The sequence below is a fragment of the Yersinia kristensenii genome (genome assembly GCF_900460525.1).
In the GTDB taxonomy this organism is placed as follows: Bacteria; Pseudomonadota; Gammaproteobacteria; order Enterobacterales; family Enterobacteriaceae; genus Yersinia; species Yersinia kristensenii.
Genome location: NZ_UHIY01000001.1, coordinates 690,270 through 805,612, shown reverse-complemented (window position 1 = coordinate 805,612; position 115,343 = coordinate 690,270). Strand labels below are relative to the sequence as shown.

The window sequence follows — 115,343 nt, the reverse complement described above, 5'->3', positions numbered from 1 at the left end:
TCGACTTCAAACTGATTGCGGAATCCCAGCTCTTCACATTGTTGCAGCACATTAGCCAGCCAATCGCGAGATAGCTCAACCGGCATGCACCAGCGCATCATCCCTTGGCGGTGTAAAATCCGCAGGGTATAGGCGTTGTAGCAATTGAGGGCATGGCCGGCCACAAACGGCAAACCGCGTTCGGCCGCCATATTCACCGCACCCAAATCATTCGCTTCCAGTAAGAATTCGCCGTTTTCTACATAGCGCTTTAACTCATTTAACTCGGATGGCGCTTGTAACAGGGCGAGAGTGGAAATCACCACCTGTTTGCCACTGGCGGCAACTGCTTTGGCTAAATCCAGCCAGTCACCGACTTTCATTTCGCGGCGCTTGGTACAGACATTCTCACCAAGATAAATGATATCGGCGCTGCTGCTGGCAGCGGCTTGATAAAAAGCTTCAATATCGGTTTTTGGCCAGTAATAGAGTACTGCGCCTAAGGCGTACTTCATATTTCCTCCGGTTACTGCCACTTACGATGATAAGCGCCCAGAGTGGTCTGGGTGCCTTCGGACATTGCGCCCAGTTGTTCCATCCATTCTGTTTTGGCAGAAAATTGCGCTGGATTAGCCTGATAGCGGTCAATCGCCTGCCGCCACACTTTGGCAACCTGGCTGACATAAGCCGGGCTACGCTGACGCCCTTCAATTTTTACCGAGGCAATATTGGCGGTAAACAGTTCCGGCAGCAGTTCAAGGGTATTTAGGCTGGTCGGCTCTTCCAGTGCATGATAGCGCTGACCATCCACCAGATAGCGCCCTTTACACAGCGTCGGATAACCGGCGTTTTCGTTATCTTCATAACGGTCGATCAGCACCTCATTGAGGCGAGATTCCATCCCTTGCGGGGTTTGCTGCCAGCGAACAAAGCGTGCCGGTGAACAGGCACCCACTGTGTTAGGGGATTCACCTGTCAGATAGGATGAAAGGTAGCACCGGCCTTCGGCCATAATGCACAAGCTACCAAAGGCAAAGACTTCCAGCGGTACCGGGCTGGTGCGCGACAGCTGCTTAACCTGATGCATCGAGAGCACGCGCGGTAAAACCACCCGTGCCACATCAAAATGGCGTTGATAGAAACGGATGGCTTCATCATTGGTCGCGGATGCTTGCACCGATACATGGCGTTCAACCTTAGGGTAGCGTTCAGCGGCATATTCCAACATGGCCAAATCCGCCAGAATCAGGGCATCAGCCCCCAGTTGCGCCGCCATATCCACCGCTCGCTGCCAACGGGAATAACCGTCTGGGTGAGCGAAAGTATTAATCGCGATATGTAATTTGCGCTTGCGGCTGTGAACATAATCGACCGCTTCTTGTAATTTTTTATCGGTGAAATTCAGTCCGGCAAAATGGCGGGCGTTAGTATCATCTTTCAAGCCGATATAAACTGCGTCAGCACCATTATCGATTGCGGCCTTTAATGCGGGTAAATTACCAGCAGGACAAAGCAGCTCCATAGAATTTTCCCTATCCGAAGATGATATTAGAATATAGCGAAGGGCGATTTTAGTTAACCTGCCGTGAACTGACTTTGATTTAGGGCAGTTTCTTTGGCATTGGTGTCATTCTCCTGATATTTAGCAAGACTTTTAGAGACAACTTGGTGCAAAATTTATTGATTTAACACACTTTCCAGTTTTGCCGATGTGGCAAAATAGCCGTATTCGAGCATTAAAAGGAGTGACTGCCTGTGTTGGGAGAACTACGAGCACGCCTAGTGCGTCAAGGGCCAGCGCTATTGCGAGGGCCATTAAAATTGACACCATTCGCCTTGCAGCGCCAGGTACTAGAACAGGTGCTGGGTTGGCAATTCCGTCAGGCATTACTGGACGGTGATCTGGAGTTTTTAGAGTCTCGCTGGTTAAAAATTGAAGTGCGCGACCTCGCATTGCAATGGTTTATGACAGTAGAAAGCGGTAGGCTGGTGGTCAGCCAACAGGCTGAGGCGGATGTTAGCTTCAGTGGTGATGCCAACGATCTGATTTTGATCGTTGCCCGTAAAGAAGATCCGGATACATTGTTTTTCCAGCGCCGGTTGCGAATTGAGGGGGATACCGAATTGGGCCTGTATGTGAAAAATCTGATGGATGCCATTGAATTGGAATCCATGCCGACGCTACTACGAGTGGGTCTGCAACAATTGGCTGAATTTATTGAAGCGGGTCAGCAAGAGGGTGCGGCGAGTCCTTCCCGTACATTAGCATCGTGCTGATCCGGGTTGAAATTCCAGTAGATGCGCCGGGGATTGATACCTTATTGCGCCAGGCATTCAAGCGAGATGATGAAGCGGACTTGGTGCAACAACTGCGCGAAGACGGCTTATTGACGCTGGGTATTGTGGCGACGGATGATGAGGGCGGTGTAGTTGGTTATGTCGCATTCAGCCCGGTAGACGTGGGGGGGGAAGACCGTCAATGGGTTGCGCTGGCTCCGGTCGCAGTGGAAGAGGGCCTACGTCGGCAAGGTTTGGCGGAGAAACTGGTCTATGAAGGTCTCGATTCTCTGAATGAGTTCGGCTATGCCGCTGTCGTGGTATTAGGCGATCCGGCTTATTATCAGCGTTTTGGTTTTGTTCCGGCGGCCCGCCATCAATTAACCTGCCGTTGGCCGGGTACTGAAGAAGCCTTTCAGGTGTATGCGTTAGCGGAAGATGCATTGACTGATGCGGATGGCGAAGTGGTGTTTTCTGCGCCGTTTAATCGGTTTTAACGTCTAGCAATGATATCAATGAAGAAGGCTGGTTCATCACCAGCTTTTCTTTTTGCTGTTTACTGAGTTGTTTCACCCGATATTCCAGTTTCAATGCAGTTGAACGATCCCCTGCTTCACAATGAAATACTAGCGCTAACTCCCCCTTGCCCCGCAGCGCTTTGGCGCCTTTTCCTGCTTGATGTTGCGTGAGTCTCCTTGCTACATCAGTGGTAATGCCGGTATACAGCATACCGCTGGCGGTGCGCAGCAGATAGAGATGCCAAAGGCTGTCCGACATAATCTGATTCCAGTCCGGGGGTAGCGGTTTGGAACATTATTACCGGAATTTCCTATTGCATCCTGACTTTTTTACCTGCTGGCACCTGAACAGTTTAAATTGACGCTATTTTGCTCAATATGAGCCTTTCTATTGCTTATTTAGCCTTAGCTGCAAACTCAAAGCGCGGTGAAACCAAGCCGTACAGTGTCCAACCAAGGAAAGTCACAATCGCCCCCCAAGTCATGGCTTCCTGACCAGAACTGTAAAGTGCATAGAAGCTGTACATCGCACCAATAAAGGCAATGATATTGGCTTTGCGTGCTTTGGCTGGTGGGACATTGGCAGTTTTCTGAATAATTACCAACGCTGCCATCGACAGAATATATGGGATGATATTGGTCACGACCGCCAGATTGACCAGTACATTGAATTGTTTATTCAATGACGGACTAATGGTCATTAGCGACAAGACACTCTGGATGACAACAATGGTCAGCATCCCTTTGATTGGCGCATCAGCTTTACTGACTTTAGAGAAGATTTTCGGGAAGAAACCTTCATCAGCAGAGGATTTAAATACCTGAGCGATGGTGAACTGCCAGCCGAGTAATGAACCGACACAAGACATAATCATCAAGGCCATGATGATTTTACCGACGGCTGGGGTGAACATAAAAGCGAATGCCAGGCCGAATGGCGCGGTTGAGTTGGCCAAATCCATATTCGGCACAATACCGGCGATAACGTTGGTCGAAATGATGTAGATAACCGCTGCACCTAAAGTCCCACCCAATACTGCGATTGGAACGTTACGTTCAGGGTTTTCTACCGCGTCAGTGTTGGCACAGGCAGATTCCAGCCCCAGGAAAGCCCATAATGTCATAGAGATAGAAGAGCCGATAGCTTCAAAGGTCGGCACGTTATGTGGATTCCATGCTGCCATATAGGCCGAGCCGCTAAACCAGAACCACCCAATTATCGAAATCCCCACGACGGGGATAATTACCCCCCAGATAGTGACACTACTGATTTGCCCGGTAATACGTGCGCCACCGAAGTTAGCAACAGTTGCCAACCACAGTACGCCGATGGTGGCGATACAAATACCGAGTGGCGTTAAGGTGGCACCCAGTAACTCTGTGCCGTAACCGACTGCTGATATCGCAATGGCGATATTGGCAATCAGCAGGGATGCGCCATAGGTATAGTTGGCCATAAAGTTGCCGGATTTGCCGAAAGCGTATTCTGCATAACCGCCCATTCCCCCTGATTTTCGGCTGAACATCCCGCACTGAGCAAAGGCATAAGCCAGCGCCATAGAACCCACTGCGGTAACTAACCATGAAACGATAGAAATCGTCCCAACTTCGGCGAGTTTGGTTGGCAGCATAATTATGCCGGACCCCATCATATTGACGGCGGTCAGAATAGTTAGCTGGACGACTCCCATCTTATTATTTTTTTTACTCATTTTTATTATCTCTTTTAAAATTTCAGAGACTGCGGGAATAGTTTCCCGCAGGTTTGAGTTATTGATTGTTTTTAATAGATACTTTTTATTTTACTTATTTTTCATCATGTAGCCGTATGCGCGGTTCCATCCATCTTCATCGACTTGTAAATAAACACCCTGTAATTCAGGTGCAAAGCCTGGCAATAAATTAATACTTTCTTCAAGTGCCAGGAAATAACGTTGAGCCGCACCGCCCCAAACTTCACCAGGGACAACACACAATACTCCCGGCGGGTAAGGAAGTGCACCTTCAGCGGCAATTCGACCTTCTGCTTTGCACAGTGGCACTAATTCAGCATGTCCGCGGACGAATTCAATATTGGCATCCTGAGGATTCATCACGACTTTAGGGAAGTATTGTTTACGGAACATTTCTTTTTGTAGCTGTTTAACATCATAGCTGACATAAAGATCATGCATTTCCTGACATAATTTACCGATGGTATATCCTTTATAACGAGTTTCGTTATTACGATAAACCGTTGGTAATACCTCACTTAACAATGCATCTTCTTCAATGAAACGTTCAAAGCGAGCAATTTGTGCTACCAAATGTTGCATTTTCGCCAAGTCTTCAGCTGGCGTTAATAAGAACAGAATAGAGTTAAGGTCGCATTTTTCTGGCACGATGCCATTTTCACGCAGGAAGTTAGCCAGAATAGTCGCTGGAATACCTGATGTGGTATATTCGCCAGTATTGGTATCAATCCCTGGTGTGGTTAATAATAGTTTACATGGGTCAACAAAGTATTGTGACTCTTCGTAACCTTCAAAAGCATGCCATTTTTCGCCAGGAATAAAATTAAAGAAGCGTAAATCTTGTGCCATGGCATCGGTGTCATATTGTTGCCAAGGTTTACCGTCAACCTCTACCGGAACAAAAGGTTTAATCATGTTACAGGTATTTAAAATCATTTTACGGGCTTCAATACCAGTCTTAACACAATCTAACCACATACGCTGGCCACTTTTTCCTTCATGCATTTTCGCATTAACATCTAATGCTGCGAATAATGGATAAAATGGGCTGGTGGATGCATGTAACATAAAGGCATTATTAAAACGCTTATGGTTACAATAACGATCTTGGCCTTTAATATGTTTATCTTTCTTATGAATTTGCGAAGTTTGTGAGAAACCAGCCTGTTGTTTATGCACTGATTGTGTAACGATAATGCCCGGATCATTTTCATTCAGTTCAAGCAATAATGGTGAACAATCTTTCATCATCGGAATAAATTGTTCATAGCCAACCCAAGCGGAGTCGAACAGAATATAATCGCAAAGGTGACCAATTTTATCCACGACCTGACGGGCATTATAAATAGTGCCGTCATAAGTCCCCAATTGAATAATGGCCAGACGGAATGGGCGAGCTTCATTGGCCCGGTCAGGCGCTACGGCACGTATTTGTTCGCGCAGGTATTTTTCTTCGAAACAGTGGGCATCAATACCGCCGATAAAGCCGAACGGGTTACGGGCAGTTTCCAGATACACCGGTGTTGCCCCAGCTTGAATCAGTGCGCCATGGTGGTTGGATTTGTGATTATTGCGGTCAAATAGCACCAGATCACCACGGGCTAACAGAGCATTGGTTGCCACTTTATTAGAGGCAGAAGTCCCGTTCAGGACGAAATAAGTTTTATCGGCATTAAATACTTTTGCTGCATGTTTTTGAGCATCACAAGGTGCGCCTTCATGAATAAGCAAATCACCTAATTTGACGTCAGCATTACACATATCAGAACGGAAAATAGTTTCTCCGTAGAAGTCAAAAAATTGACGACCAGCTGGATGTTTACGGAAGAATTGCCCTCCTTGGTGCCCTGGGCAGGCAAAAGTAGAATTGCCCATTTCTACATATTTTTTTAATGTATTGAAGAAGGGTGGCAGCAACTCTTTCTCATATTTTTCAGCAGCGGATTCCAACTGTTTACCGTAAAAATCAGTATTGTCACCGCATAGTTCAAATACTCCATTTAAAGATGGTAATACATCCGTATTCAGTTCCTCTTCACAACAAACCGCCGCAAAAATTGGAATGTCCAAGCCTAATGAATGAATACTTTCAATGACACCATTATTAATGTCCTGAACAGAAAGTACCACGGCAGCAATATCAGTAAAATCTGTGTGTAAAACATCCACCACTTCGCGTTGGGTTTCAAAGCAGGGTATTGCTGAAGTACTTGCTGCGATATTTAACTTCTTCATTTATTTTTCTCTCTTATTTTATTTAGGGTATATGAACCCGTCCAACATTTTTGCAAGTTGGATTTAGTCGTTTAATAAATTCTGCATATAGCAATCCGTATCAATGAATTAATATTCATTAATAATCTGGGTTGCTTTATATCTTTGCTGCGTAACGCCACGGCTGAATTTCAGACGCAGTGATCCATATGTCATTTAGCATTAATGACAAAGGTGACATTGAATTTTACGGAATAGCTATGTTTCTGCTGAAAGACTGAAAACACCAGACCCATAAAGATTGAGTCATAACATGCACCAATCTGTTAGGCTTGAAAATATTACGAGTGTTTGTCTTTTCGAAAAACGCAGACAATAGTTAACATCACGCAAAGGCAATAAAGCACTTTTGTCGCTGTTAAATATTGAGCATAGACAATGACTATCCAATAAAAACGGATGTCATCGCAGGAGGGAGATTATCTATAATGGTAATAAGAAAAATTAAAATAACTACGGTGTGCGGGCATCATTAAATGCGTTGTTCGCCTTATATGCGCCATTTTCTTGTTGTTATTTTCCATTTTGTAAGGTCTCTGGTTTTTTAAACAAATTTCTGGTTTTAAACAAGGTTGCCGTTTTAAACAAGATTTTCAAAAAACGAACTGATGGCGGCTATTCTAGTCATAACACTCATTCATTCTGTGATTTATGTCACGTTTTTATCCGATTATCAAATGCCTTTTGACTAAAAAATGAATAAATAACTATTTTTATTCATTTTTAACGGTATTTATTCAAAACTGTACTGGGTGTTATGCAATACAGTAAGATTATATTTAACACGGCGGATACATTGGCGGGTTTATTATTATGCGATATTAGCAATGAGTGCGGCTTCTTAATAGATTTTGTATTTTATTTGTTAATCCATAATTATTTGTTACATCTAAACTTATAGGCTTATTTTGCATATAAATTCATATGCATCTTATGCAGTAAATGTTATCTAAATCACGTTATCAGGCTGTTTCTCGCCATAAATCCTTTTCTCTGGGGGGATATGCTGGAAATATCCCCGCTAAAAGAGATAAGTATCGATAAAGAGGGGCAATGATTGCCCCATCCTGAAAAAGACTAACTGAATAGCGGTAGGCTATTGTCGGTAAAGGGAATATTCACCTGTATAACCTGCTGTTGACGAGTTAATTTGATGGATAATATCTCGCCATTATTGTCCACTTGAACATTCAATAGTGGATTGTGGTTATTCATATCAAACACGCAGGTGACCAGTGACTCGGGTTGATGATGACGCAAAATCAGATAACTGATATCACGCACCGACGGGTTTGCCGGTGCCAACCCTTGAAACAGGGTGGCATCCGCGGCGAGCCAAAGTGATAACGGACGTGCCGCTGTTTGATAGTGACACTGAATCACACCATTGAGTGGTTGGGTGGTAACCTGATGTAAATATTGCATCGGCCCATTGTTGCTGAAGGTGGCACTTTCTCCCACAGAGCCCATTGCCATACCGTCGATATGCAGTGTCCAATTCCACTCTTGCTGATGTGGATTAACGATACTGCTGAGGTCAATAATGGCGTCATCCAGCCACAAAATACGGCGACGGAATTTTACATCGCGATAAGCTTCGCAATCCCATTGAACCCGCGTATGGCTGTCTAACTCGGGCGCTTTTTTACGCCAATCTACCTCTGTATCCAACCAACTAAATTTTGCCGATTGATGCCAGTTATGAATCACCGGTACAGCGGGCGGCTGATTTGCCTGGTTAATACTCAGCGTATTGTGAGTGGCGCTATTTTTGTAGTAACCATAATGTAGCTGTGCGCCATAGCCAGTGGTGCCTAAGTCCGGCAGGATTTCCTGTCCTTGCTCAAACAGAATTAAATTCAGCCGATCATAATGATCATGCTCACCCCCGTAGGGGCTGTGTTTTACCAGTAAAGCACGGCCAGACTGCGGTTGGCGTAAGATGGTCAATCCACAATCCGGTGCATGCAGTGTATCTGTGGGAATAACATCAATCATTGGTGATGGTAATTCTTCAACGCCATACAGCAGAGCATCCAAATTTAGGCGCGGCTCATGGCGATAAATATGCTGTAGGGCGGCAGCATATTCATCATTACCATAGGTTTTAAAAGCAAACTCATACAAATGGGCATGATTGAGTTGCTCTTGACCCGCAGTACAATCATTGATGCGTGGGAATGTGCCATCGGGCATCAGCAGTTTTAAAGGGAAGCTGAGCATATCGCGGTAATAAGGCAATGCCAGCAGGCTGTAGCGGCTACCGGCGGCCAGTTTCTCAAATGACCAGAAACCTTGCAGCGCATAAAAGTGATAATGCACTGAACCTTCAAACCATAATCCCTCATTAAACAAGCCATGTTCTAGCTGATAACGCAGGCCATACTCTGCATTTACCGCAAACTCAACATAGTGTTCATCTTCAAGAATCAAGCCGATCACCGCGATAGCGCTGCTGATCTTCACTTCATGGTTATGCAACTGGCGGGTGCGGTGTTGCATCAAGAAGTCTGCACCCTCCCGCAATAAACGCCCGGCGATGCAGTCGCGTTGCTCCTGACTGAGCGCATCAGCAATAAAATCATAACCCAATGCAAAATCGAGCAGGCAATTGGCCTCACACAATGTCTGTGCATTGGCCTTGCCCGGCCCGTTGTATGGAATACCCCCATGAACTTCATAGTCAGGATAGTAGCGGGCGTAATTGATCAGAATATCCCGCACTTTATTGAAGTAACGACTTTCCCCAGTCAGTTGCCACAGCAAACCGAGCTGATTACAGGCTTTGGCATTTAGGCCATTAAGCGCCCGCCACCAGGCGCCATCATAGGGTTCTCCGCTAAACAGATGAGAGTCTATCGGGCAACGGTGTTGAGTCGGTGAATGGCGATCCCACTCCAACATCACACCGTGATCAGGGCAATAATAGTAATGGTTCCAAGTGGCGATACCGGTGGTCGGGACTTGTGTTTCCGAGTCCAAAATCACTTGATTACCCGCAATCAGCGTGGCAATAATCTCCGACTGCTGCACTGGACTTCCCTGTTGCTGTACTGTATTTCCCTGATGTTGCACAACGCGCTGGCGGATTTTAGCCATCTGCCGATCCGTAAACTGCTTCATATCTGGTGTGTCCTCGCGGTGCTTATTTTTTTGTGTTCAGTGGCTGTGTTATTGGGTAAAGCAGGATTTCAACGGCATCCGGGTATTGGGTAATCAGGTATTGCGCTTTCTGTTGGAAATCAGCGTCAGCCGGGTAGGCGCGGGCGGCCGTTATCATATTGACCAAGGCTTTTTTATCTTGTACCCCGTCCAAGTCTTTGTATGGCCAAACTTGGTCGGTATTGATAAAGCCCGCGACATATTGATAGCCTTTTTTCAAACTGTGTTCATCAAGGCTAAAGTTCCAGATATCTTTATCGGCCACTTCACCCAGGCGGCCCAGCTTGTTGTAGGCTTCCAGATGGAAATTACTGTAATGCCATGGGCGGGTGCGTTCCAATTCGGCATTTTGTCGGCCCTGCATATCAAAATGCGACGGAATTCTGCGCAGTTGCGTGATTTCCAAGCGTTTTTGTGCGGCGGCTTTTTGGTCGCTGAACAAGGCAAAAGAGGCGGCCTGCATATCAAAATAGGTGCCGTGGTTATTGTGCCAATTATCCTCTTCAAAACCATTCTGGCTGGTAGTCATCCATTGATAAAAATCTTTGTACCAAAGTTTAATCGCTTGATAGTCGGCGTCATTGAGGACATTTGCGGGCCTTATCAATTCCACAGCATCAATCACGTCTACCAAAGCCCGACTATCAATCAAGCCAATACCTCGGCCCTCATTGATGCCCGGAATAGCTTGAGCATATTGCAGATTTGGGTTCATGCGGGTGTTGGGGTTGACGAACCAATTGACCAATAAGTCGCGTGCTTTTTCGGCATACTCTGGCTTGCCGGTAAAGCTATAAGCCAATGCCAGATAATAGACATCGGCACTGAAGCTGTTCATGCGTTTTTTATCCGTCGCGTCGCTATTGGCATCGGGATTCGTTTCGCCGTCTTTACGCAAATAAGGCATGCCGTCTTTCTTACTTGGGTCCGGCCACCAATACGGCGGGAAGCTGTAATAGTCATGTTTATCGCCACTGGCGGCTAACAGGCTTTTATCCATGACAGAATAGAGTGGCGCTTTCAGGGCTTTGTCGGCTTTAGCTATCAGATTTTTATAGGATTTTTCATATAGTGGGTTGTTTTGTTTAATTTGGCCGATGCTATAGTTTATATCATCCATTTTTAATAATAATGGATGGCTTTCTGCCGCGTAAATAAAGGGTGAAGAACCGAGAAGAATAGCCAGTAATAGGTTTTTTTTACCCAACATTTTCATCATACTTTCCTTATTTTTTTATGATTTACATGATTAAAAATAAAGTGTTTTGGTTAATTTAATTAATTTATCCATTTTCAATGAATAGTTTTTCTTACCTATAAAAACAAGGTTATTAATTTTTTTTGGTACGTTATCAATAAAGAGAACGCTGTTCCATTTCTGATGGATTTGAATTCTAGGGCAAAGTTTTAGGACTTTTGTGATCTAGATCTATCTTATAAATTATCTGTGAATAAATGATTTAAATTGTGATTGTCATCAAATTAAATCTTTGTTTTAGACGTTTTTTAGGCAATTTAAATAATTGCGAGTTTTTTTTAATTTTTAAAATGAAGATTTTATCTTGTTGCTTTTAAAGAGATATTTAATTAAATCTATATTTATAGTCATTTTATAAATGTGATCTTAAGCAGAAATTTTAAAATGGAATTAAGTTTTGTTTTTTATGGTGTAGTTTTTTGTTTTCCTCTGGGTTCTAATGTTATCGAGTGTTTAGTGATTTTATTCTGTTATTTAAACTTCTGGGTAAATTCATAAAAATTAGATTTCAACGAGGACGCTAAGATGAAGACAAAAATGATAATGTCAAAAGTAAAAATAAAATCTTTGCTGTTGTTAACTTATTTAGCTATGGGGGTTCCTTCTCTCCACGCAGCAGAGACATTACAGGTGTGGATACGCGCTAGTAATGATTCAAAAAATATTTATAAAGCAGAAGCTGACACTTTTGAGAAGAAAACCGGCATCAAAATTGAATATTTCAATGCCACCACCGATTTTGAACAGCGCCTGGCAAGGGCTGCGGCCGGTAACGCGCTGCCGGACTTGATTTTCAATGATGCGGCGGCTATCGGGCAGTTTGTCCAGCTCGGTATTGTTGAGCCGATCGAGCCAAAAAATATCATTGGTGGGGCAGATGTCTTAGATACTGCTTGGCAGAGCGCCCAATATATTGACGGTAAATATTATGGCGTGCCAACTTCAGCACAAACCTTTGCTTTGTTTATCCGTAAAGATTGGCGCGAAAAACTGGGCTTAGAGTTACCGAAAAGCTGGGAAGATATCAGCACCTTGGCCAAAGCATTTACCTTTAATGACCCCGATGGCAATGGCAAAAATGACACTTACGGCTTTATTTTGCCCGCCTCCACTACCCGTGGCTACGCCAGCTGGTTTATCAGTTCCTATCTGTGGCAAGCCGGGGGTGACTTCATTCGTCCAGCCGGTGAAGGCAAATTTAAAGGCTCACTGGAAGAACCCGCAGCGGTTGAAACACTGAGTTTCATTCGCGGCATGGTGTGCGACAAAACCGTCCAACCAGGGGCAATTAACGCCACTACCGCCGATGCCATTCCTTCTTTCCGTTCTGGTCAAAGCGGCATGTTTGTCACCGGCCCATATCATATTGCTCTCTTTGATAAAGATCCCGGCAAAGACGCTTTTGAAGTGATCCCGCCGCCAAAAGGACCCAAAGGGCAGGCAACACTGGCTGAAGGCACCACGGTATTTATGATGAAAAGCAGCGAGAAAAAAGAAGCTGCTCAGAAATTCATAGAATTCATGATTTCACCTGAAGGGCAAAAAATCGGCATGGGAATGGGCAGCAATAATATGCCGGTGGTGCGCTTATCCATTAACAAACTGGTTGATACCAAAGCGGTTTATAACGACCCGCGCTGGGCAATGTTTGCAGATTTGTATGCCGAACATGGTCGCTATATTCCGCAAGTACCTAACTGGACGCCAATTCGTCAGGTCACTGCTGAGGGTTTCAACCGCATCTTAGCCAACTGTGAAAGTGATATCCCTGCTGAATTAAAAGCAGTGAATCAGAAAGTGAATGATGAATTGGCTAAACAGAATGTTTTAGGGCAGTGAGTAAATCATGATAACGCTAACCCCCCGACTAAAACGTAATCTGGTTCCGTGGCTGTTCCTGGCCCCGGCACTGGTCATCTTCACCTGGTTTAAATTCATCCCGATGCTGCAAGGGTTGGTGATGAGTTTTTACAAGGTTAACTTTAACCAGCCAAATGAGTGGGTCGGGTTTGACAACTTTTCCCGCGCGATGGGTGATGAAGCACTGCATTCTGCCGTTTTCAACACCCTGTTATATGTGGTGGTCACCATGGTGGTGGCCGCTTTTATCGCCTTCTTCTTAGCCATGTTATTGGAAGGGCCGGCGCGGCATTTACGTTTTATCCGTACCGCCATCTTCTTGCCAGCGGTGACCAGTGCGGCGATCGTCGCCGAAATGTGGCGAATTCTGTTTAACCCGACCAGCAATGGGGTGGTGAACCATGTTTTGTCATGGTTCAGCATTGAAGCGCAGGGGTTTCTGGCAGATACCGATCAGGCGCTTTGGACCGTGATGTTGCTGCATATCTGGAAAGCCGTGCCTTACAACATGGTTATCTTTATTGCCGGTCTGGTGGGGATTAGCCGTGATTTGTACGACGCCTCGAATGTGGACGGCGCTAACTGGTGGAACCGCCTGCGTTACGTCACTTTGCCGGGCATGATCCCCGCGCTTTCTGTGGTGCTGATGCTGTCATTCATCCGTGGTTTCCGGGTGTTTGCTGAAGTCTATGCCACCACTGGCGGCGGCCCGTCTAATGCGACAGAAATGATCATGACGCATATCTACAAGCTGGGCTTTGAGCAGTTTGACTATGGTTATGCGTCAGCGGTGTCCTTCCTGTTATTCGCGTTCACTGTGGTGCTGACTATTTGTCATCTCACATTGAAAAAGCGTATAGCCCGTTACTAACCCGAGCCGGAGACTGGTAATGAAAAGTAAAAGTTGGAACAGTATCGGCCGCTGGGTAATTTATGGTCTGTTGCTGGTGGTTTTTGTTGGCCCCTATTGGGGGATTATCGCCACCGCATTCAGCGGCGCACCGGTAAAACCTGGGGAGTTGCTGGCCTGGCCCAATCAGTTCTCGTGGGATAACTTTATCTTCGCCTGGATGGATATCGGCGTTTGGCAATATCTGCTGAACTCCATCATCGTGGTGTTCTTCGGCACTGTTTTACAGGTGTCAGTCAGTGCACTGGCGGCGTATGCGCTGGCGCGTAAAAAGTTTGTCGGGGTTTCGCTGACCAGCTTGATTATTCTGTCGACCATGATGCTGCCGGAAGAAGTTATCGCCATCCCGCTGTATATGATCATCAACTGGCGGCTGCCGGTGATTGATGCCTCGCTGTACAACAGCTATCTGGGCATGATCCTGCCGGTGGTGGGCTGGGCTTTCTCTATCTTCGTGTTGACCGAGTTCATGGCGGCTATCCCGAAAGAGCTGGAAGAGGCGGCGCGCATTGATGGTGCCAGCGAGTGGCAAATCTTCTTCCACGTCATCCTGCCGCTGGTGAAACCGGCATTGGGCACGGTGGTGACCTTCGGCTTCATCATGATTTGGGACCAATACCTGTTGCCACTGATTGTGGTGAATCAGGACAGTTTGAACACTATTCCGGTGATCCTCGGCACATTACGCACTGACGAGACGATTACACCAAATATCTTTATTGCCATCACTCTGTTGGCGATGTTGCCAAGCATCATCGTGTATCTGGGTCTGCAAAAACATTTCAATCGCGGGATCATGTCTGGCGCGGTTAAAGGCTAGGGAGAAACAAAATGGGATCGGTTGTACTTAAAAATGTCTGTAAATCTTACGGTGACACCCATGTGATCCGCGATGTATCGCTGGAAATCCCTGACGGTGAGTTCTGCGTGTTAGTGGGCCCAAGCGGCTGCGGAAAATCTACCTTACTGCGTATGATCGCCGGGCTGGAGGAGATTTCCGGTGGCACGGTGGGCATCAATGATAAAGACGTCACTGATGTTGAACCCAAGATGCGCGACATTGCTATGGTGTTCCAAAGTTATGCTCTTTATCCGCAGATGACAGTGCGCGAGAACATGGGCTTTGCGCTGAAAATGGCCAAAATGTCCAAAGCCGATATCAATGCAAAAGTGGAGTCCACGGCGGAGTTATTGGGCTTACAAACATTGTTGGAGCGGCTGCCGAAAGACTTGTCCGGTGGTCAGCGCCAGCGGGTGGCTATGGGCCGCGCCATTGTGCGTAACCCACAAGTGTTCTTGTTCGACGAGCCTTTGTCGAACCTGGATGCCAAATTGCGTACTCAGGTGCGGGGCGAGATCCGCGAGTTACATCAACGGCTGAAAACCACTTCCGTCTATGTGACGCATGATCAGATTGAAGCTATGACCATGGGGCAGATGATCGTGGTGTTGCGCGACGGGCGTATTGAGCAAGTCGGCTCGCCGTTGGATCTTTACGATCGCCCAGCCAATTTATTTGTGGCCGGTTTTATTGGATCGCCGGAGATCAACCAGTTGAAAGGCACCGTGGTGCTCAATACTGGAGATCAACAACAAGGTGGCGAATTCCTGCTACGGCTGGAAGATGGCTCTTTGCTGACCTTGCCAGCCGGTTTGCAAGTGACTGATGGGCAAAATGTGGTGTATGCCATTCGTCCGGAGCAGGTCAATGTGGTGGATGAAACCCACCACGCCAGCGCCCTGAAAGCGACCATTACCGCCATTGAAAATACCGGCTCGGATATGCAGCTATTTTGCAGCACTGGCGGAGGCCGCTTTACCTCGGTCTTCAAACAGCGTTTGGCGGTGAATGCAGGGGAGACGGTGTATTTGCAGCCTAAGCTTGCCGGTATCCACATTTTTGATGCCGCCACTGGCGTGCGGGTTGCCAGTCAGGCTGCATAAAGGAAGCAACGCCCATGACGCCAATGAAATTGTACACGCTCGATGTGGACTGCCTTTCCAAGGCGAAAGCGGTATTGCAGCAGCCATTTTCACCTCTACAACCGGCATTGCGCCGGTTATTAAGTGAAGCCGATGCATTGCGCGATCAACCGCCGGAGACTGTGACACACAAGACGCTACTGCCCGTCAGTGGCGATATTCACGATTATTACAGTTTTGGCACTTACTGGTGGCCGAATCCGCGTAAGCCCGATGGATTGCCCTATGTGCGCCGCGATGGGCATACCAATCCGCAGAGCCAAAATGACGATACTGACACCCAGCGCATTGAACGGATGTGTGACCGCTGCCTAACCCTCGGGCTGGCTTACTATTTTACCGGCAATAGCCGCTATGCTCAGGTGGCGGCAGAGCAGATCCGTTGTTGGTTTTTAGATGCCAAAACCCGCATGAACCCGCACCTGAATTATGGTCAGGCCATCCCCGGCATTGTTTCGGGCCGTGGGACAGGGTTAATCGATACCCGGCTGATGTGGATGGTGATTGATACCATTGGGTTGATATTGCCCGCCAAGCTACTGGATACCGAGGATACCGCGGTGTTACAGCAGTGGTTCCGTGACTTTAACCACTGGATGTTCCACAGCGAAGTGGGCCATTCTGAATATGTTTGGCACAACAACCACGGCACTTGGTATGACGTGCAACGCGCGGCAAATGCGATGTTTTATGGCGATCGTGGGCTGGTTTCCACCATTATCCGTCAAGGAATTACCCAACGGCTGGCGGCACAAATCGCGCAAGACGGTAAGCAGTGGATGGAACTGGAGCGCACCGTGCCTTTCCATTATTCCTTATTTAATATGGAGGCGCATTTGCTGCTGTGCCGCTACGGCGAACATGTTGAAATTGATCGCTGGGATTGGGTACAAGATGGCCGCAATGTGCAGCAAGGTATTGATTATTTGCTGCCATTTATTGCTGAACCAGAACTGTGGCCTTACCGTGATTTGCGCGGCATCGACTATGACAGTGCTTTGCGGCTGTTATTACAGGCGGCCAGGGGTTACCCCAAAGAGGCCAAACGTTATCAGGCGGTGCTCGCGACTTTGCCAGCAGATACCCTGACATCGCGCGACCGGCTGTTGTGGCAAAGTTAATAGAGGCAAAAGCTAATCGGGCTAAAGTTGATGTACACTGAAAGCTGTTTTTCAGCTGGCCAGTGACATGAACAATAAGTGACGTGAATAATGAGTGACGTGAATAACCCCGATGATCTGATTTCCATTATCCGCTTCCTGCGCCAGCAACATGTCCTGACGCTGTGCGCTGGCAGCGGTATGGACATGTGGTGCGCCAACTGTTTTTATGTCTTTGATGAAGCAAAAATGGCACTTTATCTGATGACAGAAAAGCACACTCGCCACGGCGAGCTGATGCAGATAAACCCGCAGATTGTTGGGACTATTGCCACCCAACCGCGTACCGTGGCATTGATAAAAGGCATTCAATATCGCGGCGAAATAACCGAATTGACGGGGGACGCCGAACACCTCGCCCGCCAGCGCTATTGCCGCCGTTTCCCGGTGGCTAAAGTCGCCTCCGCCCCTCTCTGGCAGCTCAATCTACTGGAGATCAAAATGACTAATAATACCCTTGGTTTTGGCAAAAAACTGTATTGGTATGCCCCTCGCCCTTGAGGCTCACTCTGTGGGCTAGCAGAAATGCTGTTCAAATCGGTTCCCGACCGATTTGTTATTCGTTTGCCGCCTACCTGCAAAACTCCAATGACTTTGAGCATGGTCTCTTCGCTATGTCATAGTTTCTTCGCTATGTCATAGTGTTTCTGGTATTTATTATTCATAACAATCGATTTGATGATTATCTCCATGTTGGGGTGGCGCTAGCGTTTTTATCAGGAGGGTGGATGGCGAAGGTACTATTACTGGGGGCAAGTGGTTTGGTCGGGGGCGAATTACTGCGCATGCTTCGCTTGGATGCCCGTGTGACATCTATTATTGCACCAACTCGTAAGCCATTGCCTGCTATGAATAAACTGATTAATCCGCAAGGCGAGAATATCGGCGAGTTGTTAAAAAATCTCAATGAGCCGGTGGATTTGGTCTTTTGCTGTCTGGGCACTACCCGCCAGCAAGCGGGCAGTCAGGCGGCGTTTCGTCAGGTGGATTATAGATTGGTGTTGGCGGCCGGTGAAACCGGTTTGCGGCTCGGAGCACGGCATTTCCTGTTGGTGAGTGCGGTGGGGGCGAATCCGAACTCATGGTTGTTTTATAACCGCACCAAAGGCGAGGCTGAGCGGGATTTACAAACTCAGGGCTGGCCACAACTCACTTTCGCCCGGCCTTCCATGCTGGCGGGTCAGCGCCCGACACCGCGATTAATGGAAAGTCTCAGCGCCCCTTTGTTTGCCTTATTACCTGATAAATGGCGCTTAATTAAAGCTAAAGATGTGGCGCAGGCGCTGCTGGATCACGCTTTTGCTCCGCCAAAGCCGGGTGTGACAATCTTAACTTCCGCCCAAATGCAGCCGCATTAATTATTATAAGTTAATCCTCTGATTATCTTGAGCAATCGTGATTCCAGCGGGCAGTGTGTTGTCGAGCGCCCAGGCATCCAACTGGTGGCTGACGTGGGTCAGTAAAGTGGTTTTGGGCTTCAGTAACTCACTGATGGCGAGCGCCATGGTCACATCATTATGATTACGTGGCGCTGGCTCCTGTGGCGGATGGCTGCAATCTTGCACCAGCAAATCAATGTTTTTACTGGCTAAAAACAGTGCGCTATCCGCCGGTAACCCAATGGTGTCGGTCAAATAGGCAATAGTGCGGTTAGGGCTTTGCAATAAATAGCCAAAAGTGATTTTTGAGTGATTGAGGGGCACGGGTGTAACCCGTAAATCACCAAATTGAATCGGGTGAAATGCCCTTAATGGCGGCTGAAAAGCCAGTATTCCTGGGTGCTTATACAGATCGTCACAGCCGTCAGGATCCGCAGGGCCGTATACCGGGATCGCATTTGTGCACCCCCAACGTAACGGAAATAACCCCTGAACGTGATCTATGTGGTAATGTGTAAGCAAAAAACGCTGAATTCCCCCCGCAGCAAATTGCTGATCCAGTGTCGGCAACCCTGCATCAATCAAAGTCGTTTCCCCCTGATAACGCAACATCGCACAGCAAGGCTGACGGCGCAGCGCGGGCTGCACTCTGGCTTTGATGCAAACCACACACTCACAGCCAAACACCGGCACCTGTTGGGCGCATCCGGTTCCTAACAATGTCAGTTCCATGGTTGGCTCTCTTTGGTATTGTCTGGTGACGGACTCATTGCCAGTAATTGCTGGAAGTGTTCCAGCGTGTGGTGCAGTTCGCCGTCATTGCAAAGTTGCAGGCAGTTAACCGGCAACTGTTGCTGATAATGTTGTGCCCGCTGTAAACGCGCCTCGATTTGCTCACTGTTTTCACGGCCACGTTGCTGCAAGCGTTGGGCTAAAATAGCCGGCGAAACGGTCAGACACAGCGGCAGTAATTGGTGGTGATAGCGCCGCAGAGCTTCAGGTAAAAAAGCGCGGGAGCCATTCACCACCACATCCAGCCCGCGTTGCAGCCAGATATCAATCTCAATTCCCACCCCATAATGATGCTGATGTGCTTGCCAAAACAGTGCGAATAACCCCTGTTCGGTGCGCAAGAAAAACTCCTGTTCACTCAGCGCAATATGATTTTCAGCGCCCGCGTGGGCCTCGCGGGTAATATAGCGGTGCGCCACCAGCATATTGGCGGGCATTGCTGCTCGTAGTGCGGACAGCAGGCAATCCTTACCGGCACCGGAAGCGCCCATTAGATAGATTAAGCGCGCCATCAAAACACCGGTATTCCTTGCCGCCAGACATTTTGCACGTAAACATGTTGACCCTGCGGGCCATCATAGGTGCGAGCTAAGATCAAATCCGCGCGTTTTCCCTCGGCAATCACACCGCGATCCTCCAGCCCCAAGGCTCGGGCCGGGTTACGTGTCACCAGATTGACCGCTTGCGGCAAAGTGAAGCTGTTGGTCGAATCCTGCGCGATACGGAATGCCGCATCCAGCAAGCTGGCGGGGTAATAATCGGAAGACAAAATATCCAATACGCCCAGTGTAGCCAGTTGGTGCGCCGCCACATTGCCGGAATGGGAGCCACCGCGCACAATATTGGGCGCACCCATCAAAACCTGTAATCCATGCTGGTGCGAAGCCTTGGCCGCCACTTCGGTGGTGGGGAATTCGGCAATCACACTGCCCAGTGCCTGTGATTCCGCCACATGTTCGGCGGTGGCATCGTCATGGCTGGCGAGCGCAATCCCGCGTTCGCGGCAATGAGCGGCAATGGCTTGCCGGTTTTGCCCTGACCAGCGGGCTGACAGGCTGATTTGCTCTTCTTCAAATTCCGCCATTTGCATGTCGTTAAGGTGATATTTACCCTGATAATATTCACGGTACTTGGCTCGTGAAGCAAACTGGCGCTGACCCGGCGAGTGATCCATCAGAGACACCAATGAAAGCTCTGGCTGCATCATCAGTTCTTCAAACAGGGGCAAGGTGCTGTCATGGGGTAATTCACAACGCAAATGAATCCGGTGTTCAGCTCGATTCAATCCTGCTCGCTGACTCTCTACTACCGCATTAATCATTTTTTGCAGATTATCCAGCCGATGACCGCCATCGCGCACATCACCAACCGCCACCGCATCCAACACCGTGGTGATGCCGCTGGCTACCATCAGTGCATCGTGACTACTCATCGCCGAATGCGCGGGCCAATCGACATTGGGGCGCGGGGTGAAAAACTTGTCGAGATTATCGGTATGCAGCTCGATCAACCCCGGCAATAACCAGCTATTTTGTCCATCAAGAGCCGCTGAAAGTTGTGTCGGACGATCACTGAAACTGCGGATCTTGCCATGATGGATTTCCAGTGATCCGCTAACCACCTGATCCTCGAGAATAAGATTAACGTTATTGAGGATCATGATGGGATCTCCGTGCTGACATGAGAGGGCGGTGGTGTCATGGTAAGTAGGCGGTCACTGACACGGTTACGGACACTTTCATCGTGGAAAATCCCCACAATCGCTGCTCCGCGCTGTTTGGCTTCATCAATCAAGCTAACCACCGCCGCGCTATTGGCGCTGTCCAGTGAGGCGGTCGGCTCATCCAGCAGCAAAATAGGGTAATCGACAATAAAACCACGGGCGATATTGACCCGCTGTTGCTCGCCGCCGGAAAAGGTGGAGGGGGCCAGATCCCACAATCGCGGCGGCACATTGAGGCGAGTTAATAAATCTTGCGCCCGCTGTTGACAGCTTTGCCGATCAACCCCCAGCTCCAGCAAGGGTTGCATCACCACATTCAATGCACTGATCCGCGGGATCACCCGCAGGAATTGGCTCACCCAGCCGACAGTATGACGGCGTACCGCCATAATTTGCCGGGCTTCTGCGCTCACCATATCCAGCCATTCTCCCTGATGTTTCACCCAGATATGGCCGCTGTCGGGTAAATAATTGGCATATAAGGAGCGCAGTAAGGTCGATTTTCCGCTGCCGGAATGGCCGTGTAGCACCACACATTCGCCGCTGCTGACTTCCAATGAAGTGTGATGCAGCACTGGTAGGCGAATGCCGTGCTGATGGTGTAACACAAAGGTTTTACTGAGATTTTCAACTCTTAGCTGTAGGGCGTTAATGGGTAACTGTAAGGGTTTCATAGGCAGTTGCACGGAGTTCATAGTCAGCTCTCAATCAGTTTTGCAGCACGGATGAAACCAGTAATTGGGTATAAGGGTGGTGAGGGTCATCCAGCACCCGGTCAGTTAAGCCGCTTTCAATAACCCGGCCCTCTTTCATCACCAGCAGGCGGTTAGCCAATAGGCGGGCGACCCCCAAGTCATGGGTGACAATCACCACTGCCAGCTGCATTTCCACCACCAGATTGCGCAGTAAATCCAGTAGCCGTGCTTGTACCGACACATCCAAACCGCCAGTGGGTTCATCCATAAACACCAACTTTGGATGAGTCACCAGATTGCGCGCAATTTGTAACCGCTGTTGCATCCCGCCGGAGAAGGTGGTGGGCAGGTCATCCAGACGGGATAATGGGATCTCAACATCTTCCAGCCAGCGGCCTGCTTGTTGGCGAATTTCACCATAATGGCGCTGGCCGATAGCCATCAGCCGTTCGCCAATATTGCCGCCTGCCGAGACTTGTGGCCGCAATCCATCAAGCGGATGTTGATGAACCACGCCCCATTCAGTGCGCAGTAAACGGCGGCGTTGGCTTTCGGCCATCTGATATAAATCAAGCGCTTGCTGTGCATCAGGGCGATAAATAATTTGCCCCTGTTGCGGTGCCAGGCGAGCTGAAATGGATTTCAGCAAGGTGGTTTTGCCCGAGCCGGACTCCCCGACAATCCCTAATACTTCGCCGGGATACAGTTGGAAAGAGACATCGCTGAACCCCTTACCCGGCGCATACAAATGGGTGAGATTTTCTACCGACAATAGCGGACAGGCGGCGGTGGATGTTAAAATAGCGGCTTCTGAAATCATGGGATATTTACCTCTGGTGCCGCGGCCTCAGCCAATTGTTGCTGGCAATAATCAGTATCCGAGCAAACAAACATTCGGCTGCCTTTATCATCCATCACCACTTCATCAAGATAACTGTGGCGCGAGCCGCACAGGGCGCAAGGGTCATCCCATTGCTGCACGGTGAACGGGTGGTCGTCGAAATCCAAACTTTCCACTTTGGTGAACGGTGGCAGGGCATACAGGCGTTTTTCCCGACCGGCACCAAACAGTTGCAGCGCGGGCATCATGTGCATCTTGGGGTTATCAAATTTCGGAATCGGCGACGGGTCCATCACGTAGCGGTCATTCACTTTCACCGGATAGGCATAGGTGGTGGCGATATGGCCGTAGCGGGCAATGTCTTCATACAGTTTCACTTGCATCACGCCATATTCCTCCAGCGCATGCATTTTGCGAGTTTCAGTTTCGCGTGGCTCAATAAAGCGCAGTGGCTCAGGAATAGGCACTTGATAGATAAGAATTTGATCTTCAGTTAGCGGGGTTTCTGGAATGCGGTGCCGGGTTTGGATCAAGGTGGCGTCAGTGGTTTTTTCCGTGGTGGCGACCCCGCTGACCCGCTGGAAGAAGCGGCGGATCGACACTGCGTTGGTGGTGTCATCAGCCCCTTGGTCAATCACTTTCAGCACGTCGTAACGGCCAATCAAACAAGCGGTTAGCTGAATTCCACCGGTGCCCCAGCCATAGGGCATCGGCATTTCACGCCCGCCAAATGGCACCTGATAACCGGGGATAGCCACGGCTTTGAGCAGCGCGCGGCGCAGAGTGCGCTTGGTTTGCTCATCCAGATAACCCAGATTGTAACCGGCGAGGATTTCAGTCATGGCGCGGCTCCTGTTGTTCTGTAGCTGCGGATAAATGCTCACGCCGCAGGCGTTTGAGCAACGCCAGTTCGGCCTGGAAATCCACGTAATGGGGCAGTTTGAGGTGCGAGACAAAACCAGCGGCTTCGACGTTATCGGCATGGGATAAGACAAATTCTTCATCCTGCGCCGGGCTGGCGACATCTTCGGCGTATTCCCGGCTTTGCAGGGCGCGATCCATCAGTGCTATCGACATGGCTTTGCGCTCTCCACGGCCAAACACCAGCCCATAACCGCGGGTAAAGTGCGGCGGCTCTGACTCTGGGCTGACAAAACCATTCACCATTTCGCATTCAGTTAGCAGGATTTCGCCGATATCAAGGGCAAATCCCAGTTCTTCCGGCTCAATTGAAACCGTCAGGAAGCCGGTGCGGATCTCGGCGGCGAATGGGTGAGTGCGGCCATAGCCGCGCTGAGTGGAATACCCCAGCGCCAGCAGGAAACCCTCATCACCACGCACCAGTTGTTGCAGCCGTGCCGAGCGGTTGCACGGGTAAACCGGGGGATGGCGAGTGATATCTTCCGGCGGAGTGCCGTCATCCAACTCCACCTGCGCTAATTGTTCTTGTGCCAATAAATCAAATACATGAGCGCAATTATCTTGCGATAAATCTTCTGATGATGCTTCCCGGCCATGGGGAGCACGTGGTGCTTCGCCTTCAGCCAGCAGGGTGAAATCCAGTAGCCGGTGGGTGTAATCGTAAGTCGGGCCAAGCACTTGCCCGCCGGGCAAATCTTTGTAAATGGCGGAGATGCGCCGCTCCAGCCGCATATTGCCGGTGGTCAGCGGTTGGCTGACCGCCAGACGCGGTAAGGTGGTGCGGTAGGCGCGCAGCAGGAAAATCGCCTCCACCAAATCACCGCTGGCCTGTTTGATGGCCAATGCCGCTAATTCGCGATCATAGATGCCGCCCTCGGTCATCACCCGATCCACTGCCAGCCCGAGTTGTTGCTCAATCTGTTCGCAATCGACTGCCGGGATCTGTGTAGCGCCACGGCGCTGGTATTCCAGTAATTGATGGGCGGCGGCAATCGCTTTTTCGCCCCCTTTGACGGCAACGTACATCAGCACACCTCCACATGAGTCGTGCGTGGGATTGCCATCAGGTTCTCGCCACAGGTCAGTAGAAAATCGATGCCCGCAGGGAATGCGGCGGGGCGGTTAAGCAAGTCATTCAGTACCGCAGAGGGCAATTGCGGCGCGACCATGCGGTCATGTTCAATGCCCGGCCCGCGTAGGCGTAGAGGGACACCCAGATGCAGATTTTCGAGCTGAATAATGACCGTGGTGGAGTGCTCCGGCGACAGTTCATTGCCCGCTGGGCAGCTCGCCAGCAGCTCTGCTGTTATCTCATGATCAAATAAGGCAAAACGGGATGTGCTGATACTGGTTGTCAGCGGCGCTCCGCAATGAAAACGTATATTCTGTTGCACGGCATCATTGTTGAGCGGTTCATCCAGGTAGAGCGGCGTTTCCTGATCAACCAGGGTCAGCAGGATGCTGGTGGTAGCGGGATTTAATGGCTGCCAGCCGCTGCTATGGGGCAGTGAAACGACAACTCCCGGTTCGCTTAATGCCTTGAGAATACGGCGAAAAGCGTGCTGGGCTTCATCAACCGGCTGGTCGAAATGGGTTAATAAGCTCATTAATCCTCTCCTCGCACTAAGGTGAAAAAATCAACTTTGCTGGTGGCGATAGCGCGGGCGCGTAATTCCCGCCGCTCTTGCTGTATCGCCGCCAGCGGGTGAATCACGGTTTTTAGCAGCAATTCACTCAGGCCAGCGGGTTTTCCATGAATGCAGGAAATCTGCAATAACGCATCCAACACGGCGCAAAGTTCTGCATGGGGCTTATTGCGCCCGGCAATGTAGCTGTAGCCGTAGATATCTGCGCTGTCGTTGAGTTTGATCACTGCGCGAGTGATAGTCATATCGCCCAGAATAAACCGGCGGCCAGTGCCCCCCATCCGTGCTTGTAATTGGTTTAAGCCAATCTCGGGGGCGCGAATCACCTGATATTGCGGTGATAGATTCAAAGGTTGCCAGTGGGCAAGCAGTTGTGCTGGTTGGCTGTGGGCTAACACTGACATCCAGCCCTGCCGCGTGCTCGAGGTACTTTCCATTTAGTGCTCCATGGTCAGTTCAATCATGTCAGCGCGGGTCAGACTGACGGAGTACTCCGCCACCTGCTGGCTATCAACACGAATATTCAAGGTGCGCACACACAGCAGTGGGGCGTGGGTGGCGATTTCGAGCAAGCGGCTCTCTTTGGCTTGAGCACGGCGTGCGCTGATGCGAGTTTGGCTACGGCTTAATGGCTGTTGTAGATGTTGGGTGATGAATTGATGCAGTGAGCCGGAGTTAAACTGCTGCAACGCGGGCCACCAATTTAGATCAGGTAGGTAGTGATCAATAACGCAGACCGGAACACCATTGACTCGCCGTAAGGTGCGTAAATGAATCACTGTCGTCCCTTCATCCAGTGACAGGGCTTTGGCGACATGCTCAATACAGGGGCGTAAAACCGCGAGTAAGCGCTCACTGGTGGGGTCACTGCCCTGATCTAGCAAGTTTTGGCTAAAACGCGCATTAGCATGCAGCGGATAGTCATAAGGGCGCATCAACACCAAAATGCCGATGCCCTGCCGGCGTTGCAGCCAGCCGCGCTCGACCAGTTCATCGACGGCGCGGCGCAGAGTATGGCGATTCACCTGATAGCGCTCGGCCAATTGTTGTTCGGAGGGCAGATAATCCCCGCAGCGGTAAGCGCCGCGTAATTCCTGCTCTAACTGGGCCGCAATTTGTTGATAGCGGGTGGGATAACTGGTCGGTGGTCTAGATAAGTGCATGGCAAATAACCCTTCTCTGTGCATCCACACTCCAGACAGGCATCCACACTGAAGCAACAAAAGTCACAATATTGATGAGCAGGTGGCGGAGTGTCATGGTGATAACCCGTAAGTTTTCTCACCGCTATGCTGGCGATTTTTAATGACAGTAGGGTTAAGCTGAGATGGCGGAATGATGAAGTTTTTCGGGGTTGATAACGCGATTTTCGCAGGAGAAAGTGTATTTGGGGGATATTAAGAGGAAAGATGGGGTGCCATTCTGGGCTCGGGCAGTGCGCAGAATGGCTACAATAAATTACCGCAGATGATGAATAACTTGGTTACCACTACCGCGCCAGATAAGTGAAGGGTCTTTGAGATCTTGCACAAATTTGCCATCGACCAGCACATTAATTAAATCAACCACTTGCTGCTGTTCGGTGCTCAGTTCAGCCAGTTGGTAGCCAGTCCAGAGCCAGATATCTTTGCCGTCGCACTCTTGGCGCACACGTTTTACCAGTTGCAGAATGGCGGACAGGTTTTGCGGATGCAGTGGATCACCGCCGGAAAGGGATAGCCCTTGTCGGCGGATACGGGAGTCATTCAGATCCGTAATGATCCTATCTTCCATTTCTTGGGTAAAGGGTTTACCCGAATTCAGTCGCCAGGTGCTTTTGTTATAACAGCCCACACACTCGTGCACACAGCCGGAGACAAATAGCGTGCAGCGGGTGCCGGGGCCGTTGATAACATCGACTGGATAATATTGGTGATAATTCAATGTGATAATCAGCCCAGTTGTCCGTTTGCCAAATGCTTAACGCGGCGCTTCACTTCTTCTTGCTTACCGGCATTGAATGGCCGTGCATCTGGGCTGCCCAAATAGCCGCACACCCGACGGGTGACGGACACTTTTGAAGGCTCATGATTACCACATTTCGGACAGGTAAAGCCCTTGCTGGTGCAGGAGAATTCGCCGGTAAAGCCGCATTCATAGCACTCATCAATCGGCGTGTTGGTGCCGTAATAAGGCACGCGGCTGTAACTGTAATCCCAGACATCCTCCAGCGCCCTGAGGTTATGCTGCAAGTTCGGGTATTCGCCGTAACAGATGAAACCGCCGTTAGCCAATGGTGGGTAAGGTGCTTCGAAATCCAGTTTGTCATACGGGTTAACTTTCTTTTCAACATCCAGATGGAAGCTGTTGGTGTAATAACCTTTGTCGGTGACACCCTCGACCACGCCAAATTCTGCGGTATCCAGGCGGCAGAAGCGGTCACACAGGTTTTCACTCGGCGTACTGTATAAGCTAAAGGCGTAGCCGGTTTCTTCTTTCCAGTTATCAGTGGCTTGTCTCATGCGTTCGACGATAGCCACGCCTTTTTCACGTAATTTTTGGTCATCAAAGACATGCGCATGATGGCCAAACAGGGCATTAACTGTTTCATGAATACCAATGAAGCCCAGAGAGATAGATGCACGGCCATTTTTAAATATTTCTGAAATATTATCATCTGCTTGCAAGCGCACCCCACAGGCTCCCTCCATATAAAGGATAGGTGCCACGCGGGCTTTGATCCCTTCCAGACGCGCAATGCGGGTCATCAAGGCTTTCTTGGCTAACAACAGGCGCTCATCCAGCAATTGCCAGAATTTCGCCTCATCGCCTTGGGCTTCCAATGCAATACGCGGCAGGTTAAGGCTGATAACCCCCAGATTGTTACGGCCATCATGAATCTGCTGGCCATCTTCCTCATACACCCCCAAGAAGCTGCGGCAGCCCATCGGGGTTTTGAACGAGCCGGTGACTTTAACCACTTGATCATAATTGAGAATATCTGGATACATGCGCTTGGTTGCACACTCCAGCGCCAACTGTTTGATATCGTAGTTGGCATCGCCAAACTTATGATTCAGCCCATCGCGGATAGCAAAGACCAGTTTCGGGAACACCGCGGTTTTGCGATTTTTGCCCAAACCGGCGATGCGATTACGCAGAATCGCCTGCTGAATCATGCGCGATTGCCAACTGGTGCCCAACCCAAAGCCGAAAGTGACAAACGGCGTTTGACCATTAGCGGTATGCAAGGTATTGACTTCATATTCCAGTGATTGGAAGGCGTCATAACACTCTTTTTCAGTGCGCGACATAGCATAACTGGCGGCATCCGGAATTTGCCACTCTTCGGCCACAGCTTTATGTTTATTAAAGCTTTCTGTGACAAATGGCGCGAGGACTTCATCAATACGGTTGATGGTTGTGCCGCCATAAATATGGCTGGCGACCTGCGCAATAATCTGTGCGGTCACGGCGGTGGCGGTAGAAATGGATTTCGGCGGCTCAATTTCCGCGTTACCCATTTTAAAACCTTGGGTCAGCATGCCATTGAGGTCAATCAGCATGCAGTTAAACATGGGGAAGAATGGCGCGTAATCTAAATCGTGATAATGAATCTCACCACGTTCATGCGCCAGCACCACATCGCGTGGCAAAATATGTTGTTTGGCGTAATGTTTCGCGACAATACCTGCCAGCAGATCCCGCTGAGTGGGGATGACTTTGCTATCTTTATTGGCATTTTCGTTCAGCAGCGCTTGGTTACTTTGCTCGACCAAACCGCGGATTTCCTGATTCAGGCGACCACGTAGTTCGCGCGAGATATCCCGGTCGTGGCGATACTCGATATAGGCTCGGGCGAGCTGCTTGTATTGACCGGCCATCAGTTGATTTTCTACCGCAGTTTGGATGTCGCGGATATCAACTTTTGGCTGGTTTTCCATCGTCTGAGCGACCACACGAGCAACAGTTGCACAATAATCTGCGTCGACCACGCCAGCCGCCAAAGCTGCGCGCTCAACAGCTTCCTTGATTCGCACCTCATCAAAAGGTACCTGACAACCGTCCCGTTTAATCACTACTGTTTTCACAATGTCGCTCCTGTATCCTGCCGCGTAGGATTATCAACAATACAATCTTATCCACAAGGCAACCCGCAGCACATAAGGGCTGCGAGGGGGTGTGGATGATTTTGTGGATAACTACTACATATAGGTGTTTCACTCAACATAAGCACTATATATAGGTGGTGATAAACAAGTTTGACTTAGGACAAAGAAAACGGCGTTAGCTTACTCCCTGCTCAGGGTGCCGTAAAATAGACGTTTTATGCGGGTTTTGCACCAAGCAGGGCCGTGTGCAAATTTAGTATAAATTTGATACTCCACTGTGCGGGTGATAGCTTATCGCACTATGAGCGGCGGGACCCTGACAGTGAGTACTGCGTCATCTATAACTATGATGGGCAAACTGTGGAAATACTGGCTTTTGTCAGTATGAAACAAGATTTGGAAAGGGTTCTTTACCGCTACCTGATGTTTCGATAGCATCCTGCCCCCGGTTTTGCCGGGAACTGAATGACCTTGGTTGTCCTATAAAGTGCTACCCCATAAAATGTTCCGCTAACTCAAGATCCCGCCGCGTAAACTCTCTCACAATCTTCCCATTCTCCATCATGGCTGCGCGCTCGGACATATGTGCAACCACATCACTGTCGTGACTGACTAACAAATAGGTCATGCCGTGTTCGCGTTTCAAGTGATTGAGTAAATTGAGAATTTCCGCCTGAACTGACATATCTAATGCTGAGGTCGGCTCATCCAGCAGCAATAATTTGGGCCGCAATAACAGGGCGCGGGCGATAGCAATCCGCTGGCGCTGGCCGCCGGAGAATTGATGAGGGTAGCGCTGTGCCGCCGAAGCCGGTAGGCCCACTTGCTCTAAAGCCTGATCAATTCGCTGCTGAATATGTTGCTCGCCATGAATCTTTAGCGGCTCACCCAGTGTACGCTGAATATTATGCTGGGGATGGAGAGAAGCATAAGGGTCTTGGAATACCATCTGCACCTCTTTGCGCAGTTGGCCGGTAAAACGGTGCCCGGGTTGTAAAGGTTGGCCCAGCAAGGTTATCTCGCCTTGCCACTCGCGCTGCAAACCCGCCAGAGTGCGTAACACGGTAGATTTACCACAGCCAGATGCGCCGATCAGACTGAAAGTCTCACCCTCTTCAACGCTAAAACTGACCGATTCAACCGCCGTTTTTAGCTGATTCTTCTGGGCAAAACTGACCTGCAAATTGTTGACTTCAATCAGTGCCACGGGAACCTCCAGAGAAATCAGCATTGCGATCTAATACTGGTAAATCAGTGCCATAGGTGCTGGCATTGGGGCGGCAGGCCCACAAAGTATGGGTATAAGGGTGAGTTGAGTAGGGTAAGTCAGCCGCCGCGCCTTGATCCACCAATTTCCCCTGATACATCACCAACACCCGATGGCAATGCTCGGCGACGAGCGGAAGGTCGTGGCTTATCAGCAACAAACTCATATTGCGCTGCTCAGTCTGCTCGACAATCAACTCCAATATTTGGTTGCGTAGTTTGGCATCCAATGCGGAAGTAGGTTCATCAGCAATCAATACCCGTGGGTTATTCACCAAAGCGATGGCTAACATCGCTCGTTGACCCATGCCACCCGAAAGTTGGCCGGGGTAGCTGTGATAGGCACTGGCATTTAATCCCACCGAGGCGAGCGCATTTAATACCCGCTCGCGTGTATCTGCACCAGAAAGCGCATTATGCAGCAGCAGAGATTCTTCAATTTGTTTCCCCACGGTGCGTACCGGATTCAGCGCATAGCGCGGGTCTTGCAGCACCATGGCAATTTCACTGCCACGTAATGCGCCCCATTGCTTCGGTTTCAGTTGCAATAAATCGTGTTCGATAACTTGGCCAGAATTGCCCTGTTCGTTGGTGTTATCAGCATAATAACTCAGCTTTTTAGCACTGACTTTGCCCGGTGCTCGCACTAACCCCATCAACGCTCTGGCGGTAATGGATTTGCCCGAACCGGATTCCCCCACCAGTGCCACCCGCTCGTGGCCGAGCTGGAATGAAATATTATCCACCACCCGCTGTTGTTGAAAATCGACACATAAATTGTCGACCACAAAAATTTTATCAGTCATGGTGAGGGTCCAAAATATCGCGCAGGCCGTCGCCTAACAGATTAAATGCCATACTGCTCAGTAAGATAGCGCAGCCCGGAATGGCAGCAATCCACCATTGGTCAAAAATAACCTGCATACCGTCGGCGACCATGGAGCCCCATTCAGACATCGGCGGGCGGGCACCTAACCCGAGGAAACCTAGCCCTGCCGCCGCCAGGATGATTCCGGCTAAATCCAATGCCAGCCGCACCACTGCCGAGGGGAGGCACATAGGCAGAATATGGCCCCACAGCAACCGCAACCCTTTGATTCCCATCATTTCAGCAGCGGCCAGATAATCACTTTTACGCAGTAATTGAATCTCGGCTCTGGCCTGACGAGCATAGGCCGGCCAGGTAGTTAGCGCCAATGCCAGTGCGCCGTTAATCAAACCGGGGCCGAGCATGGCGACGAAGGCAAAAGCCAAAATCAGCCGTGGCATTGACATCACTACATCAGTGACGCGCATTAGAATGCGTTCGAGCCAGCCGCCGTAGTAGCCGGAAAGCACCCCGACCAGCAAACCTAGCGGCAGGGTTATCACGGTCACCAGCAGCACCAGCCCCAGCGTTGGGCGCGTTCCGTAAATCAGGCGCGACAACATATCGCGGCCATAGCTGTCAGTCCCCAGCCAGTGGCCGCTACCCGGCGGTAGCAGGCGGTCAGCCGCGTTCTGCCAGTTGGGATCAAAGGGCGCTAGCCACGGGGCGAAAATCGCGATGAACACCAGCGAGGAGAGAATAAACAGCCCGATGCTGGTGGAGGGCGAACGTTTCAGCGCATGGAGGAATTTTGTCATTGGCATATCAGCGCGTTCTCGGATCCAGCAAGCGGACCAGCAGATCCGTCACATTGTTAATCAAAATAAAGCACATACCGAGCAGCAGTGTCCCCCCCATAATGGCGGTGGTATCGCCGGCAAACAGCGCGCTGGTGAGGTAGCGGCCAATGCCGGGCCAGGCAAAGACAGTTTCGGTTAATACTGCGCCCTCCAACATGCTGGTATAGGCCAGCGCAATCACTGTCAGCAAGGTGCCCCGAATATTCGGCAGCACGTGGGTCAGTAAAATCCGCATCTCACCCGCGCCTTTGGCTCTTGCCAGAGTGATGTACTCTTTATTCAACTCACTCAGGCAGGCCGAGCGTGTCAGGCGAGTAATACTGGCAAGCGCGTAGTAAGAGAGCAGGGCAACCGGCAAGATCAAATGGGCGACAGCATTGCCAAAGGCACCGGCATCACCCGAACGCCAAGTGTCGATCAGGGCAAAACCGGTTTTTGCTTCCACGGTATATTGATAAATATCATCGAGGCGGCCGGGGCCGGGGCTCCATTGCAGCCGTGCATAAAACAGCAGCAGCATCAATAGACCGAGCCAGAAGATGGGCACGGAGTTCCCCAGCAATGTGATAAAGCGGATAGTGGCATCCAGTTTGCTACCGGCCCAGCGGGCGCACAACAAGCCGAGGATAACCCCCAGTGCCGCGCCAATCACCAGCGATAATGTTGCCAGTTCCAATGAGGCCGGGAAAACCGTTAGCAGATCTTGCAATACCGGCTGACCGCTGGCGCTGGCGATCCCCAGATCACCATGGGCTAGCCGCTCCAGATAATGCCAGAACTGCACTGGCAAAGGTTTATCCAGCCCAAGTTGTTGTTTAACTTGTTGATAAGTGGCCTCACTGGCGTGGTCGCCCACGATTTGCAACACCCGGTCGACCGGCGACAGCGCCGACAGGAAAAAGGTGATAACCAGTAGACCGAACAAGGTTAGGGCCAGGGTCAATAATCCCTGTAAAAACCCCCAAAGACGACGCCGGGATAGGGTTCCCGGCGTTTGATTTAGTGCTACAGACATCGACTAGCAACCTACCTATATTTCATAAAACTTTATTGATAGATCAGCGCTACTTGCTGACACGGTCATAATAGACCATATCTGCATTCAGACCTTGTTGATAGCCTTTTACATTATCTCGCAGCACAACTTGTGCTTTGGCTTGATCAATAAAGATATAAGGCGAGTTCTTTTGCAGCTCTTCCTGCAACTGAGTGTAAAGCTCGATACGTTTGGCCGGATCGGACTCGGCGACTGCCGCCAGTGTTTGTTTATTCAGCTCAGGAATAACCCAGCCATTCAAACCGGCAACCGTGCTGCTCTTGCCGTCATTATAGGCAAAGGCGCTGGCGTTAGAGTGCGCATCAAAATAATCCGGGATCCACAGACGGATAGCTGACTGATGCTGTTTGGCACGTACGCGGCCATAAACCTGGCTACCCGCAGCGGGCAGTAATACCAATTTCACGCCACCCTGCGCAAAGCTGGCTTGCAGCGACTGAGCAATGGTAATGAATGGCGGTTTGTTCTCAACATCCAGTGTCAGCGTGGCATCTTTAATTCCGGCCTTGGTCAGAATATCTTTGGCTTTAGCCGGATCAAAGGTGTACGGGTTGTTTTCCAACGCGCCCGGCAAACCGACCGGCAGGAAACTTTGATGCACGAAATACTGACCTTTCAGTAAATCTTTGGTAATACCCTGATAATCAACCAAATAGCGGGCAGCCTGCCAGAATTCAGGTTTGCTTAACAGCGGATTAGCCGGGTTGGCGGTGTTAAAGACCAAATAGTTTTGTTCGGCCGACGGGATTTCGACAACTTTAACCCCCGCCTGCGTTTTCAGTGCCGCAGTTTGGTCTGGCCCTAATTCACGGGCGATATCGGCATCACCTTGCTGAATCAGCAAGCGGCGAGCACTTGGATCGGGCACATTTTTAATAATGATATTTTTAATCAGCGGCTTATCGCCAGGTGATGTCGGGTTAGCATCCAGTACGATGGCCTGATGCGGCTGATAAACACGCATTTTGAATGGGCCACTACCGGCTGAGTGCATTTTCAACCAAGCATTGCCGTAATCGTCGTCTTTAACATTGGCGGTGACGGCTTTTTTATCAACAATCGAGGCGATCGGCGTTGATAAGATATTCAGCGCCACTGCTGGGCTGACATCTGCGCTCCAGCTCAGCTGCACGGTATTGTTATCGATCTTCTTCAAGTGTTGATCAATATTACTCGGATCCCAGCCCAATACATTCAGGATAAAGGCCGGTGAACGGTTCATTTTGACCGCGCGAGTAAAGGAGAAAATCACGTCATCAGCTTTCACCGGATTACCGGATGAAAATACTGCTTCTGGACGCAATTTCACTGTGAGAGTTTTGGCGGCGGCATCGCCCTGCCAACTTTCAGCAAGAATAGGCACGACTTTTGCCGGGTTATCACGATCAGCTTGTACCAGACGTTGATAGAGACTTGGCACGGTCTGAATACTGGAGAGTTCATTACTCTCAGCCGGGTCAAGGCTAACGATATCATCCAGGGATTGTACAACAACCAGCGTATCTGGCGGTGTTGCTGCAAAAGCACTGCCAGATAGTGCTGTCAAAACCAATAATGACAGAATTTTAGCTTTCATTGAGGCTCCCTGAAATGGGTTAAACCATCGTGTTTTAATAAAGTTATTGCAGGTGCTAAAGAGTTACACCAATAGCAAATTATTGTTTTTACGACTATTTCATCGCATTTTCTCACAATAGTAGCTTTGCTGTCTGTGGTCAAAGTCTCAACAGTTATTTGTTATAACAATTAGTGATAAAAAAATTTTACAAAAAAGTAATGATTCTGAGGTGATTTAAAACCTGTTGTTGGTGCGTCGAGTATTCGCGGTGTACATATATCGGTATAAATAAATAGCCGATATAAATAAATGTTAGAGACTTCCCACTCAATAAAGAATGAAATGGTTATAATGAAACGTCATTTCATTTAATTTATAAGAAAGGGAATAGTATGATCACCGGAAACATTCATCATTTGGAATTAGTGCCTTATTTACCTGCGCAATTAAAAGAAGCTATTGAATATGTGAAAAGCCATATCACCGCAGAAACCCCATTGGGTAAACACGATATTGATGGCAATAATATGTTTGTATTGATCTCCAATGACAGCACCGACTATCTGGAAAATCGCCGAGCGGAATATCATGCTAAGTACTTGGATATTCAGATAATCTTGGCGGGCATCGAGGGGATGACATTCAGTAGCTTACCTGCTGGCAAACCTGATATTGACTGGTTAGCAGATAAAGATATCGCCTTTTTACCGGCAGGGGTTGATGAGAAGCAGTTTGTAATGCAAACCGGTGATTTCGTGGTGTTTTACCCAGGAGAAGTGCATAAACCATTATGTGCAGTGGGCGAGCCGACCAATGTGCGCAAAGCCGTAGTTAAAATAGCGGTAAAATAGGCTATTTTACTTGCTATTTTGGACGCAAGCAGTGCTCGAAATACTCACGTACTACGTGTACGCTCCGTTTTCTCCGCGCTGGTTGCGTCCAAACTATCTGCGCCAATAACGCCTATTGATGGGGCGATTCATCAGCAAAAAATTGCGTGTTTTTATACCTGTCCCAATGTCGCGACCATCACGGCTTTAATGGTGTGCAGGCGGTTTTCTGCTTGATCAAACACGATGCTATGCGCAGATTCAAATACTTCGTTGGTGACTTCCATACCGCCCGGTAAGTCATAAAGTTCTGCCATTTGCTTGCCGACCGTGGTTTGGTCATCGTGGAATGCGGGCAAGCAGTGGAGGAATTTAACCTGCGGGTTGCCGGTCAGTTTCACTACATCCATATTGATTTGATAAGGCTTCAAGAGGGCAACACGTTCTTGCCACACTTCTTTCGGTTCGCCCATGGAGACCCAAACATCGGTATACAGGAAGTCAGCGCCTTTCACACCTTCGGCAATATCTTCTATCAGTGTGATTTTACCGCCGGTCTTTTTGGCTTGTGCCTGACAAACCGCCACCAGCTCAGCTTCCGGCCAACATGCTTTTGGCGCGACTAAACGCAAATCCATTCCGACCAGTGCAGCCGCCTCTAGCATGGTGTTACCCATGTTGTTGCGTGCATCCCCGAGGTAAGCAAACTTCATCTCACTCAAGGGCTTACCCGGTAAATGCTCCTGCATGGTCAGCAAATCGGCCAGTAATTGGGTTGGGTGGAATTCATTTGTCAGGCCATTCCATACCGGTACGCCCGCAAACTCCGCCAGTGTTTCAACCACCTTTTGGCCGTGACCACGATACTGAATGCCGTCATACATGCGGCCTAATACGCGGGCAGTATCTTTAATTGATTCTTTATGCCCAATTTGGCTTCCCCCTGGGCCGAGATAAGTCACGCGTGCACCTTGATCATATGCGGCAACTTCGAAAGAGCATCGAGTACGAGTCGAGTCTTTTTCGAAGATGAGCGCGATATTCTTACCTACCAGTTTTTGTTGCTCACAGCCGGATTTCTTGGCTTGCTTCAGTTCAACAGCCAAATCCAGCAGCGCTATAATCTCGGTGGGAGTAAAATCTAATAACCTTAGAAAGTGACGTTTATAGAACTGACTTATCGTGTTCATATTTTTCATCCTGAAGAGTTAAACTGAATTTAAATTCAATTTATACGGATAAATATTCAAATACAACCCTAATCAATAAATCTTTCTCGTTTATAGTGGAGGCAATAGCGTGGGTGTGGGAAAATAGCGCCATACTAAGCCCATTGACTGAGGATAAAGGCATGGCAAACCGCGAAATGCTGGACGAACAACGTGACGAGACCCGCCTGATCATCGAAGAACTGCTGGACGATGGTAGCGATCCAGATGCGCTGTACACCATTGAGCATCATCTTTCTGCTGAGAAATTTGAAGTTCTGGAGAAAGCGGCTGTTGAAGCATTCAAACTAGGTTATGAAGTGACAGATGCCGAAGAGCTGGAAATAGAAGACGGCTCAATGGTGATGTGCTGTGATGTGATTAGCGAAGTTGCTCTAAATGCTGAAATCATTGATGCGCAGGTTGAACAGCTGATTGCCTTGGCAGAAACCTGTGGCGTGAATTACGACGGTTGGGGCACTTACTACGAAGATCCAAACGCCGAAGATGATGAAGACGGCGAGCTCGACGACGAAGAGTTAGTGGATGAAGATGACGACGGCAAGCGCCACTAATCCGAATATCTGATTACATCATTCTATCAATGAAACCCGTACTTTATTCAGTGCGGGTTTTTTATTTGTGTCTATGCTGGTAAACCATGATCAAAAGTTGATACTACGGGCGATATCTTTGAGGGCAATAAATTTTCGACAGGTTAAGTTTTTCTCAGTTTCTGCGAGTTGTTCGAGAAAAAGCCGGTTCAAGTGATCAAGCGTTGGGTGGTCAAAGCCGTACCAAGTATCATATAAATGTTCGGTACTCTGTGGTGGTCCGAAATACATAGTGAAACAGAGTCTACTGCGTAATGTATCATCGAAATTAACAACTTTTCGGTGATTGAGGGGGGGAATAGATTTACTGGCCGGTGGTGGCACACGGATACGTAATGGAAAAATATTCTGCTGACATTGCCCTAGGGAACCGTGATCAGCAGAATGGGCAACAGAGACATCCCAGATAAATGTGGTAATGGCTCTGGCTAAGTTATCTCCCTGTTTAATCTTCTGACTATCGGGAAAGCCCGGAACCCAAGCGGAAATAGCATCACTCCAATAGGCAATAATAGGGTCGCTGGCAGACATATGGCGAACCACTCCGCTGACAAAATCAAATATTACTGCATAATAAGCGTTAAGAAAATCGTCGAGATCTGTCCAGACTTTTTCGGGCTGCATGGGATATTTATATTCTGGATAACTTTTATTTCCTTCTATTCCACAGAATGCATCTTCTAGCAGGCCTGGCCACCCCATACTTTTATGAATCACCGGTATATTCCCCTAGCCAGGAAATGGTGTATAAGGGAGGTACTGGTTATTATGGGCAACTGAATAAGGAAGAAAAATAACAGCTTGATTCATTGCCAACTGGATACGGGTATGTGGAGTAAGTAATTTATATAATAGATGCTGGGTAGGTAGGCTACTTAATGTTATCGCACTAATGGCATCCATGGGAAAATGAATTTGAGGGTGTTTAGTCTGAACACTTATAATGAGTGCACCCTGTAAAACAAAGTATTTAGCTAACACCCAAGCATCGCCATCTTTGGGGGTAAGAATTAAGCCATTGATTTTTATTGCTAATGGAATGCCGGTTTTTTTGTCTATTCGTTGAAATACTGTTACAGTCGGTGCTGAGTAAATTCCAAATAATGGAATGACTTTATTCATGCTAAATGTGTCTATTTTTAAATATCGAGGTTCTCCTTTCTCATCAAACATATTATTTGGATTAATAATACCATCAAAATCTACATAGTCCTGTTGATTAAATTCAGCTATCAGTAGCTTGCTAATCATACCAAAGAAAAGGTTATAGGAAAATATCTCATCACTAGCGGGTTGGAGCCGACGCTCCCCCGCGAGCATTTTTAAAATAATTTTAATTCTACCTGACTTTAATACTTTTCGATAATGAGACACGACATTGATTCTAAAATCATCTAATTGTTCTTGCGGTATATTTTCAATTACCGGTGGGAGTTCTGCGATCAATGTATTGATTTTTGGCCATGGACCTTTATCACCATAACGATAATTATCCAGTGTGTAGCCAGGGGCAGGACCTATCCATTTATCATAAGGATGTATCGCCATAATTATTTCCTAACTTACTAATTTATTAATAAGTTTAGTTTACATATGTATTTTTGTTATTCATTATATGTTTTGTTTATTTAAATTCTATTACTTTAAGTAAATATATTTATATTTTTTAAAATTATTAATAAAATTTTTATATTTAAATGAAAGAGCGCAACAGTGCGCCCTTTCAAAACATGAGATTAAAGCGTTTTCAGCATAGTCACTTCGCAATCCACATGACCAGTATTTCCCATTGGGCCATTGATATGCTCAAAACCTAATCTTTCGTACAAGCCTACCGCACTGGTCAGGCTCGCAGTCGTTTCCAGATAGCAGTGACTAAAACCCTGCTGGCGGGCAAACTCAAGTGCTTGTAATGCCAATTTTTTTGCCAATCCTTGACCGCGCAATATGGGTAGAAAATACATTTTCTGCAACTCACAAAGGGAAGCTTCACCACCAGATAAAGGTGCTATGCCACCGCCGCCCGCAATATTTCCATCTACTTCAATCACCCAGTAAGCACTGCGTGGCTGGCTGTACAGCTCATACAAGTGATCCAAATTAGGGTCAGACACGGTATAGCCTTTATCGGCGGTTAAGCCGAACTCGGCCGAAACTTCGCGGATGACATTGGCGATAGCGAAATTGTCTGCGGCGAGGATGGGGCGCACCAACAGGCGGATAGGTGTGGCTGTGGTCATGCTCTATAAACCCAAAGGTAATAACTTATTAATAATCTGTAATACCATCTATACCCGTCATACTTCAAGCTGTATGTGCGTGGGCCGTCTTCCTGCCAGGGTATAACACCGAATTAATGTAATGGTAAAAACGGGGGGCCAAATTATTATGGCCCCCCGTAAGTGCTTACTTCACGTCAGATTGAATTACAGTGCGGCGATAGTCGCCTGTTGTTCAATTAATTTCTGCTTAGCTTCAGCACAGGCCGCCATTCTTTCGCGCTCTTTGGCCACTACGGCTTCTGGCGCACGCGCCACAAAACCTTCATTACTCAATTTACCTTCGATGCGCTCAATCTCGGCTTCCAGTTTCGCCACTTCTTTTGCCAAGCGATCCAGTTCGGTAGCTTTATCAATCAGGCCAGCCATTGGGATCAACACCTCTGCACCTTCAACCAATTTGGTCACAGATACCGGGCCTTTATCACCGTCAGCTAACAGAGTGAGAGAAGACAAACGGGCCAGCGACTGGATGAAACTTTGATTTTCCAGCACACGGCGCTGAGCTTCAGCACTGGCACCTCGCAGCATCACTTCCAGCGGTTTACCCGGCGCGATGTTCATTTCAGCACGGATATTACGCACTGCGATGATGGTCTGTTTGATCCATTCCAAATCACTTAGCGCTTTTTCATCGACCTGGCTGGCATCATATTCTGGGAAAGGCTGCAACATAATAGTGTCCGCAGTAATGCCTTTCAGGGTTTTAACCCGCTGCCAGATAGTCTCTGTGATGTAAGGAATGATAGGGTGTGCCAAACGCAGCAATGCTTCCAGAACTTCAATCAGAGTATGACGAGTCCCGCGCAATTCAGCTTCAGAACCGCTGTTCATCACTGGCTTGGTCAGTTCCAAATACCAGTCACAGAACTGGTTCCAGGTAAATTCATACAGAATACCGGCCGCTAAATCGAAGCGGTAGGTGTCCATTGCTTCGCGGTAGGCTTTGATCGTCTGATTAAATTCAGCCAGAATCCAACGGTCAGCCAGTGACAGCACCATCTCGCCGCCATTCTGCCCGCAATCTTGGCCTTCGGTGTTCATCAGCACGAAACGGCTGGCGTTCCACAGCTTGTTACAGAAGTTGCGATAACCTTCCAGGCGCTTCATATCCCAGTTGATATCACGGCCCGTCGAGGCCAACGCTGCCAGTGTAAAGCGCAGGGCGTCAGTCCCGTGTGGCTCAATGCCGTTCGGGAACTGCTTCTCGGTGCGCTTGCGGATTTTCTCTGCTAGCTGCGGCTGCATCATGTTGCCAGTCCGTTTTTCCAGCAACTCTTCCAATGAGATACCGTCAACCATATCCAGTGGGTCGATAACGTTACCTTTAGACTTGGACATTTTCTGCCCTTCGTCATCGCGGATGAGGCCGGTCATGTAGACCGTTTTAAACGGCACTTGCGGCTTACCATTTTCATCTTTCATAAAGTGCATGGTCAGCATGATCATGCGGGCAATCCAGAAGAAAATAATATCAAAGCCACTGACCACAACACTGGTCGGGTGGAAGGTTTTCAGTGCTTCGGTTTGCTCAGGCCAGCCCAGTGTGGAGAAAGTCCACAGGCCAGATGAGAACCAGGTATCCAGCACGTCTTCATCCTGGCGCAAGGCCACATCGGCGCCCAGATTATTTTCGCGACGCACTTCAGCTTCATCACGGCCGACGTACACTTTACCCTGCTCGTCATACCAGGCCGGAATGCGGTGACCCCACCATAACTGACGGGAGATACACCAATCCTGAATGTCGCGCATCCATGAGTAATACATGTTTTCGTACTGTTTCGGGACGAATTGGATCTCGCCGTTTTCAACCGCTTCGATGGCCACTTTAGCCAATGGTGCGGTGCGAACATACCATTGGTCAGTCAGCATCGGCTCGATAACTACGCCGCCACGGTCGCCATAAGGTACGGTCAGGTCATGGGCTTTAACTTCTTCCAGCAGGCCGAGTTTATCGAATTCAGCCACTACAGCTTTACGGGCAGCAAAGCGCTCAAGACCTTGGAACTGTTCTGGAATTGCGCCACTGCAAGCATCGGTCGCTTCGCCATTAGTATCAAACACTTCCGCTTCTGCGCGGATATCACCGTCGAAAGTCAGAATGTTGATCATCGGCAGGGCGTGGCGCTTACCGACTTCATAGTCATTAAAGTCGTGCGCTGGCGTGATTTTCACACAACCGGTGCCTTTTTCCATATCGGCGTGTTCATCACCGAGGATCGGAATGCGGCGGCCCACCAGCGGCAGGATCACTTCTTTACCAATCAGATCTTTATAACGTGGATCTTCTGGGTTTACCGCGACGCCGGTATCACCCAGCACCGTTTCCGGACGGGTGGTGGCGACCACCAAATAATCTTTGCCTTCGGCTGTTTTGGCACCATCGGCCAGCGGATAACGCAAATGCCACATTGAGCCTTTGGATTCGCGGTTTTCAACTTCTAAATCAGAAATAGCGGTGCGCAGTTTCGGATCCCAATTCACCAGGCGTTTGCCACGGTAAATCAGATCTTCTTTATGCAGGCGGACAAACACTTCTTTAACTGCATTGGACAGGCCATCGTCCATGGTGAAACGCTCGCGTTCCCAATCCACAGAGTTGCCCAGACGGCGCATTTGGCGAGTTATGGTGCCGCCAGATTCGCCTTTCCACTGCCAGATTTTGTCGATAAACGCGTTACGGCCGTAATCGTGGCGAGTTTTGCCTTCTTCTGCGGCAATTTTGCGCTCAACCACCATCTGGGTCGCGATACCAGCATGGTCGGTGCCGGCTTGCCACAAGGTATTTTTGCCCTGCATGCGCTGGTAGCGAATCAAGGTATCCATGATGGTTTGTTGGAACGCATGGCCCATGTGCAGGCTACCGGTCACATTCGGCGGCGGGATCATGATGCAGTAACTTTCTTTACTGGTATCGCCGTTCGGCTTGAAATAACCCTGTTTTTCCCAGTGTTCATACAGCGGCTGTTCGATTTCCTGCGGGCTGTATGTTTTATCGAGGGACGGCTCAGTTTTGTCGATATTAGAAGGTGTGTTTTCCATTTTCTTTTTATTTCAATTAGTTGGCGGCGTTGCCGTGATCAAGTGGAAGCCGACGCTGCGATAAGACTTATATCGGTCGCGCGCCAACTGTTTCAAATTTTCTTCGTAAGGAACGAAGTCTACCACTTCATGGAAAGCGGTGGCAAAACCTGCGAACTCTGGCAGCAGGCTGATAAGCAGGTCGCGAGGGGAATTTCCACGTCGTTCCGGCCACGCCAGTTCGACTGGCGCACCATACTTGGGCCCTTCACCGGCCAGATTATGGGGCACAAATTGCTCAGGTGCCCGTTGCCATAGGGCTTCATCTAGCCGCTGGGCTTGCTCTTGATTTTCACAGGCGATCAGCACCCGTTTGCCTGCCCGCCAACGTTCAGCCGCGATCTCGCAGGCCAACGCTTCATGAGCGCGCAGCTCACCCGCGGGCGTGTCGTGTTCAAGCAGATAGAAGGTGGCGTTTTTCATAGATTCTCAGCACCCTTCGCCCTTGACGCCGCAGGGGTGTTGGCTGCACTCACTCACCCGAATCACTTACTGATGTAAGCTCATCGGGATGAGTTCGTTTGCCGCCTACCTGCAACCCCAATGAGCTTGGGTGTATATCAAATGGAATACATAAAACGATTAATCGTCGCCGTTTAGCCCAGCGCGATTAAGCAAGAACTGGGATAACAACGCGACCGGCCGGCCAGTTGCACCTTTGTTCTTGCCCGAGCGCCATGCCGTACCCGCAATATCCAGATGCGCCCAGCTATATTTACGAGTAAAGCGCGACAGGAAGCAACCTGCAGTAATGGCACCACCCGCACGGCCACCAATATTTGCCATGTCGGCAAAATTGGAATCCAGCTGCTCATAGAACTCATCACCCAGCGGCAAGCGCCATGCACGGTCACCAGCCTGTTCAGACGCCCCAATCAGCTCATGAGCCAATGGATTGTGATTTGACATCAAACCGGTGATGTGATGGCCCAAGGCCACAACGCAAGCGCCAGTCAGTGTCGCGATATCAATCACCAGTTCTGGATCGAAACGCTCAACATAGGTCAGAGCATCACACAGCACCAGGCGGCCTTCGGCATCGGTATTCAACACTTCCACTGTCTGGCCAGACATGGTGGTGAGGATATCACCTGGGCGATAAGCGCGGCCACCCGGCATGTTTTCACAACCTGCCAGCACGCCAATCACGTTCAATGGCAATTGCAGCTCAGCCACTACGCGCATCACGCCATAGACAGTGGCAGCGCCGCACATGTCGTATTTCATCTCGTCCATACCTTCGGCAGGCTTAATCGAAATACCGCCAGAATCGAAGGTCAACCCTTTGCCCACCAGCACAATTGGCTTAGCGTCGGGGTTGGGATTACCCTTATATTCTATTACTGACATCAATGATTCATTCTGCGAACCATGGCCAACAGCGAGATAAGAGTGCATTCCCAGCTCTTTCATTTGCTGTTCACCAATCACGCGGGTGATGATATTGGTGCTGAATGCATCGGCCAACTGGCGTGCTTGCGAGGCCAAATAGGCAGCGTTACAAATATTCGGCGGCATGTTGCCCAAGTCTTTAGCCGCTTTAATGCCGGACGCGACTGCCAGACCATGCTGAATGGCGCGCTCACCGCTGGTCAGTTCGCGGCGGGTTGGCACATTGAACACCATCTTGCGCAACGGGCGACGAGGCTCGGTTTTATTGCTTTTAAGCTGATCGAAGGTATAAAGCGTCTCTTTTGCTGTTTCTACTGCTTGGCGCACTTTCCAGTAAGTATTGCGGCCTTTAACATGCAGTTCGGTCAGGAAGCAAACGGCTTCCATTGACCCGGTGTCATTAAGGGTATTGATGGTCTTCTGGATCACTTGCTTGTACTGGCGCTCATCAAGCTCACGCTCTTTGCCACAGCCAATTAACAAGATGCGCTCGGAGAGAATATTCGGCACATGGTGCAGTAACAGCGTCTGCCCGACTTTGCCTTCAAGTTCACCACGGCGCAATAAAGCGCTGATGTAGCCATCACTAATTTTGTCGAGTTGTTCGGCAATGGGAGATAGACGGCGGGGTTCGAAAACGCCGACTACAATACAGGCACTGCGCTGTTTTTCCGGGCTGCCGCTCTTTACACTGAACTCCATGCACTCTCCTGAATCTTAAAGACAAAGGCGGGAGCTACCGCTAGAATGTAGCACTCCGCAACGATCTCTCTCCGTTGTGTTAACGACGTGTGTTAACCTTAACGGCATAAGTTGTTTTGTTTTGGCGACTATAAGCATGTTCCTATAGGACACCTAAACGCTAGATGCTGTAATACTATTTTAGCTGTGAAGGTTGCCATATGATGAGAATAAATGGCGGATTAACGATGAAACTATCGATTTTCCTGCAAAAAGACAAGTTTTCACAGGCGTATTAGCGTGATCATCATTAGATATCTGGTACGGGAAACACTTAAGAGCCAAATTGCGATTCTGTTCATCCTGCTATTAATCTTCTTTAGTCAGAAGTTAGTACGGATATTGGGCGCTGCGGTCGACGGTGAAATCCCAACAAACTTGGTTTTATCCCTTTTAGGGCTCGGTGTGCCGGAAATGGCACAACTTATCTTGCCATTGAGCTTATTCCTTGGCTTATTGATGACGCTAGGTAAATTGTACACGGAGAGTGAAATCACCGTGATGCATGCCTGCGGCATGGGCAAAAAGTCCCTGATTATGGCTGCATTGATTCTGGCACTGATAACTTCAGCGCTGGCATCGGTCAATACTATCTGGCTTGGCCCTTGGTCTTCTAAACATCAAGACGAAGTGCTGAACGATGCCAGAGCTAATCCTAGCTTGGCCGCTCTGGCTGGTGGGCAGTTTAAGTCTTCAACTGATGGCAATTCAGCCTTATTTATCGGTAATGTGACGGGCAAAGAGTTTAACCGCGTATTTCTGGCACAATTGCGGCCAAACGGTAATCAACGCCCCTCTGTTGTGGTAGCAGACAGCGGTCATATGATCGAACGGCCTGATGGTTCACAAGTGGTTATCTTAAACAAAGGTACCCGCTATGAAGGCACGGCATTGTTGCGCGACTTTCGTATCACCGATTTTGTCGATTACCAGGCTATTATTGGTCATCAGGAAGTACAGCAAAACAATAACGTAGCTGAGCAGATGACCATGAAACAGCTGTGGGACTCGAACAAGCCTGATGCGCGTGCAGAGTTTCATTGGCGTCTGACACTTATCGTATCGGTGATCATTATGGCATTGCTGGTGGTACCGCTCAGTGTCGTCAACCCGCGTCAGGGCCGTGTTTTGAGTATGTTGCCCGCCATGCTGCTCTATTTGATTTTCTTCTTGTTACAAAGCTCCCTGCGTTCTAATGCAAGCGGTGGCAAGTTGGACCCCTTGATTTGGATGTGGGCGGTGAACGGGGTTTACCTCGCTGTCGCGGTGATATTGAACCTGTGGGATGGCCTGCCGGCTCGTAAGTTACGTGCTCGATTGAGAGGTGCTGCCTGATGTTTGGTGTATTAGACCGCTATATCGGACGGACTATCCTCAATACTATCCTGATGACCTTATTCATGCTGGTATCGTTGTCCGGCATTATCAAGTTTGTCGATCAGTTACGCAAAGTCGGGCAGGGCGATTACTCTGCGGTTTCCGCGGGCATGTACACTTTGCTAAGTATCCCTAAGGATATCGAGATATTCTTTCCGATGGCGGCGCTGTTAGGTGCATTGTTGGGCCTGGGCACCTTAGCCACACGCAGTGAATTAGTGGTGATGCAAGCATCAGGTTTTACCCGTATGCAAATTGCCGCTTCGGTGATGAAAACCGCGATTCCATTAGTGTTACTGACCATGGCTATTGGTGAATGGGTTGCCCCGCAAGGTGAGCAGATGGCGCGTAACTTCCGTGCACAGCAGATGTACGGGGGATCATTGTTATCGACGCAAACTGGTTTATGGGCGAAAGACGGCTCCGACTTTATTTATATCAAGCGAGTGTCGGGTGATAACGAGCTAACCGGGGTCAATATTTATCATTTTGATAAACAGGATCGCCTGCTTTCGGTTCGTTATGCCGCCACGGCGACGTTTGAAGGCAATCTGTGGCGCTTATCGCAGGTTGATGAATCTGATTTAAGCAATCCAAATAAAGTGACTGGCTCACAGACACTAACCGGTGAGTGGAAAACTAACCTAACACCAGAGAAGTTGGGTGTGGTTGCCATGAACCCAGACTCGCTTTCTATCAGCGGATTGCATGATTACAGCAAATATCTACGACAAAGTGGGCAAGAGTCGAGCCGATATGAACTGAATATGTGGGGCAAGATATTTGCACCATTCTCGGTGGCCGTGATGATGCTGATGGCGCTGTCATTTATTTTTGGCCCATTACGAAGCGTACCAATGGGAGTTCGGGTGGTTACCGGTATCTTCTTTGGTTTTGTTTTCTATGTATTGGATCAGATTTTTGGCCCGCTTAGCTTGGTTTACAGCATCCCTCCGGTCATCGGCGCGCTGTTACCGAGTATACTTTTTCTCCTAATCAGCGTTTATTTGCTGCTAAAACGGCGTTGATGGCGTTTTTTTCAACACTTAGACTAAACTTAGTGGGATAACAGTTGCATGCGGACTTCGGGTAGGTATAATTCACCTCGTTCTCCGCATACTACTTCAGTGCCGAAGTGGCGAAATCGGTAGACGCAGTTGATTCAAAATCAACCGCCGCGAGGCATGCCGGTTCGATTCCGGCCTTCGGCACCATTAGTATGTAAAGAGACCTCAACTGAGGTCTTTTTTTATGCCTAAAATCCAGTCCCCGCAAGGCTCCTCTCGCTTTTTCAGTCAACATAAGTCAACCTGATTCAATCTACATCAACTTACTGATGTGGGTACAAATGCGGGTATATCCCGGTTCGATAATGTTCGTACCCACACAGAACCCTTGAAAGGATACTCAACATGGCTCTGAGTGATGTGAAGGTTCGTACGGCCAAGCCAGAAGCAAAAGCCTATAAGCTCACTGACGGAGAAGGCATGGTTTTGCTTGTTCATCCTAATGGTTCCAAATATTGGCGGCTACGTTATCGCTTTGGCGGTAAAGAAAAGATGTTGGCGTTGGGAAAGTACCCTGAAATATCACTGGCTGATGCCAGGGCACGGCGTGACGAAGCTCGTAAGCTGTTAGCTAACTGGTGTGGACCCAAGTGAGAGCAAGAAAGCCGTTAAGGTAGAGCAGGAGCAAGAAGCGATAACTTTTGAAGTGGTAGCCAGAGAGTGGCATGCCAGTAATCGTCAATGGTCAGAAGCTCACAGTGCTCGAGTGCTCAAAAGCTTAGAGGACAATCTCTTTCAAGCCATAGGCAAACGGAATATCACAGACCTCGGAACCCGTGATCTTTTACCTCCCATTAAAGCCGTGGAGATGTCTGGACGTCTTGAGGTAGCTTCCCGCCTGCAACAACGAACCACAGCGATAATGCGCTATGCAGTACAAAGCGGTTTAATTGATTACAACCCCGCGCAGGAGATGGCGGGCGCTGTTGCTACCGGTAAAAGAAAGCACCGTGCGGCACTTGAGTTAAACCGCGTTTCAGAGTTACTTCATCGCATCGATTACTACAGTGGCAGGCCACTCACTCGGCTAGCGGTAGAATTGACTTTATTGGTCTTTATCCGTTCCAGTGAATTGCGCTTTGCCCGTTGGTCAGAAGTAGATTTTGAAACCGCCATGTGGACCATCCCTGGAGAACGTGAACCACTGGAAGGTGTTAAGCATTCGCATCGAGGCTCCAAAATGCGCACTCCCCATCTTGTCCCCTTATCCCGCCAGGCGCTCGCCATTCTGGAAAAGATCAAAAGCATGAGTGGAAATCGTGAGTTGATCTTTATCGGTGATCATGACCCACGTAAACCAATGAGTGAAAACACGGTAAACAAAGCCCTGCGTGTTATGGGCTACGATACTAAAGTTGATGTTTGTGGTCACGGTTTTAGAACCATGGCATGTAGCTCATTGATTGAATCGGGATTGTGGTCTAGGGATGCCGTAGAACGACAGATGAGCCATCAGGAGCGTAACTCTGTACGTGCGGCTTATATTCATAAAGCCGAGCACTTAGATGAGCGCAGACTGATGATCCAGTGGTGGGCAGATTATCTGGATGCGAATCGAGAGAAGGGGGTTAGTCCGTTTGATTTTGGGAAGATTAATAATCGTTTAAGATAAAAGAGGAACTTTTCTTTTCCAGCATTTTTTCTGAAAAGTCTCACATAAGTGGTGTTCTTCACTAGCCTTTTGAAGCAGGTGGGGAATGCCATGTCTTTTTTTGTCATTACTACTGTCCGAATGTATTCACATCAGTATGTTAGCCACGGTAGAGCAATGAGCTTTATATAACGAAAGCTCAACATTCTATTAAAGTATAAAATCATGTTCGGGCTTACGGCTGTTATAAATGCGGTCCTGTGATAGCCCTTAGCAACCGTACGTCAGGCTTTGAGGGATACCAGGCTATTTAAGTTGTAATGGTCGAAGTTAAGTGATTATTTAGTCTCGGTATTCATTTCTATGCCCTGTATCGTTTGCGATAGTTTTCGTTACGGGTATTATTTTGCGAATTGCATTCCAAAACTGCATTTTTGCTTGGGCACATTTGCTCTATAGCTGCGATTTATCCTGAGGATTTTCATGACTAACACTAACTTCTCTCAAACAGCTGCCTTTATCTGGTCGGTAGCTGATCTGCTTCGCGGTGATTTTAAGCAATCTCAGTACGGGCGTGTGATTCTGCCTTTTACTTTGTTGCGCCGCCTTGAGTGTGTGTTAGCGCCAACCAAAGATGCGGTGGTGGCAGAGGCTGAAAAGTTGAAGACCAGCCCGTTGCCGGAAGAAGGGCGGGAGAAGTTTCTATTACGTGCCACCAAAGGGCTGTCGTTCTTTAATACCTCACCAATGGATCTTGGCAAGATTGGTCAGAACGACATTCGAGCCAACTTGGATAACTATGTTCAATGTTTCTCAAAGGATGCGCGGGAAATTTTTGAGCACTTCAAATTTACTGAGTTTGTTGGCCTGTTGGATGATGCCAACCTGCTGTTCAAAATCGTTAAGAAATTCGCCACCACTGACCTGAGCCCGAATGCTATTTCCAACTATGAAATGGGGCTGGTGTTTGAAGAGCTGATTCGCCGTTTTGCGGAAAGCTCGAATGAAACGGCGGGTGAGCACTTTACTCCACGCGATATCGTGCGTTTAACCACCTCGCTGGTGTTTATGGAAGATAATGATGCGTTGTCGAAAGATGGCATTATTCGCACCATTTATGACCCAACGGCCGGTACGGGCGGTTTCCTCTCCTCCGGTATGGAGTATGTGCACGAACTTAACCCGAATGCGGTGATGCGTGCTTTTGGGCAGGAACTGAATCCCGAGTCCTACGCCATCTGTAAAGCCGATATGCTGATCAAAGGGCAGGACGTTAGCCGCATTAAACTGGGTAACACCCTTTCCAACGATCAGCTCCCGCAAGACCAGTTCGACTACATGCTTTCTAACCCACCATTTGGTGTGGACTGGAAAAAGATTGAAGGCGAGATTAACGACGAGCATCAGCTGAAAGGTTTTAATGGGCGTTTTGGCCCCGGTCTGCCACGCGTTTCTGATGGTTCACTGCTGTTTCTGATGCATCTGATCAGCAAAATGCGCGATAACCATAACCTCGATGGCTCGGTGAGTAACGGCGGTCGGATTGGCATTATTCTTAACGGCTCACCGCTGTTTACCGGCGGGGCGGGCAGCGGTGAGAGTGAAATCCGTCGTTATATTCTGGAAGCTGATTTGTTGGAAGGGATTGTCGCGCTGCCGACGGATATGTTCTACAACACCGGCATCGCCACCTATGTGTGGATTTTGTCGAACAAAAAAACACCGGAGCGTAAGGACAAAGTCCAACTGATTGATGGCACCAATCTGTGCGGCAAGATGCGTAAGTCTTTAGGTTCCAAACGTAACATCATGGGCGAGGATGATATTAAGCTTATCACTCGCACCTTTGGCGATTTTGAAGTGGTGGAGACGACCACGCTTGAAGCATTAGGGCTGGAGAAAGCACCAGAGCAAAAATCTAACCGGGGCCGCCAGTCTGCAACGGCTAAAATCGAAGCACCGAAAACCTTCGCCAGCAAAATCTTTAACAGCACGGATTTTGGCTACCGCCGCCTGACCATCGAGCGCCCGCTGCGCTTGTCTGCTCAAGTTACTGATGAAGCGATTGCCACATTGCGCTTTGCGCCGAAGCCGTTTAGCGCGCCGATGGAGCGCTTATATGGCGAGTTCGCAGGGCAGTGGCAAGACGATAATTACGGCGATTTTACCGGGCTGGAAGTTGAAGCTCGCGCCATCATCAAAGCTGAATTTGCCGAGCTGAAAGAGAAGCAAATTAAAGATCTGTTAGACCGTAAACTGTGGCTGGCCCAGCGCGCATTAATGGATAAAGCGCAACAGATCCAAACTGCATTGGGTGCGAAAGCCGGTGGCAAAACACAAGTTAGTGATGACTTTAATGAGTTCCAACTCACCTTAAAAGGCGCGATTAAAACTGCGGGCGTTAAGCTGGATACCAAAGAAAATAAACAATTTATTGATGCTATCACCACTAAAAACCCGGATGCCGAGCCGGTGGTGAAAAAAATTCTAAAAGAAGCCGTCCAGCCGCTGTATGGAGCATTTGAATACCAAGGCAAAGTGGTGGAGTTCGAACAGGATGGCGAGCTGCGTGATAATGAAAATGTGCCGTTAAACCCGGCTATCGCCACCAGTGATTTAATTGAAAATTACTTTAAAGCCGAAGTGCTACCGCACGTTGCCGATGCCTGGATTAACGCCGATAAGCGCGATGCGAAAGACGGTGAAATAGGCATTGTTGGTTATGAAATTCCATTTAACCGCCATTTCTATGTCTATCAGCCGCCACGCCCGTTAGAAGAGATTGATGCCGATCTGGATGCCGTAAGCGCCGAGATTATGAAGTTATTGCAGGAGGTACATTCCTGATGGCTAAATATAAGGCTTATCCAGAATATAAGGATTCTGGGGTTGAGTGGTTGGGGGATATACCTGTTCATTGGGGTTCTAAGCCTCTGAAATTTCTTTGCACCTGTAATGATCAAGTAATTTCTGATTCAACAGAAAAAGATTATGAACTTGAGTATGTTGATATTGGCAGCGTGTCTTCATCGCAGGGGATAACAAAAACAGAAAATATGATATTTTCGAATGCTCCTTCAAGAGCTAGACGGCTGGTTAAAGATGGTGATGTCATTATCTCTACAGTTCGAACATACCTAGAAGCTATTGCTCCAATAATTAATCCTCCAAATAATATGGTCGTTTCCACCGGGTTTGCAGTAATTCGGCCTCTATTAAATCTTGATAAAGGCTTTGCTGCCTATTGTCTGCGTGCTAGTGGTTTTATAAAAGAAGTTGTAGCTCGTTCTGTGGGAGTGAGTTATCCAGCAATAAATGCATCAGATTTAGTTAACATTCCCATCCCGAACTGTTCATTATATGAACAATCAAGAGTGGCTGCCTTTTTGGATCACGAAACCGCAAAAATAGATAAGCTGATCGAAAAACAGCAGCAACTAATTGAACTGTTAAAAGAAAAACGTCAGGCGGTGATTAGCCATGCGGTGACTAAAGGGCTAAACCCTGATGTGCCAATGAAAGATTCTGGTGTTGAGTGGTTGGGGGAAGTGCCGGAGCATTGGATTGTGTCTCCGTTGAAAATTCACGTTTTTACCCGTAAGGGTATAGCTTTTAAATCTACAGATTTCTGTCATTATGGTGTGCGTGTTGTAAAAGCGAGCGATATTAAGCAAAAAAGCATTCAAACTTCAGATGTTTTTTTACCAGAGCTTTTTGCTTTGAATTACCCTAAGGCTATTCTTAATTCTGGTGATATAGTTTTAAGTACAGTAGGCAGCACTCCAGATGTAAAAAATAGTGCCGTTGGGCAAATTGGTCTTGTGCCTCAAAATCTAAATGGATCGCTATTAAATCAAAATACAGTAGTATTTTCTTCTCGGCCTGATGTGTTGAATCAATCATATCTTTTTTTCCTTATTCAAACGAATGTATACCGCGATCATTTAGACCTGCATGCTCATGGAACTGCAAATCAGGCTAGTCTCAATATTACAGATATGTTGGATTTCAAATATGCATGTCCACCATTAATTGAACAAGTAGAAATCTCAGGACATATTCAAAAGTATAATTATAGTTTTGATCTTCTAGAGTCTAAGAGCGAATCTGCAATCAAGTTACTTAAAGAACGCCGCACCGCCCTTATTTCCGCCGCCGTTACCGGCAAAATAGACGTACGCGATTGGGTTGCACCAGACACTCACGAAGTTGAGGTATTACAGGAGGTCACCGCATGAGTATGGATACTACTAACGAGCTGATTTTCCAGAATGAAATCATTGCTCAAATGGTTGCCAAAGGTTGGGTTTGTGGCAAATCAGATGGCTATGACCGCGAACGCGCGCTGTTCTCGCAAGATGCCATTGCTTTTGTACAAAACAGCCAGCCGCAGGAATGGGAAAAATTTGCCAGAATTTACCCAACCGATACTGAACGCCATTTTCTTGATGTGCTGGTAGCGCAACTTAAAAAAGCCGATAACAATGCTACCGATATATTGTCGCGCACTTACGGTACGCTCGGCGTATTACGTCATGGTATTAAAAGCCACAATGCGCGCTTTTCATTATGCCAATTTAAGCCCGAACATAATCTCAACCCGGAAACGCTGGCGCGTTATCAACAGAATATTTGCCGGGTGGTGCCAGAGCTGGTTTATAGCCCCTATGCCACCAAAGCCGCATTTGAAGAGGCTGGCGTAAAAGCTAAGAAATGGCGTATCGATCTGGTGCTGTTTATTAACGGCCTGCCGGTGGCAACACTTGAACTGAAATCTGAATTCAAGCAGGCGGTGCAAAACGCCATCAAACAATATAAAAAAACGCGTTTGCCCAAAGACCCAATAACCCATAAACCCGAGCCGCTACTCACCTTTAAACGGGGCGCGCTGGTGCATTTTGCCGTCAGCCAGTATGAGGTGTTTATGGCGACCAAACTGGCTGGCGATGACACCTTCTTCCTACCGTTTAACAAAGGCACCAAAGATGGCGGCGCAGGAAATGATATCCCCGAAAATGAAAACGAGTACGCCACCAGCTACTTGTGGAATGAAGTTCTACTGCCAGATAACCTGCTGAAAATTCTAGCCAGTTTTGTGCATCTGCAAATTGAAGAAAAAGAAACGTGGAACGGGCTGAAAGGCAAGAGAGAGAGCCTGATTTTCCCACGCTATCACCAGTGGGATGTGGTGAATAAGCTGATTAACGCCGCCACAGTTGAAGGTACGGGTCATAAATATCTTATCCAGCACAGCGCGGGTTCCGGCAAATCTAACTCGATTGCCTGGACTGCCCACCAGCTTTCAACACTCTACGATGAGCAGGGCGAAAAGCAGTTCCATTCGGTAATTGTGGTCACAGACCGCACGGTATTGGACGATCAGCTACAGGACACTATTTACCAGTTTGAACATGCGGATGGCGTCGTTGGGCGTATCAATAATAAAGAAGGTGATGGCTCCAAATCAGAAAAGCTTGCCAGTGCGCTGGAAAACTCCCAGCCGATTATTATTGTCACCATTCAGACCTTCCCGTTCGTGCTGAAAGCCATCGAAAATAGCGTCAGCCTCAAACAGCGTAAATATGCGGTGATAGCCGATGAAGCGCACTCATCGCAGAGCGGTTCTACGGCGCGTCAGCTTAAAGAAGTGTTGATGACTGACGAGGTAGATGACGATGTGGTGTTGTCATCGGAGGACATTCTCGATGCCACTATCGCGGCGCGTAAAGGCAGCAGTAACCTTAACTATTATGCATTTACCGCCACACCTAAAGCGAAAACCCTTGAGCTATTTGGTCGTCGTCCTAACCCGCTAGAGCCCGCATCGAAAACCAATAAGCCCGAAGCCTTTCATGTTTACTCCATGCGTCAGGCGATTGAAGAGGGCTTTATTCTTGATGTCCTGAAGAACTATACCAACTACAAAGTGGCCTATCAGCTGCTACAAAAACTGGCAGATGCAGACCGGGAAGTTGACAGTAAAAAAGCCAAAATCAAACTTAACCAGTGGGTGACATTGCACGATCATAATGTCGCGCAAAAGGTAAAAGTGATTGTTGAGCACTACCGCAAACATGTGATGCATTTACTGGGTGGGCAAGCCAAAGCGATGGTGGTCACCAGTTCGCGTAAAGCTGCGGTGCGTTATAAGCTGGCATTTGATCAATATATCGCGGAAAAAAACTATCCGAAGATTAACACGATGGTGGCGTTTTCTGGCGAGGTGGAATTTGTTGAGAGTGACCACAACAGTCTGGCGCTGCTCAATCAGAAGTTCACCGAAATCAATATGAATCCAGGGCTGAAAGGTCGGGATATGCGCAAAGCCTTTGATAGTGATGATTATCAGGTGATGTTGGTGGCGAATAAATTCCAGACCGGTTTTGATCAGCCGAAATTATGCGCCATGTATGTGGATAAAGCTCTGGGCGGGGTGGAGTGTGTACAGACGCTCTCGCGGCTGAATCGCACCTATCCGGGTAAAGCACAATCGGGCACTTTCGTGCTCGATTTCTATAACGAACCCGATGATATTCTGGCGGCCTTCCAGCCTTACTATCAAACCGCTGAGTTGACAGATGTCAGTGATCCACAGCTAGTCTTCGAGTTGTTCCAGAAACTTCGCACTGGCGGTATTTTCCTGTGGAGTGAAGTCGAGCAATTCTGCGAGGCATTTTTCACTAAAAACAAATCCAACGCGGCGATCAGTAATATCTGTAAACCGGCCGTTGAGCGCTGGAAGAAACGTTATACCTCGGCTATCGATGCCTATGTGCTGGCAAAAGAGATTTTTGAGCGAACCAAAAAAACCAATGATGTGGTGCTTATCACCAACGCCGAAAACAGTTTTAAAGAGTGCAAACAAGAGAAAGACAAGCTGGATATCTTCAAGAAGGACCTCGGCAGTTTTGTTCGTTTCTACGAGTTTATGTCGCAACTCGTTGACTATGATGACAAAGAACTGGAGAAACTTAGTCTTTTTGCCCGCCATCTTCGCCCGCTGCTGCATGAACAGCACGTTGAAGAAGATGAGATTGATTTAAGCAATGTGGAGATGAGCCATTACCGCTTATCGAAAATCCACGAGCAGCATCTCAAGCTGCAGGAAGATGCCGGAGAATACAAAATTGAACCAGGCAACGACATCGGCACCGCCAAGCCGAAAGATAAGAAAGAAGAGTTCCTGTCGAATATTCTGGCACGTCTAAATGACCTGTTTATTACTGACAATCTCAGTGATAAGGACATGATTAACTATGCTTTTACCGTGCGTGATAAGTTATCGGAAAACCAGGCAGTCATGACGCAAATTGCCAACAATACCCGCGAACAAGCCATGCTGGGGGATTTCCCTAAAGCTATTGATGACGCGGTAATGGATAGCAATGATGCTCAGCATGAAATGATGATGCAGTATCTGTCTAACCCAGAACTTGCAAAAGGGTTTGCGCGGGTGGTCTTTGATATGTTGAAAGGGGGTTGAGTTTTTAGCTGGCCGGGCGTGGGATTATTTTTAGTCTTTGTCTGGGAAGGCTAGTGCTTAAATGTCCCCTCATTGAAACTCTGAGATTCGCAGTACTGACGGCGGATTAGGCTATCGAAATCATCTTTGCCAGCTGACCAGCAAATGGTGTATTGAACGTGTTTTTGATACCTTGCAAGACCAGCTTATACCGGAGCTGAGATTGCACAATATTATTGATATGGTGGATGCCAATAGCTAATCACATTAGTACAGCTTGCTGCACTTTTATATCTCATCTGAATGTCACTAACGTTTAAACACTTGCCCCCGATGCCATTCTACAAACTGTTCATGTGGATAATGTTCAGCGCTTTTGGGCAGTAAAATTGTATGCCCTGCGAAATCCCAGAATAACCGTTCAACCATTTGGCTGCCGTTTACGCCTTCTGAGACCAGTAGCTTCATGCGGCCATCAAGCCCTATCACACCCATGTCGAATGCAGAATGGTGTAATGAACATAACGCTATGCCGTTGGTTAGGGTCGTTTAACTGGTTCAGCGCCGCGAGAGAAGAGAAGTATCAACGGTACGATACGTCGATGGTGTACCGTGGTGAGAGCTTAACAGGTGAAATTAAAACGATTTATACCAGCCTAGAGCAGCGTCAGTTATAAAATGAAGGCTAGTAATTTCGGACGGTATCGGTGTTCGGCGTACCAAAGTCAATGCGATGAATCACCATATTCATTGGAGCCCGGTGCCACGTACCGTAAACTGGGCATCTCTGATGCCACTTTTTATACGTGGCGTAAAAATGCGGCAGGATTTATTCGAGTTTTCACCATGAGCAAAAAACATACCGAAGTAAGCAAGTTCTTAAGTTACGTCCTACGCCATCAACCTGAATCAATTGGCTTAACATTAGATAGTGAAGGTTGGGCGGATATCAACTCATTGATTGCCTGTGCTAGCAAGGAAAATCAGAGGCTTGATCAACAGATTATCCAAGCTGTTGTTGAGAGTAGTGATAAAAAACGGTTCGCTATTTCAGAAGATGGACTCTGCATCCGAGCTGTTCAAGGACATTCAACGCAACAAGTAGATATTAGCTTTAAAGAGAAGATGCCCCCTGAGCTCTTATATCATGGCACAGCGACCCGTTTTTTGGAGGCTATCAAAGATCCCGGCCAACTGGCCGGGATCTTTCAGTTCATTTGTTTATATATATGTTTCAACCATTCCTCAGATGAAGACCATTCATTAGGATAATAATAACTACAATCAAGTTTGTTAAGCAGGATGTCCTGTAATTCATCATCTGGCAGAGAAAGTGCCAGCAGATAATCTATTTCAGCCTTCATCTGCAACCGCTCTTCCGCAGTCTCAGTTGCTTTATAAGCTGCCAATGTTTCATCAGCATTACCAAATAGCACTTCAAAATCCTGGTTAAAGTAACACCTTAGTAGATATGACAAATAAGGATATTTTTCGTTAATAATCATGGTGTTGGATATCCAGTAATGATTTTATACCCTGTTGGCATTGAAGGATCTCTCGCAATGATAATTCTAGCATTCGTCACTGAAGAGACATTTGTAGAACCACGAGAGACACTAATACCAATCGGTACATTGGATTGATAATCAATCTCTAAATATCCTTTCTGGCTACCAGAAAGATAACTATCGATTTTAGCCTGATTACTATCAATTGCCTTGCTTGTGACTGCTTCAGCAGTAGTCCTATCTGTAAATGAGGACGCTGATTTAACATTACCCGTTGACACTCTATTTAATAGCTCCGCTTCTGTTTTTCCAACATGCCTATCGATTAGGTGTCCACCTGCCGCTTCATGAGCAGCTAATCCCCCACCAGGAACTATTGAGCTACTCGGTCCGCTTGGTAACTTAGCAGCCTCAATATCAGGTATTTTTTTGCCCGGCAGGAACATACTCGCCAGCATTCCGCCTGTTGCTTCAAGCGCAAGCTGGTTACCTTGAGCCGCTTCTTTCACCTGTCCTGCAACCGCTGACCAGGTTTCACTCTTCATCAGGGCTTTCAGCGTATCTGCCGCAGCCTGATTTTTATCCGCCAGATCGTTTAATGCCTGAGTGCAGTAACTGTCTCCCATGGCACATGAGGTGAGCGCCATCGCCGCATCAGCGCCGTAATCTGCTCCGCCTAATATCGCATCACCTGTGTCAGCCGTCGCATTAATTATACTGTTAACGATAGCGGAGAGAGTACCTTCACCCAGTTTGTCTCTTACATGATCTTTCAGGTTGCTCGTAACCTGCTTAACAGACTCGCGGGCTTGATCTCCACTCATGGAGTTATTCTCCACCGCGTTCTTCCCGGCCTGCGCACCGGCAACGGCACTGCCCGTGCTATCACCGACCAGGCCACCAGACAATCCCGCAGCCAGGGAGCTGAGGTTAACAATAACCTGCTTTTGTGCTTCGGTCAGGTCTTTGGTCTCGATATTGGGGTACAGACTGTTTTTGATGTAGATGGCGGCCAGTTCACCACTTAAAGCTCCGGCACCACCGGCGGCGGCGCTGTTGCCTTGCAGATGAGAGAGCACTGCACCCAACACCGCATGTGCGCCAATGCGTGCCGCTTCATTATCTTCACCGGCGACATCTTTAATCATCTGTGCCAGATAGGGCGCTGATGCACCGGCCAGTGCTTTGGTCATGTCCCCACCCGCCAACCCTTGCAGGGCGGCGGTGGCGGCTTGCGCAATTTTCTGGTAAGTGCCACCGATGCCGTAATCCTTCATGGCTTCTTTATAGACTGGCGACGCTTCTATCTCTTTTTGAGTCGGGTTGAGATGACCGCTTTTTGCCAGTGCATCTTTCGCCGCGGTGGTGGCCTGTATCTGCCCCTGCGTGCTAATAACATCAAACACCTGCCCGCCAATCTCACCAATCAATTGCGCTTCTTTCAGGCGATTTTGCTCTTTCTCTTTATCAAAGATAGGGGTGAGGGCATTATTGGCATGCTCGACGTCGCGGCTCAGGTCATCGACATTTTGCTGTTGTTTGTCCGTATCACGAATAATGATGGTGCCATCAGACACGGCTGCATGGGTGGTACTCTGTGCGTTGCCATCATTATTGGCTCCAACCAACACCAGATTGCCCATGTTGCCGAGGAAGTTATCCGCCACGCTACCGCCGGTGCTGATACTGCCCCCCTGATGCTCGGTTTTGAACTCGGCTTTATTGTCAATATTGCTAAAGCCCAGTGTGCCGGTATCCAGCTTGTTCTTATCTGCCGTTGCCGTAGAGCCAATCACTGCACCATTAAGCTGGGTGTGTTCCCCGACGGTAATATCAAAGCCACCTTTGCCCGCAAAGATACCCGTCTGCTCTTGCACCGAATCAAAGTTGCTGTGCATTTTGTCTTGAGTGGCACTCAGATTGGCTGAACCGCCGCCGGTACCCATAATCACAGCACTGACACCGCCGCTGATACTCTGCTGTTTGGAATCGTAACGGTCACTGTCTTGCTGGCTTTGCAGGGTCAGATTGCGGCCGACATCCGCTTCGACTTTGTCGCCACTGAGTTGTGCGCCCAGCAGGGTGGTATCGCGGCCACTGGTGAGAGACAAGGTGTTGCCACTGTCGAGGGTAGTTTCAGACCAGGAGGTGCCATTACCACTGTCATTACCTTTGGATTTATTGGCATTGGCAAAGATACTCAGCCCGCTTTCTTTACCCAAACTGATACTGGCCCCAATACTGCCACCACTGCTGCTGTTGCTGCCTTCGGTTTTCTGGGTATTGGCTGCACCGAGTAGAAACAGGTCGCGATCGGCATCCAATGTGGTGTCGTGACCGGCTTTGAGCTGGCTCCCGCCAATAATGATATCGCCGCTGTTGGTACTCTGGCCTTTACCGGTGGCGGTGATATTGAGGTCATTGCCCGCGGTCAGGGTTGAGCCGCTGACCGCCTGCTGTTCCTGATGTTGTTGCGAGGTCGATTTTTGTGAGCCTAACGACACGCTGACACCAAACAGGCTGCCGGTATCGCTATTGCCCTGTGCCTGAGCCAGATCCACGGCCTGTTTAGCCGATATTCCTGTCAGAGCCGCTTTGGTGCCTTTTAATGCTGCCAGACGGCCATTGGTTTCGTCTTTTGCCTCTTGTACGGTTGTCACCGCCGTGTTCAACGCTGAACCTACCGCGCCGGAAAGGGCGAGTGTCAAGCCACTGCTTTTTTGTTCATAAAGTTGATCGCTGCTGCGTTTGTCCTGACCCGGTTCAATGACGACACTATCCCCGGTGACATTCAGGTTTTTATTGGCCAGAATATCCGCGCCACCAATATGGGCAGTGCCGCCAGCGTTGATGGTGACATCGCCGCCCGTGCTACCAATAGTGCTGGCGCTTTGGCTTTGTGTCGTCCCGGAATCACGGCTTTGTTGGCGTGATGAGGTGCTGCCAATAGTGACCCCGATGCCGCCGCCACTGAACATGCCGCTTTTTTTCTGTTCAGACAAGCGGTAACTGGATTGTTCTTCGGTGGCCGCCACAATATCCACATTGTTGCCCGCAGTCAGTGCGACATTATTGTCACCGACAACCGCAGAACCTTTCACCAGTAAGTCATTACCGGCAGATAATGAGACATTTTTACCACTGAGCAGCGAGCCTTGTTCCTGTGTGGCGTAATCTTCAGAGACCACGTGGGTGGTGGTCTTCGACAGCCTTTTCTTCTTAACGGTAGTTTCTTCAAAGAAGGAATAATCACTTTCTGTCGCCGTGGTCACATTAATGTCATGACCGGCTTTCAGCGCAATATCACCACTGGCCTGCGCCTGTGTGGCCTGCAGATTAATGTCATGACCGGCCAGAATGGTGGTATCCCCACCGCTGACGATTTCAGTCCCTTGCTGACGGATGGACTCATTAATTTGCTGTTTGCGATCACCGTGGTTTTCGCTGTAGGTGCTGCTTTGCTGGGCATTAAGATTGACGTCACGGCCAGCTTTGAGGGTGGTGGCGTTATCTGACACCAGCGCTGCTGCCTGGGAGTTGATATCACGCCCGGCATCCAATGTCAGATTATTGCCACTGGTTATCACTGAGCGGGTGGCATCAGTGGTGCGGTTTTCACTGTTATTGGTTTTTTGTTGGCTATTTTTCTCCGCTGTTTCCAGCGAAATATCACGCCCTGCGGACAGCCCCACATTCCCTTTCGCAGCCAGTTCACTGGCTGTCAGTGACACATCGTTACCTGCATTGAGTGTCAGATCGCCGCCAGCACTGATTTCACTGCTCAGGCTGTCGCGCTGCTCACTTTGTTGATAACCGTTGCGACGATCACGCTGTAGATTATGTTCATTATTGCTGAGCGTGGTATTAGCCGTAATGGCAATATCTCCCCCCGCTTGCATATCCAGGTTACCACCAGCAGACACCTTGGCACCGGTGACTAAAATGTCTTTTCCTGCATTCAGGCTGAGAGAGTCCCCAGCGCTGATAGTGGAGGTATCGCCAATTTCTGTGCGGGTTAATGACAAGGACTCGCTATTCCAGCGGCCATTACCGGCCGTCGTTGCTGTCCACTGTTGGCTGAGTGTTTGATTGATAATATTGCCATCAAGGCTCTCCAGTGCCACTCGCTGACCGGCGATGCTGGAGCCAATATTACTGATATCACCGATAGCACTCAGTTGCAGATCACCGCCGGACGTGATTTTCCCGCCTTGCAGGTTGCTGAGGGTGATTTGACTATTCACCGCCAATAATTGGTCGGCCTTGAGGGTACTTCCCGCGTTAATGACCTTGCCTGCCGCGAGATTGACCTGATTACCACTGATAACGCTGCCGTTTAGCGAGGCGCTATCCGCTTTCGCCAAATACAATTTGGGAGCTAAAACAGTCTGGCCGTTAACATTAATCTCTTCCCACCAGACAATACTTTTGTTCAGGGCAGCAACCTGTTCCGCTGTCAAGCTGACACCCAGTGTTAGCCCCAGCCCGCTTTGGGCTTGTGCCGCGTTGTCGATAAGGTATTGCATCTGGGCTAAATCAGAGCCAAGGCCATTGAGGTAACGCTGACCAGTTTGGCTCAGGACCGCATTACTGATATAGCGGGTGTCGAAAGCTGCATCGCCGAGGAAGCGATAGTCATAATCGGGTTTTAGGTTTAAGCGATCGAGGAAATAGGCTGAGCCGAGGAACTGTTTTTGGTCAGTAAACTGGCTGTTATTTTCCTGTGGTGCGGCTCCCGGCTGCTGGCCCAGCATGGCGTACAAACCGTCAAACAGGCTGTTATCGAGTTGCCCTAATTCATTCAGTTTGGGGTTGGTGGTGATCAGATACGGGCTGCTTGGGTCAGGGGCCAGCACAAAGTGGCCATTGTTGCTATTCGGCAACGGATAATCCGCCAACTCCGTGGCATTATTGCCCAAGGAACCCAGCGCGTTCTGCAAGTTATCTTTCCAGACTGGCGTCCCCACGGTGATATATTGGTCGTCCGTCAGATCTTGTGCCTGAGCAGTGCCGATATTATCTGGTTGTGATTGTAAATCCAGCTTAGGGGCCGCCAGTGTATGGCTCACTCCGCCTGCATTTGGCGTGGCTGTGGTGTTACTGATATCGCCAGTGAAATGAGCATTAACTGCGCCACCGGCTTGAATGACGGAGCGATAGAGCTGGCTGTCTTCACTGCGTTCAGTACGAATATCCCCATCAGCGGCGTAGGTAACAGATTGGTCCTCGATTTGCCCCAATGCATAGATATTAAGGGGCTGTAATTTGGACACTTCATACCAGTATCTGGATTCAGGGAGTTCCCCTGTGCGGTAGGTTTGATAGCGTGTTTCTGTCCCCGCCAACCAGGACTGGTTATTCAGCGTATTACCCGTAAGAGAGATATCACCATTAGAGAGGATATCGCTAGCCAGGTTATCGAGCGTTTGAGCGGTTACGACCAGATCTTTACCGGAAGATATACGTCCAGCCGCTCCCTTGCTGGTGACTGAAAGGGTAGAAACAGATAATGCCAGCTCTCGCGTTTTCTCAAAGGGGGCGGCATAGGTTTCTGTATGACTCACTTGATTGGCATCATCCCCGGCTTCTTGCTGGGTGATTTTTATCGTGTAGTAACCCACCTCGCCTTCTTCGAAGAAACTCAGTGGCACTTTTACTATTGCACCATTTAACCAAGGATATTCATTAGTCAGATCCTTGTCTGTGCGGGTCACACTCAATCCATCACGCTGATTCAGCAAATGGTTGGTATTGATGGTGATATCACCGTGCCCCGTCTCAATGGTGCCGGAGGTGTTAATAACCTCGCTGTTGGCACTGCCGGTGGTATCTTTCTGCATCCACAGACTGTTGTCCGCTAAAATATCGCCGTAGTGGTTGGTTATCTGGTCGGCCAGCAGTTGCATATTGCCACCGCTGTACAACATGCCGCTGTTAAACAATTGACTGGCGGCGTTTAATAGCAGGTCGCCTGCGGTACCAATAAAGCCGTTGTTGCTGATAGTGCTACTACTCAGCAGTTGTATGCGGCCTCCAGCTTGTAGACTGGCCGTATCATTTTGTGTGATACCCATGGCCTCAATACGGACATCGCCGTTACCCCCGCGCAGTGTTCCGCTGTGAGTAAACTGCCCCAGACTATGGATAGACAGGCTTTGACCCTGTGTAGTGCCCGTGAGAGTGATATCCCCGTGACTGGACAGGTTGAGCATTTTGCCTGCGGCCAGTGTGCCATGCTGTGTGAGGGCATCATTGAGGGTCAGGGAAAGATTGCCCAAGGCCACCAATTGCCCAAACAGGCTAAACCCGCCACTGACGACAGTCAGGTCGCCTGCGCTGAATAACTTAGCATCCTGTTGATTATCAATTTGTTGCGCCTGTACGCTCATCTGGCGAGTGGCCAGCAGGGTGCCAGCATTATTCAGGCTGCCAATCTTCAGTTGCAGGTTGTCGCCCTGTACTGTTCCCCGATTGTTGAAAATATCGAGTGTCAGCCGGTTATCGCCCGCCGCTATCAGCGTACCGGAGTTATCCAGTCGCGTACCGTTAAAAGTGATGTTATTCGCTTGCAGCCAGCCGCTATTGTTGAGGGCGAGAGCGCCAATATCTAAATCTCCCCCGACAACAATTTTGCCTGTGTTAAGCATCGGCGTCGTCAACACGAATGTGCTGGCTTCGGTGCTCTGAATGTTACCCGCGTTATCTAACCCCGCAGCATTCAGCTTCAACCCGTTTTGGCTGCGAAGATCGCCACTGGCAAGGTTATGGAACACGCCACTCAGTTGGGCATTGAATACATCCTGGCCTTGCATCACCCCGTTATTGGTCATGTCTACCGCGTGTAGCGCCAGAGAATTGGCCTGTATACGCCCCTGATTATCGACTTGGGTGGCATTCAGGGTTAGTAAGCCATTGCTCAGCATCTCACCGCTTTTTTGTTGGGTGATGTCGCGACTTATTTCAGACTTAAGCTGATTAACCCCGGCGATGACACCATTGTTGAGCAGCGAATCGCCTTTCAGGAACAGCGAAGCCGCCTGCCAATTGCCGTGGTTAACCAACGCCAGCGCGTTAATCGTTGCTTCACCGAGGGTGACTATTTGACTACCTACACCGCTGTTAACATTACCGGTGAGATCGAGTTGGATGCGGTTATTCGCCTGTAAAATCCCGGTGTTATCCAGCTGGCGTGCCGCCAAAATAATCTGCTCGCCTTGCCACGTCCCGGCATTGCTAACAGCCGCTGCATTCACCTTCAGATCACCGCCGCTCAGTAACTTACCGCCGGTGGCATTGTTCAAGTCCTGTTGCAATTGCAACACCAGACGCTCGACACCAATCAGATGACCACTGTTAGTTAACTGCTCAGCATTTAACTGTGTAGTGGTACCTTGCGCTTCACCCTGGTTGATAAATTGCTGTGCATTGAGGTTGAGCTGGTTCTCACTGAGTATTTTCCCATTATTGGTCAATGACTTCGTATTTAGCGTGAGAGGGCCCTGACTCAATAATTGCCCGCGGTTGGTGAGCTTTTGTGTGGCGTTTGCTGTGAGTTGGCTGATACCTAATGCACTGCCGGTGTTATCCCAGGTTTGTGTTTCAATATTCAGGCGGTTGGCTTGCAGTTTACCGGCATTGTTCAGTTGCACACCTTGTAAAGTCAGAGCGTTACCTGCCAGCAAACGTCCGGTATCTCTATTGGTTAATGTTTGTGCATCAATAATGGCATTGACGTCGGCCTGCACTAGCCCGCTGTTATCCAGATTGTGGGTTTTCAATGCCAATGCGTTTGCTGCCAAGGTGCCGCTGTTGCTCAATGAGGGAACTTCCAGCGTTAATCCCTGACTAGCCATCAGTGAGCCGCTGTTGTCCAGACTACGGGTAAAGGCCAATTCGAGCTGCGGAGCGCCAATCCGTCCACTGTTGACCAATTGCTCACCACGCAGCGCCAACTTTTGTCCTGCTTGCAAGGTTCCGTGCTGATTGAGCTGATTAACCGTCAGCATCAAATCGTGGTCAGCCTGCATACGCCCTTGCTGGATAAGGCTGTCACTACGCCAATCAATATTACGTGCGACTATATCTGCCCGGTTTTCAGTGGTTCCAGAGACAAGATTCAGGTCACCCAACGTAGTAAAAATACCGGCAAGCTGGGCATTCTTCTCAGTATTCAATGTAATGCTATCTTTGGCCTGAATTTGCGCACGGTTACCGGTGGTGAACTGTTCTCCCGCCACGGTCAGGGCGCGATCGCCAGACAATAACCCACTCAGCAGCAATGTTTCCCCTTGTAGGTGAATATCGCCGGAACTGAGTAGCGCCGAGCCTTCAGTGGCCGTCAGGTTGCTGTTGATAGCGAGACCCTGCTTCCCGGTCGCCCGTCCCGCCAGCAGGAACTCACCTGCTCGCACGTTCAGTGGCCCTTCGGCGTACAGCGCCCCATCGACATTCAAGGTATCACGCACCGTCAGGGTTAACTGCTGTTCTGAGCCAATCAGACCGCGGTTATTCACCGTATCGGCATTCAATGTCAATGCGCCAGCTGATTGCAGTTGACCACGATTGTCGAGTTGTCTGACATCTAGGTTTTGGGAACCCTGAGCTTGCATCAGCCCGCTATTATTGAGGCTTTGTGCCGTTATTTGGTTGTGGCGATTGGCTGCAAGTTGTCCACTGTTATCCAGTGTGTCAGCCTGTAGTGTAAGATCCCGCCCGGCGGTAAGCTGCCCCTGCCAATTTGCATTACCACTGAAAGTGAGATGAATATCGCCCTGTGCACTGAACAGGCTGTTGCGGGTACTTTGCAGGTCAGTACCTTGTAGAGTGGCATCACCGCCAGAGCTGGTTTTACCCGCCAAATTCAGGGTGCCACCTTGTAAGGTCACACCATCCAGACCCGTTAGCGTGGAACCCTCATCCAGAATTAGGTTGTTTTGCGCTGTCGCAAGCACGGTTCCAGCCCCGAGCTGGCTATTCAACCACTGTTGCTCGGTGCCTTTCAGCGTCAGCGTTTGCCCGCCGACCAATTTGCCTTGAACGTCGCTACCCGCCAGTATCGTACTGTTGGCTGTACGCAACTTGCCTGCCGAATCCAGAGTCACGGCTTTGGCCGCACTGATCGTGGATTGCTCCAGTACCAAATCGCTGCCTTTGAGTGCCAGTTGCTGGTCCGAATTGAGCGAAGCGTTGTTCACCGTCAGCTTGCCCTGGCTGTTCAACACCATATCCTGCCCGGATTTGTGGCTGCCACCCAGAGCCATTTCAGTCGCGCTGACATTCAGGTTGCCCTGTGCCAGCGAATTATTGAGGGTCAGCTTGCCGCTGCTATCCAGTTGGATATCCCCCTGACGGGCATTGAGGTTACCGAGGTTAACACCCACCCCTTTCTCACTGGACACCAGACGGATGCGATTGGCATACATCCCACCCAATGCGCCGGTATCAACCGCCACTTTGGGCACATTACCTTTGCCTTGCAACGCGCTGACATGACCGGCCGCATCCACCCGGTTACTACCGGCAATCAGAGTGAGGTCTTGTGCATAAAGTTGGGCGTTAATCTCAGTGGCACGGCTGATAATTGACAGTGCACCGCTTTTGCTGGCATCGAGGCCTTTGCCCTGAATGGAGATGGCCCCTTGGGTGACTTCTAACGCCTGCAATTTACCGTTGGCATCCATCATTGGCTTGCCGGTGGTCAGTGTCACATTCGGGGTATTAATAAATCCGCAACCATCGCAGGTGATACCGTAAGGGTTTGCCACCATGACACTGGCTTGCTTACCGGCCACTTCCAGATAGCCTTGCAACTGTGAACGGTTAGCACCCACCACTTCATTGATAATGGCTTTGGCTTCGTGACCTGTTTGCAAATTAGGGTTGTTTTGAATCAATCCACCCAGTTGAGATTGCGTCAACTGACCAGTAGCATTATTGAGGATCAGTCCCTCTTTACCCACATTGAAGTCGTTATATTGGTTGTGGGAAATTCCGGACTGATTAGGTGTCGCGATGTTCACCACCGGCACACCATTACCGGCTTTATCTAGCTGTGTATTGCCCCCGGCAACACTCACCTCCGCCGCCAGTGCGGGCATAACCGGTTGCAACACCAACAGGGCGCACAGGGTATAGCTCAGCAATTGATGATGAGTTTTGATGGTTGACTCGTTATTATTATTCATCCCTGATAACCCTATATATACAAAAAGTTAAATAACGAAATTGATGCGGTAGTAAACAGAAACACGATCTGGCTCCAGCCAGTCGGGATAGGCTAACGGCCAGCCGACGGTAAACTGGCTACTGAAATAGCGATGGCGATTACCCACACCGATAGCGCCGCCCCACAACTTGCCCGAAGCATAACTGTCAGCGGTGTCATGGCGCAGATAGCCCCCGTCAATGGCTGCCAGTGCAGTGATATTGCCCAGTAACGGCAGAGTGGCCAGTGACCAGTTCACTTCGTTACGCCAATAACCGCCTTTATCGCCAGACAGATACTGCTCTTTAAAGCCGCGCACTGAGGTTTCACCACCAATAGTCAGTCGCTCGCTGCCGTATAAATTATCCGGTGTCCATTGCCCATAGAAACTAGTGAGCCAGCTCCAGTCTTGCGCCAGAGGCAGGTAATAACTGCCAGACAATGTCCACTTATTGAATTCGGCTTTGGGTGCGCTGCTATTTTTGCCATTATCATCCTCGGCCCCCAACCAGGGGACACCGCGACTGTAAGCGGGGTTCAAGGTGCTATAGCCACCCCAGAGTTTCTGGCTGTGATTAACCCCCAATACGACACTGGATAATTTGCGGCTGCTACTTGGCAAAAAACTGTCATTGAGATAATTGCGATTAAGGCGATGAGTGAGGCCGAGCGACAGGCCAGTCTTCATATCACTGTCCCGGTACACCACACGCGAAATGGCGAAACGGTGCGTCTGGCTATCGCCACTGGAGAGCCAATCAAAGCCACGGTTAGTCACGGTAGAGAGATAATCGCTGTAGGAGTAATTGTAATCCGCCAGCCAGTAACCATAGGGAACACTGACCCCCGTCTGCACACTGCGGGCATTATGGCTGCTGGCAAAATCGCTACTACGCGAACCGGAAACAAACCACTGATCAGCTAAGCCAAGCAGATTATTAGCCGTCAGTGAGCCATTGTTCTGGCCAGTCCCGGTACTCTTTTGCCCACTATTATCAAAACCGACACCAATATTCAGAGGGAATTCAGGTGTTGCAGTGAGATTGACGATGGAATAACCCGCTTCGGTGCCTGGCAATATTTCAATTTGCACCGGAGTTTGGCGTAAACGGTTAATTTGCTCCATGCCCTGTTCAATATCGCGCAGATTAAGAATTTTCCCCTCAAGTCCTGGGAATGCCATTTTTAATTGACGCGAAGTTTTGCCGTCTAACTCTATTTTTTGTAGTTTACCTTCCAGCACAACCAGTTGTAGGGTGCCTTGTGATAAATCCTGTTCAATAAGAAAGACTCGACTGGTAATATAACCACGCGAAATATACCAATCAGATATTTCTTGTATTAATGTCTGAATCTGATTTAAGCCCAGACATTTATTCAGATAAGGCTGAAGTAAATTATGTTTATCCCGAGCAGGTAAATGATCAGCGCCTTGCAGTTGAATAGTATTAATCTCAAAACAGGCCCCAGTCGGTGCTGTTAGCGGTTTTGGCGCAACAAACTCGGGGCTTAAACTACGTTGTAATTCTTGGCGCTGACGCTGGTTTTGTTCCAAAATATCGCGCTGCTGCTGCTGAATAGTATTTCTATCCGCTGGGCTCAACATATTAGCGTAAGCAGAAAATGGTAATGAAAGACACAGCCAAACCGCTGCTATCTGTAAATATTTAGACATGGCATCCATTCCAGTTTTTAGTGGATTTATTATTTTGGCGTATTATATCGATTAGCGGAACGACTGCAATTGATGAAATGAAAGGCTAACGGTAGCCTGTTTGTGTAACGATCTGATGTGGAAGAAGTAATATTAAATACCAGAGGATTCTTGAAGGTTATAATTCAATGAATTACATTGGATTATAAGTGAATTAATCTGGATTATAACCCCCACATGTAATATTGGTCTTAAAATATGCATTTCTTTGAATTTTTACTCTAAGAGACGGTGATGACTATTTCACCTGCGCACAGTGAGGCCCACAAAGCGTTCGGGCTGAGTTTTCATAATACAATAAGGGGGCTACTTGCCTACATAGAGTTTTCATTTCCCAGTCATATTGTTCACTGACAAATTATTTTCAGCTACCTGTGTAGGTATCAAACTGTGGGAGATTATTGATCTCTATGACAGAACTGTCTGAAGGCAAACTCTCATCACGCAGGTAACGCGTACAACCAATCTTGGCACTTGGGGCACTGCTTGGTCCCGTGCCAGTGATGATTGCACCAGCAGCATTTCCAGCGTCGTTTGAGGGTATTACAGGGAAGTCGACGGGGTTTGATTATCCCCCTCTCAGTTTGTTGGGCATTTTCACCGGCCTTAGATTTCTGACGGTCATTTGCGGAACTGAAGCAACAGGTAGTCAACCGCTTTACACCGTCCAAACTGCCAGGTGTATGAACAAAACTTTTCACACCGGTAAGCTCATCAATAACAACGCTTATTTTCAGTCTGCAATATTCACAAAACAGAATATCGTAATCTTCCTGCGCTGTGGTTAAGGGGGTAACCCATTCTCCGTGGCGCGTGATGGCGTGTGGCGCAAATACAAATTCAGACATGATGAACTCCGTCATTGAATGAAAAATGCCCACGAGAACCGCAGGCATCATGTTGGTATGTGGGGGGGTGTGGTCTGTAGAGGTATTACGAAGATTGAGCACGCTTCCTGCCGGGCCTGGTAGTTTTGTTGAGTGCTTTCACTTCACCTCTGCCAAAAGTTCGCATGTTGCCAGGTAATGCCAGACGAGCGAACGTATCTATCTTTGTCAGATATCCCACGGCACGCTGTAGTCCTTCCTGCTTATCGATATCGTCATGTTTCACCATTCCTATACCTGGCTTCACATAACGTTCAGGCTGTGCATTACAGTTGAAGTACGTGCCTTTGCCTTCTGTAATAACCGACGTCCAATACTCACCAAACTGTTTACAGATACTGATATCTTGCCGAGCTTTATTACCATCGAGGAAGAACAGGGTGTGATAATGGAAACCTCTGTCTAACCCATATTCCAGTTTCCATACCATTCCCAGTACATGTTTGAATAGTCGCTTTCTTTTCATATTGCGAAGCAACTGCTGACGTTGTTGCTTTGCTATTTCTGGCGTAATACTGCCTGAATGTATTTTTGCCCATGACAGGTCCAGACGAATAACCAGCAACCGTGCATGTTGATTAAAAAGATGCTGAATATAATTCGTTACCCCCTTCAGATTCTTAATTGAATTTCTCTGGTATTTCCTGAGGTCTTGCCTGAAAGCAGACTTACTCACTTCATCACGATATTCGGTTACCAGCTTATTCAGCATGATAGCGGTATTAGTCGTATCTGAATTGATCATCACGCCATTGTAAACTCTGCAATAAAAATCATAGCGTTTACGTACTTGTTGGAAACAGGTAATTAATGGATGAAGCTTACGAAACTGCAGGAACGTATCCGGTATCTGGTCAAGCAGACGCATAACATCCAATACATCGATAGCATGATTGATTTGTTTATAATTCGAGTTATTAAGCAATATTTTAAAGGGCAATGTCTTTTTACGTATTATCGTTTTTAGTAACGTATATACGTGATGGAGCTTTTCAATGTTAATACTGTTATCTGTTAAGGATACTACCGTTGAGTTGTTTTCATTATGGAACTCAGAGCAGTTTAGGAATATATCTTTTGATTTACTCATGCTTTTTATATCCGTGATATAGCCACAATACACCTGGGTGATTGTGGTAAGGATTATACGTATTTATACACACTTGCATCTTTATATTGTTTTTCTGGTAATTTAACTGAACGGTTAAGTAACGATTGAATTAATGGGTTAATCGCTATTACTACTATGAAATAAATAGTGATAACAATAGTAATGTGTAATTATAACCCTACTATGATGTCAATTATGAATAATGATAATACCAATAAAATAAGAGCCTCAATTGAAATAAGGTATTTATCCCGAAAGAGAAAGGCTTGAGAGACTAAAAGGTATGTATAAAGTTAGTGACTATTACTGCAGGATATAAAGAGTAAGTTTATTCAACACGGGATTCGTTAATTCTTTCTTTAAACCAGTTTACTACTTCACTTTCCAGCCAGCGAGAACTACGCCCCATTTTAATAGGTGCAGGGAACTTACCATCCTGGATAAGTTTATAAAACCATTTATCAGTCATACCAGTGAAGTTGACGATAAAAGCCATGTCGACCATTTTGTCGTTATAAATATCAATCATGCTCATGAGAGGTCCCAGTGTAATTCAGGAGGACGCCGACGGCATCCTTTCATGTCATGGGTTGAATATGTTTAGTTTTACATAATCTCATTACGTGTGGCTAGCTTATAGACTGCACATATGAATCGAATTGAAGGAGCGTAGAAGAATTTCATTAAACACTGAAATTATGAATTCATAAAAGAGCTGATAAGCCAGAAGAAACAGGTCACTCAATGATATCAAGCACTACAATTTAGCCTATAAAAACACTAAAAAATTGACTACTTAATTAACTAGCTATTACACTAAATTTTTAGTGTAAAGAGCAATCCGGATAGTGAAGGTAGATAGATATGACTCAGTCAATTCATAGTGCGAGAATTAATAACAAAAGAGATCTTAGATTATTTCTCTGGTATTTATCCGATAAAGACAAAGCTATAATCTTCAATATACTTTCCGATCTTAAGGGGGTTTATGATGTTAATGATGTGTTCGGGCAGGATTTTGAACTTGCGGAAAATGCAATTAATCAGGCTTTAATAACCATAAAGGACAAATCAGTAAAAGCAATTTACACCGTTTTATTTGATATCTTCAAAAATCTTAAAGTGCCAGAAAGTGAATTTTCATGGATTAAAAAATGTCCAGACGCATGTTACTTTGCATGGGTCTATATAAAAACCATACCTCATGAACAAAATTCATTATTACTCCCTGATATAAATATTGTTTCTAAATTAAGACCTGGCACATACTTAGAAGATCACGATTTTATTTACAGCAAACTTCAACTTACTCAATACCCAGTTAATAACAAAGAGCGCACACAAGCTGTTATAGATTTTTTTGACAGAGTACCTACTAATTTACGCGCAAAACTTGATTTTATGAAATTAATCCGGCTGGAATGGGAGCGACGCTATACTTTAAACGTTAACTTTCCGTTATCAACAAAAGAGAAGAAAAAATGTGAATGGGCATGGAATTATATACAGAAGGACAGGAGCAGGCTGAATACAAAACAAAAAAGAACATTGGATGGCACTCCATCCGCAATATATAATTCACCGCCCACTCATCATGGCGAATTATTGTCTATTTTTAGACCATCAGGGTCTTATGAAAAATACATGGCCATAAAATTCATGTATATCTTTAATTATGTAGCAGATGATTTTTTTATTAAGCGATTCAAAAAAGCATGGGAGGTCCATAAGAGCAGGAAACTCATCAGTATCAATAAAAAGAAAATTACTCCAAAAATATTAAGCTCTACTGATTTACATGATATTCCTGATGTGCTTGATCATATTAATGAAAGTGCTTCTACCGATTCTACAGTTAGAGAAAATGAAATTGTAATTAGAAGTAAAGTTTCCAAACGTAAGAGGAAAAAGAAGAAGGGAAAATAATACTATTTTGTATATCTATTTTTCTTTGTGCTATGAATTTTTAATAAAGCGAACTCAGTTTTTTTCAGTTCTATATCACTTAGGTGATGCTATCTGAGTAATTTATTAGCCAGATATTTGTAACTCATTGATCTAACACACCGATCGAAACACCACGCATAAATAGGTAATACCTATCAATTATTACAAGTCGATCGTTATAATCAATAGGTTATGACGATCGGTTTCAGCTTATTGATCTGCACTAACGATTATCCCATCTCCCGAAAAATGAATACGATTGCACAGAAGCATTCTCTGTATCTATCAAAAGAATATTCTGATTTTCATTACATTAGGCCATCGAGCCTATCGACAACATGCTCCCATTAAACGGGGTTTTAAGGAGACTCAATGACTCAAACTATACGTGCAGGACTGCTACTTGCAGGAATGACGCTCTTTAGCGCAACAACACAAGCCGTCGTCGGGGAGCAGCAGTGGGGGAAATGGTACGGCAATATCGATGTCATGGAGTTTGCGTTGAACACGAATAATAAAGCAGGAGAAACCCTGACGCTGCGTTGCAGTGATAGTCAATTGGCAGTGACTTATGAAGATACGAAAGGACATTACCGTGTCAATAGCGAAGGCCTTAATGATGTCCAATTGCTAATAGGCAAGAAGGCGTACAGCCTAAACAGTTCAGCCTTCTCCGCACTCAAACACAGCAGCGCAAAAGACAATATCACTTTCTCCTCGCGTCAGAGTGGGGAATCAGCCCCCTTCAGTGCTCAGGGCCTGAAAGAGGCTCTGCAGGACATCACCTGGCAGGATTGCACCAGCCATTAATTAATTGAAAGGAAATCTCATGCGTAGATTCATTATGTTATCACTCAGCAGCGTAACGTTGCTTATTCCCGCCGTATCTTCAGCGCTGGATGTCTATGGGGAAATTCATCCTGAACGCTATACCTTTTTTCTCAATGATAAAGGCGGTGACAATTTAAAGCGTTTAAATAATAAGATGGTCAGCGCTATTGGCAAGGTTCGTCCTGGTAATATGCAGGATGCCCTGAACATGAGTAATTTGCAGAAAGAAGGATATGACTCGGTCGGAATTGCATCGTTTGTCCCTGAGAGTATCCAGAAATCGACGGTACGTGACGACGATCAACCTGTAAAAGCAGTGACTTGCCTGATGTCCACTGTCACGGTCCCACACGCTAGCCGTCATATCACAATGGAAAGAACCTGGTGCAAGGATGAAGTGGGTGCCGAATACATTGGCTTCAACGGGTGGCCGTTGCGCAGTGCAATAGCCAAGTCTTGCCGTGTGGGTGACAATGATTGCCCTGTCTATCTGACTCTGCAGAACGACGATCCCACTGTGCGGGATGATTCTGTTAATTTCGTTCCAGTACATCCGCCAAAACCACAAGCTCTTCCCGAACCGGCACCAAAGGAAACTGATCCGGCAATTGTGAGCAAAGTCGTTGCCGACCTGAAAGCCAATGGCTGCGCAATCATCAACAAATATAAGCAATCTCCCCCTCAGTGTGGCTCAGTGATTGAAGTGGTTACAGGGAAAGGCATGGATCGCGAGGGTATCAGATCTTACGAAATTGATTATGCGGAAGCAGGTACTGGCTGGCGAGTGCAATGGCCTGTCAAGCTGACCTATCGCGGTACGACTTTAATTCGTTTTAAAGATGGCGATAGTTTTGATGCCGTGGACATTGAGGATCCCACTAATAATCAACCTTCCGCCACATCGACACAAAGTAGTGCCTGGAAAATGGCCCGCAATGAAAGCTCAATAATATTCACGACAGAAAATGAATCCGGTACACAACTTGAACTGGCCTGTGGTGAAAATGGTGATTTTGCAGTCCGATATGGAACAGAAGGTCACTGGACGTCTTCAGGTCCTATGTCACCGCTGAGTCTGAAGGTCGGAGCAGATGAATTTAGCCCGGACCAGATATTCTTTGAATCACTCAGCCACCTTCCACCCAGCAGTAAAATCGTTGTATTACAAATGGGTCATGAATACGGGAGTTTTTCCAGTCATGGCTTATCTGAACTGTTAAAGGGGATCTCCTGGAAACAATGCCTCAATCCGCAGAGCAGTATATAGAAAGGAACTCTTTATGCCGAAAGACACCTGCAAACCTGAAATGCCGGACGTTACCTGGCCTGTTGTGTTGGTCGTTACAGGGATCACTTTAATGCGCAGCGACTCTATAACAATCAAAAGTATGGGGGCAGCGCTCACGACGTTACACCTAATCCGGATTGTCAAAAAACTCGCCATATCGGCCTGAACACCCGACCTGCTGGCCTGGAGGATAATAGTCATATGCCTGAAAATACCAAAGGGAAACTCGGCAGGCTGAAAGATAAATTAAGCTTTGCCCGAAAGACGTCTCCTGTCGATATACCAATTGAAACAGTTGAAGAGCCTAAACGGGACAGCGCTGTTGAACCGTCGGTTTCTCGCTTATCAAAATATAAACCGTTGCTTGAAAATATCGTTATCAATGGGCTGTTGAATATTGCTGAAGATAAATTAAACGACGATATTTTTGTTGAATCTGTCTTCAGCAAAGCCTATGAGCTTTTACCTGCACCAGTAAGAATGGTGGTAAAGCGGGAATGGTGTTTGAGCTACCTGCAGTCGCGTAAGACACCGCTTCTGGTGAAACTGCAGCTTTATCGGGATGAAAGAAACCGTGCTGAAGAGCCTGCAGCGTTGCCTGATAAGGAACACATTGCCCAACCGATTTTACCTCCCGCGATACCGTAAACAATTTTGTCATTAAATCAGGGCCATCCTTCGGGGTGGCCTTTTTTATGCCCACTTTTTGTTAAGGAATGAATCATGACCCGTTTAGCCTCCCGCTTTGGCCGGGTGAACTCCGTTCGCCGCGACCGCCCCCTGACCCATGATGAACTGGCCTACTATGTGCCCAGTGTGTTTGGTGAAGATAAACATGCCTCCCGCAGCGCCCGATACACGTATATTCCGACTATTACGTTATTAGATAAATTGCGCGAAGAAGGGTTTGTGCCGTTCTTTGCCTGCCAGACCCGGGTACGAGATTTGGATAAACGTGAGCATACCAAGCATATGGTGCGGTTACGCCGAACAGGGCAAATCACGCAGAGAGAAGTGCAGGAGATTGTTCTGCTCAACAGCCATGATGGCTCCAGTAGCTATCAAATGCTGCCGGGTATGTTCCGTGAAATTTGCAGCAACGGTCTGGTTTGTGGTCAGAGTTTTGGCGAAATTCGTGTACCGCATAAAGGGGATGTGGTGGAAAAGGTAATTGAAGGAGCCTACGAAGTACTGGGGATATTTGACCAGATAGAAGAAAGTCGTGAAAGCATGCAGTCATTGACGCTATCTGCGGAGCACCAACATGCACTGGCCCATGCTGCATTGACCTACCGTTACGGTGAGGAGCACCATCCGGTCACTGAGTCGCAAATCCTGATGCCTCGTCGCTGGGAAGATAAAAAAGATGACCTCTGGACAACATTTCAGCGTGTGCAGGAGAATCTGACCAAAGGCGGGCTATCGGGTAAGAGCACTGGAGGAAAACGTGCCCGGACCCGTGCTATCAGTGGTATCGATGGTGACATCAAACTCAATCGGGCACTGTGGGTCATGGCTGAACAGCTTAAGCAGGCTGTGCTCTGATGTTGTTTCACACCTCCAGTGACGATCGATTTCAACGATCGGTTTCGCGTTATTGATCTGCACAACCCATTATCTTTTCTCTTTACCCATCGATAAAATTGATAGGGTTACCTGTCAGCAAAATGTATTCAAAACAGCAGTCAGGCACAGGCGTTATGCCAATATTCAGGGAAAACCACCGCCCGTTATCCCGACGATAACGGGTTTTTAATCTAAGAGGTCCTGCCTCTCCCCACGTCCTATCTTCACTCACGACTTTAAATATTGAATCAAATTCTTAACCCATAAAATAAACAGGCTCCCCGGTCTTCCCGGAGGGCCTGTTTTGCTATTTATCTTTATTAAAGAAGGACATTACTCATGAATATCCCAACGACAACTCAGATGGATACACTAACCGCCACGCCGGTTACCGACTCTCAGCGCATTCACTTCTGGCCAGACCATTTTGGTGAGATACCGCAATGGATTTTGATTGAACCACAGGTGTTTGGTTGGCTGGACCGATTGTGTGACGACTATCGCGGCGACTTCTGGGACTACTATACGCTCAGCGACGGCGGCGCATTTATTGTGCCGGGTACGGAGCAAGACTACGCGTTGTTTAACGAACTCAATGGCAACGGAGCCACCGTCAGTCGTGAAGCTGCGGGTATTACCGCCTGCCTGATGACTTACAGTCACCATGCCTGCCGTACTGAAAATGAGCTTATGACCGAACACTTCTATCGGTTGCGTGCTTACGCTCTGCATCATCCAGAAAGTCATGCCATTTTCTCCCTGATTGACTGAGCAACAAGGACCTCTCACCATGAAAATAACGTTATCTCCAACAGTGGCAGAAATGTCACCCGGCGAACAACGCACTATCCGACGTGCCCTGAACCTGCTGGCAAAACAGTTGCGGGAGCCGGGTGTCGCATTTACCTCCACCCACGTGACCCGCGACTGGCTGCGCCTGCATCTGACCGGGCTCGAGCGCGAAGTCTTCATCGTGCTGTGGCTCGACAATCAAAACCGTCTGCTGGCTCAAGAGACGTTGTTTACTGGCACTATCAACAGTACTACCGTTCACCCGCGTGAGTTGGTGAAGTCGGCCATGAAGCACAATGCGGCGAGTGCCGTACTGGCGCACAACCATCCGTCCCAGTTGGCCGAGCCCAGTCAGGCCGATCGACAGATCACCGACAGGCTGGTCAACGCGCTGGGCCTGGTTGATGTGAGAGTGCTGGATCATCTGGTTGTGGGTGGTCTGGATATCGTGTCATTTGCTGAACGCGGCTGGTTACTAAATTAATGAAACATCATGGGCTAACCTACCTGCATATTGATGCTCTGGGCGATATGTTGCCCGGTTTCGCCACGTTCGACTGGTGAGACAAAACGTACATCAAACTAAGTGGTAACACTGCTCGTCTCCTGACGTAATCCCGCATTATCCATATTGAGAACATCCCCATGAAACCACGACCCACCCCACAGGGCGCATTGCCCGTGCCCGTTATTTATCAACAACTGCTCGCTTTCCTGCTGGAGCATCACTACGGCCTGAGCCTCAACGATACGCCCTATCACGATGAACAGGCGATTGCACAACAGATTGAACAAGGGATTTCAGTCGGCGACACCATAAACACACTGGTTGAGAAATATGCATTAGTGCGAATTGGTCGTAACGGGTTCAGCGCACTGGCGCAAGACCCGATGTTGAGCAAGGGCGATATCGTGCGGGCTCGCCAGGCTGCTGGCTTGTGGCGTGCACATTTTCCGCCCACCTTGCTGCACCCAACCGAACCCCTCAATCCTATTCCACAGAGTCCGTTAACATGAATAACCACATGACTACTTCCCCAACATGGGGCCTGAAACGTGACATTACGCCACGTTTGGGAGCCAGGCTGGTACAGGAGGGAACACACCTGCACTTTCTGAGTGACAGAGCCAATATTGTCGGCACCTTTTCCCCTCAAACCACTCAGTCTCTTGATGTGGCATTCCCCGCGCTGATAACCAAACTGGAGTCGCAGCTGCTGTCCGGGGCGCTGGATCCACGCCGTCAGCAAGGCATTACGGTTCGGCATGGAGAATTTGTCTGTGAAGCGGATACGCTGGGCAGTCACGGTTATGTCTATATCGCGGTGTATCAGGAACTGTCTTGAACGGCAGATTCTGGCACCTAAAACATCCCTCTTCCTCGACGCCAACAACAATCGTTGGCGTTTTGCTTTTATGGAGTTCCTACGATGTCTACTTCACTCAACGCAGTTATCGACGAGCCGCAGGTTCTAACCGGCCACACCGATGTGATTTGCTCCACCAGCATTGAACGTATCATCACCGCACGTAATACCGCACTGGTGCAGATTGACGCGCTTATCCACCAGCTTGAGGATATTTCAGCCATTACCAGCAGCATCGGCGGCGGAATTGCAAAGGACTGGGCCATGCGGCAAGACTTCCGTACTGGCTGCTGGTTCATGGAGAAAGCAGAAACAGCCATGAAAGTGATTACCTGCAATCTCGATCGTGGTATATGGCGAGACCTGATGAAAAAATCAGGGATGCTGAGCCTGATGGATGCCCAAGCCCGTGACCAGTGGTACAGAAACCTTGAGGGAGATAATATTCCTGCCGTCAGCGAAGCCAACATACTCAGTACCTTTGAGCAACTTCACCAGCAGAAAGACGAGGTATTTGAACGCGGCGTCATCAATTTATTCAAAGGGTTGTCTTGGCACTATAAAACCAATAGCCCATGCCGATTTGGTAAAAAGCTGATCATCAGCAATCTGGTCAGTTGCAACCAATGGGGCTTTACCCTGAACCAGGGTTACCGGCGAGACCAGTTGGCAGACCTAGAGCGCATGTTGCACTTGCTGGACGGTAAAGCGATCCCAGACAACCGGGGCGATGTGACAAGCCGGTTGTCTGAGCATATTCACGCCAATTCGCACATGGCAAAGGACTATCAAGATGATTACTTTTTGATAAAGTACTTCATGAAAGGTTCTGCACATCTGACGTTTAGGAAGCCTGAGTTGATTGACAAGATGAATGGCATTATCGCCAAACACTATCCGGGGATGTTAGCAGAGAGGAGTTAATCCTTCAGACGATGACTTGTCGGTAAAAAATAGTATAATCTTGAGTCTTGGGCTCTTATCAACAATAGTTTGAAATGGCTCAATTTTTGTACGAAATGGTGTTTGTGGGTACAAGTGCGGGTACAAGCTCTTAGTGTTAAAAATAAATAATATTGATATCAGTAGGTTGTATGATATTAGCGAGTCCGGCCTTCGCACCATTAGTATGTAAAGAGACATCTACGGACGTCTTTTTTATGTCTAAAATCCAGTTCCTGCGAGGTGCTTCTTGCTTTTTCTCGCCACATAAATTCTAACCTCACGAGCATCCATTGTTACACTTCTGATAATGATAAAACCTTGTAAATTAGTGCTATCTTACGGTTAATTAATCAGCCAATAAGACGGTGAAAAGCATTGATGCCGATTCGAGGAGTGAAATGTGTATTTGAATAAGATTGATTTATGTCCGGCAGGGCCAATCCAAGCAAGGTTAGGTAGTGGGTTATTTTCAATTTTCATTCTGCTGCTTTCTGGGCCGATGCTCTATTCAGTTAATCTGCATGCGGCACAATCCCTTTCTCAGAATAACTTACAGGCTAAATCTGGCGATATTATTCAAATCAAACTCAGTGAGTTGCATCCGACCCAAATTGCAGTCGGTAAACTCCAGATTGCGGGCGAGTTGGCTGATTATGCCCACGATTCTAAGCGTCTATTCAATGAGTTATGTAAAGTTCAAGGCGCCGGGAAGCTGGCTGAAATGAATGCATCATCAACACCAAAAGATCCCTCCTCATATAGGTGTAAACTGGCTATTGGCACTAAAAAAACGGATATAAACACGGTCGATATTGGGCCAACGGGGAAGCTTTATCTGACTGATGGGCATCATGCATTTAACAGTTTTTGGGATATGCCCGGTGGCGGTGCTGATGTGACTTTAAGTGTCCTGGTGGGGCAGAATGTCAGCCGTGACAGCAACGGAAAGGCGCTGACTCAAGCTCAGTTCGAACAAAAGATGACTGAACTTAAACACTTTCTTCCTATTGATGCAGAGGGAAAACCAATCACTTTCTCTCAATTGCCTAATACCCTAGGCATGAGTGGTTTTCAGGACGATCCGTATCGCTCAATGCTTTATTATTTACGCGGTATCTCTTACGATAAGTCAGATAAAAATCTCAATCCTGAAACCGGTAAGCCTTATCCGGCAATTCCTTTCCTCGAGTTTTATTGGGGCCAGCTATTACAGAGCAAAATGGATTTAAAACATTATAACCTGCACAAGCAGGATGATTATATCAAGGCGCTGAAAGATGCAGCAGCATTGATGGTCAATGTACCTAAGCAACAGCTAATAGGGCATTCCGGCCAAACGGCGGCAGCTTTAGGCCAGATGAATAGCATTGATGAAAAGCGTTTAAATAAGTTGGCGAAACCAGATTCTAAATTGGCTAAAGCACTTGAATATCAGGCCAACCATTAAGTTTGCTGAGAATAATAGGGTTCGGCAAAGTATCTCGATAGCTGCCAATCGAGATACTTTTCTGAAGAAAAAGACTCATATCATTAACTGAGGGTCTTGCTGACAAAAGTCGGCCAGATGATCAATTAGAGCCCGTACTCTGGCCGGAACGTACCGTTGCTGCGACCATACTGCATAAATTTCCCGGGGGGCACCCTGCCACTCCGGTAATATTCTGACCAGTTCGCCGCGCTGGAGTGGGTTATGGCACAAACTTAATGGGCAGAACAGGATCCCTAATCCGGCGAGTGCCGCCTGTAACGCCAGATAAATGCCGTTCACACACAATTTCCCCTGTGGTTGCCAGCGCACGGTCTCTCCATTCTGGTTGTGTTGTATCACCCAGGTTGATAATGGCGCACTGATCACCAAATCGCGTAGCCTCAGCTCATCCATAGATTCAGGAATGCCGTTTTTTGCCAAGTAATCAGGTGAGGCGACCAACAGGATTTCCTTGCTTTGCCCCAATTTTCGCATATTGAGTAATGAATCCGGCTGAGCGCCCACGCGGATCGCCACGTCAGCGCCGCTACCAATCAAATCCTGCGTGTAATTGCTCAGCTCCAACTCGAGCCGAACTTCGGGGTAGCGCGTCAAAAATGATAGCCAGGCAGGAGCCAGATTGTCATTGGCTAAATCCGCCGGAGCCAATATCCGGATCAGGCCACTGATCTGATGCAATGTCACGTCCAGCTTTGCTGTTGCTTGCTGTAAAGAATGCACCAGCGGGCGACACTGTTCGTAATATTGCCAACCTTCACTCGTCGGCGTCATGCGCCGGGCGCTGCGATGCAGCAAGCGACAACCTAAATGTTGCTCTAACTTCTGTAAGCGGCGCGTCAGTGTCGAAGCCGGAATCGCGGCTTTCTCCGCTGCTGCCCGCAAACTTCCTGTTTCTACAATGCTCACAAATAGGGCTAATTCATCCAGCATAATTTCATTTTTGGAATTTAAGATTGAATTTATCAATCTAGTTTCATTAATCAGCTTTGTCTAGAATTTCTCACTGATTGTTTTGAACGCATTTTTCCAAGGCCATGCCTCTGACCGAGATGGAAAGCTCGCCTGATTATAAACATCACATTTATCTCAATAGGAAATACCCATATGCAAAGTTATCGTTTCAAACAGTTTGGCAATCTTGAACACTTAGAGCTTCAACAGGAAGATATGCCGATACCTGAGGCCAGAGAAGTGCTCATTCGGGTGCGTGCCACCTCGCTGAATTATCGCGATCTGGCCATTATGCATGGTGAATACACCTTACCGTCCAGCCCAGGGTATATTCCGCTATCCGATGCCGCCGGTGAAGTGATTCAAGTTGGTAAGCGGGTTGAGCGTTTTAAGGTCGGCGATCGGGTGGTGAATACCTTTATGCCTCGCTGGTTTGGTGGTGCTTTTCAAGCTTCAGCATACGATGAACTTTATGGTAGTGACCGCGACGGATGGCTAACTGAATATAAAGTGGTGAGTGAGGAATCGCTATTATCACTACCCGACTATCTCAGCTTCGAGCAGGGAGCAACACTTCCCTGTGCGGCAGTGACCGCGTGGGCGGCATTGAACGGCGACAGGCCGGTTAAAGCGGGTGAGACGGTGTTAACCTTAGGTTCTGGTGGCGTTTCACTGTTTGCTATCCAGCTCGCAAAAGCAATGGGAGCAAGGGTTATCGGCACCACCTCGAGTGAAGCTAAAAGCGCACAGTTGAAAGCACTGGGTGCTGATGAAGTCATCAATTATGTTCAACATCCTGAATGGAGTGAGGAAGTTCTGCGCTTAACTGCTGGGCAAGGGGTTAATCGGGTGGTCGAGGTCGGTGGCCCTGGAACGCTGAATCAGTCCATTCGCTCTATCTGCATTGGTGGTGAGCTGGCGCTGATCGGCTTTGTCGCGCGGGATGCAGTGGCAATAGATTTCTTCAGCCTGTTTAAAAGTGCAGCCCGTTTTCGGACGATCAGTGTGGGCTCACGTGAAGATTTCGAACAAATGAATCGGGCGTTAGTGCAGCATAAAATTATACCCGTCATTGATAGCGTTTTTCCTTTTGCCGAAGCTAAACAGGCCTGGCAGCGTTTTGATTCACGCCAGCATGTAGGGAAAATCGTTATCAGTCATTAGCCACGAGCATCCTCTGGTAAACTCAATTATTGAGCTAGATAATGTTTATAATTCAATTAATTGGAATTAACTAGAGAGTATGATTTCTGCATGCTAAATATGAAAATAAAGTCACCGTAAGGTGGCTTTTTTTAGCTCTTACTCCGCAAAATTCATTCTTGGCTAAAGAGTCAATATTAAGTAATAAACTTAATGGATTAGAAGAGAGATGAGCGGCTCCCCCTATGGCAAGTGACTCTTGCTCTGTGGGTGGAGCCGTAAATTATGGATAGATTTCCCCGATGAGGCCCTGGTGAGGCAATATCAGCATTTGCAGACAGAGCAAGAAAGAAAGATTACCATTACAAAGCGCATTGGTATTTTTTAGCTCCGTCACAATAAATATAAACACTTGGGATGGTGACGGGAACGGGTGAAAACCACTCTTGTAACACTTTAAGGAAAATGATATTACAAGCAGTTGTGCTCAATGTTTTAATTACTGAAATAGGAAGGTATGTTCCGAAAATGAATATCAACGTTACCGATAAACCAAACCCACAGGATGAAGAGTTCGTTATTGATGGTCTTTGGGCTCACAATGATAAAACACAGCCGGTAGATATTCACCCGCTGTTCTTAACCGTGACGGATAATGACGGCAAAATCGTGGCGGGATTAGTTGCCAGAACTTGGTGGGGTGGGCTTGAAATTCAGTATCTTTGGGTCAGTGACGAATATCGTAAAAGCGGTTATGGCCGTCAGCTAATGGAAAAAGCTGAAGAAGAAGCTTTGAAGCGTGAGTGTCACATGGCTTATGTAGATACTTTCGATTTTCAGGCCAAAGGATTTTATGAAAAATTAGGCTATCGTGCATATGGCAATTTAGGCGGGTATGCCAAAAAGCATACGCGACACTATCTGGCAAAAGAAATTTAACCCATTCTTCATCGGCGAGGTTGCCATGGATTTGCCCGATAAAAATAATGAAATTTATTTCAAGGGCCTTATTGCTATGATGGAACACTTAAGTGAACCATGGGGCATTAAAGATCTGCACTCCCGCCATATTTATATGAATAAGGCCGCTTACCTCTATACCAATACACCCTTGGATTTTGAGGTTGAGGGGAAGATGGACCATGATTTTCCAGGAGATTGGACTGAATTTTCTCTCGACCTGATAGAGCACGATAAACAGACAGAGGAATCACAGGATCGGGTGACAGTGATAGAAACCCACTATTGGTATGGGAAAAATACTCTGACTCCGTATATCAGCGAGAAACTTCCTGTCTATAACGATAGAAAAGAAGTTATTGGAGTGATGTGGAATGCTAAGCCACTTAATACCTTATCCCCACTAAAATATATCAATCAACAAAAACCCAGTATTCTGACAACTGAAATTAATAACAGTATTTTCACTCGAGCTGAGCTTGATGTTATATTTTTAATGTTGCAAAGATTCTCTGTTAAAGAGATTGCAAAGATATATAACATCAGCACTAAAACGATAGAAAACAGAATATATACAATTTATCAGAAAGCTGATGTCCACACGCTGCAACAGTTTGAAGAGTTTTGCAAACTTGCGCATTTGGATAATTATATTCCTGATCGCCTGGTGGCAAAAGGAATCCAATTTATCTGAACAATAAGCTATTTGAACAACAAGGCACACCTCATCGTGATCAAAATTGAAGATTATCCATTAAGCCGGGTACCACAAGATAAAAGAGTTTCATTTCTAAGTGTCGCTATTGTTCATATGGGTATGCTGACCGCGCTAGATCAATTTATGCTCGGCGCTGTGCTCGGTAATTCTATGACGCTGACTGATGCGTTTACCGCCATTCTTATCGGCAGCATTATATTCGGTGTGGTGACTTATGGTTTAGGGCTGGCGGGGATGCGCGAAGGGATTTCCGGCAGTTTACTGGCCCGTTGGTGTGGTTTTGGTCGCTTGGGATCGGTACTGATTGGGATTGTTGTGGCGGTCAGTTTGCTGGGTTGGTTTGGCATTCAAAACGCTATTTTTGCCAAATCACTCGATTTCGCCCTTGGTCATAAACTGGGATTCGGATTAGCGGCTGCGCTATCGGGGAGCTTATTGACCATCTTGGTTGCTTTTGGTTTTAAGGCATTGCGTATTGCGGCGCGAATTGCCGTGCCGATGTTTATTTTATTGGTAGCTTATATCTCCATTAGCACATTATCTGGCCATAATTTGAATGAAATCATTCAGTTGATCCCGCCGGGTGAATCTTTGTCTATCAGCGCGGGGATTACTATCGTGGTTGGGGGGGCTATTGTGGCCAGCCTGATGACACCTGACCTGACGCGTTATTCCAAAAATGGCAAACATGTTCTTGGTGTAACGATTTTCACCATTGTTGCGGGCGAGTTTGTGGTTAATGGGTTGGCCATCCTGATTGCGAAAACCTTGGGGACGGCAGATGTCGTGACGATCATGTCTCAAGCCGCAGGTGGCGCAGGTTTGCTGGTCGTGGTGTTCTCTACCTTAAGGGTGAATGACCTTAATTTGTACTCTTCTTCACTCGGTATTGTTAATGCGGTCGAGGGGTTAACGGGCAAAAAACTGAAATATATATCCACCACACTGGTTATTGGTGTGCTGGGGACGACATTATCAGTGCTGGGGATACTCGACCGGTTTGTCGATTTCCTGACGGTGCTCGGCGTAGTCTTCCCACCGATTATTGGCATCATGCTGGTGGATTATTATATATTGCGCACCCATCGCAAAATTCTGGATAAGACCCGGCAGGAAGGGAAATTACCTGATGACGCACAAACTCCGGTTATTGGCTGGGTCGCGATTATTGCCAGTATAGTCGGCAGTATTGTTGGATTGGTGACCGAGTGGGGGATTCCAACCATCAACTCACTGGTTGCTGCCAGCTTTATCTATTGGGCGTTCAAAGTGGCGGTTAGCCGTAATCAAAAACCACTTGAGTCGAAAGAAACGGTTTAATGTTGCGGTGAATAATACAAATCCTCCCCTCGACGTGCGGGGGAGGGCTTTAGTAATAATCAATTAATGATATTATTTACAATTCTTAATTGCGGCTCGTCTGACTGATACTTCTTTCCACTATCGCCACAATTAACTCAAATAGTTCAGATTTCGCCTGTTCAGCAGTAATCTCGCCGCTGGCGGCAGAATAGGACAAACCTTCTGCCGCTCCTAATAACGCCCACAAACTGGCATCTGAAATCACACTCTCTTTTGTATAGGGGGCGAGTATATTGCGGCAGCTGTGAATATACGTTTTGGAGTATTCGCGCTTCATGTCATCAAGCTCTGGCGTGCCCTTCAATGCCGCGATCACACCGGGTATTTCCTGCCCCTGAGTCAGCACACAATCAATATACGAGGAGGCCATCACAGTGGCGATGGCAGTGAGCGTCGGCTCACATTGTGCAATAGCATCATTCATCCGCGCATTTTGGCGGCGATCAAAATCTTGATAAAGTTCGGCGAAAAGCCCGGCTCGGGTACCGAAATGGTCATAAACCACCGGTTTGGTGACACCAGCCCGTTCCGCGAGCCGGCCCAGAGTCAGGGCTTCAGTGCCTTCTTCGCGCACCAGTTGCCATGCCGTCGCCATGAGCTGTTGATAACGTTCCTCGCGTGAAAGGCGAAGCCGGGGCGATGAAATCTCATTGTTTTTGCTAGTTGACATAATTATATACCAAAGGTAACTTACCAACAGTAACTTACTAATGGTATATAGATTACGCTAGCAACTTAATAATGGCAATCAGGAGCCAGACTATGCATTCACTTATTGTTACTTCACATCCGCTTCATCAATCACTGACTAACAGCGTGGCACGGCAAGTCGCGGCCGGGTTGATGGCATCGGATTCTGCGCACACTTATGAGATTGCGGACATTGCCACAGAAGGTTTTGATCCAAGATTTACCGCGGTAGATATTGCCGCTTTTAATCGACAAGCTTCGCTACCCGATGATGTGCTGGCCGAGCAGCAAAGAATCGAGCGGGCCGATGCGCTAGTGCTGGTATTCCCGATCTATTGGTGGTCGATGCCCGCTTTATTAAAGGGATGGATAGATCGCGTGTTTTCCAATGGCTGGGCCTATGATGATGCCGGAGAACTGGTCAAAAAGCTGACGCATTTGCCCGTGCATATCATCGGAGTGGGAGCGGCACAGAATAAAACTTATATCAATCATGGCTTTGCCGACGCTATGAAAACGCAGATTGAGCATGGTATTTTCGATTTCTGTGGTGCGCCGGTGAGGAGCTCAACCATGTTATTGCTGCCCGATTTAGGTGGCCCTGAATCGGTACTTGAGGCTGCATATCATATTGGCTCGAATATATTTTCCTGCGAGATGGCGGTAGGGTGATGGTTTTACTCAAGATTTAATGATCCCACTTCCCTCCTTTTAATGCTGGGAAGAGGAATCCTCTTGGTTTCACTTATTTTATTGGTACTGTTTTTCGAGGCTTTTTAGGTTTTAGATAACGTGAGGGCCAGATCTCCGCTGGCTCAACTTCCAGTACCGCCGCAATCAATTTTTCGCCTTTCGGCCAATGACGCAACAACGTATTCGCCAGTGTCGAAGAGGCCAGCCCTGACTCTCGCGAAAGCGCCGCCATTGTCGTGCCGCGCTTTTTCAACGCCGCAATAATATCTGCCGGATGCCAGTCTTGTTTATCCATAACGTTTATCTCTCCATGTGATGTGTTTTGGTGATTATCTGGCACATGTAAAAATAGCCCAAAACAGGATATTTGGGGGAGCTAAGCTAAGATTTAGTGTTAGATACTTGATACATATCATGGTTGTATAAAAACATTAATGTATCTTGAGGTGAGAAGTGAATTTTCATTTTTCTTTTATAAATATAACTATTTTTTATTAAGGATTATAATCTTGAAACTTGAATATGGTAACAGAAAACCTTTCTTATTATTTGATTCAGAAGATAATTTTTTTGAGGCGCTAGGTTTTCTTGCTAAAGCAGTTGCGTTGGGAATATGCAGAATTACACTTGAAAACAATCATGAGCAAGGAGCATGGGGTCCAGAATATAGAATTAATATTTACAATCATGATGTTCTTTTTAGAAAATATTATAAAAATAAAGTTACTGCCGGAAATAAAGGATGTATAGGGAGAATAAATTGTAATGAATATATGATATTTATCGTTGAAAATCATCAATTCACTATTAATGGAAATGTTAATATTAATAATATCCGTGGGACCGTACCACTAAGTGGGATAGTTTCCTTTGATACCGGTGTAAATAACGCTGGATAATATTTATCTCCAGACCTTCTCAAACCATTCTTCTTGATGTAGAATGGTTTGATTCGTGGTTTATAGGTAGAATGTGGCGTGCTCAATTATATAAGTTTATTTAGCTCTGCAGGAATAGGTTGCTACGGTCTTAAAAGCGCAGGTTTTAACTGTGTTGCAACGGCCGAGCTTCTTGAGAAAAGACTTAATATTCAAAGATATAATAATAAATGCAAGTATGAGACAGGGTATATATCAGGAGATCTTACTGATCCCGTTGTACATAAAAAACTTTATGATGAGATTAACTCATTTAAAGATAAAGAAAAAATATCTGATTTGGATCTGGTAATTGCTACACCTCCTTGTCAAGGCATGAGTGTTGCTAATCATAAGAAAAACCACGAATTAGTGCGTAATTCATTGGTTGTAGAGTCAATTAAAATTGTCAGGGAGTTACAACCTAAGTTCTTTATTTTTGAGAATGTAAGTGCATTTATGAAGTCTATTTGTACCGACATTGATGGTGTAAATAAATCAATTGGTGAAGCAATAGATTTGAACTTAAATTCCTCACACTATATTCAAAGTAAAGTTATAAATTTAAAAAATTATGGTTCAAATTCAAGTAGAACACGTACAATAGTTATTGGTGTAAGAAGAGATCAAAAGGAAATAATCCCGTTAGATTTATTCCCTGATTTTATTCAAGAGAAGATGTTATCAGAAGTTATTGGGATGTTACCTCGCTTGAAACATATGGGGGAGTTCGCTCCAGACGATATTTATCATTCTTTTAGACCTTACAAGGAGTCAATGTATCCTTGGATTGCAGCTACGCCCTATGGCAAAAGTGCATTTGATAATCAATCTGACGAGCTTAAACCCCATAAAATAATCGATGGAAAGTTAGTCGTAAACCAAAGTAAAAATGGGGATAAGTACCAACGCCAGCTATGGGATAAGGTTGGGCCCTGTATACATACTAGAAATGACTGCCTTCCAAGTCAAAATACAGTACATCCAGAGGATCATCGAGTTTTCAGTATCAGAGAGCTAATGTTACTGATGACTATTCCAGCTTCATTTAAATGGGTCGAAGATAAAGAGTTGCCATCTAACTCTGCACCTTTTTGTGATAAAGAAAAGTTCAGGAAAAAGTACGAATTTAATATCCGGCAGTGTATTGGTGAAGCGATCCCGACCCAAGTTATTACAAATATAGCGAACAAAATAAAATTTTTTAGTAAAAGGAAGATTCTTTCTAGTAAAAATATTCACGAAATAATAAATCAATATAATCTAACTAATATGGATAACCTTATTACTTTCGTTAAAGGTAATTGGGATGTTATAAATAGAGAGGATATTTATAAGATTTGTGAACTGTCAAATGCTGAAAGGTTAGAGACAGCAGCATTTTATACTTCGAAAGATATTTGTTTTTCTGTATTAGAAAAACTCCCTGATTTTAAAAAAGATACTATTAGAATTTTGGAGCCATCGGTTGGTGTTGGTAATTTTTTACCAATTTTAGCTAAAAGATATGAAGAGAAAAAAATAATAATAGACTGTATTGATATTAATCCTGAATCGCTAGCTTTATGCAGGCTGTTATCTGAAAAATTCATATCTGGTAATATTATCATAAACTATATAGAAAGTGATTTTCTTTTATATGATAGATTCCCTCAGGAAAAATATGATTTAGTCATTGGCAACCCTCCTTACATGAAAGTTATAGAAAAGGAAAAGCTTTTTCTATATCAAAGTAATGCTGAAAATAAAAGCACATCGAATATTTTTTCATTTTTTGTAGAAAAAGCCATTTCTTTGGGGTGTTTTGTATCTCTTATTGTTCCTAAAGCATTATTAAATTCACCAGAGTATGAAATAACAAGAAATAAAATAAGCAGATATAACCTTTTACATATCAATGATTATAACGAAAAAGCATTTGATGTAAAAATTGAGACTATCTCATTCTTATTAGAAACAAATGGTAAAATAAATAAAGAAAATAGGGTTTCGATAACATCATATTTAAGAAAAACTTATTTCTATCAATATCAAGAATATATTGTTAATACTCCATTTTCATCATGGCTATTATATAGGGATAGCCATTTCGATAATGTATCTAGTACATTAATATTTGGTAAATTTAAAGTTTTCAGAGATAGGCAATTGACACAAAAAAACACCATTACTTCGGGTAAATATCGGGTGATAAAATCTAGGAATATAGCTAATGGGAAAATCATAAATATAGAGGGCTATGATAGATATGTAAATGAGCTTACTGGTCTGTCTGTAGCGAAATTTCTAAATACGAGTGTGATTTTGGTGCCAAATTTAACTTATAATCCGAGAGCTGCTAGGTTACCTGAAAATTGTATTGCCGATGGTTCAGCAGCAATTTTGTATGGTGATTATGAAGTTAGTGATGATGATATACTCTATTTCTCAAGTGAGGAGTTTAATGATTTTTATAGAGTTGCTAGAAACTATGGAACTCGTTCCATGAACATTGATAGTGTTTCAGTTTGCTATTTTGGTATAAAAAAATAATTATATTTAGGTGAGATTTTATCTCACCTAAAATTGATCTTATTTTAAGAACAATATTCTATGGCTAAGCTATTCTTTATATCTTGAAATGTCATTGGGGGGGTTAGAATTTCTTTTCCTAGTCCACTATTGACTATATTTTTAAATTGATTTAATGAATAGAATTCATCTGCAGAGTACTCAGACTCTTCAATACTATCTAATTTATAAAGCAAACATATTAATTGATAAGGTTTGGATATGCTATTTGTATTATTGGCAGTATGTGCGAATGAAAGATGTTGTGTCGGTGTGAGTAATATTAAATTCTCTAAAGTGTCTGATAACTCAGGAAATTCACTTTTTGTAAAGATATGATGTACATGTGTGGCATTTTCATGCATTAATTTATGTATTTCACTTTTTTTATTACAATGATATTTTTTTATTTGTCTTTTGGCTTTATCTATTTGATATAATTCTGCTGGGCCTGATTCTCCAAGTAGTTCTAAATACTCACTTCTGGTTTTATCTTTAGGTTTTTCAATATCTCTAAAATTTATTCTATTATAAAATAATTCATTATATTGAATAGAGAAGTCTGAGATGTTACCACCATTCGTACCTCTTTTTTTATTCTTAAAAGCTAGAGGGTTTAGTATTTTAGTAAATATTCTATATACCTCAGTTTTTCCATTTATAGGTGTGTTTTCTATAATGAAATTAGTATAGTTCTCTTTTAATTCATTGAAAGATTGTTTGGTTTGATTTTTAAAGAAGTTTTCAAAAAAACAATATATATCGCTATCGATTAGTACTTTCTGGAGATAGATTGTTAAAAATTCCAAGGATTTATTGTCACTAATAGCAATGTAATCAAGAATATCCTCTCTATGTACAATGTAATAGTTCTTGTTTTTCTCTTTGTGACTAAAATTTATTATTTGTGCATACTGTAAGAGTTTGATCGGTTGCGAAAATACTTTATCATATTCATTTCTAGCTGCTGGATTATTTACATCGGGCTTTCTGAAGCTATTCGTCATTATTTCATTTGCAAATTCTGTTGACCAAATATCTCTTATTGTAAAAGCCTTACCTTTATCGCCATCTATGTACTCTAATATTATTTCTGCGACAGCAGTTAACATGTCAGCAGTGCACTTTTGATCCATGAAACGGGAATAACCAGATTGCCTGATATCCAAGTTTATGCCATTTAGGTGGTCATCTATTAGCTTTTTGATATTTTTATTAAGCATGACGATTATCCGGAGGTTTTGAAAGTAACAATAATCAGACTTGTAATTGGATTTATCCATAAAAATCAAATTACAAAGTATCATGTTTTTTATTTATAACCAATTGAATTTTATACTTGTTCATTTTTTAGCATAAGTGTTCCTTGCAGGAAAGTAACGTATAAATCAGATGCCCTTTTAATGTTGATAATATGTAGATATTTTTAAGTCCGGTTGTAACGCGGATAATTTACGAGACAATGTTGGAAACATGATAGATAAAATCATAATCACCCCATACCCATACCCATACCCATACCCATTCCCCCCGACACCTGGCATAGTTAACTCATTCAATAAGGCGACTCACTCATTCTGGATGGCGATGCATGGCGGCGGCAAATCACTGGACGCGGGATCAACTGTTAGTGGCATTTACGTTGTATAGCCAAATCCCCTTTGGCAAATTACATTCCAAGAATCCCGATATTATTCATTACGCCGCATTAATTGGCCGAACGCCGTCGGCATTGGCGATGAAATTAGTTAATATCGCCAGTCTGGACCCCTTTATTATTGATTCAGGCCGCAAAGGGCTTAGCGGTGCTTCTAATGCAGACCGTGCCTTATGGCTGGAACTGAATGAAAATTCTGAAGTTTTTGAGCAGCAATGCCAGCAGGCAATGAGCCAGTTAGAAAAACCAGTGATTAAGCTCTTTGATAGCGGTATTAAAGATTTCAGTGGCAAAGAAAGAACCACCATTATTAAGGCACGGGTTGGTCAACAGCTATTTCGCAAAAACGTATTGCAGGTTTATGAAAATCGCTGCTGTATTACAGAGTTAGAAGAACCTACATTATTAGTTGCCAGCCATATTCGCCCTTGGAGCCACAGTGCAGAGCATCGACTTAATCCCAGTAATGGCTTATGTCTGTCAAGTTTACATGACCGGGCTTTTGATCAGGGATTAATAACCTTTAATGAGCATTTGGAAATGGTGTTATCTCCCCAGATCAAAAAACTCAAAAGCAGTATCAGTGAAGAGAATTTCGCTAAATATGAAGGGCGAAAACTGCGGTTACCGGTTCAGTTTTTTCCTGATGAGGGGCAGATGGCCTATCACCGCCAAAATATTTTCTTAAGTGGTAGATAAGTATCTGTTAAATATATAACCCTTTACCCAAGCCAAACTTTGCCATTCTGATCAACTCGGCAGCGCACGTTATCATCCATTGGCACGTTGTATGGGCTGTTCACCTTAAGCCGAAAGTGCATCTCTTTCATGTTAATGGCTTTCTCAAACTTGACCTTGGTTTGCGGCTTCAATGTGGTGTAGTCAGGGTAAGCTGATAGTTTCCAAACCCCTTGATAGCACATGTTTGCCACTTGTTTGTCACTAGGAAAGGTGTCGGCGCAAGCTTGAAAACTGAATGCCGACAGCAGGATGGCGTACCCTATTGCTAACCTTATATTCATTATTCACTCTTTAATTAGTTTTCATAACACTGGCGATATAACGAGTTCTCACCAAAATATACTAATAGATAATCCAGAAACGTGCGCATTTTAGCCGGGACATGCAGGCGTTGCGGGTAGATGGCATAGATAGAATGCTTGGGTAGCCGATAGTTAGGTAATAATGACACCAAGCGGCCATCCGCCAGCGCGGGGCCGACAATGAATTTCGGCATCTGACAAATCCCCAGTCCTGCCAGCAGCGCATCATACAGCGCCTCACTATTATTGACCTGATAATTACCCTTGGGCAGAAAACGGCTGACCCCCTCGTGGCTATTGAAAATCCATTCGGTTCCGCCCAGAAAATAGCTATAAAACAGGCAATTATGTTGGCTCAGGTCATGGGGTGACTGCGGTGTACCATGGCGGCGAAGATACTCTGGCGACGCACATAGCACACTGGTACAAGGGGCTAATGGCCGGGCTATCATGGTGGAATCTGCAAGCTGACCAATACGAATACCCATATCAAAGCCCCCTTCAACCAGATTTACCACGCGGTCATCCATCACCATATTGATTTCCACACCAGGGTTTTGACTGAGAAACGGGGGAATTAATGGCGAAATATGAAGTCTGCCGAATGCCATTGGCGCACTCAGGCGCAGTATTCCCTGTGGTTTATCCTGCATCTGAGTAATAGCATCTTCACCCTCTTTGGCTAGCTGTAGCGCGCTGCGCGCATAGTCATAATATTTAAGACCTGCTTGCGTCAAGCTCAGGCGACGGGTCGTTCTGTGCAATAACCTGACACCTAATTCCTCTTCAAACTGACTGATACGTTTACTGACGGCAGATTTAGTAATGTTTAATTTTATCGCCGCCCCAGAAAAGCTTCCGGCATCAACCACAGCAATAAATATTGGGATATATGAGAAGCTTGCCATCAATATTGTCAACCTTGGGTAAACAATCTGTTTCTGAATGCCCGATATTAAACCGAAGAGACATTTTTTAGAATACTCCAGAGATGTTTATTGGAGTCAGATTTTATGTCTATGAATACCCGGGTATTAGTGCTTGCTCTTGCTGCTGGTGCTTTGTTAACGACCATGATTATGGTTAACAGCTATTTAGCTCGCTATAACTCGCCCTTATTTGCTTCGTGGCTGGCGCATGGCAGTGGCGCAATTGTTGCCTGGATATCTCTAATGATAGTGATGTCACGGCGGCGAGTTAAGCCTAAGCAGGGGACGGCATCATCCGGGCCTTGGTGGCGTTATTTTGGCGGAATACCGGGGGCACTCACGGTATTACTGGCCGCGATTACTGTTAATAGTCCGTTGGCATTATCGGGAACACTGGCATTAATGTTAGCCGGGCAGCTTCTTTTTGGCCTGCTATCGGATTCACGGGGTTGGTTTGGTGTAATAAAGCATTCTTTCGTTAGCCGAGATTTCATTGCTGTGGTGTTGGTTCTCACCGGTAGCGCTATATTAATTTTTGCGAGGTCATAACGATGACAATCTATATTGTGCTGGCGTTATGTAATGGTGTTTTTGTCAGCTTAAGCCGGACAATTAACGGCCGTCTCGGGATGGATACCAATATTTTCTATGCTTCTTTCTGGAATCATTTGGTGGGGTTTCTATTTCTGACCCTGATTCTGGTGGTCATGGGCGGCTTGAGTGGCGGGTTTCAGCAGTCCGCACCTTTCATTGCCTATCTTGGCGGTGCCATGGGAGCATTATTTGTTGCGATAAACAGTTATGTATTGGCTCGAATAGGATCAACACAAAGCGCATTATTAGTGATCAGTGGCCAGATGCTAACCGGGGTGGTTATTGACCAGTTTATGCAGTTAAATAGCTCACTGGTTATGCAACTTAGCGGGGCGATACTGATTATTGCTGGGGTATGGTTATCGAAAATATCATCGGGTAAAAATACTCATCCTAAGATTGCGCAAAAATAAAACCGTCATTCTCTCTTATTAGCCGCTCTATCAGTATAAAAAAAGCGCAGCCGCAAGCTGCGCTCGGTTATTCCTCATCCCGTTATTTCAACAAGAATGACTGACCCTGTTTCAGCACTAAATCGCAGGCTTTAGTTTTAATTTTTTCCGTGATTTGCTCGCTACCCAGGTTATTCAAATCCAGCTTTTTCCCTTCACCGGTTTTCAGCAAACCCCCCAGGCCTTCCTGATAGTCCTGGCTCTTGGCATTCTCAGTGCTGGTGATGCCCAATTTACTCATCAATTGATCTTTAATCGCCGTAGTGCCATTGGCCGACAATACATTATTTTGCACACAATATTGCAAAATACCGGCAGCATTGGTCATGGTGCTGGCGCTGAGGGCTTTATCGCTGCCATTGAGTAAACCGGTCAGTGATGACAATGAAGATGAGCTATCACCTGATTTACTGTACTGATCTGCGGCACTTTTGACAGAATCTAATAAGCTGTTTGCGTGAGCAGAACCGGTCAGCAGTGTGGTGGAAAAGGCCAAAGCCAGCACCAGGCGATGAGTTGTATTCATAGAAACTCCTGTTTTACAGTGGGGATCACAGCATCGGGGCGTAATCATTATCTTCGGCGCTAAGAATAGCTTAAAGGAAACATTTTAATGATAGGTGTTATCTGATTGCGTTGTGTCATTGCCGCGCTCGACGGCCCTGAATGTTAAATTTACCGTGTTGCTCAAATTCGGCAAATTGATCAGCGGCATACGCTGACATTTTGCTACCACTGTGGCCTACCTTCGGTAAGGTGGTAAATTGCCAGTTAAACGGCACTTTATCCTGTTGGGCGAGCTGTTCTGCGGTCATAAAATAATTTTTAGCACGCTGTAAACGGCTATTTCCTTGGGCTATGGCTTGCGGGGAACGCCGCAGCAATGGATGGTTAGGATTATTATCTTTGCTGCCAACAGTAATAAGCACTGGCAGGGAAAAATAATGTATTAATTGCTGTTGGTTGACTGCAATCGGGGCATTACCTAAACCATATGGCCACGGGGTTTGGTTATTCGGCATGGTCCACCAACCTGCCGCTGCGCAAATTGCGGCTTTGACATTTGGCTGTGGCGTTAATGTCAGCATGCGGTGAACAAACTGGCAACCGGCGCTATTGCCGAATAAATAATAGTTTTTTTGCTGGGTAATACCCTGTTTTTGCATATCAGTAAATAGACTGTTGATGACAGTAAATGCCCATTCGCTGGTCGGATTCAGTTTACCGGTTTGGCGATTGATCAAATTCCCCAGATTATAGCCATCACTGCCGGGGTACTCTTGTTGACTAAAATGCGGGGCAATCACCATCAGTTTATTTTTTCGGGCATTCTCCACCCAGGCATCACGATATGTATCGGCATCGCGGTTCAGCCCGGTCAGCACAAAGACTATGGGCGTATGGGTATTTGCATCAGGCGGTTGATAACTGAAAACCTTAATTTTTTTAGTGGTTTGCGGCACAGTAAAATCAAAGCTACCCCTGCCGACAGGTAGCCCGGCGGCATACGTGGCACTACCATAAAAGAGCAGGGCGCTCAAAAGGGCCAGAGTATTTTTCATGCTTAATATCCTGCGAAATGATTCAAAAAATCATAGCGCAAATTAAGCAATTTTATTGAGCAGGGCTTTTTTATTGGGCAAGAAACAAGAAAAAGGGCAGCGAGAGGGAGCAGCTGCCCGGATGGATTAAGGCATCAGGCAATTAAAGACCGTTTTCTTGCGCGGGCCGGTCATCAACCCCTCCAGCTCTTCGACACATTTTAGATAATGGGCCGTTTTCTTATGAGCGGCGACCGCGTGTTCATCAACATAAGCTTCGTAGATATAAAAGCGTGTTGGGATAGATGCATCCTGCAAGACATCAAAACGCAGATTCCCCGGCTCAAGGATAGAACCTTGATGATTAGCGCGGAAAACCGCAATAAACTGCTCAACTTTGCCATCTTTAACATTAATTTCGACGAGGGTGACATGCATACCTTTCTCCTTGTCATCATGGGCCAGTTAACGGCCAGCTGACTCAACCTTTTTCATGTAAAAACAGCTTATAGGCCGTTTCTGCATTTTCATTTTTATGCACCACGGCATGAACCGCTTTCAGCATGGCAATCGGGGCGTCTGATTGGAAGATATTGCGGCCCATATCCACCCCAGATGCGCCCTGATCAATCGCCTGATAGCACATTTCCAGCGCATCCCGTTCCGGGAGTTTTTTACCACCCGCTATCACGATAGGCACCGGGCAACCGGCAGCAATGCGCTCAAAGCCACTGTCGACATAATAAGTTTTAATCACCTGAGCGCCCATTTCTGCGGCGATACGGGTAGCCAGAGAGAAATAACGCTGGTCGCGCGCCATATCTTTACCCACCCCCGTCACTGCCATGGTCGGCATTCCGTAGCGAATGCCCTGGTCGACTAACTGGATGATATTTTTGATAGATTGATGCTCGTGCTCAGTGCCAATGTAAACCTGTGCTGCCACGGCGCAGGAGTTGAGCCGTAGGGCATCTTCCATTGCCACCGCCACCGCTTCATTGGATAAATCCGTCAGAATTGAGTTTGCGCCAGAGGCGCGCAGTACAATCGGGCGATTGGCCGCGGCGGGCACGATGCTGCGCAAAATGCCACGAGTACACATTAAGACATCGGCATATTCAAACAGCGGGGCGATGTTAATATCAATCCGCTCCAGACCGGTGGTCGGCCCCTGAAAATAGCCGTGGTCAAATGCCAGCATCACTGTGCGGTTAGTTTTCGGATTAAAAATCCGCGCCAGACGAGATTGCATCCCCCAATCCAGCGAACCGCAGCCTTTAAGTGTAAATGCAGGATTTTGCTGGGGTACGCCAATACCGAAATCCTTACCGTCTTTGATATCGTCTAAATCAGCCATCTGTCATAACTCCCTTAGGTCTGTTTAGGCCCGCCGGTAGGGGCGGGCCGCCGAGATTAGAAATCGTATTTGTCGATGTTCTCTTTGGTGAAAATGACCCGCTGTGGCAGTAACACAATGCCGTTGCCTTTAGCTTCATGGTCATAGCCCTGAACACTGTTGGGCACCACCTCGACCACACCAATGTTCGGGATATCAATTTTATCGCCGACATTCAGGTCGCCTTTTTTCAGCATCTCATTGGCGACATACACCGAGATTTTGCCTTGGTTAACCACGTCCCACAGGCCGAATTCTTTGACCGTGCCGCGTTGAACATAAGGGCGCATCACATTTGGGGTGCTGAAGCCGACAATCGTCACATTGTCGCGTTTGAGGTTTTCTGCTGCTTGCGCCGCAGCGGGCAGGGCGTTGGCATCTGGGGCAATAATCGCATCCAAATCGCTATAGGCTTTCAAAATACCCTCAGCGGTTTGCAGTGATTTGGTGGCGTCGTTATAGCCAAACTGGGTGGTGACAATTTCCCAGCCGGGGTGTTCTTGCTGGATTTTCTTTTTCGCCTCATTCACCCATTGGTTTTGGTCGGTGACTGTCGGGCTGGAATAGAAAAATGCGACTTTGGCTTTGTCTTTTTTCACCTGATTGGCCGCCATATCAACCAGCATTGATCCCAGTTGATTGGGCGTTCCCTGGTTGATATACAGCGAGCGACATTCGGGTTTGGTGTCAGAGTCCCAGGTCAGGATTTTGACCCCCCGCTGCATAGCGCGTTTTAATGCCGGACACAGGCCATCGGGTGAAACCGCAGAGACCACAATGGCGTTATAGCCCTGATTAACAAAGTTATTAATTAACTGAACCTGACCGGAGACACTCGGTTCGGTCGGGCCATCATAGGTGACATCCACCCCCAGCTCTTTCCCGGCATCGACGGCACCTTTACCGCCGCTGGTAAAGAAGCCCACCCCGACTAATTTCGGGATAAATGCGATGCGTTCCGCGGCTTGCGCGGCATTTATAGCGCTAAAAGTGATACCGGCAAATCCGAGGGCACAAATCAGCGCCAGCTTTTTTAATCTTGGTGTTTTCATGGCTATCTCCGATATGGGATCGAGGTGTTGGCAATTTAAATAAAAACAACAGGTTAATTAACCGTATTTCTGCGACGTTGCAGCCATTCATAAATCAAATGCCGATGCAGGCTAATGGAGCGCCCGACCACCACCAGAATCAGCAATGCGCCAGACAGCGCACTGGATATCTGGTTGGGCGTGCCAATCATTTGCAGGCCTTGTTGCAAGTAACCCACCAGTAATACCGCCAGTGCCGTGCCGAGGATGGAGCCGGAGCCGCCATAGATATTGGCCCCGCCCAACACCACGGCGGTGATAGCAGGCATCAGAAATGATGCCCCTAAATCAGATCGTGCCGAGCCGAAGTAAGAAACCAACAGGACTGCGGCAATGGCGGAGGCCACGCCAGTCAAGGCATACAAGATGCACAAGGTACGTGCGACGGGCAGGGCGCTGTATCGTGCCACCCGGCTATTTTGCCCGATAAGAAAAACGTTACGGCCACTGTGGGTGCGGTGCATCAGCAACCAGAACAGCAACACGCAGACCATAAAGATCACCAGCGGCACCGGCAGGCCGAATAAAGTTTGATTGGCGAAATCGGTAAAGGCGGTTGGGAAGCCGCCAATGCCTTCATAGCCGGTCGCGCCGGAAATACCGGATAACAGCAAGGCGCTGCCGCCGAACAGGTACATAGTGCCGAGGGTGATGACCAGCGGGTTGACGCCGGTATACAGAATCAGCCCGGCATTAATCAAACCGCAGAGTGCGCCCACCACCAGCGTCAATGGGATAGCGAGGCTCATCGGGACGCCCGCTTGAAACATCACCCCGAGGAATATTGAGCACAAGCCAATAGTGGAGCCAAATGAGATATCAATGCCGCCACTGACAATCACCATGGTGAGCGGCAGGGCGACTATGCCGATGCAGATAAAATCACTGGTACTGAACAGCAGCACATTAATGTCCCACATGCGCGAATTGGATAAACCAAACAGCCCGATTTCCAGCACTAACAAGGCGGCTAATGCCAGCTCCCATCCATAACGCCGGTAAATATTCATCGTGCCGCCTCCTTCTTGGTGAATGATTTACTACTCGGTGCTTTGTTATTGTTCGGTTTCACTTTCTTATCCGGAGCAACCGGGCGGGCGGTAAAGCGGGCATATTTCTGTTGGCGAATATTGCGCTCGACGGCGCAACGCAGGCGGCCATCGAATACCAGCACCGCCAACAGCACCAAGCCGGCGATAAAGTCATTCCACCACGCCGGTAGGCGCAGCAGCACCAGCACGCTGTCGATTTGTGTCAGTAAATAAGCCCCAAGAATGGCACCAATAATGGTGCCGGTGCCGCCGAGCAAGCTGATGCCGCCGAGAACACAGGCGGCAATGGCTTTCATTTCCAAGCCACTGCCGGTTTGATTGGGGATAAAACCAATTTGTGAGGCGAATATAATCCCCGCCAGCGCCGCCATCACGCCATTCATTGAGAAAGCAAAAATACGAATGCTATCAGTGCGGATCCCCAATTGGCGTGCGCCCTGCAAGTTATCGCCGGTCGCATAGAAGCTGCGGCCAAAGGCGGTTTTGCCCAGCAGTAAGGCCATTGACACAATCAACAACATAATCAGCCAGCCAATGGGCGAGATGGAAAACAGAATTGGCGTCGATAGGCTTTTGAGGTCAGCGGGTAGCCCCTCAATCCATTTACCGCCGGTCAGCAACAGCATCAGGCCGCGATACAACCCCAATGTACCCAGTGTGGCGACAATCGCCGGGATGCGCAGCCAAGTCACCAGGATGCCATTAAACAAACCGGCCACCATGCCGACCAGCAAAGCAAACAAGCAAGATACCGCCAGCCCGAAACCGGCATTGAGCGCCATACCGACCGTCACCGCACACAAGCCGGTGATGGAACCGACGGAGACATCAATATTGCGGGTCAGCATCACCATGGTGGCGCCGATCGCCAGCAGGATCAGGATCTGCGCGCTACCGAAGATCATGGTGAAAGTTTGCAAATTGAAGTAATTACGATCAATCACACCAAGCAGGGCAAACAGGGCGAGGATCGCCAGTAGGGCGGTGCCTTCGCGATTGTTTTGAATAAATTTCAACATGATGCGCCCTCATTTTCAGCAGACGGGTGGGCGTCGGTCTGATGTTCACCGGCGGCCATTTGTTCACCAAAAGATAAGTGCATAATGGTGTCGACATTCATTGCACCGCCCTCCAGCGCGCCACTGATTTCCCCCTGATGCATGACCAACACGCGATCCGCCATTTGCACCACTTCTTCCAGATCCGATGAGATAAAAATGATCGCCACATGCTGCGAGGCAATGCTGCGGATCAATTGATAAATATCATTGCGGGCTGAAACATCCACGCCACGGGTCGGCTCATCAATAATCAGCAGCAGGGGGTTGGCTTCCAGACATTTAGCAATCAGCAGCTTTTGTTGATTCCCACCGGATAAGGTGCGAACCGGTTGTTCGAGGTGGCTGAATTTGATGTTTAGCGCACGGCGATAGCGCTCCAAAATAGCGGCTTCTTGCGCCGGATGAGTCCATATCCCTTGGTGGCCCTGAGTGAGCGAACAGACATTCCAGCTCAGCGGGGCATCCAGATAGAGGCCGGAGGCTTGTCGGTCTTCTGGCAGATAAACCAGCCCGGTTGCCAGCCGATGGACGGTTTTCATGGCGGTGATATCCAGCTCTTCCAACATGACACGGCCACCGCTGGCGGGCCGCAATCCATAGAGTGTTTCGGCCAGTTCGGTTCTGCCCGCGCCGACCACCCCTGCCAGCCCGAGAATTTCACCGGCGCGCACCTCAAAAGTGATATGGGCAAAGCCCTCGCCGCTCAGGTCGTTTACTTGTATCACTGGCTGATTGGATTGCGCCCGTGCTTGCGAGCGGCGGTTACCAGGCAGCTCGAGCCATAACTTCTGGGTATCGGTTAACTCACCGTTTTTAGCTTGCGGGGTAATCGCCTGAATAATGGCCTCGGTGGAGAAATCGGTGGTCGCGCCACTTAGCGCAATCCCGCCATCGCGCATCACACTCACCCAATCTGCCAATTGGCGGATTTCCGGCAGTTTGTGGGAGATAAACACCACCCCGACCCCTTGCTGCAATAACATTTTAATTTGGCTAAATAACCGGTGAGTTTCCGCTGGTGTTAGCGAGGCGGTGGGTTCATCCAAAATCAAAATGCGCGAGTCGCGCATCAGGCCGCGCATGATCTCGACTAACTGCTGGTCAGCCACATCCAGCGAACCGGCACTGACCGACAAATCTAAATGGCAGCCCAAACTGTGCAGCAACTGCGCCATTTTCTTTTTATCAGCCTGATGTTTCGGCAAGCGGAACAGAATGTTTTCCTGAACCGACAAATTAGCGAACAGCATGGGTTCCTGTGGCACCAGATAAATACCGAGCTGGTGGGCCTTGGCTGGCGTGAGGTTGGAACAAAGTTGCCCATCTATTTCAATAGTGCCGCTGTCGGGAGGCAGCACACCGGCGATGATCTTCATCAGTGTCGATTTCCCCGCGCCATTTCCGCCGAGCAGGGCATGAACCTGACCCGGTAGCAGAGTAAAATCGATACTTTTCAATACCACAACGCCAGAAAACTGCTTGCTGATACCACGAACCTGGAGCAGGGGGGACGGATTAATCTGTGGCATCAGTAGCTCCCGCGATGTGAACAAAAATAAATTAAAATTAAAAGTGTTCAAAAAAGATAGCCGCATAATCCCATTCATGGCGTAATCAAGATCACAAAATCGTGAATAAAAAAATTTAAATTAAAATATGTTCAAATGTGTGGTTTAAGCTGTTAGCGTAGTTATCAATTAAGACCGTGGATTTCTGATCGATGATGAATCAATGAAGAATGGAAAAGCGGCAATAGGGATCGCGGCTAATGATGAAAGAAAAACTTATGTCGTCCAACGATGAATACAAATATCCGGGTAATAGCATGAGTGAAGAGGAACTGCTCGCTCGCATTGCGTGGTTTTATTATCACGATGGCTTAACACAAGGGGATATTGGCGAACTGCTGGGGCTGACCCGATTGAAGGTCTCCAGATTGCTGGAGAAAGGCCGTCAGTCTGGAGTTATTCGGGTACAGATCAATTCGCGCTATGAGGGGTGTCTGGAACTGGAAAACGCGCTGCAACAGCATTTTGGCCTCAAGCATATCCGCATTTTGCCGTCACTGGCTGACCTCAGTATTAGCAGCCGGTTGGGGATTGGCGCGGCACATTTATTGATGGCATTGATACAGCCACAGCAGTTATTGGCGGTGGGTTTTGGTGAAACCACCATGTGTGCCTTGCAGCATTTGAGCGGCTTTATTGCCTCACAGCAGGTACGTTTGGTCACCCTTTCCGGTGGAGTTGGCTCTTATATGACTGGGATTGGGCAGCTTGATGCGGCCTGTCAGGTCAGTATTATCCCTGCGCCGTTGCGGGCTTCCAGCGCTAAAGTCGCTGAAACATTCCGCCAGGAAAACAGTGTGCGCGATGTCATGCTGGCGGCGTGTGCGGCGGATGTCGCCGTGGTGGGGATTGGCTCGGTAAATCAGCAAAAAGAAGCCACTATTTTGCGCTCCGGTTATATCAGTGAAGGTGAACAACTGATGTTCAGCCGCAAAGGTGCCGTCGGCGATATCCTCGGCTACTTTATGCAGGCAGACGGCGCATTGGTGCCGGATATGCAGATTCATCAGGAGTTAATCGGTATTTCGCTGACAGATTTGACCCACATCCCGACAGTAATTGGGGTGGCGGGTGGGGTGGAAAAATCAGAAGCCATTGTGGCCGCATTGCAGGGCAAATATGTGAATGCGTTAGTGACGGATGAGCTGACCGCTCGTTCCACCATCAAACTGATTTAATGAGCTATTTTACTTGCCAGTTTGCGATCAGGCAGTGCTCGTGACTGTCACATACTATGTGTATGCTCCGGCCCCTACGCGCTGACAGCATTTAATCTGACTATGACAATAACGGCAATAGTTTTTATTTTTCGAGAAAAAGCAGTAGAGGACAGATTTATACATAAATTCATATAAACAAAAAGAGGATAGCGTAATGAGTCAATTCTCTACGACCACCCCATCGGGTGAGTATCTGATGGCACTGGATGCCGGCACCGGGAGTGTCCGGGCGGTGATATTTGATCTTAATGGTCATCAGATAGCCGCCGGACAGGCTGAATGGTTGCATCTGCCGGTACCTGATGTCCCAGGGTCGATGGAGTTTGACTTAGCCACCAACTGGAAGTTGACCTGTCAGTGCATCCGTCAGGCGCTGCATCAGGCTAACCTACCCGCCAGTGCTATCCGCGCGGTAGCGGCATGCTCAATGCGCGAGGGGATTGTGCTCTATGACCGCAGCGGCAAGCCTATCTGGGCCTGTGCTAATGTAGATGCGCGTGCCAGCCGCGAAGTCAGCGAATTAAAAGAGTTACACAACAATGGCTTTGAACTTGAAGTCTATCAGTGCTCTGGTCAGACATTGGCCTTGAGTGCTATGCCGCGGTTACTGTGGTTGGCGCATTATCGCCCAGATATTTATCGTCAGGCTGGCACATTAACCATGATAAGTGACTGGCTGGCGAATATGCTCAGTGGCGAACTGGCGGTGGACCCCTCCAATGCGGGCACTACCGGCATGTTGGATTTAGTCACTCGCAACTGGCAGCCGAATTTGTTGGAAATGGCTGGATTACGCGCCGATATCTTATCGCCGGTCAAAGAGACGGGCACGTTGCTCGGGCATGTCACCGCGCAAGCCGCAGAAGAGTGTGGTTTGCAGATTGGGACGCCAGTAGTTATGGGCGGCGGCGACGTGCAACTCGGCTGCTTGGGGCTCGGCGTGGTACAACCGGGCCAGACCGCCGTATTGGGCGGCACTTTCTGGCAGCAAGTGGTTAACTTGCCCCAGCCCATTACTGACCCCAATATGAATACGCGCATTAACCCGCATGTTATTCCCGGCATGGTGCAAGCGGAATCCATTAGCTTCTTTACCGGCCTGACGATGCGCTGGTTCCGTGATGCATTTTGCGCCGAAGAGAAATTACTCGCCGAGCGGTTGGGGATTGATACCTACAGCTTGCTGGAAGATATGGCGGCGCGAGTGCCCGCAGGTGCTTACGGGGTGATGCCGATTTTCTCTGATGTCATGCGCTTTAAATCCTGGTATCACGCCGCGCCTTCCTTTATTAACCTGTCGCTCGACCCTGAAAAATGCAACAAAGCCACCTTATTCCGTGCACTGGAAGAGAACGCCGCAATAGTATCAGCCTGTAATCTGGCACAAATTGCGGAGTTTTCTGGCGTCAAAGCCTCATCAGTGGTATTTGCCGGTGGCGGTTCAAAAGGCAAATTGTGGAGCCAGATTCTGGCTGATGTAACCGGCATTCCTGTCCGAGTCCCTGTGGTTAAAGAAGCCACTGCGCTGGGGTGTGCGATCGCAGCGGGTGTTGGTGTCGGGCTATATGAAGCGCTTGATAAAACCGGCGAGCGGCTGGTGCGCTGGGAGCGGGAGTATCAGCCCAATATTGAACATAAAGCACTTTATCAGGCGGCCAAAACTAACTGGCAAGCGGTGTATACCGATCAACTGACGCTAGTAGACAGCGGGCTGACGACCTCCCTGTGGAAAGCCCCCGGCCTCTAAAATTGGCTATCTTACTTGTCAGCTTGAGCTTTGGGGCAGAATAATCATTCGCGGATCTACAGAGTTAAATAAGAAAGATATTGGCGTGATATAGCCTAAATAATTCGAGTTGCAAGAAGGCGGCAACTGAGTAAATCCCCAGGAGCTTACTGAAGTAAGTGACTGGGGTGAGCGAAGGCAGCCAACGCACATGCAGCTTGAAGTATGACGGATATAAAAGAATTGCCATGCAGTAAACGGCTGATATAGCATTACAGCCCCTCTTTCGTTGCCGATGATGGCGCATCCTATGATGAATACATCAAATAAGACAGAATCACCTGCCGGGCAACTTTCTGCTCCTGTGCACTTTAGTGCCGATAACTTACCGGCCATACTGCGGGAGAAAGAGAATGTTAAGCGCATTTTAGTGATTAAATTACGCCATTTCGGCGATGTTCTCCTGACAACTCCTTTGCTTAATACGTTGAAAGCTAACTATCCACAGGCGAAAATCGACGTGCTGCTGTATGGCGGAACGCAAGAAATGTTGCGAGAGAACAAAACAGTTAACCATGCATTTATTGTCGATCGTGGCCTTAAACATGCGGGCTTAAAGGCGCAAATTAGCGGTGAAAAAGCGCTGTTCAATGCATTGAAATCACAACATTATGATTTGATCCTCAATTTATCTGATCAATGGCGGGCCGCTGCCTATTGTCGTTTATTAAAACCGGGATTCAGTATTGGTTTTCATTATCCGAAACGCGATACCTGGCTATGGCGTTACTGCCATTCCACATTAGTCGACATTCCCCATGCAGCCGAGCGGCACACTGTTCTTAATAATTTGGACATTCTCGCGCCATTACAACTCACGGATATCAGTACTGACGTCACGATGGCTTATGGCCAGCACGATATTGAGCGGGTAAAACAACTGTGTCAGCAACATAACATTGCTGATTATCTCTTGATTCAACCCTCCGCCCGCTGGAAGTTCAAAACCTGGGCCAGTGAATCATTCAGCCAATTGATAAACCATCTCACCGAGCAAGGTGAAACTGTGTTGTTAACTGGCGGTAAAGACAAAGCTGAGCTGGATTATATCGCTGACATCATTGCAGGTTGTACACAGCCTGAAAAAGTCGTTAATTTAGCGGGCCTGTTGGCACTGCCGGAACTTGCTGTCTTAATAGATAACGCTAAGCTCTTTATTGGCGTAGATTCTGTAGCAATGCATATGGCGGCGGCATTACAAACCCCGGCAGTGGTGCTATTTGGCCCGAGCAACCTTGACCAATGGCATCCCTGGCAGGCTCCTCATACCCTGCTATGGGCCGGACATTACCGCACTTTGCCACACCCTAATGAGATAGATACTGATACTACCGATCGTTATTTGAACGCTATCCCAGTGAAGGATGTCATAGATGCTGTTGATGATTGGCGTACTCGAAGCCACTGATGAGCTAATAGCCAATTGGTGTTAATAACGAATTTGTGTCAGCCAATTTTTGGCCTCCAACCAGCTTAAGCTGAGAAAATTATGATAACCCCAACGACTTCTGCGCCGGGTACTTCCCCGGCTTCCCTGCGCAGTGAAATACTGAGCGGCTTTGCTGCATTGCTGTTAGGTATTGCCCTACCGACCTCTAATCCACTGATTAATATAGCGCTGGTTTTAATCCTTATCAGCCTAATTATTAACCGTAAATCACTGCAATTAAAACCTTTACTGACGAATCCATTGGTCTACCTGCCTGCCGCCATGTTTGCGCTATTGGCATTGTCATTGTTGTTTCATCACAACAGCTATGGCCCAGAAATGGTGAGTAAGGATAAGAAATTTCTTTATATCTTGCCGCTGGCCCTGTTCTTTATTAACCAACCACAGCGGGTAAAACTATTTTGTATCGGCTTCCTGGCCGCTAATGCTGTGGTGTTGGTGGGGACATTGGCTGTTGGGGTATTACACATTCCAATAGGGCATATCGACCCCGCCAATCCCACTTTGTTTAAACTGCAAATTACCCAGAACTTCTTTCTGGCCTTGTCGACGATACTGTGGTTGATGTTGGCCTTCAAAAGTCAGGGCTGGAAACGCTGGGGCTATGGCCTGCTGGTGGTAGCCGCTTGCTACAGTGTTCTATTTTTGGTCTTGGGCCGAACAGGATATGTCGCACTGGTTGTTGGGTTAGGCGTGTGGCTGTTCTTTTCGTTGGGTCGCCGCCAACGCTGGCTATTAGTGGTATTGGGGGCTATTGCATTTGTTGCAGTGCTGCTGATTCCTAATAAAGCCACACAGCGGATAACTCAGGGCATTGATGAGATTAAAGTCTGCATGGCCGCGCCAGCAGGTAATGTCACCGGCGCTTGTCGCACGTCGATGGGGCAACGCTCGGAATTTGCTATTGAGGCTGTCAGGTTAATTAAAGAAGCGCCGATTTTGGGCCACGGAGCCGGTGGTTTCTATTATGAAGATCCAAAAATAAATTACAAAATCAACAACCCACATAACCAATATCTGTTGGAAACCATCCAGTCCGGTGTGGTTGGTTTGATTATTTTCCTGGCCTGGATTGTTTGCTGTTACCGTGTTATTTGGCAACAGATACCGGCTCTGCGTAATGTTTTATTGGCTGTATTGACCAGCTATATGGCGTGTAACTTCTTTAATTCATTTTTGCTGGACTCTTCGGAAGGCCATCTATTTATGATTTTTGTCGCCATTCTGGCGGGGTATTCTGTAGCAACAAGTCCTCAGCACGGTTCGGATAAACGACTGACAGAGTGATAATCACATTCGGTATTACTGACTAACTCACGGCTCCCTATGGGGGCCGTTTTTTTGCCACTGTCGTTATCATGGATTAGGTCCTGATAGAGATTCTAAAATCTAGGATATTTCTTTATTGAGATCGCCAAGATGTATATTGGAATGGTGGATTATTTAATGAAGTGTGAGTTTACAAGCTAAATCAACCAGTTTTATTGATGTTATTTTTTATGCTATGAGAATAATGAGTCCTGACGGGGGATAATTCCTACAATATTTTCATTAGTATAGTCTTGTCGCTTGTCAGATTTTTCAACGCAAGACATCATTTCTTCTAATATAATCATGGAGAAAAATCTGTTTTTCTTTATTAAAACCGATCTTAATCTACAGTGTTTTATTCTTATTTATTTAATTTTTTAAAAGTAAAAAACTTATTTTTTGTTTTTTAGTGGCGTTAGATTTCTGTGATTTCTTTTAAGGGAAATGTAAAAATTAACGGCAACCACAAGGGGAAATATAAATGAATCCTAAATGGAATCTAAGTAATGAGTATCTCATCACAGATTTTATTGATTTTTCAGGTCGGAATGGCTATGCGCTGTGGTGATGAAAAAGGTATAAGACGTTATTTTATAAAAAACAAACTACAGGTTATAAAACCGGTCACTGTTGGGTTTTTGGGTGTGATTAAAAAGGGTTTCTATTAGGCCTGAAATGCAAAAATGCAGAAAAATCTTCCAAGAAATGGACTATTTTTCACAGCGGGGATGTTTTGTAACCAATTGAATATAAATGGTTATTTAATTATTTTTTTTAAGGTTAATTACTAATCTTAGACTATGGCATTATCGAGAGCAAGATAGCATTAATTATATTCCTACCTACAGAATTGAAAGTTTGCCCCTATTGGAATTGTCCTAAATGATGTATTTAAAGAAAACAGATTTGTATGCTAATGGAATAGCTTTTATTCAGTGAATTAAACTGGGGAGCTTTTCTTTGAATATGTGAAAGGATGACTTAGATCACTATTAGATAATTCTGATGTATGTGATAATTTTTTCAGGAATTTACACATTTTAAGCTTTGGTCTACTTTTCGAGTATTATGCAATAGTTTTAAAGGAAGCTATGATAAATATGTATTTATATCGGTAAGCGGGTTCAGGTGAATCTGTTTTTAGGGTAAACAGAATCGACATTTAACTTAATTTATCCAACGTCATTGAGAACATCATGGCCAATTCATCTACGAATAAATTATCTCTACCGGCCCTAACGTCTTTAGTGGTTGGTTCAATGATCGGTGCCGGCATATTTTCATTACCAGCAACTTTCGGGCGGGCAACTGGTGGGTTTGGTGCGCTTATCGCCTGGTGTATCGCTGGTGGTGGTATGTTAATGCTGGCGTTTGTTTTTCAAACATTAGCGCAACGTAAACCTAATCTGGATTCCGGTGTATTCATTTATGCAAAAGAGGGCTTCGGGGATTATCTTGGTTTTGCCGCAGCATTAGGTTTTTGGGCCGGTACTTGTATTGGTAACGTTTCTTACTTTGTGCTGATCAAATCAACCTTAGGGGCATTTTTCCCTATATTTGGTGACGGTAATACTATTCCAGCGGTATTAGTGGCCTCCGTTATTCTCTGGGGATTCCATATTCTGATATTGCGAGGTGTTAAAGAAGCTGCGGCGATTAATACCATTGCTACCTTCGCAAAAATAATTCCTATCTTCATTTTTGTCATCGTGCTGATTTTCGCCTTTAAAGGTGATGTGTTTGCACTGAATTTCTGGGGTACGCCAGATGTGGTTAAGAGTGTTGATTTATCCCATCTGAATGACTACGGCTATGTTGGTCATGCTGCGGCAGTGATGCCAGCGGTGACTGAACCAGAATCGTTATTCTCACAAGTTCGTAGCACCATGTTGGTGACAGTATTTGTGTTCTTAGGTATTGAAGGCGCGAGCGTTTATTCGCGTTATGCCAAAGAACGTAGTCATGTCGGTATCGCCACTGTTCTGGGCTTTATTGGTGTACTGTGCCTGTTGGTGTTGATCACCATGTTGTCTTACGGTGTACTGCTCCGCCCTGACTTGGCGGCATTGCGCCAGCCATCCATGGCCGGTGTACTGGAAGCGATTGTGGGGCGCTGGGGGGCGATCTTCATTAGTGTGGGTCTGATTATCTCTGTATTAGGTGCTTATTTATCTTGGTCACTGCTGGCAGCCGAAGTGCTATTCTCAGCAGCTAAGAGTAAAAGCATGCCGAAAGTGTTTGCGACTGAAAACAGTAATTCTGTTCCTTCCGCGGCAGTATGGTTGACCAATATCTTTATTCAAGTGTTCTTAATTCTGACACTGTTTACCGATTATGCTTTCCAGCTCGCATTAGAATTAACCAGCTCATTAACGTTGATCCCTTATCTGCTGGTGGGGGCTTATGGCCTGAAATTGGCATGGACTGGTGAAACTTATGAAACCGACAAGAAGGGCCATAGAAAAGATTTAATCTTTGCCATTATCGCCACTTTCTACTCAGCACTGATGATTTACGCAGGTGGTATGAAATACTTGCTGCTGTCGGCCATTATTTACGGCCCAGGCACGATTTTGTATCTGATTGCTAAACGTGAACAGCATCAAAAAGCGTTTAATAGCTACGAAAGAATCCTGTTTATTGTTCTGATTGTGGCTGCGGTCGCGGCGATTTATAGCATTGCCACCGGAATTATCACCATATAATTGATTGGAGCTCTTATGTCAGATAAATCTAAGAAAACTCACGGCAAGACCAAATTCGGCGTTCACTCTGAAGTTGGAAAGTTGCATAAAGTGATGGTTTGCGCACCGGGACGTGCTCATAACCGCCTGACCCCAAGTAATTGTGATGAATTATTATTTGATGATGTTCTATGGGTAGAAAGAGCCAAACGCGACCATTTTGATTTTATGACCAAAATGCGCGAACGCGGTGTTGATGTGGTTGAGATGCATAATCTGCTGGCCGAAACTGTGGCTATTCCGGCCGCAAAAAAGTGGATTCTGGATCAGCAAATTGTGCCAAATGAAGTATCACTGGGCATTCTGCAAGAAACTCGCAGCTATTTGGAAAGTCTGGAGCCACGAGTATTAGCTGAAGTGCTGATTGGCGGCCTATCGACCACCGAGCTGCATAAAGACGGCAAATGCGATAAAGAAGAACTGAAGTTGATCCGCGAAGCCGTGGGTATCACGGAATACCTGTTGCCGCCGCTACCAAATACCCTTTACACCCGCGATACCACATGTTGGATTTATGGTGGTGTGACGCTGAACCCTCTGTATTGGCCTGCGCGTCATGAAGAAACTATCCTGACCACGGCTATCTATAAATTCCACCCCGATTTTGGCGACGCCAATGTGAAAGTGTGGTGGGGGGATCCAACGCAGCATCACGGTAGCGCGACCCTGGAAGGGGGCGATGTAATGCCGATTGGCAATAAAACTGTATTAATCGGGATGAGTGAGCGCACGTCTCATCAAGCCATTACTCAGTTAGCTCAATCGTTATTTAAAGATAGCGCAGGGCAAGTTGAGCGCGTGATGATTGCCGCCATGCCAAAACTGCGTGCTGCCATGCACTTAGATACCGTATTCACTTTCTGTGACCGCGATGTAGTGACCCTCTATCCGGCGATTGTTAATCAGATTCAAACCTTCTCACTGCGCCCAGACAATGGCCCGACCGGCATTAAATTAAGCCGCGATAAAGGCACCTTTGTCGAGGCGGTGGCGGGGGCATTGAACCTGAAAAAACTGCGGGTGGTTGAAACTGAAGGGAATGATTACGACACCGAGCGCCAGCAGTGGGACAGCGGTAATAACATGGTCGCACTGGAGCCAGGTGTGGTGCTGGCTTATGACCGTAATACCAAAACCAATACCCAGTTACGTAAAGAAGGGGTTGAAGTGATTGAGATCGTCGGCAGTGAATTAGGCCGCGGGCGCGGGGGCGGTCACTGTATGACGTGTCCAATCACCCGGGATGCCGTCGACTACTAATCCCCTGCGGCCTTGAAGCCACTGGGTTGTTAGCTGCGCGTACTTACCCGAATCACTTACTGGTCGTTGACCTTAAATGAATAGATTCATCGGGATGCGTTTGCTGGCTGCCTACCTGTGGCTCCAATGACTTTGGGGATATGTTTCGGCCTTGAAGCCATTGGGGAGTTTTGATTAAAAAATAGCCGATAGTGAGTAGCAGAGTCATGCTATTTCGCTATTGGCTATTTCTCCGTTAACTTATCTTTACTTTTCACGTAAATAACACTACCCATTTCAGCACTAATTGTGCTGATCTACTTTTAGGAATATCTACAGGGAGATTATTAATCACACTGATATACCCGTCATACTTCAAGCTGCATGTGTGTTGGCTGCTTTCGTTCACCCCAGTCACTTACTGGTCGTTGACCTTAAAGTCAGTAAGCTTCAGGGGGACTCGCTTAATCGCCGCCTTCCTGCAACTCGAATTATTTAGGGCATAAAAATGCTGGTGCGCGCTGTATGTCACAGAACAGTAGCCCAGAAAACAGATAAAAAGTGTGAATAACTAATCTGCAATAATTTTGAAAACCTGACTCATACGAGATCTTATAGTGAAGATAAAAACAGCCATCACCTTGCTATTAACGTTTCTGCTCGCAGCTTGCGACCGAACTCCCCCAGAAGTCGTGGAAAGTGTGCGCCCGGTAAAAATATTTATCGTGGAAGACAGTGGCCAAAATGGGACACGTTATTTCCCGGCACGGTTACAAGCGGGTGATGAAACTCAGCTTTCCTTTAAACGCAGTGGGCAACTGCAACAGTTATTGGTGCGCGAAGGTGAGCAGGTGAAAAAAGGACAGGTTATCGCCAAGCTGAATGACACTGATCTGACTTTGCGAGTCAGGGATCGTCAATCCACCTTTAACCTGGCACGAGATCAATTTAACCGCTTCAATACCTTGCAAGGGCAAAGAGCTGTTTCACGCGCCGAGCTAGATGTTCGCCGCGCTGAGATGGAATCTGCACGTGCGGGGTTGGAAATTGCGCAAAAAGAACTCAGTGACGCCACTATTACCGCCCCATTCGATGGCATTATCGCCAATGTTAATGCGCGTAACCATCAGGTCATGGCCCCAGGCCAGGCGGTGGCGACATTAAGCGCCTTGGATACGCT

Annotated in this window: 96 protein-coding genes, 1 tRNA gene and 4 pseudogenes (2 of these 101 cut by a window edge); 48 read left to right on the top strand and 53 right to left on the bottom strand. The window is 47.3% G+C overall.

Annotation, left to right across the window (positions count from 1 at the left end):
* A protein-coding gene (locus tag DX162_RS03695) for a U32 family peptidase (protein WP_004389240.1) crosses the window boundary here: on the bottom strand, positions 1-494 show its 5' portion. The gene continues 385 nt to the left of window position 1, outside the view; 494 of the gene's 879 nt are visible here — the first part of the coding sequence; its start codon is at positions 492-494; the stop codon falls past the left edge of the window.
* A gap of 11 nt (positions 495-505) precedes the next feature.
* A complete protein-coding gene (gene ubiU / locus DX162_RS03690) occupies positions 506-1,501 on the bottom strand; it encodes a ubiquinone anaerobic biosynthesis protein UbiU (RefSeq protein WP_004389241.1) in 996 nt (331 codons plus the stop codon).
* Between the two features lie 233 nt (positions 1,502-1,734).
* On the opposite strand from ubiU, the gene ubiT reads away from it, so the two are divergent.
* A complete protein-coding gene (gene ubiT / locus DX162_RS03685) occupies positions 1,735-2,256 on the top strand; it encodes a ubiquinone anaerobic biosynthesis accessory factor UbiT (RefSeq protein ID WP_032819274.1) in 522 nt (173 codons plus the stop codon).
* Positions 2,250-2,753, top strand: coding sequence for a GNAT family N-acetyltransferase (locus DX162_RS03680; RefSeq protein WP_032819276.1), 504 nt, complete (start codon positions 2,250-2,252; stop codon positions 2,751-2,753). Before ubiT ends, DX162_RS03680 begins: the two co-directional genes overlap by 7 nt.
* Here DX162_RS03680 and DX162_RS03675 read toward each other — a convergent pair.
* From DX162_RS03675 to DX162_RS03650, 6 genes are all read right to left on the bottom strand, one after another.
* Positions 2,740-3,033, bottom strand: coding sequence for a GIY-YIG nuclease family protein (locus tag DX162_RS03675; protein WP_032819277.1), 294 nt, complete (start codon positions 3,031-3,033; stop codon positions 2,740-2,742). The two genes, DX162_RS03680 and DX162_RS03675, sit on opposite strands and share 14 nt — an antisense overlap.
* A 136-nt stretch (positions 3,034-3,169) precedes the next feature.
* On the bottom strand, positions 3,170-4,486 hold the full coding sequence (gene potE, locus DX162_RS03670) for a putrescine-ornithine antiporter (RefSeq protein WP_004389244.1): 1,317 nt from the start codon (positions 4,484-4,486) through the stop codon (positions 3,170-3,172).
* Positions 4,487-4,576: 90 nt separating this feature from the next.
* Positions 4,577-6,742 carry an ornithine decarboxylase SpeF gene (gene speF / locus DX162_RS03665; RefSeq protein ID WP_004389245.1) on the bottom strand — a complete coding sequence of 722 codons (2,166 nt, stop codon included), beginning with the start codon at positions 6,740-6,742 and terminating at the stop codon, positions 4,577-4,579.
* Between the two features lie 458 nt (positions 6,743-7,200).
* On the bottom strand, positions 7,201-7,284 hold the full coding sequence (speFL, locus tag DX162_RS22840) for a leader peptide SpeFL (RefSeq protein ID WP_223300551.1): 84 nt from the start codon (positions 7,282-7,284) through the stop codon (positions 7,201-7,203).
* 574 nt (positions 7,285-7,858) lie between these two features.
* Positions 7,859-9,904: a heparinase II/III domain-containing protein gene (locus DX162_RS03655; RefSeq protein ID WP_004389246.1), complete on the bottom strand. Its 2,046-nt coding sequence runs from the start codon at positions 9,902-9,904 to the stop codon at positions 7,859-7,861.
* 22 nt (positions 9,905-9,926) lie between these two features.
* Positions 9,927-11,162 (bottom strand): alginate lyase family protein, encoded by a 1,236-nt coding sequence (locus tag DX162_RS03650; RefSeq protein WP_072076230.1) that lies wholly within the window; start codon positions 11,160-11,162, stop codon positions 9,927-9,929.
* Positions 11,163-11,726: 564 nt separating this feature from the next.
* Here DX162_RS03650 and DX162_RS03645 point away from each other — a divergent pair.
* The 7 genes from DX162_RS03645 (at position 11,727) to DX162_RS03615 (ending at position 18,472) form a co-directional block, all read left to right on the top strand.
* Entirely contained in the window at positions 11,727-13,040 is a 1,314-nt protein-coding gene (locus tag DX162_RS03645) for an ABC transporter substrate-binding protein (protein ID WP_032819280.1), read from the top strand.
* A gap of 7 nt (positions 13,041-13,047) precedes the next feature.
* Positions 13,048-13,932 carry a carbohydrate ABC transporter permease gene (locus DX162_RS03640; RefSeq protein ID WP_004389251.1) on the top strand — a complete coding sequence of 295 codons (885 nt, stop codon included), beginning with the start codon at positions 13,048-13,050 and terminating at the stop codon, positions 13,930-13,932.
* A 19-nt stretch (positions 13,933-13,951) separates the two neighbouring features.
* Positions 13,952-14,791 (top strand): carbohydrate ABC transporter permease, encoded by an 840-nt coding sequence (locus DX162_RS03635; protein ID WP_004389253.1) that lies wholly within the window; start codon positions 13,952-13,954, stop codon positions 14,789-14,791.
* Positions 14,792-14,802: 11 nt separating this feature from the next.
* Positions 14,803-15,915 (top strand): ABC transporter ATP-binding protein, encoded by a 1,113-nt coding sequence (locus tag DX162_RS03630; protein ID WP_032819281.1) that lies wholly within the window; start codon positions 14,803-14,805, stop codon positions 15,913-15,915.
* A gap of 23 nt (positions 15,916-15,938) precedes the next feature.
* Positions 15,939-17,075, top strand: a complete 1,137-nt coding sequence (locus DX162_RS03625) for an alginate lyase family protein (protein ID WP_032819354.1) — start codon at positions 15,939-15,941, stop codon at positions 17,073-17,075.
* 90 nt (positions 17,076-17,165) lie between these two features.
* On the top strand, positions 17,166-17,615 hold the full coding sequence (locus DX162_RS03620; protein WP_004389256.1) for a YhbP family protein: 450 nt from the start codon (positions 17,166-17,168) through the stop codon (positions 17,613-17,615).
* A gap of 227 nt (positions 17,616-17,842) precedes the next feature.
* Entirely contained in the window at positions 17,843-18,472 is a 630-nt protein-coding gene (locus DX162_RS03615) for a Rossmann-fold NAD(P)-binding domain-containing protein (protein WP_032819282.1), read from the top strand.
* 3 nt (positions 18,473-18,475) lie between these two features.
* Here the strand turns inward: DX162_RS03615 and phnP are convergent, their stop codons facing one another.
* The 17 genes from phnP to DX162_RS03525 all read right to left on the bottom strand — a co-directional run bounded on the left by phnP (position 18,476) and on the right by DX162_RS03525 (position 34,769).
* Entirely contained in the window at positions 18,476-19,225 is a 750-nt protein-coding gene (gene phnP, locus DX162_RS03610) for a phosphonate metabolism protein PhnP (protein ID WP_032819283.1), read from the bottom strand.
* A complete protein-coding gene (phnN, locus tag DX162_RS03605) occupies positions 19,216-19,797 on the bottom strand; it encodes a ribose 1,5-bisphosphokinase (protein ID WP_032819285.1) in 582 nt (193 codons plus the stop codon). Before phnN ends, phnP begins: the two co-directional genes overlap by 10 nt.
* The gene (phnM, locus tag DX162_RS03600) at positions 19,797-20,945 is read right to left on the bottom strand and encodes an alpha-D-ribose 1-methylphosphonate 5-triphosphate diphosphatase (RefSeq protein ID WP_115155838.1); all 1,149 of its coding nucleotides are present in this window, start codon (positions 20,943-20,945) and stop codon (positions 19,797-19,799) included. The genes phnN and phnM overlap by 1 nt, the downstream gene beginning before the upstream one ends.
* Positions 20,942-21,661: a phosphonate C-P lyase system protein PhnL gene (phnL, locus tag DX162_RS03595; RefSeq protein ID WP_032819356.1), complete on the bottom strand. Its 720-nt coding sequence runs from the start codon at positions 21,659-21,661 to the stop codon at positions 20,942-20,944. The genes phnM and phnL overlap by 4 nt, the downstream gene beginning before the upstream one ends.
* Before the next feature lie 55 nt (positions 21,662-21,716).
* On the bottom strand, positions 21,717-22,523 hold the full coding sequence (gene phnK / locus DX162_RS03590; RefSeq protein ID WP_032819289.1) for a phosphonate C-P lyase system protein PhnK: 807 nt from the start codon (positions 22,521-22,523) through the stop codon (positions 21,717-21,719).
* Positions 22,520-23,386: an alpha-D-ribose 1-methylphosphonate 5-phosphate C-P-lyase PhnJ gene (locus DX162_RS03585; RefSeq protein ID WP_032819292.1), complete on the bottom strand. Its 867-nt coding sequence runs from the start codon at positions 23,384-23,386 to the stop codon at positions 22,520-22,522. Before DX162_RS03585 ends, phnK begins: the two co-directional genes overlap by 4 nt.
* Complete coding sequence (locus DX162_RS03580; RefSeq protein WP_004389265.1) at positions 23,379-24,491, bottom strand: carbon-phosphorus lyase complex subunit; 1,113 nt, start codon at positions 24,489-24,491, stop codon at positions 23,379-23,381. The genes DX162_RS03585 and DX162_RS03580 overlap by 8 nt, the downstream gene beginning before the upstream one ends.
* A complete protein-coding gene (gene phnH, locus DX162_RS03575) occupies positions 24,491-25,072 on the bottom strand; it encodes a phosphonate C-P lyase system protein PhnH (protein ID WP_032819293.1) in 582 nt (193 codons plus the stop codon). Before phnH ends, DX162_RS03580 begins: the two co-directional genes overlap by 1 nt.
* Positions 25,072-25,548, bottom strand: a complete 477-nt coding sequence (gene phnG, locus DX162_RS03570; RefSeq protein WP_032819295.1) for a phosphonate C-P lyase system protein PhnG — start codon at positions 25,546-25,548, stop codon at positions 25,072-25,074. Before phnG ends, phnH begins: the two co-directional genes overlap by 1 nt.
* Positions 25,549-26,274 carry a phosphonate metabolism transcriptional regulator PhnF gene (phnF, locus tag DX162_RS03565; RefSeq protein WP_032819358.1) on the bottom strand — a complete coding sequence of 242 codons (726 nt, stop codon included), beginning with the start codon at positions 26,272-26,274 and terminating at the stop codon, positions 25,549-25,551.
* Between the two features lie 295 nt (positions 26,275-26,569).
* Entirely contained in the window at positions 26,570-27,034 is a 465-nt protein-coding gene (gene nrdG, locus DX162_RS03560; RefSeq protein ID WP_004389267.1) for an anaerobic ribonucleoside-triphosphate reductase-activating protein, read from the bottom strand.
* Between the two features lie 8 nt (positions 27,035-27,042).
* Entirely contained in the window at positions 27,043-29,181 is a 2,139-nt protein-coding gene (gene nrdD / locus DX162_RS03555) for an anaerobic ribonucleoside-triphosphate reductase (RefSeq protein WP_004389268.1), read from the bottom strand.
* Between the two features lie 511 nt (positions 29,182-29,692).
* The gene (locus DX162_RS03545; protein ID WP_032819297.1) at positions 29,693-30,409 is read right to left on the bottom strand and encodes an ABC transporter ATP-binding protein; all 717 of its coding nucleotides are present in this window, start codon (positions 30,407-30,409) and stop codon (positions 29,693-29,695) included.
* Complete coding sequence (locus DX162_RS03540; RefSeq protein ID WP_032819299.1) at positions 30,396-31,274, bottom strand: ABC transporter ATP-binding protein; 879 nt, start codon at positions 31,272-31,274, stop codon at positions 30,396-30,398. Before DX162_RS03540 ends, DX162_RS03545 begins: the two co-directional genes overlap by 14 nt.
* On the bottom strand, positions 31,267-32,100 hold the full coding sequence (locus tag DX162_RS03535) for an ABC transporter permease (RefSeq protein ID WP_004389271.1): 834 nt from the start codon (positions 32,098-32,100) through the stop codon (positions 31,267-31,269). The genes DX162_RS03540 and DX162_RS03535 overlap by 8 nt, the downstream gene beginning before the upstream one ends.
* 1 nt (position 32,101) lies before the next feature.
* On the bottom strand, positions 32,102-33,151 hold the full coding sequence (locus tag DX162_RS03530) for an ABC transporter permease (protein WP_004389272.1): 1,050 nt from the start codon (positions 33,149-33,151) through the stop codon (positions 32,102-32,104).
* 49 nt (positions 33,152-33,200) lie between these two features.
* Entirely contained in the window at positions 33,201-34,769 is a 1,569-nt protein-coding gene (locus tag DX162_RS03525; protein WP_004389273.1) for an ABC transporter substrate-binding protein, read from the bottom strand.
* A 374-nt stretch (positions 34,770-35,143) separates the two neighbouring features.
* Here DX162_RS03525 and DX162_RS03520 point away from each other — a divergent pair, with 374 nt between their 5' ends.
* The gene (locus DX162_RS03520) at positions 35,144-35,602 is read left to right on the top strand and encodes a NanQ anomerase/TabA/YiaL family protein (protein ID WP_004389274.1); all 459 of its coding nucleotides are present in this window, start codon (positions 35,144-35,146) and stop codon (positions 35,600-35,602) included.
* Between the two features lie 152 nt (positions 35,603-35,754).
* Here the strand turns inward: DX162_RS03520 and argF are convergent, their stop codons facing one another.
* Positions 35,755-36,771: an ornithine carbamoyltransferase gene (gene argF, locus DX162_RS03510; RefSeq protein ID WP_032819300.1), complete on the bottom strand. Its 1,017-nt coding sequence runs from the start codon at positions 36,769-36,771 to the stop codon at positions 35,755-35,757.
* Between the two features lie 161 nt (positions 36,772-36,932).
* On the opposite strand from argF, the gene rraB reads away from it, so the two are divergent.
* A complete protein-coding gene (gene rraB, locus DX162_RS03505) occupies positions 36,933-37,364 on the top strand; it encodes a ribonuclease E inhibitor RraB (protein WP_032819301.1) in 432 nt (143 codons plus the stop codon).
* Positions 37,365-37,454: 90 nt separating this feature from the next.
* Here the strand turns inward: rraB and DX162_RS22435 are convergent, their stop codons facing one another.
* The 6 genes from DX162_RS22435 to pepA all read right to left on the bottom strand — a co-directional run bounded on the left by DX162_RS22435 (position 37,455) and on the right by pepA (position 44,860).
* The gene (locus DX162_RS22435) at positions 37,455-38,120 is read right to left on the bottom strand and encodes a hypothetical protein (protein WP_004389279.1); all 666 of its coding nucleotides are present in this window, start codon (positions 38,118-38,120) and stop codon (positions 37,455-37,457) included.
* Positions 38,121-38,132: 12 nt separating this feature from the next.
* Positions 38,133-38,951: a hypothetical protein gene (locus tag DX162_RS22430; RefSeq protein WP_004389281.1), complete on the bottom strand. Its 819-nt coding sequence runs from the start codon at positions 38,949-38,951 to the stop codon at positions 38,133-38,135.
* Between the two features lie 188 nt (positions 38,952-39,139).
* Entirely contained in the window at positions 39,140-39,643 is a 504-nt protein-coding gene (locus DX162_RS03495) for a GNAT family N-acetyltransferase (RefSeq protein ID WP_098081004.1), read from the bottom strand.
* Positions 39,644-39,829: 186 nt separating this feature from the next.
* The gene (locus DX162_RS03490) at positions 39,830-42,727 is read right to left on the bottom strand and encodes a valine--tRNA ligase (protein WP_004389284.1); all 2,898 of its coding nucleotides are present in this window, start codon (positions 42,725-42,727) and stop codon (positions 39,830-39,832) included.
* 12 nt (positions 42,728-42,739) lie between these two features.
* The gene (locus tag DX162_RS03485; RefSeq protein ID WP_004389285.1) at positions 42,740-43,189 is read right to left on the bottom strand and encodes a DNA polymerase III subunit chi; all 450 of its coding nucleotides are present in this window, start codon (positions 43,187-43,189) and stop codon (positions 42,740-42,742) included.
* A 159-nt stretch (positions 43,190-43,348) separates the two neighbouring features.
* Positions 43,349-44,860, bottom strand: coding sequence for a leucyl aminopeptidase (gene pepA / locus DX162_RS03480; RefSeq protein ID WP_004389286.1), 1,512 nt, complete (start codon positions 44,858-44,860; stop codon positions 43,349-43,351).
* A 279-nt stretch (positions 44,861-45,139) separates the two neighbouring features.
* Between pepA and lptF the strand changes: the two genes are divergently transcribed.
* The 7 genes and pseudogenes from lptF (at position 45,140) to DX162_RS03445 (ending at position 56,417) form a co-directional block, all read left to right on the top strand.
* The gene (lptF, locus tag DX162_RS03475; protein ID WP_004389287.1) at positions 45,140-46,234 is read left to right on the top strand and encodes an LPS export ABC transporter permease LptF; all 1,095 of its coding nucleotides are present in this window, start codon (positions 45,140-45,142) and stop codon (positions 46,232-46,234) included.
* Entirely contained in the window at positions 46,234-47,304 is a 1,071-nt protein-coding gene (lptG, locus tag DX162_RS03470) for an LPS export ABC transporter permease LptG (protein WP_032819303.1), read from the top strand. Before lptF ends, lptG begins: the two co-directional genes overlap by 1 nt.
* A 101-nt stretch (positions 47,305-47,405) precedes the next feature.
* Positions 47,406-47,490 (top strand) — tRNA-Leu (locus DX162_RS03465).
* 198 nt (positions 47,491-47,688) lie between these two features.
* Positions 47,689-48,955 (top strand): annotated as a pseudogene (locus DX162_RS03460) (tyrosine-type recombinase/integrase).
* A 462-nt stretch (positions 48,956-49,417) separates the two neighbouring features.
* Positions 49,418-51,781 (top strand): type I restriction-modification system subunit M, encoded by a 2,364-nt coding sequence (locus DX162_RS03455; protein WP_032819305.1) that lies wholly within the window; start codon positions 49,418-49,420, stop codon positions 51,779-51,781.
* A complete protein-coding gene (locus tag DX162_RS03450; protein ID WP_032819306.1) occupies positions 51,781-53,172 on the top strand; it encodes a restriction endonuclease subunit S in 1,392 nt (463 codons plus the stop codon). Before DX162_RS03455 ends, DX162_RS03450 begins: the two co-directional genes overlap by 1 nt.
* Entirely contained in the window at positions 53,169-56,417 is a 3,249-nt protein-coding gene (locus DX162_RS03445; RefSeq protein ID WP_032819308.1) for a type I restriction endonuclease subunit R, read from the top strand. Before DX162_RS03450 ends, DX162_RS03445 begins: the two co-directional genes overlap by 4 nt.
* A gap of 288 nt (positions 56,418-56,705) precedes the next feature.
* Here DX162_RS03445 and DX162_RS22520 read toward each other — a convergent pair.
* Positions 56,706-56,942 (bottom strand): annotated as a pseudogene (locus DX162_RS22520) (HNH endonuclease); the annotation flags it as partial.
* Between DX162_RS22520 and DX162_RS22895 the strand changes: the two are divergent.
* Positions 56,936-57,073, top strand: a pseudogene (locus DX162_RS22895) (hypothetical protein); the annotation flags it as partial. The pseudogenes DX162_RS22520 and DX162_RS22895 sit on opposite strands and share 7 nt — an antisense overlap.
* 169 nt (positions 57,074-57,242) lie before the next feature.
* Positions 57,243-57,620 (top strand): annotated as a pseudogene (locus tag DX162_RS03430) (RNA 2'-phosphotransferase); the annotation flags it as partial.
* On the opposite strand, the gene DX162_RS03425 reads toward DX162_RS03430, so the two are convergent.
* The 6 genes from DX162_RS03425 to DX162_RS03400 all read right to left on the bottom strand — a co-directional run bounded on the left by DX162_RS03425 (position 57,605) and on the right by DX162_RS03400 (position 72,355).
* The gene (locus tag DX162_RS03425) at positions 57,605-57,901 is read right to left on the bottom strand and encodes a contact-dependent growth inhibition system immunity protein (RefSeq protein ID WP_227744193.1); all 297 of its coding nucleotides are present in this window, start codon (positions 57,899-57,901) and stop codon (positions 57,605-57,607) included. The pseudogene DX162_RS03430 and the gene DX162_RS03425 sit on opposite strands and share 16 nt — an antisense overlap.
* Positions 57,898-68,088: a hemagglutinin repeat-containing protein gene (locus DX162_RS03420; RefSeq protein WP_115155837.1), complete on the bottom strand. Its 10,191-nt coding sequence runs from the start codon at positions 68,086-68,088 to the stop codon at positions 57,898-57,900. Before DX162_RS03420 ends, DX162_RS03425 begins: the two co-directional genes overlap by 4 nt.
* Positions 68,089-68,115: 27 nt before the next feature.
* Entirely contained in the window at positions 68,116-69,792 is a 1,677-nt protein-coding gene (locus tag DX162_RS03415; protein WP_004389295.1) for a ShlB/FhaC/HecB family hemolysin secretion/activation protein, read from the bottom strand.
* A gap of 470 nt (positions 69,793-70,262) precedes the next feature.
* Complete coding sequence (locus tag DX162_RS03410; protein WP_071777582.1) at positions 70,263-70,670, bottom strand: putative zinc ribbon protein; 408 nt, start codon at positions 70,668-70,670, stop codon at positions 70,263-70,265.
* A gap of 85 nt (positions 70,671-70,755) precedes the next feature.
* Positions 70,756-71,799, bottom strand: a complete 1,044-nt coding sequence (locus DX162_RS03405; protein ID WP_032819311.1) for a YagK/YfjJ domain-containing protein — start codon at positions 71,797-71,799, stop codon at positions 70,756-70,758.
* A gap of 349 nt (positions 71,800-72,148) precedes the next feature.
* A complete protein-coding gene (locus DX162_RS03400) occupies positions 72,149-72,355 on the bottom strand; it encodes a helix-turn-helix transcriptional regulator (RefSeq protein WP_019082618.1) in 207 nt (68 codons plus the stop codon).
* A gap of 329 nt (positions 72,356-72,684) precedes the next feature.
* Here DX162_RS03400 and DX162_RS03395 point away from each other — a divergent pair, with 329 nt between their 5' ends.
* The 11 genes from DX162_RS03395 to DX162_RS03340 all read left to right on the top strand — a co-directional run bounded on the left by DX162_RS03395 (position 72,685) and on the right by DX162_RS03340 (position 82,003).
* Positions 72,685-73,746, top strand: a complete 1,062-nt coding sequence (locus DX162_RS03395; RefSeq protein WP_050290234.1) for a hypothetical protein — start codon at positions 72,685-72,687, stop codon at positions 73,744-73,746.
* A 393-nt stretch (positions 73,747-74,139) separates the two neighbouring features.
* A complete protein-coding gene (locus DX162_RS03390) occupies positions 74,140-74,577 on the top strand; it encodes a hypothetical protein (protein WP_032819316.1) in 438 nt (145 codons plus the stop codon).
* 19 nt (positions 74,578-74,596) lie between these two features.
* Positions 74,597-75,865 (top strand): hypothetical protein, encoded by a 1,269-nt coding sequence (locus DX162_RS03385; RefSeq protein WP_004389302.1) that lies wholly within the window; start codon positions 74,597-74,599, stop codon positions 75,863-75,865.
* A 222-nt stretch (positions 75,866-76,087) separates the two neighbouring features.
* Positions 76,088-76,534 carry a hypothetical protein gene (locus DX162_RS03380; RefSeq protein ID WP_004389303.1) on the top strand — a complete coding sequence of 149 codons (447 nt, stop codon included), beginning with the start codon at positions 76,088-76,090 and terminating at the stop codon, positions 76,532-76,534.
* 75 nt (positions 76,535-76,609) lie between these two features.
* A complete protein-coding gene (locus DX162_RS03375) occupies positions 76,610-77,431 on the top strand; it encodes a DUF932 domain-containing protein (RefSeq protein ID WP_004389304.1) in 822 nt (273 codons plus the stop codon).
* 360 nt (positions 77,432-77,791) lie between these two features.
* Entirely contained in the window at positions 77,792-78,223 is a 432-nt protein-coding gene (locus DX162_RS03370; protein ID WP_004389305.1) for an antirestriction protein, read from the top strand.
* Positions 78,224-78,242: 19 nt separating this feature from the next.
* Positions 78,243-78,728 carry a RadC family protein gene (gene radC / locus DX162_RS03365; RefSeq protein WP_004389306.1) on the top strand — a complete coding sequence of 162 codons (486 nt, stop codon included), beginning with the start codon at positions 78,243-78,245 and terminating at the stop codon, positions 78,726-78,728.
* Between the two features lie 161 nt (positions 78,729-78,889).
* Positions 78,890-79,261 carry a TA system toxin CbtA family protein gene (locus DX162_RS03360; RefSeq protein WP_004389308.1) on the top strand — a complete coding sequence of 124 codons (372 nt, stop codon included), beginning with the start codon at positions 78,890-78,892 and terminating at the stop codon, positions 79,259-79,261.
* Positions 79,258-79,590 carry a type IV toxin-antitoxin system YeeU family antitoxin gene (locus tag DX162_RS03355; protein ID WP_032819317.1) on the top strand — a complete coding sequence of 111 codons (333 nt, stop codon included), beginning with the start codon at positions 79,258-79,260 and terminating at the stop codon, positions 79,588-79,590. Before DX162_RS03360 ends, DX162_RS03355 begins: the two co-directional genes overlap by 4 nt.
* 84 nt (positions 79,591-79,674) lie before the next feature.
* Positions 79,675-80,535: a DUF4942 domain-containing protein gene (locus DX162_RS03350; RefSeq protein ID WP_004389310.1), complete on the top strand. Its 861-nt coding sequence runs from the start codon at positions 79,675-79,677 to the stop codon at positions 80,533-80,535.
* 421 nt (positions 80,536-80,956) lie between these two features.
* Entirely contained in the window at positions 80,957-82,003 is a 1,047-nt protein-coding gene (locus DX162_RS03340) for a ParB/Srx family N-terminal domain-containing protein (protein ID WP_004389311.1), read from the top strand.
* A gap of 75 nt (positions 82,004-82,078) precedes the next feature.
* Here the strand turns inward: DX162_RS03340 and DX162_RS03335 are convergent, their stop codons facing one another.
* Positions 82,079-82,975 (bottom strand): LysR family transcriptional regulator, encoded by an 897-nt coding sequence (locus DX162_RS03335; protein ID WP_004389312.1) that lies wholly within the window; start codon positions 82,973-82,975, stop codon positions 82,079-82,081.
* Between the two features lie 174 nt (positions 82,976-83,149).
* Between DX162_RS03335 and DX162_RS03330 the strand changes: the two genes are divergently transcribed.
* The 4 genes from DX162_RS03330 (at position 83,150) to DX162_RS03315 (ending at position 87,137) form a co-directional block, all read left to right on the top strand.
* Positions 83,150-84,160 carry a zinc-dependent alcohol dehydrogenase family protein gene (locus DX162_RS03330; RefSeq protein WP_004389313.1) on the top strand — a complete coding sequence of 337 codons (1,011 nt, stop codon included), beginning with the start codon at positions 83,150-83,152 and terminating at the stop codon, positions 84,158-84,160.
* Between the two features lie 507 nt (positions 84,161-84,667).
* A complete protein-coding gene (locus tag DX162_RS03325) occupies positions 84,668-85,078 on the top strand; it encodes a GNAT family N-acetyltransferase (RefSeq protein WP_004389314.1) in 411 nt (136 codons plus the stop codon).
* A gap of 25 nt (positions 85,079-85,103) precedes the next feature.
* Positions 85,104-85,793 (top strand): helix-turn-helix transcriptional regulator, encoded by a 690-nt coding sequence (locus tag DX162_RS03320; RefSeq protein WP_004389315.1) that lies wholly within the window; start codon positions 85,104-85,106, stop codon positions 85,791-85,793.
* Positions 85,794-85,829: 36 nt separating this feature from the next.
* Positions 85,830-87,137: a cytosine permease gene (locus DX162_RS03315; RefSeq protein WP_115155836.1), complete on the top strand. Its 1,308-nt coding sequence runs from the start codon at positions 85,830-85,832 to the stop codon at positions 87,135-87,137.
* An 85-nt stretch (positions 87,138-87,222) separates the two neighbouring features.
* Here DX162_RS03315 and DX162_RS03310 read toward each other — a convergent pair whose 3' ends face one another.
* Positions 87,223-87,774 (bottom strand): TetR/AcrR family transcriptional regulator, encoded by a 552-nt coding sequence (locus DX162_RS03310; protein WP_004389318.1) that lies wholly within the window; start codon positions 87,772-87,774, stop codon positions 87,223-87,225.
* A 167-nt stretch (positions 87,775-87,941) separates the two neighbouring features.
* Between DX162_RS03310 and DX162_RS03305 the strand changes: the two genes are divergently transcribed.
* Positions 87,942-88,541: an NAD(P)H-dependent oxidoreductase gene (locus tag DX162_RS03305; RefSeq protein WP_004389319.1), complete on the top strand. Its 600-nt coding sequence runs from the start codon at positions 87,942-87,944 to the stop codon at positions 88,539-88,541.
* 73 nt (positions 88,542-88,614) lie between these two features.
* Here DX162_RS03305 and DX162_RS03300 read toward each other — a convergent pair whose 3' ends face one another.
* Positions 88,615-88,857: a helix-turn-helix domain-containing protein gene (locus DX162_RS03300; RefSeq protein WP_004389320.1), complete on the bottom strand. Its 243-nt coding sequence runs from the start codon at positions 88,855-88,857 to the stop codon at positions 88,615-88,617.
* 214 nt (positions 88,858-89,071) lie between these two features.
* On the opposite strand from DX162_RS03300, the gene DX162_RS03295 reads away from it, so the two are divergent.
* Both DX162_RS03295 and DX162_RS03290 read left to right on the top strand, forming a co-directional pair.
* The gene (locus tag DX162_RS03295) at positions 89,072-89,461 is read left to right on the top strand and encodes a hypothetical protein (protein WP_004389321.1); all 390 of its coding nucleotides are present in this window, start codon (positions 89,072-89,074) and stop codon (positions 89,459-89,461) included.
* A gap of 78 nt (positions 89,462-89,539) precedes the next feature.
* The gene (locus DX162_RS03290) at positions 89,540-92,011 is read left to right on the top strand and encodes a DNA cytosine methyltransferase (protein ID WP_098081002.1); all 2,472 of its coding nucleotides are present in this window, start codon (positions 89,540-89,542) and stop codon (positions 92,009-92,011) included.
* A gap of 44 nt (positions 92,012-92,055) precedes the next feature.
* On the opposite strand, the gene DX162_RS03285 is transcribed toward DX162_RS03290, so the two are convergent.
* Positions 92,056-93,252, bottom strand: a complete 1,197-nt coding sequence (locus tag DX162_RS03285) for a hypothetical protein (RefSeq protein ID WP_032819321.1) — start codon at positions 93,250-93,252, stop codon at positions 92,056-92,058.
* A gap of 368 nt (positions 93,253-93,620) precedes the next feature.
* Here DX162_RS03285 and DX162_RS03280 point away from each other — a divergent pair, with 368 nt between their 5' ends.
* A complete protein-coding gene (locus DX162_RS03280) occupies positions 93,621-94,385 on the top strand; it encodes an HNH endonuclease (protein WP_004389324.1) in 765 nt (254 codons plus the stop codon).
* A gap of 23 nt (positions 94,386-94,408) precedes the next feature.
* Here DX162_RS03280 and DX162_RS03275 read toward each other — a convergent pair whose 3' ends face one another.
* Together DX162_RS03275 and DX162_RS03270 are read right to left on the bottom strand one after the other, a co-directional pair.
* Positions 94,409-94,708 (bottom strand): hypothetical protein, encoded by a 300-nt coding sequence (locus DX162_RS03275; protein WP_227744192.1) that lies wholly within the window; start codon positions 94,706-94,708, stop codon positions 94,409-94,411.
* 14 nt (positions 94,709-94,722) lie between these two features.
* The gene (locus DX162_RS03270) at positions 94,723-95,637 is read right to left on the bottom strand and encodes a LysR family transcriptional regulator (protein WP_004389326.1); all 915 of its coding nucleotides are present in this window, start codon (positions 95,635-95,637) and stop codon (positions 94,723-94,725) included.
* Between the two features lie 111 nt (positions 95,638-95,748).
* On the opposite strand from DX162_RS03270, the gene DX162_RS03265 reads away from it, so the two are divergent.
* Together DX162_RS03265 and DX162_RS03260 are read left to right on the top strand one after the other, a co-directional pair.
* Positions 95,749-96,207 (top strand): DMT family transporter, encoded by a 459-nt coding sequence (locus DX162_RS03265; protein ID WP_004389327.1) that lies wholly within the window; start codon positions 95,749-95,751, stop codon positions 96,205-96,207.
* Positions 96,208-96,209: 2 nt separating this feature from the next.
* On the top strand, positions 96,210-96,665 hold the full coding sequence (locus tag DX162_RS03260; RefSeq protein ID WP_004389328.1) for a DMT family transporter: 456 nt from the start codon (positions 96,210-96,212) through the stop codon (positions 96,663-96,665).
* Between the two features lie 82 nt (positions 96,666-96,747).
* Here the strand turns inward: DX162_RS03260 and DX162_RS03255 are convergent, their stop codons facing one another.
* From DX162_RS03255 to lsrA, 8 genes are all read right to left on the bottom strand, one after another.
* Entirely contained in the window at positions 96,748-97,230 is a 483-nt protein-coding gene (locus DX162_RS03255; protein WP_004389329.1) for a YjjA family protein, read from the bottom strand.
* Positions 97,231-97,345: 115 nt separating this feature from the next.
* Positions 97,346-98,266 (bottom strand): hypothetical protein, encoded by a 921-nt coding sequence (locus DX162_RS03250; protein ID WP_004389330.1) that lies wholly within the window; start codon positions 98,264-98,266, stop codon positions 97,346-97,348.
* Positions 98,267-98,392: 126 nt separating this feature from the next.
* Positions 98,393-98,683, bottom strand: a complete 291-nt coding sequence (gene lsrG / locus DX162_RS03245; RefSeq protein WP_004389331.1) for a (4S)-4-hydroxy-5-phosphonooxypentane-2,3-dione isomerase — start codon at positions 98,681-98,683, stop codon at positions 98,393-98,395.
* Between the two features lie 43 nt (positions 98,684-98,726).
* Positions 98,727-99,602, bottom strand: a complete 876-nt coding sequence (gene lsrF, locus DX162_RS03240; RefSeq protein WP_004389332.1) for a 3-hydroxy-5-phosphonooxypentane-2,4-dione thiolase — start codon at positions 99,600-99,602, stop codon at positions 98,727-98,729.
* Between the two features lie 56 nt (positions 99,603-99,658).
* Complete coding sequence (gene lsrB / locus DX162_RS03235) at positions 99,659-100,693, bottom strand: autoinducer 2 ABC transporter substrate-binding protein LsrB (protein WP_004389333.1); 1,035 nt, start codon at positions 100,691-100,693, stop codon at positions 99,659-99,661.
* A 53-nt stretch (positions 100,694-100,746) separates the two neighbouring features.
* Positions 100,747-101,742, bottom strand: a complete 996-nt coding sequence (lsrD, locus tag DX162_RS03230) for an autoinducer 2 ABC transporter permease LsrD (RefSeq protein WP_032819325.1) — start codon at positions 101,740-101,742, stop codon at positions 100,747-100,749.
* Positions 101,739-102,803 (bottom strand): autoinducer 2 ABC transporter permease LsrC, encoded by a 1,065-nt coding sequence (lsrC, locus tag DX162_RS03225; protein ID WP_032819327.1) that lies wholly within the window; start codon positions 102,801-102,803, stop codon positions 101,739-101,741. The genes lsrD and lsrC overlap by 4 nt, the downstream gene beginning before the upstream one ends.
* Complete coding sequence (lsrA, locus tag DX162_RS03220) at positions 102,797-104,374, bottom strand: autoinducer 2 ABC transporter ATP-binding protein LsrA (RefSeq protein ID WP_032819364.1); 1,578 nt, start codon at positions 104,372-104,374, stop codon at positions 102,797-102,799. Before lsrA ends, lsrC begins: the two co-directional genes overlap by 7 nt.
* A 239-nt stretch (positions 104,375-104,613) precedes the next feature.
* Here lsrA and lsrR point away from each other — a divergent pair, with 239 nt between their 5' ends.
* From lsrR to DX162_RS03180, 7 genes are all read left to right on the top strand, one after another.
* The gene (lsrR, locus tag DX162_RS03215; RefSeq protein WP_004389340.1) at positions 104,614-105,591 is read left to right on the top strand and encodes a transcriptional regulator LsrR; all 978 of its coding nucleotides are present in this window, start codon (positions 104,614-104,616) and stop codon (positions 105,589-105,591) included.
* Between the two features lie 196 nt (positions 105,592-105,787).
* Positions 105,788-107,380: an autoinducer-2 kinase gene (gene lsrK / locus DX162_RS03210; protein WP_004389342.1), complete on the top strand. Its 1,593-nt coding sequence runs from the start codon at positions 105,788-105,790 to the stop codon at positions 107,378-107,380.
* Positions 107,381-107,669: 289 nt separating this feature from the next.
* Positions 107,670-108,827 carry a putative lipopolysaccharide heptosyltransferase III gene (rfaQ, locus tag DX162_RS03200; protein ID WP_032819328.1) on the top strand — a complete coding sequence of 386 codons (1,158 nt, stop codon included), beginning with the start codon at positions 107,670-107,672 and terminating at the stop codon, positions 108,825-108,827.
* Positions 108,828-108,908: 81 nt separating this feature from the next.
* Entirely contained in the window at positions 108,909-110,156 is a 1,248-nt protein-coding gene (gene waaL-ps / locus DX162_RS03195; protein ID WP_004389344.1) for an O-antigen polysaccharide ligase WaaL-ps, read from the top strand.
* 1,220 nt (positions 110,157-111,376) lie between these two features.
* Positions 111,377-112,885 (top strand): amino acid permease, encoded by a 1,509-nt coding sequence (locus DX162_RS03190; RefSeq protein WP_115155835.1) that lies wholly within the window; start codon positions 111,377-111,379, stop codon positions 112,883-112,885.
* Between the two features lie 15 nt (positions 112,886-112,900).
* Positions 112,901-114,184, top strand: a complete 1,284-nt coding sequence (arcA, locus tag DX162_RS03185; protein WP_004389349.1) for an arginine deiminase — start codon at positions 112,901-112,903, stop codon at positions 114,182-114,184.
* A 596-nt stretch (positions 114,185-114,780) separates the two neighbouring features.
* A protein-coding gene (locus DX162_RS03180; protein WP_032819330.1) for an efflux RND transporter periplasmic adaptor subunit crosses the window boundary here: on the top strand, positions 114,781-115,343 show its 5' portion. Its footprint extends 520 nt past the window's final position; only the first 563 of its 1,083 coding nucleotides appear in the window; its start codon is at positions 114,781-114,783; its stop codon lies off the right edge, out of view.

Coding starts and splice junctions, on each gene's coding strand:
- lsrB (WP_004389333.1), bottom strand. CDS start 100,693: ATGAAAACACCAAGATTAAAAAAGCTGGCGCTGATTTGTGCCCTCGGA.
- phnP (WP_032819283.1), bottom strand. CDS start 19,225: ATGGAACTGACATTGTTAGGAACCGGATGCGCCCAACAGGTGCCGGTG.
- phnF (WP_032819358.1), bottom strand. CDS start 26,274: ATGCACTTATCTAGACCACCGACCAGTTATCCCACCCGCTATCAACAA.
- DX162_RS03675 (WP_032819277.1), bottom strand. CDS start 3,033: ATGTCGGACAGCCTTTGGCATCTCTATCTGCTGCGCACCGCCAGCGGT.
- DX162_RS03520 (WP_004389274.1), top strand. CDS start 35,144: ATGATCACCGGAAACATTCATCATTTGGAATTAGTGCCTTATTTACCT.
- DX162_RS03390 (WP_032819316.1), top strand. CDS start 74,140: ATGACTCAAACTATACGTGCAGGACTGCTACTTGCAGGAATGACGCTC.
- argF (WP_032819300.1), bottom strand. CDS start 36,771: ATGAACACGATAAGTCAGTTCTATAAACGTCACTTTCTAAGGTTATTA.
- waaL-ps (WP_004389344.1), top strand. CDS start 108,909: ATGATAACCCCAACGACTTCTGCGCCGGGTACTTCCCCGGCTTCCCTG.
- DX162_RS03485 (WP_004389285.1), bottom strand. CDS start 43,189: ATGAAAAACGCCACCTTCTATCTGCTTGAACACGACACGCCCGCGGGT.
- DX162_RS03310 (WP_004389318.1), bottom strand. CDS start 87,774: ATGGCGACGGCATGGCAACTGGTGCGCGAAGAAGGCACTGAAGCCCTG.
- DX162_RS03190 (WP_115155835.1), top strand. CDS start 111,377: ATGGCCAATTCATCTACGAATAAATTATCTCTACCGGCCCTAACGTCT.
- DX162_RS03420 (WP_115155837.1), bottom strand. CDS start 68,088: ATGAATAATAATAACGAGTCAACCATCAAAACTCATCATCAATTGCTG.
- DX162_RS03305 (WP_004389319.1), top strand. CDS start 87,942: ATGCATTCACTTATTGTTACTTCACATCCGCTTCATCAATCACTGACT.
- DX162_RS03275 (WP_227744192.1), bottom strand. CDS start 94,708: ATGAATATAAGGTTAGCAATAGGGTACGCCATCCTGCTGTCGGCATTC.
- DX162_RS03615 (WP_032819282.1), top strand. CDS start 17,843: ATGGCGAAGGTACTATTACTGGGGGCAAGTGGTTTGGTCGGGGGCGAA.
- ubiU (WP_004389241.1), bottom strand. CDS start 1,501: ATGGAGCTGCTTTGTCCTGCTGGTAATTTACCCGCATTAAAGGCCGCA.
- speFL (WP_223300551.1), bottom strand. CDS start 7,284: ATGGCGCATATAAGGCGAACAACGCATTTAATGATGCCCGCACACCGT.
- DX162_RS03630 (WP_032819281.1), top strand. CDS start 14,803: ATGGGATCGGTTGTACTTAAAAATGTCTGTAAATCTTACGGTGACACC.
- DX162_RS03650 (WP_072076230.1), bottom strand. CDS start 11,162: ATGATGAAAATGTTGGGTAAAAAAAACCTATTACTGGCTATTCTTCTC.
- DX162_RS03405 (WP_032819311.1), bottom strand. CDS start 71,799: ATGAGTAAATCAAAAGATATATTCCTAAACTGCTCTGAGTTCCATAAT.
- radC (WP_004389306.1), top strand. CDS start 78,243: ATGAAAATAACGTTATCTCCAACAGTGGCAGAAATGTCACCCGGCGAA.
- DX162_RS03330 (WP_004389313.1), top strand. CDS start 83,150: ATGCAAAGTTATCGTTTCAAACAGTTTGGCAATCTTGAACACTTAGAG.
- potE (WP_004389244.1), bottom strand. CDS start 4,486: ATGAGTAAAAAAAATAATAAGATGGGAGTCGTCCAGCTAACTATTCTG.
- DX162_RS03455 (WP_032819305.1), top strand. CDS start 49,418: ATGACTAACACTAACTTCTCTCAAACAGCTGCCTTTATCTGGTCGGTA.
- lsrA (WP_032819364.1), bottom strand. CDS start 104,374: ATGCCACAGATTAATCCGTCCCCCCTGCTCCAGGTTCGTGGTATCAGC.
- DX162_RS03425 (WP_227744193.1), bottom strand. CDS start 57,901: ATGATTATTAACGAAAAATATCCTTATTTGTCATATCTACTAAGGTGT.
- DX162_RS03355 (WP_032819317.1), top strand. CDS start 79,258: ATGAATAACCACATGACTACTTCCCCAACATGGGGCCTGAAACGTGAC.
- DX162_RS03625 (WP_032819354.1), top strand. CDS start 15,939: ATGAAATTGTACACGCTCGATGTGGACTGCCTTTCCAAGGCGAAAGCG.
- DX162_RS03580 (WP_004389265.1), bottom strand. CDS start 24,491: ATGTACGTTGCCGTCAAAGGGGGCGAAAAAGCGATTGCCGCCGCCCAT.
- phnM (WP_115155838.1), bottom strand. CDS start 20,945: ATGATCCTCAATAACGTTAATCTTATTCTCGAGGATCAGGTGGTTAGC.
- DX162_RS03265 (WP_004389327.1), top strand. CDS start 95,749: ATGAATACCCGGGTATTAGTGCTTGCTCTTGCTGCTGGTGCTTTGTTA.
- DX162_RS03260 (WP_004389328.1), top strand. CDS start 96,210: ATGACAATCTATATTGTGCTGGCGTTATGTAATGGTGTTTTTGTCAGC.
- DX162_RS03385 (WP_004389302.1), top strand. CDS start 74,597: ATGCGTAGATTCATTATGTTATCACTCAGCAGCGTAACGTTGCTTATT.
- DX162_RS03280 (WP_004389324.1), top strand. CDS start 93,621: ATGGCGGCGGCAAATCACTGGACGCGGGATCAACTGTTAGTGGCATTT.
- DX162_RS03635 (WP_004389253.1), top strand. CDS start 13,952: ATGAAAAGTAAAAGTTGGAACAGTATCGGCCGCTGGGTAATTTATGGT.
- lsrR (WP_004389340.1), top strand. CDS start 104,614: ATGATGAAAGAAAAACTTATGTCGTCCAACGATGAATACAAATATCCG.
- DX162_RS03300 (WP_004389320.1), bottom strand. CDS start 88,857: ATGGATAAACAAGACTGGCATCCGGCAGATATTATTGCGGCGTTGAAA.
- DX162_RS03335 (WP_004389312.1), bottom strand. CDS start 82,975: ATGCTGGATGAATTAGCCCTATTTGTGAGCATTGTAGAAACAGGAAGT.
- DX162_RS03645 (WP_032819280.1), top strand. CDS start 11,727: ATGAAGACAAAAATGATAATGTCAAAAGTAAAAATAAAATCTTTGCTG.
- DX162_RS03540 (WP_032819299.1), bottom strand. CDS start 31,274: ATGACTGATAAAATTTTTGTGGTCGACAATTTATGTGTCGATTTTCAA.
- pepA (WP_004389286.1), bottom strand. CDS start 44,860: ATGGAGTTCAGTGTAAAGAGCGGCAGCCCGGAAAAACAGCGCAGTGCC.
- DX162_RS03535 (WP_004389271.1), bottom strand. CDS start 32,100: ATGCCAATGACAAAATTCCTCCATGCGCTGAAACGTTCGCCCTCCACC.
- DX162_RS03490 (WP_004389284.1), bottom strand. CDS start 42,727: ATGGAAAACACACCTTCTAATATCGACAAAACTGAGCCGTCCCTCGAT.
- DX162_RS03360 (WP_004389308.1), top strand. CDS start 78,890: ATGAAACCACGACCCACCCCACAGGGCGCATTGCCCGTGCCCGTTATT.
- DX162_RS03285 (WP_032819321.1), bottom strand. CDS start 93,252: ATGCTTAATAAAAATATCAAAAAGCTAATAGATGACCACCTAAATGGC.
- DX162_RS03620 (WP_004389256.1), top strand. CDS start 17,166: ATGAGTGACGTGAATAACCCCGATGATCTGATTTCCATTATCCGCTTC.
- lsrF (WP_004389332.1), bottom strand. CDS start 99,602: ATGGCTGATTTAGACGATATCAAAGACGGTAAGGATTTCGGTATTGGC.
- DX162_RS03410 (WP_071777582.1), bottom strand. CDS start 70,670: ATGTCTGAATTTGTATTTGCGCCACACGCCATCACGCGCCACGGAGAA.
- DX162_RS03450 (WP_032819306.1), top strand. CDS start 51,781: ATGGCTAAATATAAGGCTTATCCAGAATATAAGGATTCTGGGGTTGAG.
- speF (WP_004389245.1), bottom strand. CDS start 6,742: ATGAAGAAGTTAAATATCGCAGCAAGTACTTCAGCAATACCCTGCTTT.
- lsrD (WP_032819325.1), bottom strand. CDS start 101,742: ATGAATATTTACCGGCGTTATGGATGGGAGCTGGCATTAGCCGCCTTG.
- DX162_RS03655 (WP_004389246.1), bottom strand. CDS start 9,904: ATGAAGCAGTTTACGGATCGGCAGATGGCTAAAATCCGCCAGCGCGTT.
- DX162_RS03250 (WP_004389330.1), bottom strand. CDS start 98,266: ATGAAAAATACTCTGGCCCTTTTGAGCGCCCTGCTCTTTTATGGTAGT.
- DX162_RS22430 (WP_004389281.1), bottom strand. CDS start 38,951: ATGGCGATACATCCTTATGATAAATGGATAGGTCCTGCCCCTGGCTAC.
- phnN (WP_032819285.1), bottom strand. CDS start 19,797: ATGGCGCGCTTAATCTATCTAATGGGCGCTTCCGGTGCCGGTAAGGAT.
- DX162_RS03400 (WP_019082618.1), bottom strand. CDS start 72,355: ATGAGCATGATTGATATTTATAACGACAAAATGGTCGACATGGCTTTT.
- DX162_RS03350 (WP_004389310.1), top strand. CDS start 79,675: ATGTCTACTTCACTCAACGCAGTTATCGACGAGCCGCAGGTTCTAACC.
- DX162_RS03380 (WP_004389303.1), top strand. CDS start 76,088: ATGCCTGAAAATACCAAAGGGAAACTCGGCAGGCTGAAAGATAAATTA.
- DX162_RS03585 (WP_032819292.1), bottom strand. CDS start 23,386: ATGACTGAAATCCTCGCCGGTTACAATCTGGGTTATCTGGATGAGCAA.
- rraB (WP_032819301.1), top strand. CDS start 36,933: ATGGCAAACCGCGAAATGCTGGACGAACAACGTGACGAGACCCGCCTG.
- DX162_RS03395 (WP_050290234.1), top strand. CDS start 72,685: ATGACTCAGTCAATTCATAGTGCGAGAATTAATAACAAAAGAGATCTT.
- DX162_RS03325 (WP_004389314.1), top strand. CDS start 84,668: ATGAATATCAACGTTACCGATAAACCAAACCCACAGGATGAAGAGTTC.
- DX162_RS03370 (WP_004389305.1), top strand. CDS start 77,792: ATGAATATCCCAACGACAACTCAGATGGATACACTAACCGCCACGCCG.
- phnG (WP_032819295.1), bottom strand. CDS start 25,548: ATGGAAAGTACCTCGAGCACGCGGCAGGGCTGGATGTCAGTGTTAGCC.
- lsrK (WP_004389342.1), top strand. CDS start 105,788: ATGAGTCAATTCTCTACGACCACCCCATCGGGTGAGTATCTGATGGCA.
- lptG (WP_032819303.1), top strand. CDS start 46,234: ATGTTTGGTGTATTAGACCGCTATATCGGACGGACTATCCTCAATACT.
- phnK (WP_032819289.1), bottom strand. CDS start 22,523: ATGATTTCAGAAGCCGCTATTTTAACATCCACCGCCGCCTGTCCGCTA.
- DX162_RS03270 (WP_004389326.1), bottom strand. CDS start 95,637: ATGGCAAGCTTCTCATATATCCCAATATTTATTGCTGTGGTTGATGCC.
- rfaQ (WP_032819328.1), top strand. CDS start 107,670: ATGATGAATACATCAAATAAGACAGAATCACCTGCCGGGCAACTTTCT.
- lsrC (WP_032819327.1), bottom strand. CDS start 102,803: ATGTTGAAATTTATTCAAAACAATCGCGAAGGCACCGCCCTACTGGCG.
- lsrG (WP_004389331.1), bottom strand. CDS start 98,683: ATGCATGTCACCCTCGTCGAAATTAATGTTAAAGATGGCAAAGTTGAG.
- DX162_RS03530 (WP_004389272.1), bottom strand. CDS start 33,151: ATGTCTGTAGCACTAAATCAAACGCCGGGAACCCTATCCCGGCGTCGT.
- DX162_RS03640 (WP_004389251.1), top strand. CDS start 13,048: ATGATAACGCTAACCCCCCGACTAAAACGTAATCTGGTTCCGTGGCTG.
- DX162_RS03375 (WP_004389304.1), top strand. CDS start 76,610: ATGACCCGTTTAGCCTCCCGCTTTGGCCGGGTGAACTCCGTTCGCCGC.
- DX162_RS03525 (WP_004389273.1), bottom strand. CDS start 34,769: ATGAAAGCTAAAATTCTGTCATTATTGGTTTTGACAGCACTATCTGGC.
- arcA (WP_004389349.1), top strand. CDS start 112,901: ATGTCAGATAAATCTAAGAAAACTCACGGCAAGACCAAATTCGGCGTT.
- DX162_RS03445 (WP_032819308.1), top strand. CDS start 53,169: ATGAGTATGGATACTACTAACGAGCTGATTTTCCAGAATGAAATCATT.
- DX162_RS03255 (WP_004389329.1), bottom strand. CDS start 97,230: ATGAATACAACTCATCGCCTGGTGCTGGCTTTGGCCTTTTCCACCACA.
- phnH (WP_032819293.1), bottom strand. CDS start 25,072: ATGAGCTTATTAACCCATTTCGACCAGCCGGTTGATGAAGCCCAGCAC.
- DX162_RS03415 (WP_004389295.1), bottom strand. CDS start 69,792: ATGGATGCCATGTCTAAATATTTACAGATAGCAGCGGTTTGGCTGTGT.
- DX162_RS03495 (WP_098081004.1), bottom strand. CDS start 39,643: ATGACCACAGCCACACCTATCCGCCTGTTGGTGCGCCCCATCCTCGCC.
- DX162_RS03320 (WP_004389315.1), top strand. CDS start 85,104: ATGGATTTGCCCGATAAAAATAATGAAATTTATTTCAAGGGCCTTATT.